Below are 115,343 nucleotides of genomic sequence, written 5' to 3' on the forward strand. Positions count from 1 at the left end.
TCACGGAGTACCTGGTGAGACGGACTACTGGAATCGGGATAGTCAACTCACGTATTCGAATAATGATGTGAGAAGAGTCAAAGAACGTTATTTTTCATCACGGGATCAATTACTTACTTATGGGCTTGCCATTCGTGGTCCGGAGTTCAGTCATTGGGATACAACCGTGAAAGAGATCGAGCTAGCACAAGAACTGGATGCGATCTGTTCAATGCATGCCGGATTTGGCAGTTGGGGATCTGTGGATCGCTCGATCAGTCACTTGTACGAAGCGGGACTGTTAAGTCCACGGGTGAACATCGTTCATGGTAACACCATGGGCATGGATGAATACAAAATGCTGGCAGATAGCGGCGCTTCCTTGTCGGTCACACCTGAGGTTGAAATGATGATGGGTCATGGATATCCGGCCACCGGCTATTTTCTTGAACATGGGGGAACCCCTACACTTGGTGTAGATGTGGTCACGTCCACAGGCGGAGATATGTTCTCGCAGATGAAGTTTGCACTTCAAGCTGAACGCTCCAGAGCCAATGAACAACTTTTGCAGCAGGGTGAGATGCCTGGTGAGTTGAACTTGCAGTCCAGCCAAGTGCTGAGATTTGCAACTTCGGCTGGTGCCCAAGCATTGGGATTAGAACAGAAGGTCGGTACGTTGGCCCCAGGGAAAGAAGCGGATCTGATCATGATTCGTACCACCGATCTGAATATGTTCCCCGTTCATGATCCAATCGGCGCTGTTGTGCAATTTGCCAATCCATCCAATGTGGATACGGTCTTTGTGGCAGGTAGACTCGTGAAGCGAGAGGGTAAGCTGTTGAATGTTGATTTGGATGCGATTCGTCATGCGGCGATGCAGAGCAAGGATTATTTGTTAACCCAATACCGGATGTCGGACGCGGAGAGAATTACGTTCTCATAATTTACTTTTTCATAGAAACCTGAAATGAAGTCAGTTTGTATTTTTATATACAATTCTATCTATAGTAAGAAATGAAGGGCCGCATAATGATATGTGGCTCTTTTACATGCCTTCATATCGTCGAATTAGACAGGATAAGGGAGGAAGATACAGCGGAAAAAGACGAAAAGAGCTCTCTTTTTCTTAACTTCAGATAACAAGGAACTAAAGATGTTTTTCGCGTAAAATTAAGCACATAAAAACTGCGCATAATATAAATTATACGCAGTTTTGTTTTAAATCGATTTTCATATTCAACCACGTGCAACAGATCATGATAAATTTCGCGGAAAAAGAACAAAATAAGTGATCTTCAAAAATAAATTTAACCAAGCAACGCGATAACGTGTAGAATTCGATAGGTTTTTATAGGTGATCGATAAGATAGAACAAATGACTTTTTCATAGAACAGATGGGAAGCCATCCAATCGCTGCTACATCCATAGCACATTCAAGATTCATGACGAGAGGAACATGACTATGCGTGAGAACAAACAACGATCTTCATTATTTCGTAAAAAACCAATTGCCTCAGCGGGTGATAACAGCAGTGCATTGAAAAGGGCGCTCGGTCCGTTGGACTTAACCACACTTGGGGTAGGTGCCATTATCGGCACAGGGATTTTTGTGTTGACTGGTGTAGCTGCCGCAACGTATGCCGGCCCGGGACTTGTACTGTCATTTTTACTGGCAGGTATCATATGTGCATTCGCGGCATTATGTTACTCGGAATTTGCCTCAAGCATACCGGCCTCGGGCAGTGCGTACACCTATAGCTATACGGCTTTTGGAGAGGTGATTGCCTGGATTCTGGGATGGGATCTGATATTGGAGTATGGTTTTGCGAGTGCGGCGGTAGCCAGTGGATGGTCTGGATACTTTCAAACGTTGTTGTCCGGATTCGGGCTGGAGTTACCACATGCTCTTACGAGTGCGTTCAGCCCGGAAAAGGGAACTTATTTTGACATCACAGCTGCGGTCATTACGTTAATTATCACTTTTCTGCTTACCCGAGGGGTGAAGGAGGCGGCTCGTGCGACTGGCATCATGGTAGCGATTAAAATTATCGTGGTGCTGATCTTCATTGGTGTAGGTGTTTTCTATGTAGAGCCAACTAACTGGCAGCCATTTTTGCCTTTTGGTATCTCGGGTGTAACTGCGGGAGCAGCGACGGTATTTTTTGCCTACATCGGATTTGATGCGGTCTCCACAGCGGCAGAAGAAGTTAAGCAGCCACAACGGGATTTGCCGATTGGAATTATTGCGTCACTGGCAATCTGTACCGTTCTCTACATTGTTGTATCGTTGATCCTCACAGGGATTGTGCCGTATAACATGTTGAATGTAAGTGATCCGGTTGCGTTTGCATTTGAATTTGTTCAATTGAAGGGATTGTCCTGGATTGTATCTCTTGGAGCGATTGCCGGCATTACGACCGTATTGCTGGTCATGATGTATGGTCAGACACGTTTGCTCTATTCCATGTCTCGTGACGGACTGCTGTCACCTGTCTTTTCCAAAGTTAGTGGCAAGAGTCAGACACCAGCGGTAGGAACATGGGTTGCAGGCATTATCGTGGCTCTGTTCTCCGGGTTCATCTCGTTGGGACATTTGGCGGAGCTTACGAACATCGGAACGTTGTTTGCTTTTGCAGTTGTAAGTCTGGGCATTATTGTGTTACGTAAAAATAACCCGGATCTCAAACGCGGATTTCGCGTTCCACTTGTGCCACTGATTCCAATTCTGAGTGCCTTGGGTTGTGTATACTTGATGACACGCCTTGCAGCGCTGACATGGATTACGTTTTTTGCTTGGTTGATCATCGGATTGATCATCTACTTTGCCTATGGACGCCATTACAGTCATCTGAATCCGAAACGCCGGATCTCGAGTGCTTTCAGAGCAAAGGATAATTAGATTAGTCGAGAACATCTTTAACCGAGAATATCTTCATTTTTCCTCATTTCGTATCGCTTAGGCGAAGCGGGATGGGGATTTTTTTTATATAGAAAGATAAAGGAAGATAACGGCAGGGGAAGGTTGGAATTTTCTTCATATATGGGTAAGTAATTAGGGACGTGACGAATTTAATCACGGGGGCGGGGTTGCGGCTAAGCCAAATATGAAATATATTTGGGGATGTGACATGCCATCAGACATAAGAGAGGGGATGTATCATGAACACACCATTACATACGAATTCAGATCATCAAAAAGCAGCTTTTGGATTTGCACTAGCTGACTCATCCGTACTTGCAGAGGCGCAATTAATTGTTTCACAATTAGGACGTGAAGACGGATTGCAGTTGGATATTGATCCGCAGCGCCTTCTGAAGGATGGACGTAAGGTATCTGTCATTGCACAACAGTTGGATTCACCCGTCAATCGTCAGGATGCCAATATAATCTATGGTCAGGAGCTAGCATACATGCAGTATGCTGTTAACCTGAAACCGGATAGCACAATCTCCATTGCTTCTATTGAGGGGGTTGAACAGCCTGTTGATCTGGGTTGGTCAGCATTTGTAGAAGGGGAATACGAACTTCGAATCTCCCTGCATATGAAAACACCTCGTATTGCTGAAGGTGCACTCGAACCTGAACAACTTGCAATGGTTAAGTATGCGCAAGTTATCACCGTATATACATCGCTTTTCCCGGCAGAAGCAGCGTCGTTGAATTCACCATCTCAAGCTGTGTGGAGCAGAAACCATCATGTGTTTGACTCCTATGGCAGAGGGGGATTTATTCTCGCTGACCTGCCTCGACTCGCTGAACGTGTAGAGGAACTGATGGGACCGGGTAACCATAATCTGATCGAACAATTTGCTGAAGGAAACTTGTCGGATACTTTGCTGGATGAGGGGCTTATGGCGATTGCCTGGGGCGTGACTCCGTGGTGTTATTCACTCTATTCTGCACCAGATGAGCAGTCTGCTGGAATACTTGCTGTGGACAAGCTGGGCGATGAACCTGAACGGCAAGGGATCTACCATCTCGATCCGTCCATTCAACAATTAAGTATCGTGCCGGCGAACGAACTGGCTTACTGGCCTGCCTGTGTGCAGAATGATTGGCCTGTTATTGATGTGGCGGGTGAAGGCGAGACGTTGCACATGGATTTGTATACTCAGATCTGCGAATCCGTGAATGGTCTGCACGAGAATCCATTGCCATCGTTTGTACTTACTCGCAGTCAAGGCAAACCCGAAACGATCATTCCGCTGATTGACATTGTCATTGTGGATGAAGCGTAGAGCACTGTTCAACTTATAAAGAACCGAATTGAGGTGACGTAGACAGATGATGACCGAGGAGATTCAGGAGCAATATGCGGACGAGCTTGAAGCTTTTCACATATGGATGAAGGACGCCGGATATACAGGCCATACAGTAAAATCATACACGGGTGACGTGGTGGAATTCCTGGTCTCCATTCAAGGAAAGTCACTGGAGCAGGTCAAAAAGCTGCATGTGTTGTCTTTTCTGTCCCGTGTCCGGGAGCGTGGGGTTAGTGATGCCACGAGAAATCGCAAACATGCGGCGGTGAACTGTTTTTACAAGTCCCTCATTGAACTCGAATTGTTAACCAAGAATCCGGCGTTTGGGATCAAAAAATCCAAAACCGAGAAAAACCGTGCGCCCGTTTTCCTTGATGAAAGTGGGCTGACACGTTTTCTGGAGTCGGTAGAAGGCAAGTATCGTACACGTAATCTGGCTGTTTTTCTATTGATGGGATATATGGGATTACGGGTTGGAGAAGTGCATGCGTTGGATTGCAAAGACTATAACGCGGAGCGGCGTACATTGGATGTATTTGGTAAAGGTCGTAAATGGCGCTCGCTCCCTGTACCGGAGACTGTGGCAAAAGTATTATCTCAAGCGATGGCTGAGCGTCTCGATCCTTGGCGGCCAAAAGAGGAAGCGTTATTTGTCTCGCAGAAAGGGAAGAGACTGTCGATTCGCAGCATCCAGCTCATATCTACAGAAACCTTTGAACGTTTCCAGCAGGAATCACCAGCCAATCAACGTCAAAACTACTCCAGTCATAAGCTGCGTCACTCCTTCGCGACCATGATGTTACGGCGTGGAGCCGATCTGCGTACCGTGCAGGAGCTACTTGGTCATGCATCGATTCAAACAACAACCGTGTACACACACGTCACCAGTAGGGAGAAAGAAGAGGCTATGGCTTTGCTGGACGTTAAACTTCCGACATATTAGAAGTGAAAAGCTAATATTTAACCCGAAAAGGAGTCTGTCCAAGTGACAGGCTTTTTTGTTATTGATTTGGATGGTGGATATTTAAACATAATTAATATTATGTAAACTAATATCTGAAATCTAAATTGGCCTATAATAGAAATCAAACAAAAGAACCATTCGCCTCTTCTCTTTAGAAGAAACAAATGGCCCTTTTGGCTAAGACAGATATCTTAATTTACAACTTTTAACGTGCTAAATCGTTCACGATATGAATGATTGCGCGATTGAATTACTCGAGTCCAGCGATCTGTTCTTTTAATTTGTTAGCAGAAGCCTGGAAAGCCACTTTTTCGGTTTCATTCAACGGAAGAGGCAGAATTTCGCGCACACCGTTGCGATCTACGACACAAGGAACGCCTAGATAAACATCCGATACACCATTGTAATCTTCAAGGTACGTGGATACGTTCAGAACGGAGCCTTCGTTGCCGAGAATTGCAGCTACAATGCGGTCCAGAGCAAGGGCGATTGCATAGGAAGTCGCGCCTTTGGCATTAATAATCTCATACGCTGCATTTTTGGTACGGTCGAAGATATCCTGTTGTGTTTCTTCATCCAATTCCAGATCTGTTCCTGCAACGTTAGCCAGGCTCCATACCGGTACTTCGGAATCGCCGTGCTCACCAATAATGTGTGCGTGAATACTACGCGGGTCGATCCCTTTATTTTTACCAATCAGGTAACGGAAACGTGCGCTATCGAGCAATGTACCTGAACCGATGACACGGGAAGCAGGCCATCCACTTTGTTTCCATGAAGTATAGGACAAAATATCTACAGGATTGGTTGCAATCAGCAAAATACCATGAGAATTCACTTCAGTAATACGCTCGATAATATCTTTGAAAATGCTTGCATTTTTCTTCAGCAGATCAATCCGGGTTTCGCCCGGCTTCTGGGAAGCACCGGCTGTAATAATAATGATATCTGCATCTTTGCAGTCGGAATAATCGCCAGCCCATACTTTCACGCCTCCCGTAAATGGAAGACCGTGGTTCATATCCAGCATTTCGCCGGTTGCTTTATCATGATTCACATCCACAAATACCAACTCGGACGAACGCTGTCTCAACATTAGCGTGTATCCCGTTGTTGTTCCCACCGCACCCATGCCTACAATCACGACACGACTTGGTTTCAGAGCTGCACTATTTGTCATGTTCAATATCCTCTCCTTTTTGGGTTATACTCCCATCCATATTAAGGGATTAGAGAATATAAAGCGAGTGTTGTCTATAAAATAGTTCACATTTCATGTCTTTTTACCAAGTATTCCGTCGAAAAACAGTTTAGGATGAAATTAATGGTAATAAATGTGCGACCTATAGCCCAGAGTATGAACTGGAAAAAGGGAGCGGTCCAACCATGAGTGGGCAATGAGCCTTTTACATAAGGTTTGTGGTAGAATAGGAGCAGTGGATTCTGATGAATCGTAAATAAAACGCCATAGGACAGGCATGCGCGCCTGTATATTGGATGAGAGAGGTGGAACCCACTTGCGTTTGCAATGGATTAAAATCGCGCAGACAGCATTGCTGTCTATAGGTATAGCAGCTGTATTGGCTGCATGCACCGACTCAGATCAACCTCCGGTAGCAGAACCTCCGCAGCAGCAGGAGGACGCCGGGAATACAGGGCAGACGTTAACTGTCGTTCCCCCTGTGAACAGTACAGAATCTGCAGATATGGCCAAGTACCAAATACAGACCCGTTTGACCGATTTTCAGTTGCTCAATGACAACGGAGGATTGGCGTGGGGTGTGACGCGGAATGCCCTGCGCCTGTACTACACTCAGGATCAGGGAAAGACCTGGACCAATATTTCACCTTCGGAAAATGTACAGTTTCCGGCTAACCCTAAATATGGACAAAGCATTTATTTTGTAGATCGTGCGCACGGTTGGATTGTTCGTGAAGGCATGGGTGGAACAGATACCATGGTGCTTCGCACCAACAACGGGGGCGTAACTTGGAGCCTGTCTTCTCTGTCTAAGACGGATAAAGTGACTGCGATCTCATTTGTATCTCCTGAGAAAGGCTGGATTCTCACCACGGTCGATACCGCTATTGGTAAACAGGACAAGAAACTTTACTTTACCGAGGACGGTGGAATTACCTGGAATCGGATGTCTTCCAGTGATGAAGATGGCAAACAGGAAGCAGAAGAGATTTCCAAACGTGGATACACCACGGGCATGACTTTCTCGGATCCAAAACATGGTTTCTTAACAGCGCTGGAGTTCGGCACACCGAAGTTATATGTAACATCAGACGGCGGAGAAAACTGGAATACTGGACCATCCTTCTTTGACCGAAACAAATTCAACGGGTGTGGTAATTTCAGTGTTAGTTCACCACAATTTTTTGGACGTGAAGCGCAATCAGCCTGGATGTCAATGTCCTGTTCTAAAGGCGAGAGCACGACATTTAATGGATTCTTTACCACCGATGGCGGAAAGAGCTGGAAGCTGTCCAATTTCACTTTAAACAAACAAAATGGTCCGAATCGTAACCTTTCACCGGTATTTCTGAACGCATCGGAAGGTTGGGCGATGCAAAAGGGCATAACCTACCACACCAAGGATGCGGGCAAAACGTGGAGCGCTCTTCCTGCAAGCAGTGTACTGGAGAAAATTCTCGAAGATTATCCGGAGATTGTGAAGAAGCAGATGGTTAACCCCAAGCTTGGCTGGATATTGGTTGAAAATACAGATGCCAAAAGATCGTTGTTATTGCAAACGGTAGATGGCGGTGTACATTGGAAAGTACTTTAAACGTAGAGTGTTATCGATGTGAATAGATAGGAGAAAGGAGAGGAGCCTAAGGGTTCCTTTTCTTTTTTGCTTAGTTTGTGAAATAAATCACAAATAAATCCGGTAGAAGGTGATATATTTAACTCAACAAGAGAAGGAGTGATGAAGATGAGAACCAACGGTCAAACTCAATTCACGCAGGCGGATGAATTAACCAGATATATGCTTCAATTATGCTACACATGTGACGATGTGAATCGTTGCACAACAGAGGAAGCAGTGAAGGCTTGCATGGCAGAACACGCACAGGCAGACCAGCCCGAACCAGCTGAAGGTGGAGATGTAACTCGCGGGTTTATGGACTTGATGTACGTTTAGTAATCAAAACGGATCAAAGAAGGCTGATATATCAACGTTTTGCCCCTGAAGTGCACCCCTTAGAATAGACATTGGAAAAACCCTTGGGTTTAGCCGATGAAATTCTAGGGGGTGTATTTTTTTATGGCGATTAAAGGACAAAAGTTTAAAACGTATTCGGAGAAGATAAAAAATGAGGCTATTCGTCTGCATACGGTTGAGGGGTGGACTTATCGAAAGATTAATGAACATCTGGGGATTCATGATCCAGGACGAATGAAGCTTTGGATGCGAAAATATCGGGAACAAGGTGAGTTTGGACTGATGGATCAGCGAGGTCGACGTAAAGAATACTTGGATCAAGAACGCTATGTACAGAAACTGAAACGGGAGAATGAGTGCTAAAAAAGGCTTGGTAATCTGGAAGGAGGAAGCAAACATATAATACAAACAAACGTTCTCATTGGAGGGATGAACATGCTAGTGAAACATTTAGGTTGGTTAGTTGAAATCATTTACGAGGATCAAAGCGGAAAGAAGATAGATGCCGTGACCATACCTTTTTTATTGTAATAGATTAGAGAGTAGCAAGACTAATAGGGGGAATGGTAGATGGCAGATTCAGACTGTAATCAAAACGCTTCGGGTCTTTGTTCAGAGGCGGAAGGGAATACAACCACCGCAAGCGGGTTCGCTTCTCACGCGGAAGGATATCAGACGACAGCTAGTGCTGCAGCCTCCCATGCGGAGGGACATCAGAGCAATGCCAGTATGGATTCGGCGCACGCAGAAGGAAGCTTCACAAGTGCTTCTGGAGCCGCTTCTCACGCAGAAGGTTATATGACGCTGGCTACGATCGATGCGGCCCATGCCGAAGGCGCTTATACTACAGCATCCGGCTACGAGGCTCACGCCGAAGGGTATCTTACCGTCTCCTCAGGCCAAGCTGCCCATGCCGAAGGCTCCCGAAGCATAGCATCTGGCTACGGAGCCCATGCCGAGGGTGCCGATTCTAATGCCAGTGGAGATGCTTCCCACGCAGAGGGCGTAGGTGCCGCCGCCGTTGGAGAAGCCTCCCATGCGGAATGGACAAATACTACAGCCTCCGGATCGGTATCCCATGCGGAAGGTTATGTAACTAAAGCAAACGGAAATTACTCCCATGCGGAAGGCTACTTAACTTCTGCAAACGGATCATATTCTCATGCCGAAGGTTTTGAGACGATTGTAATTGGTTCAGCATCCCATGCGGAAGGTTACTTAACTAAAGCAAACGGGAATTATTCCCATGCTGAAGGGAGATCAACTTCTGCAAATGGAGATTATTCTCATACGGAAGGTTTCAACACTCGCGCTAGTGGTATCTATACCCATCATACTGCCTCTCACATTATGGGTGTATCAGGTCAAACGCTCTATCCTGGTTCGTGGCATTTGGCAAATGGTGTTATTAATCTCCCAGGCTTGGCTGCTGTTCTCCAAGGATCTACCGGAAACCTGTATATTGACGGTACAGTGATGTCCCCGGCGGCTGACTATGCTGAGATGTTTGAAACAGTGGATGGGCAGCCGATTGAACCGGGATATTTCGTAACAACGGTTGGTGAAAGAGTTAGGAAAGCAACAAACACAAATGACTATGTTGCAGGTATTGTCAGTGCGAGGCCATCATTTATAGGGGGAGCCAGCCACCTAAATTGGATGGGCAAATATAAAACAGACGAAAGGGGCAAGATCCAATACGAAGACAGAGTGGTTCCTGAGCAGAAGGATGAGCGGGGAGAGGTTATAGTACCAGCTTATACAATCAATAGTGCTGTCATTAGCACCTCTTATGACCATTCACGCGAGTACGTCTCTCGCATAGATCGAATGGAATGGGTAGCTATAGGAATGATGGGCAAGCTCCTTGTGAGGGATGATGGAACCTGTCAAGTGGATGGTTACTGCCGACCGAATGATGAGGGAATTGCAACTGCTGCTACTGCTGGGTTCCGAGTATTAGCAAGAACAGGAGCCAATCAGATTAAAGTCCTTGTCAAATAAACGGAGCTTGAAACGATTTTAAATAGCTATAGGTCCAATCTTTCAAAAGTTGGGCTTTTTTGTATTCTGGGATCGTCACGCTAAATCAGCTTGTACAACTACAAACGTATGTGAGAGAAAATTATAGTAAGATGGATTTGATGTACGCTTAGACTAATGATTCACGGAGAACGCTCCTGCGGGAGTGTTCTTTTTGATTTGTTGATAAATGTATGCGTTTTTAAATTCACTTCGCAAATTTTGTAGCATGGGTTATTATAGAAACAATTAAGGTAATTTACTCAAAATGTGGAATTCGTGATAAAGGTCCGAAATAGCAGAAAGGATAAAACTATGAATATTCAAGATCTCCCAATTGAAATAAAAGAACATATAGGGGAAGTCCAGAAAATCACTTTTCCTAAGCAAGGTCATACTTCTACTGTGGCTATACTGGATACGTTTGATCAAAAGTACATCATCAAGAAGACAGAAAACGATCTTTATAATGAATGGTTATCCGATGAATATAAGGTACTCCAATACCTTTACCATACGGGACTCCCTGTTCCAAAGGTGTATTCATTTCATACTGAGGACACATCGAGATGGCTTCTGATGGATTATATTGATGGAATAAGTTTAAGAGAATTTCTCTCTAAGATGCCTGACCTCCAAAGTAAAGAAAAAGCGATTTTCAACTTTGGGCTTTGTTTAAAGAAAATACATGAATGCTCTTGTTCTGTTGAATTATTGAAAAATGTCAGTCCTTGGTTAGATACAATGCTTAATAAAGCAGAATATAATCTAACTCACTTTGCTGTAGACGGATCAGCAGAACTACTTCAACAGTTGAAAGAAGGAAGACCAAAACCAATAGAGAACACTTTCATCCATGGAGATTTTACTATAGATAATGTGCTAGTTAATGATTGCAATATTGTTGGAGTTATTGACTGGGCAGGAGCAGCTTATGGCGATCCAAGATATGATGTAGCATTAGCCATTAGACCGAAACATAATGCGTTTGATAATGAAAGAGATAGAGAAATCTTTTATAACGGGTATGGAAAGTTAAGAATAACGGATGAAGAATATAATTATTTTGAAGACGGGATATATAACTTCTTTTAGTCTGGCTATAAATTGTTCTTCAAACGTATATTAATCTCTCTAGAAGGAGTCGAATAAATGAGCCCTCCAAAACATATCTTATCTGCCGCTGCAATCGTGATAAACGACAAAAATGAATTATTACTTATTAGAGGACCACGAAGAGGATGGGAAATGCCAGGTGGTCAAGTGGAAGAAGGAGAATCTCTAAGTCAAGCTGCGATCAGAGAAACGAAAGAGGAGTCCGGAATCGACATTGAAATCATCAAATTCTGTGGAATATTTCAAAATATCGAAAATTCAATATGTAACACATTATTTCTAGCCAAACCAATAGGAGGAGAATTAATCACATCAACGGAGAGCTTAGAGTCTGGTTTCTTTCCAATCGAAGAAGCCATTCTAAAAGTCGAATGGAAAAACTTCAGAGAAAGAATAGAGTATTGCTTAAACCCTGAGATGCAACCTTTTTGCATTGAGTTCAGTGATAAGAATAATATTTAAAAGTTTCCGGAAAGGAAGTTCAATCATTGAAACGAGTCGATGTAAATCGTCGGAGGGAGAGAAGAGATATCAAGACCAGACGAAATCTCTGAGATTGCATGGTTGGATATAACACAGGCAGATGAGCTTATGCCTTACTACAAGAACGGCTTTAAAAGCTTACTTAATGGCAATGAGATTACATATTTCAACGAAGGTAACAAGTAATGTTCTGAATGTAGTGTATAAAGGAGGCTATCAGATGAACAAGCACAGTGTTTATGAAACAAACAGCTTTTATTGGGATACAAAAGGGAATGACTTTTTGAGAGCAATCGTGCTTCCACATTATGGAGCATTTATCTCAGAAGAAAAACACCAACTTTTTGGTGATGTCTCAGGATTAAAGATGTTAGAGGTGGGCTGTGGAAATGGTCAATCCTTGCAGTATCATGGAGACCGCAAAGCTGGTGAGCTATGGGGTATGGATATATCCCAGAAACAGATAGAAAAGACACAACAACACTTGAGGACATACGGAATTCCTGCAACATTGATATGTTCACCCATGGAAGAGGAATGTGGTATTCCTACTAATTATTTTGACGCTGTGTATTCGATTTATGCCATAGGTTGGACAACTGATCTTGAAGGTACTTTCAGCCGAATCGCTTCTTATTTAAAGAAAGATGGTATTTTTATTTTCAGTTGGTCTCATCCAATTCATAGATGTGTCGTTGAAGAAAATGATAGATTTGTCTTCAATAAGCCATATTCTGATGAATCGTGGTATGCGATATCTCCTGATTTTTGTCAGGGTGAATTAACCTTGGCTGATCGTCAACTATCAACCTATGTCAATGCGTTAGCGAAAGCGGGATTTGTCATTGAACAAATGATAGAAGAATCCGATGAGGATATCATGCAATTACATAATAATAGCGATAGTCTCCTTAAAAGAGCAAAGATGTTACCTGTATCCTTTGTGATTAAAGCAAGAAAACGATGATTAAATGAAATGAATCGGAGAGTGGGATATGTTTAAATATCAAATGGATACTGCTACCTATGTATCGCTATTGGCAATGAAAGATGCACCCCAATTATATAATCTGATCGATCGAAACAGGGATCATATAGGAGCGTGGTTGAAGTTCCCCAGCATGACATTAACAGAAGATGATTCAAGAAATTTCATCAAGAGAACACGTATACGCTATGCTCAAGATGATGGTTATTGGTTAGGAATCTGGTGTGGAGACGAGCTTGCTGGTTCTATTGGATACTTGTACATTGATCAAGAAAACAAGAAGACTGAAATAGGATATTGGCTTGGTCAGGAATATGAGGGTAAGGGACTTATTACAAAATCGATTAAAAATTTAATTGATTACGCATTTGATGAACTGGAATTAAATAAAGTTGAAATTGGCGTAGCAACAGATAATCTCAAAAGCCGCGCAATTCCTGAAAAATTAGGCTTTCAACGTGAAGGTGAATTAAGGGATTACGAATATATTAAACGGTGCATATTTAAACAGGATTATTTATGGGTTGAAAGCAGATCAATGGAGAACGTAATAGATCAAATTTTATTTTAACTAAAGGAGCTAGTTATGAGAAGATTACCGCTTTTTATAGTGACAGGCGCAAGTGGAACAGGAAAAACAACGATCTCTTCGCTTGTTCGCAAGCAACTTCCCGAATTTGACGTCTTTGACATGGATATCATCGATAACGTGGATTGGCAGATTGCCAAAGAGAATTGGTTGAGGATTGCGTATAACATATCGCTAAGTGGACGAGGGACTGTTTTATGCGGAACGATGGTTCCGGAAAACATTGCATCGTCTGATTACATAGATCGATTTGATCGGATTCTATATATGAATTTGCATTGTGACGATGTTACTCGCGAGACGCGTTTAAGAGCCCGTGGGTGGGACGAGAACCTAGTTGAAGATCACAAAAGTTTTGCCAACTGGTTACTCCAGAATTCGGAAACTGCGTTTGACCCGCCAATGCAAACAGTTGATACGACAGAACTTACAGCAATGGAAGTAGCTGAACAAGTTAAAGAATGGGTTTTAAAGAACTGGTGTGTTGAATGAACATTTAAAATAACCTAATAGTTAGATTGAGTGGGAGGAACAGGATGCTGCCTTTTCAAGTGAATGAATCTATTGTATTAGAGCTGATCCAATCTCGAGATAGAGATGAGTTGTATGCGTTAATTGATGAGAATAGAAAGTACTTGAGAGCGTGGTTACTCTGGGTCGATAAAAGACAATCGCCCAGCGATTTAGATTCTGTAATTGAAGTATGGACACATAATTATGAAGAGAAGAACGGTTTTGATTCCGGAATATGGTTCAATGAACAATTGGTTGGGATGTTAGGATTGCATTATATTGATTGGACGAATCGAGCAACGAGCATTGGATATTTTTTAGCTGAGTCAGCACAGGGCAAAGGAATCATTACCAAATCAATAGAACAATTGCTTAAATATCTCTTTAACGAGTTGAAGTTAAATCGTGTAATCATTCAATGTGCAGAAAACAACTTTAAAAGCAGGGCTATACCTGAGAAAATCGGATTTTCATATGAGGGAACATCCAGAGAAGCTCAATGGGTTTACGATCATTATGAGAATATTGTGACGTATAGTCTGCTGTCTAGTGAATGGCATACTCAAACGGTAGAGTACATCGTCTGATGAGACGAAGGAGGTCACGAATTGTTTCTCAATGTATTATTTTGGTTGATTATTCTCTGGGTGATCTCCCTTTATTTCAGTTTTCCTAAGAAAGATCGCATGTACACAGTCAATGTGCCAAGCACATATTACATTCAATCTTCAAATCGGTTGGATATTCAGAAAAACTACGAATGCGCTGCATTTTCCAGTGCGTTTGTCTTGAGACATTTCGGTTTGGAGTCCAACGGAACAAAGATTTATGAAACCTATCCTCGCAAATTACTGGATGGTACGGTATATCCCAAAGCGGTCGTTGTTTTTTTCAGGAAGCTAGGATATCAGGCAATGTACTTACGTGGTAATGTGAATACGTTAAAGAAACAGATCAGCCAAGGGGTACCTGTTATTTTATTTATTAGAGTACATCCCAAACAACGTTATTTGCATTTTGTTCCCGTCGTTGGTTATGATGAAACGCATTTTTACTTGGCAGAATCGTTAGACCACAAGATTAATTGTGATGAAGAATATTACAATCGAAAAATCAGCATAAGTGAACTCAACATGTTATGGAGGTCGTGGTTACCTTTTTCTCAAAACTCCTATATCGTCGTCCATCCGACGCAGATTTAAGACGGCTCTCTTTCAATGGGCATGATTTATTAGCTTTAAACGAACTAATCGGCATTATTCGGAACGTCTGCGTGGTTAAATCATGAAACTCATGCCCAAATGGCATGAGTTTTTTTGAACAAATATCGCTACGTAAACCAGCTCGCCTCAATTAATGGTTATGAACAATTTAGATCAACCGTATGGGCGGTGTGATATCCATTTTATTGTTTTTTCTGGGAATTAGCTGAGTTTTTAACTAAAATGGTTGTTCGTCCACGCACCTTTTCATCTACATACGTACATTAAACTATGTCTGTAGGGAGGTGTCCGCACTGTGAGTCATTCAGAAGTGAAGAAACGTATGAAGAGAAAAAAGGCAACATTCCATCCGTGTAAAGTTAAAAGAAAAGAACGCCGATTGAAAGTGGTCAAAAAGTTCGTTCGAGTAAAATGTCCGCCTCCAGAAGTGAACATATCTACACCTACTGTTGTTGGACCAACAGGACCACAAGGTATACAAGGCGTACAGGGCGTACAAGGTATTCCAGGTAAACAAGGGGTTGAAGGGCCACCTGGAGCTCAAGGACCAGCGGGGGGGCCACCTGGACCACAAGGGCCTCAGGGACAGCCAGGTCCTGCTGGAGCGATAGGCTCTCAAGGTCCGGTCGGACCTGCTGGACCTATGGGAGCACAGGGGATTCCGGGAGAAGCAGGGGCCGTAGGGCCACAAGGTCCGCAAGGTAATCCAGGTCCTGCCGGAGCAATTGGACCTCAAGGTTTTCCTGGAGCTGTTGGGCCGACGGGGGCGACAGGAGTAGCAGGACCGGCAGGCGCGGTAGGCCCTGCTGGAGCAGTTGGCTCGACAGGACCAGCAGGTACAACAGGAGCGGTAGGCCCTGCCGGAGCAGTGGGCTCGACAGGACCAGCAGGTGCAACGGGAGCAGTAGGCCTGACAGGTGCGACTGGAGTAGCTGGTCCCGCTGGAGCCACAGGAGTTACAGGTGCGACAGGAGCAGCTGGAGGCGTATTGGGGTTCGCTGACTTTTTCGCCCTGATGCCACCTGATAATGCTGCAACGGTTGCTCCAGGTGCAGATGTTAACTTCCCTCAAGATGGTCCAACAAGTGGAACGACGATCTCTCGCACGGGCCCTAGTTCATTCAATCTGGCAGCCATTGGTACGTATTTAGTTATGTTCCAGGGGAGTATGAATGAAGCTGGGCAACTTATATTAACACTCAATGGTGCTGATCTTTCCAATTCAGTAGTGGGACGGGCAACAGGTACAAGTCAGATGCCAGGAATGGCTCTCGTGCAAACAACAGTAATAAATTCAATTCTAACCGTACGAAATCCAGCAGGTAATTCCACTGCATTAACCATGACGCCTCTTGCAGGCGGAACCAGACCTGTATCGGCACATCTTGTGATCACACAAATAGCGTGAATCCGTTAACAGGCTAGCAAACTCTCCTCAACTTTATTAAATATGCATCCACAACGGTAACATGGGTTTGCTTGAACTGAGATAGCAGTGCTTTACCTGAGGCTGTTATCTCAGTTGGAGCGGATAATGGTACAGGAGTAAGTACATATCGGATACCCTTTTTGTTTTTGAGGAATGGTGAAAACGTCACTACTAATTATTTTTTCAGTTGATAATATGATAAAATATTGGAAAAACATCAGAGGTGAGTGCATGAAGAATGGACACTGGAGAAAAATTACATGGGTTGTTGCGGCATTATTATTAATCATGGTCACGGCTTGCAGCAATAGCAAATTCAATCCAAACGAATTTTCAGAACAGGATCTGGCTGTGACGAAGACCGACAGTGAGGATAAGATTACGTATGGAATGAGTCAGGAAGAGACGGAGAAAATCCTCGGTGAGGGAACATCAACCGGTGTGGGTCAATCCTATCAATACAATAACGGAATCACGATTGGTTATAGGGATGCCCAAGTCGTTAGTATCATCTTGAATAAGGACTCGAAAGGGTACTTTAAGACGGCTCGAGGGGCAGAGGCGGGGATGACACATCAAGAGATTCTCGATCTGTATGGCAAGGAACATGTTCTGGTCGAATCTGAACGTAATATCGATTATGCCTATCATATTCAGAAGGAAACATTCCTGGATGAGAAGTCGCTGCAAGCGGAAAAAGATGATCTGGCTATCTATCGTGCATCGTTTATGCTGACAAAAGAGGGACAGGTCAATCAGGTTATATTGTTGGATCATCGATTTGCAACAACCTTTAAGTAAAACATGGTTGCTAGTTAAGCAAGGTATTAGATAATGAAATAGTACTTATTTTTCGTATGAAGCAACCCTTCGGTATTCTGCCGGAGGGTATTTCCCTTCACACCGTTCGATTTCAATCCGGATAACAAGTTCCTTGTTTACGTGCATATACATTACAGGAGACGGGTCAAGACTCCGGCTGTCCTAAGTTGTATGAACGGAGGGAGAGACATGGGCATTGAATCATCCTGGATGTTTGATTTGTTTGGAACCGTCTTTCCGGTTGTATTTGTTCTGATTATAGGTATAGTCCTTCTGTCGATGGGAAAGGAGGTATGGAGGTGGGGACGCAACAACTCGGAGCCGCTATTGACCGTGCCTTCACGTATCACCAGCAGACGGATGAAGATGAGTCAGTCGCAATCTGAACCGGGTAGTACAGCACGAACGTTATACTACGTCACCTTTGAAGTAGAAAGTGGAGATCGGCTCGAATTCAAAGTCAATGGCGAAGAGTATGGTTTGTGTGCTGAGGGGGATGAAGGACGGCTCTCGTTCAAAGGAACGCGTTATGTAGGCTTCGAGCGATATAATCGCGTATATTCTGAACGCCTACGGGGTTAAACTGAGCAGCTTGCGCCAGAATGGCGTGAGCTTTTTTGATTATTTACTGGACAAGCGTTTCTTAATGGGCCTAACGTGTTTTTATATAAGAAGAGGCTTAATGAGATTATGATCAAAAGATCATTACCATAGAGGAGGCAATCAATATGTCATTTACAGATCAGGTCGTTGTTGTAACCGGGGCCGCTCAGGGAATAGGACGAAGTGTGGCTGAGGCTTATGCAGTCGCTGGAGCCAAAGTTGTACTTGCTGACTACAAGGAAGCAGAAGGGGCGGCCGCGGCAGCTTCCATTCGTAATGAAGGCGGAGAAGCCATCTTTGTCCAATGTGATGTTCGGAGCGAGCAGGATATTACGAATCTTTTTCGGACAACCGTGGAAGAATTCAAACAAATTGATGTTTTGGTGAATAATGCAGGACTCGCCAAGTGGAAGTCACCCTATGAGCTGACGCTGGAAGAATGGGACGATGTACTCAATACCAATGTGAGAAGTTCCTTTTTGGCGAGTCGGGAAGCGGCCAAACATATGAAAAGCAATGAACACGGGGGTGCCATTATCAATATGGCTTCCACACGTGCGCTGATGTCTGAGCCGGATACCGAAGCTTATGCAGCATCCAAAGGAGCGATTGTAGCTCTGACGCATGCGCTGGCGGTCTCATTGGGCAAAGACCAAATTCGGGTCAATTGTATCAGTCCGGGATGGATTGAGACAGGTGACGTGGAGAAATTGAAAAAGGAGGATCATGAACAGCATCCCTCCGGTCGTGTGGGTGTTCCTTCAGATATCTCCCGTGCTTGTTTATATTTGTCTGATCCAAGCAATACCTTTGTCACAGGGACCAACCTCGTTATTGATGGAGGCATGACCCGAAAAATGATATATGAGGACTAGAACCGGGATTGAACCGGGCGAGCCCTAAGCTGTCCCAACTTCAGAGTGATAAGCCCAAGTTAAGCACTTGGGCTTATTTGTTTTTAATAACTCGGTTGCTATAATAAATGTGATTTTACAACAGTAGAGGAATGGAGGGAGTATATGTTCGGGAAACAATCCCGGAAGGTATTTTGGCTGTTACTGCTGATCGGAGGGATGATAATGATAGGGAATGAGTCACCTGCTGAAGCAGACGGCGCAGATATACGGGCGGCCTGGGTATGGCAGGCACAGTCTGTTAGCAACGGAGATGAGCTGTTGGCCAATGCAGCTAAACATAAGATAAACAGGCTGTACGTGAATGTAGACATGACGCTATCCAAGGAGGTATACCAGACGTTTATAGCCAAAGCAAGCCGTGCTGGTATTGCGGTTGAAGCGCTGGGAGGCGATCCATCCTGGGCACTCAGTGGCCGTGAAGGTCCCATGCTCAGATTAGCGTCGTGGGTAAGTGATTACAATCAAGTTGCTGAGCCCAACGAGCAATTTGATGCCATACATCTGGATATCAAGCCCTATGTGTTACCAGCCTGGAAAGAAGATGCTAAGCCACTGGTACAATCCTGGGTAGCCAATATGAATCTGTTATTTGAGCAAGTGAGACAGGATGGCGCAGTTGCAGTGAATATTGACCTGCCATTTTGGCTGGATTCCTATACCGTCACAGGAAATAGAGTTTCTGAGGATGCAGATAACGAACCATTGTCACGTTGGTTCATTGAACAAGTGGAGCATGTCACTTTACTCGCTTACCGTGATAACGCGCAAAGGAACAATGGTATCATACGTTTGATTGAACAGGAAATGAACTGGGCCGATGCCAGCAATGTGAGCGTCACGGTTGGGTTGAACACCAAGCCAATGCCTGGCGAGGAGTTCACGTCATTTGCCGGGAAAGGTGCAGCACAACTGGAAAGTGTTATTGAAGAAGTTGCCTCCGCATTCGGCGAGCATAGTTCCTACGCAGGTTCTGCTGTGCATGACATCGTATACTGGGGACAACTGGAACCGTCGGAACTGCCATCACCGGAGATTCCATCCAATCAGCCAGAGATTCGGGGAACGTATATCTGGGAGGCCTCTCAGGTGACGAATGACGGGGGAGAGCACATACTAGCATTTGCTAGAGAGCAGAATATTAACTGGTTGTATGTCCGGTTGGACCTGGATCAACCCTATTCCAGCTATCGCAGTTTTGTGAAACGGGCAAAAGCGCAGGGCATTGAGATCCATGCGATGGGTGGACACCCCATCTGGGGCAAAAAGGAGAATCGTCCACGCATTCAGCGATTGATTGATTATGTGAAAAACTATAATGCTGAATCCGAGCCGGATGAACGATTTGAAGGCATCCATTTGGATATTGAGCCTTACACTTTGCCAGAGTGGGAGAATAGTCGGGACACCTTATTGACCGAATGGGCTGCCAATATTACATTTTTCCAGGAAGAAACAAAGAAGGACAGTGATCTCGAAACAAGCGCAGACCTTGCTGTATGGCTGGATAGCTTCGCGTTACCAGGAAAGGATACATCTGTGGCTGAATTTATGATCCGTACACTCGATCATGTGTCGCTGATGGCTTTCCGTAACAACGCCGAAGGTTCCAATGGGATTGCTACTGTTGTGAGTCAGGAGATGGAGATCGCCGATCGTTTCGGTAAAAGGTTGATGATTTCGGTCGAAATGAAGCAGAACCACGAAGGTCCTCATATTTCTTTTTATGAAAAAGGGGCAGCGGAGATGGAACTTCAGCTTGCCAAGCTTCCGGATCTGCTGGCCGAATATCAGGCTTACCAAGGCAACATTGTTCATGCCTATGATTATTGGATTGAAGCCAAGCCTTAAACAGGCGAGTATTATAAGAAACGAGTTGCTTCGGGACTTCACCTTGGGTGAGGTTCCGGGCTTTTTTTTATGGAAAAAAGATGGAATCGTGTCACCGAATGGGCTCCTGCACAATACGATGTACGGTGATGAACAGCTGAAACAAGGGAGGAAACAGACTATGGCTGTTATTAAAGCCAACTCAGAGGACGTCAAGCTGCTGGCTAGGCTCATGAGGGCAGAGGCTGAAGGTGACGGCGAACAGGGTATGTTGCTTGTGGGCAATGTAAGTGTGAACCGGGTGCTGGTGGATTGTCTGGACTTTAAGGATATTCGCGATATCAATCGTATGGTATTCCAGAATCCAGGAGGCTACGAGTCAACACAGAAGGGGTACTTTTACCAACGCGCAAGACAGTCCGAGATTCGTCTCGCACAACGGGTGATTAATGGAGAGCGCTTCTGGCCTGCCAGCAATTCATTGTGGTTCTTCCGACCTGTGGCCGAGTGTCCGGCAACGTGGTATGACCAGCAAAATACAGGACGTTTCAAAGCGCATTGTTTCTTCAGTCCTTCAGGCGAAGACTGTCCGGAAGTATATTAAATTTTGGGAGGAATCATCATGATTAATCAGCCTTATCAACCAACAACTCAAACACTGGGTCAGCAAGCAAATTCTGTGATGGGTCAACAAGCTAATTCTCAGGTTCAAGGTACGTCTTACAAAATTGGTAACGGAATGCCTGCCATGTCACCAACGCCAGGGATGGTATCACCAAGCTCCACAAGTGTACCGCCACTCGTATCCAGTGGAAGCCCAATGACACCAACAGGTGCAGTGATTACAACAACGGCTCCACAGTTTGAGCAGTCATACATTGAGAATATTTTACGTCTGAACCTTGGTAAATTCGGTACATTCTACATGACATATGAAGGCAACAAAGAATGGAACGCTCGCATATTCCAAGGTATTATTGAAGCAGCGGGCCGTGATCATATTATCATCAGTGACCCGAAGACAGGTAGAAGAATCATGCTGTTGATGGTCAACTTCGACTATGCTACATTTGATGAGCCGTTGTTGTATCAATATCCGGGCGTGGTAGGCAATTACCCGCAAGCTCCAAGCAGATAATCATTTTCACCTCATCATGTTGATTGATAACTGACATGTCACATGTCTAACACATACTGATTTACTTCGCTGTCCTGAATGTGGAGGTAATCCGCAGACAGGACAGCTTTTTACATAAACATATATACGAAGGTTACTACAGGTTTAGAGTTATACGTAACCTTTTGGCGATAACATGGCACTTATACATGAATAGAACAAGCAGCATGCTTATATGAAGGGAGTCCATAGCATTGAATTCATGGATTGAAGGAGCGATGAAGGGCGAAACCGAAGCTTACGCACAACTGATGTCTCAATATCGCGGGATGGCTCTTGCTGTTGCCTACAATCGTTTAGGAGATACATTTTGGGCTGAAGATGTCGTACAGGAAGCATTTACTGAAGCCTTTGGCAATCTGTCCAAGCTGGAAGCTCCTGAGGCTTTTCCCGGGTGGTTCAAGGTGATCGTGGAGAGGCAGTGTTATCGCTGGCTAAGACGCAAGCAACATACCATGATTCCAGTTCAGGAGCTGGAGCATGTATTCCATGAAGAGGATCAGGCGCATAATCCGGAAAAACAAGCGGTGCAAAATGAAATGTATCGTACGCTGCGTGATTCTATTGCAATATTGCCATCATCGATGCGGATTGCTGTTGAACTGTTTTATTTGGAAGGATACTCGCTCAAGGAAATATCGGATTTCCTCGGGGTGAAGGTACCAGCGTTAAAGAAAAGACTGTTCGATGCCCGATCCAAACTTAAGCGCTCTATGCCAGTAAGGGATCTGGTCTCTGTATTCAGTGACTTGTATGAAGGGGGAAAAGGATTGTTACACATTATGAATGGGGATCACGCTGCCAATCGTTTAAGAGAGAGTGGAATTCAGGGAGACATCCTGGTATGGAGAGAGTTGTACACGTTCGGCCCGGTAGCCAAAGAGATGGGAGATACGAAGGAGCGGCAGACTCGGGCATCCGTGTTAGAGCAGCAGTTGGGCATTCCACAGGCGGAATACTTGAAGATTGAGGAACTTGAACGCAAGTTGAACTCGTTTCAACAATACAAGGAAATTGTCTTATGGTTCGAATACGATCTCTATGATCAGACGATGTTATCTTATCTATTGCATTATTTCAGAGAACAAGTACTCCAGAATACGAAACTGAATCTGCTCTGCATTGACTCGTATCCAGAGATCGAGCACTTTAGAGGACTGGGACAGCTTACCTCCACACAGATTGAACGTCTGTCCGGCAGTTGGCATGTGATTGAGAAAAACGAGTTACAAGCCGGTGCGCAGTTCTGGGAAGCCTATACGTCGACTGATTTCCGGCATCATCTGGATTACTTGCAGGCAGACACTTCTGCGCTACCCTTTGCGAAAGCTGCCTTTAAGGCACATTTGTCCCGTCTGCCATCTGTATCGAACGGTCTGGGACTCATTGAGCAGACAACACTGGAGACCATAAGAGCAGGTGTGGAGCATCCGTATCCATTATTTCGTGAGGTAGGGGACAAGCTGCATATTCTTGGGATGGGTGATCTTGAATACTGGGCACATCTGAAGCGGATGACAGAAGGACCTCATGCTCTTCTTCAGATGAGCGGTGCAACCACTTTCCCTAATTTCAAGCAGCATGATGAAAAATTCCGTGACGGAGTCCTGTCGCTAACGGAACTCGGAATTCAGGTGTTGAATGGAGAAGTCGATTGGGCATTGCTGAAGCAGGATGAATTCTGGATCGGTGGATTGCATAACGCAAGCGGGGGACGAGCGAAGTGGCGTTGGAACCCCGCTTCGGAAACCGTAGTGGAGATTGAGTCCACATCGTAATCGGCGGATAGAATCTGAGAAAATAACGTATTACAAAAAGAGAGTATCCAGCCATGCGGAAGTATGAGCTAGGGTGCTCTCTTTGGTTCTGGTAGATCATTGTTTGTGAAATGTTAAAAAAACAGCGTAATCGAGACTTTTGTTAAAGAAAAAAGGCGTTTGTGCCATTTCGTTGTCATAGGACACGGATTGACTGTGTAGTGTAGAATTATATAATAAAAGAAGCATATCTTTGTTATTCGACAGAACAAGGTGGAGGTGGAAGCATTGGGAAGTTGAAATTGCATATGAACGGCAGAATGGCAAATATCCTACATTTTCGAAGGAGGTGGACCTATTTGCCGAAGAATGACGGCGAATAGGATGAAAATTTGAGTGACCCCTTACCGAGTATTTTAAATTTAGTAATCATTGGTTTACTTGTATTAATGAATGGTTTCTTTGTGTCGGCGGAATTCGCGATGGTGAAGGTTCGTGGAAGTCGGATTGAGGCTTTGGTGGAAACAGGCAACAAAAATGCCATCTATGCTTCCAATATCGTACGTAATCTGGATGCATATCTGTCAGCTTGCCAACTAGGTATAACTTTGGCTTCACTGGGACTCGGGTGGCTGGGAGAACCGGCAATTGCACATCTGTTAGAGCCCATGTTTACCGCATTTGGACTGGGACCAGTCTACGTTCATGGAATCTCTATTGCCATTGCATTTGTGATTATTACGATCTTGCACATTGTACTGGGAGAACTTGCTCCCAAAACGATGGCGATTCGAAAGTCTGAGACGATCACGTTGTGGTCTGCGGCTTTGCTAACGTTCTTCTACAAGTTAATGTATCCATTCATATGGGCACTGAACGGTATGGCTAACGGCTTGTTGAGACTATTCCGGATGGCACCAGCTTCGGAGATGGACTCCGCACATAGCGAAGATGAAATACGCATTCTGATGAAAGAAAGCAATAAGAGCGGTTTAATTGATAACACTGAATTAGCACTTGTTGATAATATATTTGATTTTACGGATACAACCGCCCGTGAAATTATGATTCCGCGGACGGAAATGATCTGTCTGAATGCCAATGAGTCCATGCTGGAGAATCTGGAGATTGCCAGTGAGAGTATGCGAACAAGGTATCCGGTATATAACGGAGACAAGGATCATATTATCGGCTTTATTCACATTAAGGATCTGATGCGATCCCAACTTACGGATACCATCTCCGTAATCCGGCCCATCCTGGCTGTGCCAGATACCACGCTAATCAGTGATCTGCTCAAGCGTATGCAGCGTAGCAAGACACAGATTGCGATTCTGATTGATGAATACGGGGGAACATCCGGGCTTGTCACACTTGAAGATATCATGGAAGAGATCGTAGGCGAGATTCAGGATGAATTCGACCATGAGCGTCCTGTCATTGAACAAGTGGATGAGATGGAATACTCTATTGATGGATTGATGCTGATTGAAGAAGTCAGCGAACGATTCGGACTGGAGATGGATCGTGCCGATTACGATACCATCGGGGGCTGGCTGTACTCCAGAGTAGATGCCATTCCACCTGAGGTTGGTCAATCGGTTGAGTATGGGGGGTATGTATTTGTCATTCAAGAGACAGAGCATAAGCGGATTTCCCGAGTAAATGTGATTAAGCTGGAACTGTTGGTTGAAGAAGAAGGCGCGTAGCCGGATCGAAATTGTAACAAATGAAGCTGTATGGTGACGTAATGGTCATCGTACAGCTTTTTTTGCATGCTCATGATTCTTTGGGTGCATGAATGACAATATCGGCGTAACGATTCTCCGTGACCAAGCTATTCTCGATAGAAATTCGCTTATAAGTGACGTAAACATTCTCTCCCGGAGCAAGATCATACTGGATATTCAGCTTTTTTCGAGTGGATTGGGTTGTTATCGGTGTCTTAATGGTGATGATGGCGTACATAGGCGTATCGACAAAAGTAACCTCGTGAGAATTGTAGTCCCCCACCTTAGTGGTGGATAACACGGGATTTTGCTTAAACTGGGTCAGGTGATCATTCACCATGCCAAGTGTTACGGGTAACACATAAAACAGAAGTACCAGAGGCAGAAGGGAGAAAGCAATCCCGAAAACACGTAAAAATTTGACATGGGAAAGGGTCCGTCCGCTCTGCTTGAGGAAAAGAAAAGCAAGGATGGGGGACAGTACAAGTCCCCAGATCATAAAGGGCAATACATAGCGGTCAATCCCCATGCTTATCCAGCTTTCCCGAGCTGTAGCCAAGAAATATATTAAGGTCCCTGTGGCAAGCGCACTCACCAAGATAACAAGCCAACGTTTGAACGAGCCGGAAACTTCGATATGTAGTTGATTCGGATTGGAGCTGTGACGATGCCTTCTGGATTTGAATTGAAATTTACTCAAGTTATACACCTCATTTGCAAATCTTGTTGGTTCATATGGTTTCGTGTATCCATTACCCAATACATACGGGCTGGAATAATTTAGGTTTCAACCATGCTGGAGATGCATGCAAAGATAAAAGACGCTGCCGACAGAAACATCGGAGCGTCTAATTTTTTTTGAAACCTGTCACCCGATCCGTCCGTTTATACCCTTACACAAAATCAAGTATGGAAGCGGAGGATGGATCAATATGCGGAAAATGAAAACAAAGAGTGCAGCATCTATGCTAAAAATAACCCTTGTTGCCTTGTTAATGGTGCCAACAATCCTGGCTATACCTACGTCCGAACCAGCCGTTGCAAGCCCGATGATCAACGTGTCCTCTGGTGCCCTTACACCCCCACCTCCGCCGGAACCATCCATCCATTCGTTTGCTAACACTCGAGAACTTGGACATATCTATCAAGCGGTCGGTGCAGTCACTCCTGGGGGTGGACTATCGGCTATCGTCAATACCAAGACCATGACATATACAGCAATGAAGACACTTTCCGTAGATTATCGACTTGAGCGCTGGACAGGAACAGCATGGGTAACTTTCAAAACGAGTTCCAACAATGCAACGAATACAAACTTATTGAATGCCGCATCGGATTGGACCGTAATGCCAGGATATTATTATCGCGTTACCAGTATTCATACAGCGTATGATGGAAGTGCCACGGAAACAAGCAAACATGTCTCTGGCACCGTGTTATTTTGATCTTATCGACGGGTGCTACCCGGAAACTTCTGCTCTTGAAAATCGTTGGCAATAGCAGTCATTTCTTCTTCCGAAAGGGTGCCAAACAGACTCATATTGTTTGAACCCATCATCCACTGAAAGGAGTTATAAGGTGGGCCGATATACATCAGTGCTTCCGAGCCATCCGCCAGCTTTACGGTGCTCATATCACGAAGCATGGCTCCTTCAATTTTCTCCCCAGGCATGACATAGATATAATCAAACTGGATAATCTCATCTTCTATGCTTTTGCCTTCACTGGTATATTGAACTCTCATTTGGTTGGACTCATAATAATCGTCTGGATTCACAGGGTTTTCAGTATCAAGCACAAGTTCGAATTTGACCTTGTTGAATCGCTCGGGAATGGCCTTGGATAACAGAAAGTCACCCATGAACCCTTCGCGTGCAATCTCTTCCGTAACAAGTACTGGACGAAACTGATGGCTCGATAACTCATACGAAGGTGTATTAAGAGCTTCTTCTTCTTGTACCTTAAGAATGTCGTCCAAGCTGGTTTCTGGTGGTGGAGGCGTTTTGGCTGTTGACGGATCAGCCCCCAGTTGGGTCGTACGATCCTCAATGATAATGGATTTCATGCCATTGCCCCAATCCTTGATGGATTGCACAAAAGGGGATACCGCTTGCGTACCGGACGGCAGGCTGAAAATAACGGCCCCGATAGTTACGGATGCAGCGACTACAACTGAAAGTCGCAAGGTACGTATTCTTTTTTTACGTAAACCGATTCTGTTAATTTCCCTGTTTACCTTCTGCCAGGATTGCCGCATGGATTCGGTATGGGAGGCGGAAGGGGCAGAGACGGCCTGATGGAAAGCTTCATCAAAAGCCAGGTCAAACGCAGCGTCGAAATATTCGTCTTCCAGCTCTGAATCGAATCGCTCCACGTTTTTATCGGACTTGCCTTTGCTCAATGCTTCCACCCCATTCCTTATGTAATTTCTTCTTAATACTGCCACGGGCTCTGAACAAGCGTTGCTTCACAATGTCTTCGGAGGTATCCAGCAGTTCGGCCATCTCTCGGTAGGAGAGACCTTTTTTCCACCGTAACTCCACCAGTACACGATATTCCGGTTTGAGCTGTCTGAGATAATATTCAATGGACTCTTCCATCATCTGCGTTTCTACCATGCTTTCCACGGAAGCTGCGGTCTGATTCATCGTCTCCATATCTATAAAAACACTATCCGTATCCAATTGGTTACGGTTATTTTTATTTTTTCTCAGATAATTAATAGCTGTGTTCCGTGTGACAACCTTGAGCCAGGCTTTCAGTTTGACCTCGTCTTCAAAGATGGGTTTGTTTTTAATGATTTTGATAAAAGCTTCCTGAATAATATCTTCTGCTGCAGCACGTTCCTTGATGATATAAACGATAAGACCATGTACCATATTATAATATTCATAATACACTTCTTCTTGAAGCGCAGAGCCTAAATTATGGAAATCTGAGGCTAGTAATAACTGGAGCCGATTGGCCATGATGTTCTCCTTTCTGGTGAACAGTCCACAAACATTGGTATCATTACATTTTACAACATAATATGGAAACGGTACAATGGGAGGTTGGTCCGGGAAAAACCAGATGAGAGAAGTGTGTATAACATGCATGAAAGTTTGCTGAAAATTAATAAAAGGCCGTCTCGCCAACCATGAATACATGGTTGCAAGACAGCCTTTCGACTATTCAGAGAACATACATTACGGGAGATAACTCTCCGCGATCATTTAGAACGCCCAGTCTCCCTTAAGGAAGATGGCTTCACGTTCGCCGTTTGCCGTGATACCGTAGATGTCCGTCTCGGGAGAGCCCATCATGAAGTCCACATGGGTGATGCTGGTGTTCATGCCACGGGCTGCAAGCTCTTCAGGAGACATCGTTTTGCCACCTTCGATATTAAATGCATAGGAACTGCCAATCGCAAGATGGCACGACGCATTCTCATCATACAATGTAGTGTAATACAGGATGCCACTCTCAGAGATCGGTGAATGGAAGGGAACCAAAGCGACTTCGCCGAGGTAATGAGATCCTTCATCCATGGAAATGAGTCTTTCCAGCGTATCCTGACCTTCTTCAGCATGAAAATCAATGATACGTCCGTTCTCAAATGTGAGCGAAAAATGATCAATGATACTGCCCCCATAGCTGAGTGGTTTGGTGCTGGACACTTTGCCATTAACGCCATGTTTGGCTGGAGCGGTGAATACTTCCTCTGTCGGGATATTCGCGACAAAAGGGGTGCCTTGCTCATTCACGCTACCTGCCTGCGCCCAGATATGACCTTCTGGAAGCTCGACAGTAAGATCCGTCCCTGGGGAGAGGAAATGTAATGCTTGATACTTCTTGTTGTTCAGGGCAACGGCTTTGGTCTCCAGTCGTTCAATATGCTGTTCCCAAGCCGCTACAGGGTCCTCCAGATCGGCTCTCACCGCAGCAAAAATGGCTTCCCACAACTGGCTAACCTGCTCAGCTGCCGGGAGATCCGGGAATACTTTGGCTGCCCAATCGGGCGAAGGACATGCCACACCCGTCCAGCTCATTTTATCCGCCTGTTGATACTGACGGTACTTGGCCATCGCCTGACCATATGTACGCTGATGGGTGGAAATCCGCTCCGGGTCAATACCTTTCATTAGGTCTGGGCTGGATGACAATACGGTTAGGAAGGCTGCATTATTGGCCGCCAGTTCTTCAAGCTCCGCTGCATGCCATTTCGGCGGCTCTTGGAAGGATTCCTCAGGGGCCATCTCAAACCGCAATCGATTGACGGTTTCATCTCCGTATTTTACAATCACCTGCTTGGCTCCAGCTTCATATCCCTTACGTACCAGCAAACGTACGAATTCAGCGGTATCAATCATCGCAGAGATGACAAATACTTGCCCTGGTTGCACATTAGCACCTACTCTTACAGCAAGTTCAGCGTAACGATCCAGTTTTTGTTCAAAACTTAACATATGAGTTCCCTCCAATTGTTGAATTTTTGACCTGTTGACGCAGGAAAAGAGAGGAGTAATCTCCTCTCTCCTAAATCACATCAAACGGGATTAGAATGCCCAGTTTCCTTGCAGGAAGATCGGCTCTTCCGCACCTTCGGAGGTCACACCGTGGATGTTCATTTCTCCGGATCCAATCATGAAGTCTACATGAGTGAGGCTGGAGTTCATACCACGTTCAATCAGCTCTTCTTTGGACATCGTTTTACCACCTTCCAGACAGAAGGCATAGGCATTACCAATCGCCAAATGGTTGGAGGCATTTTCATCAAACAAAGTATTGTAGAACAAAATATTGGTATCGGAAATTGGGGACTGATGTGGAACGAGGGCTACTTCACCCAGATAGTGTGCGCCATCATCTATCTCGATCAGGTTTTTGAGTGCATCGAGACCTTGATCGGCGGTATAGTCAACAATTCGGCCGTTCTCGAATGTTAGTGAGAAACCGTCAATCAGGTTGCCGCCGTAGCTCAGTGGTTTCGTGCTTCGCACTGTACCGTTAACACCCGTTTTCAGCGGAGCCGTGAATACTTCTTCCGTAGGCATATTGGCAATAAAGACATGTCCTTGCTCATTCACACTTCCACCGGATACCCAGATATGGCCTTCTGGAAGTTCAATGGTCAAGTCTGTGCCTGGAGCTGTATAGTGAAGCTTCTTGTATTTTTTGTTGTTCAACAGATCAGCGCGGGAATCCAGGTTTTGCAAATGGGTTTTCCATTCGGCAACAGCATCCTGCTCACCGATCCGTACCGTTTTGAAAATGACATCCCACAGGCGGTCCACTTGTTGCGCTTCCGGCAGATCCGGGAACACTTTAGCTGCCCATTCCGGAGAAGGAACGGCCACGATAGACCAGCTGAATTTGTCAGCCATCTGATAAGAACGATATTTTTCGAGCGCTTTGCCGCGCACTTTTTGGCTAGTAATAATGCGTTCCTGAGCTACACCGTTCAGCAGATCCGGATTTTCAGCGATGACGTGCAGAATAGCGGCACCTTCTTCAACCAGTTCAGTCATTTCAGCTGCAAACCATTTCGGTTCAATGGAGAAAGCTTCATCAGGTGCAAGATCGTAATGTAGACGTGTAACGGTTTCATCACTCCAGTTTACTTTGACCAATTTCGCACCTTTACCGTAAGCTGCTTTGACAATCAGTCGTACAAAATGTGCTGCCGAGATTGGAGCGTTAACCACGAGTGTCTGTCCAGGATGGACATTGACACCGACTTGTACAGCCAGCTCAGCATATTGCTGCAGATTCGTTTCAAAAGTATTCATGCTATTTTTTCCTCCAATGTGATAATAATATCGTAGCTTGTTGGCTATTATAGTCCTCATTACAACTATGTAAGGACTCAGAATGGTTCCTTCATTGAATAAGGTATACGTTGCTACGTTATATATTGTACAATTAACCAATAATAATTACCAAACTAGGTTTACCAGAAATGTTGGAGACCGACTGTAGATGAAAGATTAAAGGAGAGAATGATTGTGAATATTGAAATTATAAGTGCTGAAATGCGCCGTGAAGGTGAAAAAGGATACGTGGGAAATACCGTTTACCGCACAGAAGGCGAAAAGTCAGTATATGAGATTACCTTCATGAGCAAGAACGGAAAAGACTGGGACTATAGCTTGCATTTCACAGAGCAATCCGGTGATGAAGAAGAGTTACTGCGTATGGACGAGTTGCTTGAGAATGATGACGATCTGTACAATCAATTGCTCGATGCTGCTTTGGAGGCATTTCCGGCTTAACTGGCCGAGATGTTCTTGTTCTATTGTGTTGTGTCGATGACTATACTAGACGGTGTATGCCCGAAACAGGGTGTATACCGTCTATTTTATTGGAAATGTTGAATAGATGATCCAGAAAAGGGAAGTCTACGAGATGAATGGAACCAGAGAGACAATCCGCCTAATGGGAGGTAACCGTGAATGGCATCTGACAATCTGATTACAGAAGGATTGACGGGACTTGAAGAAGTCGCGCCCGATATTCTCAGTCTACGTACACTATTCGTTAATGTCGTGTTCATCGGAGAGCCAGGAAGCAGGAACTGGGTCCTCGTGGACACCGGAATGGCGAGGTTCACAGATCATATTGTTCAGGTTGCAACAGAACGATTTCAAGGTCCGCCGTCTGCGATCATATTGACGCATGGTCACTTCGACCATGTAGGAACCGTTATTGAGCTGGAACAATTCTGGGGTGTGCCAGTGTATGCTCATCCGCTTGAAATTCCGTATTTAACGGGATTAAAAGATTACCCGCCAGCGGACCCTTCTGTAGGTGGAGGTTTAATGTCCAGGTTGTCATTCGCTTATCCCAATGAGGCAATCAATCTGGATGATCGGATATTCAGTCTACCCAAAGATCATTCCGTTCCAGGCGTATCAGGATGGGAGTGGGTTCACACGCCAGGTCATACGCCTGGACATGTGTCGCTGTTTCGGGAAGCGGACCGTTTGTTAATTGCGGGAGATGCAATCATCACAGTGAAGCAGGAATCGCTGTGGAGTGTGTTGCTTCAGGACAAACAGTTGCATGGCCCGCCTTCCTATTTTACAACCGATTGGCAGGTTGCTCATCAATCTGTCCAGCATATAAGGCATCTGGAGCCGAAACTTGCGATTACCGGGCACGGGCATGCCTTGAGCGGAGATATGCTGAGTGAATCCTTGAAGCGGCTTGATCTGGACTTTGAAGAGAGCACTGTGCCGGATCATGGCAAATATGTGGATTAATTGAACCATCATATGAAAGACAGGAAAAAGACAGCCGTAACGTATTACAGCTGTCTTTTTCCTGTCTTTTTTGTCTTTCTATTATGAATTTGTTCTCTATCATAGATTGGTATTTTACGCTCGGGCATGATATAGTCGAGCCGTATAATATAACCTTAGTATGCAGGAGGTACATATAACGATGACACAGCAAAATGCAGCATTTGAAGAACAATTTGGAGGGATACCAGCCATTTGGCTTCGTTTTAATCAGTTTGAAGCGGCAGTTATTCCAAGCGTAGGTGCGAACCTCGTTGCTTTCCGTGATACAGAAAAGGGTTTTCGTTACTTGAGAGAACCAAATCAGGATCAGATGGATGAGTTTATGGCTGCACCTGCGGTCTATGGAATTCCGATTCTTTCTCCACCGAACCGTTATGAGGATGGACGCTTCCCCTGGAATGGTAAAGTCTATCAGTTGCCTGTGAACGAACCGGCTACAGGTAACCATTTGCATGGATTTTTGCATGATGCCGAGTGGAAGGTTGAGGGATACGGTTCTGATCAGCTGGAGAGTTATGTGTTGCTTAGCCAGGACGTGAAAGAAGGACATACATTCCATCAGTACCTGCCGTTTACGTTTACGGTGACGCTTCGTTACTCTTTGAGCAGCCAAGGACTTCAGCAACAATTGATCGTCCGCAACAACGGGACTGAATATATGCCGAATTTGTTTGCATTCCACACGGCGATTGCTGTACCTTTTGCACCGGACAGTCAGGCCTCGGATTACACGGCCAAAGTTACGATTGGACAACGTCGTGAATTGAATGAGCGTTCCCTGCCAACAGGACAATTTCAACCGCTTACACCTGAGGAAGAACAATTGAAGAAAGACGGGGTTAGTCCGTTCTTTGCTGCCATGGATAATCATTACACGGCGGAGCCGCAGAATGGACGTAACTATATGGAACTTACGGATCACCGTACTGGAGACAAACTGGTATACGATGTGGGTACCTCCTACAAGCACTGGATGATCTGGAACAATAACATGGGTGGCGAATTCTTCTGTCCTGAACCACAGATGAACCTGGTTAACGCTCCTAATGTTGAAGGCATACCTGCAGAAGAAATCGGATTGATCGGTTTGGAACCAGGTGAACTATTCGAACAGAGCAGCCGATTGTATCCAATTGCGTCACAAAAATAATTCACGCTCATTTTGCGCTACGCTTACAATTTTGTCGAAAAGGTGAAAACCTGCTCGTAAATCATGTATAATATGACGAGATACACAAGCTTTGTAGAGACCCAAACCATCTTTTTGGAGGAGGACAAGCAAGTGGAATACCGCATTGAGAGAGATACGTTAGGCGAAATGAAAGTACCAGCCGACAGGCTGTGGGGAGCTCAGACGCAGCGCAGCAAGGAGAACTTCCCGATTGGCAATGAACATATGCCGATGGAAGTTATCCGTGCTCTTGCCATTTTGAAAAAAAGTGCTGCGGCCAGTAACCATAAATTAGGTAAATTATCTGCGGCTAAGTCCGATGCTATTGCTTATGCAGCAGACGAGATTATTGCAGGCCGAATTGATGACCATTTCCCACTGGTAGTATGGCAGACGGGAAGCGGAACACAATCCAATATGAACGTGAACGAAGTGATTGCCAATCTGGGGAACCAACTGCTGGAGCAAAAGGGCAAGGAAGAGCGTCTGCATCCAAATGATGACGTGAACATGTCCCAGAGCTCCAACGATACATTCCCAACGGCTCTGCATGTCGCAGGTGTTCTGGCTGTTGAGGATCAACTTTTGCCAGCAATCGCGGTATTAAAAGCCACTTTTGCAGACAAGTCGGATGCATTCAAGGATATTATCAAGATTGGACGTACCCACCTCCAGGATGCAACACCAATTACGCTTGGTCAGGAGATCAGTGGTTGGGAAGCCATGCTGGGCAAGAGTGAGCGTATGATCCGTGAAAGCGTACAGTATCTGAAGGAGCTTGCGATCGGCGGTACAGCTGTCGGAACGGGCATTAATGCACATCCGGACTTTGGGGACTTCACTGCCAAGGAGATTGGCAAACATACGGGGAAAGATTTTGTATCTGCACCAAACAAATTCCACGCACTTACAAGTCATGATGAAGTTGTGTATGCGCACGGTGCGGTTAAAGCGCTTGCAGCTGATTTGATGAAAATTGCCAATGATGTCCGCTGGTTGGCCAGTGGCCCTCGTAGTGGATTGGGCGAAATCCGTATTCCTGAGAATGAGCCAGGCAGCTCCATTATGCCGGGTAAAGTCAATCCAACTCAGAGCGAGGCCATTACTATGGTGGTTACGCAGGTCATGGGTAATGATGCAGCGATTGGTTTCGCGGCAAGTCAGGGTAATTTTGAACTGAATGTATTCAAACCGGTTATCATCTATAACTTCTTGCAATCCGTGCAACTCCTGGCGGACTCCATTATTGCGTTTAATGACAAGTGTGCCGTGGGCATTGAGCCTAATCTGGATCAGATTGAACATAATCTGAACAATTCGCTTATGCTGGTTACAGCACTTAACCCGCATATTGGTTATGAGAATGCAGCCAAAATCGCGAAACTTGCACATAAAGAAGGCTTGTCTTTGAAACAGGCGACGTTACAAACGGGCCTGCTTACCGAAGAGCAATTTGATCAATATGTCGATCCAGCCAAAATGATCGCTCCAAAGGCCTAAAATCAGCCAAAATGAGCAATATAGATCACTGAAGAGGACGACCTGCACAAGCAGGTCGTTTTTCTTATGATGCGTGCCCAGAGGCACGCATGATCTTGTTGGTGAAAGTCCAACCCAAGGAGGGGCCAAGCCACCTTGGTAGCTAGGATGCTTGCATATGGCGAAATCTGTGTGCAAAAGCGCATCGACAAAAGTACCTGTCAGAAACAGGGCGAGCAACAAGCCAGGCCGTAACATGAAGTGAATCCTGCCGCGTCGTCAAAAAGGCCCTGCAAGGGGGAAAAGAAGGTGCCGAGTCTCGGTCATATAGATGAAGGCCAAGGAAGCTGTGCAGAACTTGGAACAACAGTGAAGAACCTTCCGGCGTAAAGGGAGCGGCATGGCTTGAAAGATCATGCAGTGAACTGGGGAGACCCTCCCCCACACGGATTTTTTTTTTAGGAATTCGTAAAGAGATGCTCTATAAGTCCAAAAGACGAAGTGAAACGTCTGTGGGAAGGGAGTCCGAGGGGCTCATAGTACCGAAGAACCCAAGGACAACATAACCTTGGGGAGGGAAGGAGCCCTGCTTTGTTTATGCTTTTGGAGGAGGTACGAGTGAGTGAATGCCAATCGGCTAACAACACCAAAGGAAAAAGTTCAACAACTCCAAGAAAAGCTAGGTCATGTGGCCAAGGAGAACAGCAAGCGTAAATTCCATGCCTTGTACGACAAAGTCTACCGGGGAGATGTTTTGTGCGAAGCCTGGAGACGAGTGAAAGCGAACAAGGGAGCAGCAGGAGTAGATGCCATGACGCTGGCAGATGTGGAGGAACAAGGAGAAATGAACTTCCTTAAGGACTGCGAACGAGCGTTGAAAGAAGGCAACTACCATCCGCAGCCTGTACGGCGGCACTATATCCCCAAGAAAGATGGGAAGCAAAGGCCGCTGGGCATACCCACCGTGCGCGACCGAGTCATACAGATGGCAACGAAACTGGTAATTGAACCCATCTTTGAAGTGGATTTTGAGGACGTATCCTTCGGATTTCGCCCAAAACGAAGTGCGAAAGGAGCGCTGGAACGAATTCGGAAAGCCTGCAACCGCAAAGGGAATTGGGTAGTCGACGTCGATATCCAAGGTTACTTCGATAACATTAATCAAGAGAAGCTTATGAAATTGGTGCAGATGCGCATCAACGACAGGCGGATACTGAAATTAATACGGAAGTGGCTTCAGGCGGGAGTGATGGAAGAAGGAAACGTAAGGCGCTCCGATTTAGGAACGCCGCAAGGTGGTGTGATCTCACCGCTTCTGGCGAATATCTATCTGAACTATTTTGACCGACTATGGGAGAAACATGGAAGAGGTCTGGGAGAACTGACAAGGTATGCAGACGACTTTGTAGTCATCTGTAAAACCAAAAAGGACGCCGAGCATGCGTATGAACACATAGGCAAAATTATGGAACGTCTGGAGCTAACCCTGCACCCGACCAAAACTCGCATTGTAGGTCTATGGACAGGAAACGAGGGATTCGACTTCTTAGGAATGCACCACCGAAAAACGAAAGCAGAAACGTCGCAAGGGAAGGTATATTACACCACACAGCAATGGCTAACCAAAAAGGCGGAAGAACGAATTCGTGGAGTCATTAAAGAGCGATTATCCCCACCGAGTATGCGATCTAGATCGTTTGCGGAACATGTGAAATGGCTCAATCCGAAAATTCAAGGGTGGAGAAACTATTACTACACGAGTTACAGCCAAAAGAGACTAGCTAAGCTGGATTGGTATATGTTGCAACGGTTAACACGGTGGTACGCGAAGAAGAGACAACGCAGAAAATGGATGGGTTCAATAGCTGAGGTTAAGTACATCGCCAGTCAATATGAATTAAAAACGCTATTGTAATCTGCATGCCCATGAATGACAAACATCGGAAAGCCGTATGAGGGAAAACCTCACGTACGGTTTGATGAGGAGAGGCTGGGTTTTGCCCAGCCTTTTACTCTAGTACCGATGAACTTAAAGCTTGTCAGACTATACGTATACATATAAACTACATATGCACCAGTTTTAATTTAATTATGGGATTCGTATATATTTGGAGGTTTCCGCGTTGTCAAAAACGAGAAGATTTACGATACGCTCCAAAATTTTATTGGGCTATCTTGTGGTTGTGCTTTTGTTTGGAGCTGTTCTGTTAGTGCTTACGGCCCAAATTAATGTGTTACAGAAGGAAAATGATTTTATCTCCCATCATGATCTGGAAGTACATAATCTGACCAACGCGATTGAAAAAAATGTCTTGAACATGGAGACAGGACAGCGTGGATTCATGATTACAGGTAATGAAAGTTACTTGGAGCCTTATTCCCAAGGCCTATCCCAGTGGAGTTCCAACTATGATCAGTTGAATGCTCTCATTAGCGATAATCCTTCACAGCAGCAGAGTCTGCAAAGCATCAAAGCTCATATTACACGCTGGATTGAGATCGCTGGGGAGCCGTCGGTGGACTTGAAAAAGCAAGGGGATCAAGCGAAAGTTGTTGCATTCTTTCAATCTGATCCGGGTAAAACTGAAATTGATCTGCTGCGCTCTCAACTTACAACCTTCCGTAATACAGAGATCGCTCTGACCGAGGCGAGGGTTACTGAACTTGCCAGACGCAGCTCCACACTGCTGACGATTATGTACACGCTGTGGGGTATTATTGCAGCATTATCCATTGCAGCTGCGATTGTGATATCCGGAAATATCGTCAAAACGTTGCGAGATGTTATGCAAACCATCAGTGATATCTCCAAAGGTGGAAACCTGAAGCAGCGGATTCAGGTGCGCACACATGATGAAGTGGGAGACCTGGGCCACGAAACCAACAAATTACTGGATGAAGTACAGGAACAGAATCGGGTCAAGGACCAGATTACAGGCATTGCCACACTCTTACAGAACCCGACCAATCTGGAAGGATTGTCCCGCTTATTCCTGAACGAGCTAGCCATGTTGTTTGAAGTTCCCTATAGCGTCTTATATTACTGGAAAGACAATCGACTGCTGCGTTTGGCTGCATATGCTGGGGATGGAGAGAAAGAACGTTCGCTCGGTAAAGTGTCGCTTGCCCCGGGTGAGGGGCTTGTAGGTCAAAGTGCTGTGGAGAAGCGAGTTTTACGCATGAATGATCTGCCCCAGAACTATATCCGAATCTCTTCGGGTCTCGGGTATACATCTGCCACATCACTTACTGTAGTCCCGATCCTGTTCGAAGGCAGAACGATTGCGGTAATCGAGCTTGCTTCAATGAAGCCGTTGCAAGAGAATGATATGAAGCTAATGCAAGAACTGACGGATATTTTTAGTGTTTCCCTACACTCTACCGTCACTCGCATGGAATTACAGCAATTATATGATGAGTCACAAGTTCTAAATGAAGAATTACAGGCACAATCGGAGAAACTTCAGGCTCAGACCGAAGAGATGTTGTCTCAGACGGAGGAACTGCAAATGCAGACCGAAGAACTTCATATGCTTAACGATCGTCTGGAAGTACAGAAGAGTGCTGCAGAGACATCAGCCAATGAACTTTCGGTTGTGGCAGATCAGTTACGAACGAGCTCGGGGTACAAATCCGAATTCTTGGCGAACATGTCCCATGAACTGCGGACACCGCTCAACAGCATGTTGATTTTATCTGAGATATTGTCTGAAAATAAAAATCAACACTTGAATAGTGAAGAGCAGAACTATGCTTCAGTCATTCACAAATCAGGAAAAGACCTGCTGAATCTGATCAATGATATTCTGGATCTATCCAAGGTGGAAGCCGGACAGATGGAAGTGGATTTCGATGATGTCTATCTGGGCAGTGTTCCTGAAGTTATGAACCAGTATTTCCTGAAAACAGCGGAACAGAAAAAAATAGATTTCCGAATTCAGCTCCAAAGTCCTTTACCGGAAACGATCGTGACGGATGAGATGAGATTGCATCAGATTCTCCGAAACCTGCTCTCAAACGCATTCAAGTTCACCAGTGAGGGTGAAGTTGCCTTAACCATCTCCAAAATGAGTCTGGCTCATCCTGAATTGAAAGATCAAGAGACCGACGTGATTGCTTTTTCCGTCAGTGATACAGGGATCGGAATTGCGGATAACAAACTCGTGCAGATCTTCGATGCTTTCAAACAGGCGGATGGAGCTACAGCACGTAAATACGGGGGAACCGGACTTGGCCTGTCTATTTCTCAATCGCTTGCGAATTTGCTGGGGGGTTCGATCTCGGCAACAAGTCGTGAGGGGCAGGGCAGCGTGTTCACGCTATTCCTGCCACTGCGAAGAGATGAACCTGAGACTATGAATGCATCGCGGTTGTTCCTGGATGAGGTGGCTACCACTACACCTGAGATCAATAAGCTTCCTTCAATCACTTCCGGACAATCGGATGTTTTATTGACACCTCTGGAAGAAGCGTTGCTCAGCGGACGCCAAGTACTTGTCGTTGATGATGATATACGTAATGTATATGCCCTGGCTAACGCCCTTGAGCAATACGGTATGAATGTCATTTCAGCGCAGAACGGGTACGAGTGTCTGGAATTGCTGGAGCGTGGAGGAGTCAAGCCTGATATCATCATGATGGATATTATGATGCCGGAACTGGATGGTTATGAGACAACTCGCCAGATCCGTGAACGACTTGGTCTGACTCAGCTTCCGATTATTGCGCTGACAGCCAAGGCCATGAAAGAGGATCGGGAGAAATGTATTGCAGCAGGTGCTTCGGACTATCTCAGCAAGCCATTGAATATCAAAGATGTATTATCCCGTATGAAATTATGGATGAATCACGAAACCATGGAAATCTGATCTAAAAACCTATGCCGATTACAGGAAAGTGCGCTGTAATTAGGTCATAGGTTTTATTTTTTTGCCGTGTAAGCTTTATTCAGAAAATTGATGTTATAATACTTAACAACAAATAAAAGTTGAATGCATAAATATGGATTTAATTAGAAAAACAATGCAAAATTTAGTTTCGTTAACCAGAATGACATAACATTGTGTTATATATATGGGAGGTAGTGTCCATGCAACTTACGGTTAAAGAGGCTTTACAGGTGTACCCGTTGTCAGAGGCCAAACTGGTTGCGGGTGGAGAAGGGACTTCACGGATGATGAAATCCGTTAACGTCATGGACGCTCCTGATATCGCGGATTGGATTAAATCCGGAGAAATGTTGTTCACCACCGCTTTTATTATGAAAGACAGTGAGACGGATGCACTGCGTTTGATGCGACGTTTGAATGAACGCGGCTGCGCAGGACTCGGCATCAAACTGGGACGTTTCTGGCAGTCCATTCCCCAAGGTATTGTCGAGGAAGCTGATCGGCTTCGTTTGCCACTCCTTGAGCTCCCCTTTCAATTCACCTTCTCCGACCAGATGAATGCCTTGTTCAAGGCTGAACATGAACGTAGCAACCGTTTGCTGCATGAGGTTGTGCAAAATCAGAAAAAATTAATGCAGTTTGCGCTGCAACAGCAGCCACATCGGAATGTGTTTGCCGAACTTGCCACGGTGCTGAACTATCCGCTTGCCGTCATTGGTTCACGTGGGCATGTGCTGTATGGTAGTGAAGGCATTGCAGGGGATGCTGTAACCCAAGGCTGGCCTTGGAAATCCGTCATGCACCGAGTGAAATGGAATCAGGGAAGTTGTCATCGCGTACCCATCAAGCAAAATGATGAAGAATACGGATCGTTGCTTGTGTTTACCGATTCAGCCTTATCACTTAGAGCGGAGGAAGAGCTGTTCCAGCAGGCTGCTGATGTACTGGCATTTTATATGGATATGACTTATCGCGAGCATATTAATCCGACTGTGCAAGATGAGATGCGTACACTGCTTTCACAGTATCTGGATAACAAAATGACTGTTCAGGAATTGACCACTTTGAGTGAAAACAAAGGTGTACATCTATTCCAGGGAACTTATCAGTGCGTACTGATTACACTTGAGCCGACTCTGTTTGCCGAGGGAAAGTTGCTTAAACAGATTCATCGTGAGTTGCAATACAATCCGCTGATGCAATTCACGGCCTCACAGCATTTTCAGATCGAAGATGGCATTCTGTCCATCTACACCTGTCCAACAGGGCGAGATTATGGAGAGGAGCTGTCAAGTTTTCTCTTGAGCCGTTTCGGTGATGTTCTGGCAGCGCAAGAAGCAAAAGGAGCACCGGCTCCGCGTTTCTGGATCAGCAAAATGAAACATGAGCCCAAATCGCTCCGTGAAGCATACCAGGAGTGTCTGGATACTCGACAACTGGCTCGTCGATTCGGCATGAAAGACCGTGCGTTGCAATTTGAAATGCTCGAATTTGCCTATGTGTTCCAACACGTACCGGATAACATCATGGAGAACTACTGCAATAAAGTACTCGAACCACTACTTGCCAGGGATGGTGATCCCAATCAGGTGCTGATGAATACATTGGAGTCCTTTATCGAGAATGACGGACTGATCAATGAAGCTGCCAAGCAACTGTTTGTGCATCGCAACACGGTCACTTATCGTATGGAGAAAGTTGGTAGCTTGTTGCAAATGGACTTTAAGAAAACGAATGATCTGCTTAAATTAAAGCTGGTATTTACCTTCCGCAAGTTCGTGCGGGACAAAGCAGTTGCAAGACTGCACAATGTCCAACTCTAGACCGCACATTGTGCAACATGACAATGCTACCGGGTTAGACCCCCAAGAACCGCATTCCGTTGATGGAGTGCGGTTTTTTCATGTTTAAGGGTAACAAAAGCTGATCTTCCCGTGCACAGCAAACAAATCACAACTCTGATGTTATGTTATATTACAAAATTGCGTAAATATTGTTGTCGCGACATTGAACGGCACTTAGAATGAAGAACAATAATCCACAACAGACCGGAGGTTCTAACATGAGCGACTTAATTAAACTTGTTAACAACTGGTCTATTACACAGTTTGTGCATACGTTTGGCGGCTTATTTGAGGAATCACCATGGGTGGCTGAGCATGCCGGGCTTTCACGACCTTTTGATTCATTTGAACAGATGATGAAAGTGATGAAAAACGTGGTTCAGGCATCGGATGACCAGGTGAGTTTGCAGTTGCTTCGAAATCACCCGGATCTTGGAGCGCGAATCAGCATGAGCAGCAACTCCGTTCAGGAGCAGGCTGGTGCAGGGCTGGATTCACTTTCACAGGAACAATTCAACGAAATTCAACAATTAAACAAAGTATATACAAGCCAATTTGGCTTTCCATTCATATTGGCCGTTAAAGGCCATACCGCAAGTTCCGTCCTCGAATCCATGCGGCAACGTCATCGCCGAGGCAGGGAAGAAGAATTCGAGACTGCAATGAAGGAAGTATTCAAAATTGCGGGCATTCGTTTGGAGCAGTGGCTTGCACAGATCGGTCATGAACATGAGTTCGTGAGCAAGCCAGCCACAGTGCAGCAGCGGACGATGTATTACGGCAAAGGGGATGTGTGGATGTACCGTTCCTACGCCAAACCGTTGACGGGTATACAGTCCATTCCGGAATCTCCTTTTATGGGACGCAGCAATATTCTGTTTGGATTGAACATCAAGGTGGCTGTGCAGGGGGATGAATTCTTGCCTTCTTTTGCAGAAGGGGATAATTCGCTGGTGGTCGCAACCGATTCGATGAAAAATTTCATTCTCAAACATGCAGCGGATTACACAGGAGCGACGGTGGAAGGATTTCTTGCGCTGGTAAGTCGGCGTTTCCTGGAGACGTATCCGCAGATGAGCAAGGTTCAGATGACAGCGGACCAGATTCCGTTTGAAGATATACCCATTGGATTAGAAGGAAGTTATCGACCGAGTGCGCTCGTATTTCGTTATTCGCAGAATGATCGGGCGACAGCTGCCGTGGAAGCAGAACGATCAGGAGACTCGATTGAACTCAGCAACCATTTCAGTGGTGTAGCCGATCTGAGACTGATCAAGGTCAAAGGCAGTGAATTTGCCGGATTCATGCAGGATGAATATACCACTCTTCCAGAGACATGGGATCGACCGTTATTTATTTTTCTGAACATCAATTGGCGTTATGAAGATCCGAGAGATGGCATGGACGATCAGCGTGGACGGTATGTAGCGGCGGAACAGGTCAGAGATTTGGCTGCTGCGGTATTTCATGAGTGTCGATCCGCTTCCATTCAACATCTGATCTACCAGATTGGACGAAGGTTGTTAAGTCGATTTGAGCAACTGAGTGAGGTTTCATTTGAGTCCAACAATCGGACATGGGAGACAGTGCTGGAGGAAGTAAAAGAGGGGGAAGGCAAAGTGTTTACCGAGCCGAGACCGCCATATGGATTCCAGGGTTTCTCGATGACAAGGGATGATCTGGGAACAGACGGCCGTGACTCCGGGAAAGCAGGTGACGTCTAATGGCGCTGTCTGATGGACGAATTACAACTCATGTGCTGGATACATCCAAAGGCGTGCCTGCTTCGGGTGTTCGGATCGAGCTGTATACCCTGAAGAGGGATGGGGAGCAGGAAAGCAAGACAAAAGTGGCTGAATCGGTTACCAATGCGGATGGACGTTTGGATGCACCGCTACTGGATGGAGGCAAGTTGGAGTCAGCCATATATGAGCTTCAATTCCATGTCGAGAGTTATTACGCACAGCGTTCGTTGGAGGAGCTAGGCCAGGCATTATGGACGATTGTTCCGATTCGTTTTGCCGTATCTGATACCTCAAGCCATTACCATATTCCATTATTGATTGCTCCAGGAGGTTACAGTACATACCGGGGAAGCTGAACATGCACACATCCGGTTCTGATTCAGGAGGAGGGTCATCCACATGACAACATTTGATACCATCATCCGGGGGGCCCGGGTGGTGCTGAGAGATCGGGTAGAACAACTGGATATTGGTATAACTGGTGAAAAAATAACGGAACTATCCACGCGGCTGACCGCTGGTGAAGCAACTTGCATCATAGAAGCTGAGGGGCTTACAGTGATGCCGGGTGTCGTGGACATTCATGTACACTTCAATGAACCCGGACTCGCCAGTTGGGAGGGATTTCGATCGGGTTCGGCAGCTCTTGCCGCAGGGGGAATCACGACCTATGTCGATATGCCGCTTAACGGCGTACCACCAACCACAAGGCCGGAAGCATGGGAGATGAAAAAGAAAGTAGCTACCGACCAATCCTATGTTGATTATGCCTTCTGGGGAGGTTTGGTTCCCGGCAATCGTGAGGAACTTGCTCCACTGGCAGGGTTGGGTGCTGCCGGATTCAAGGCATTTATGTCTGAGCCGGGAGGCGAAGGGGAAGACATCTTTGCCAGAGCCGATGACCACACGCTATTGGACGGAATGCATGAAATTGCAACATTGAAACGTGTGCTGGCACTTCATGCAGAGGACGAAGGCATAGTTGCCGAACTCGGTGCAAAAAGCATTGCTAAGGGAAAGACTGAACCGATGGATTATGTCCGGTCCCGTCCTGTGGAAGCCGAAGTCGTCGCGGTTGCGCGGGCATTGAGATACGGTGAACAGACCGGGTGTGCGCTGCATTTTGTGCACATTAGCACCCGGGAAGCCCTGGATCTAATTGCAGAGGCTAAACGGTGTGGGCAAGACGTCACTTCGGAGACATGCCCTCATTATCTGACGCTGACCGATCAGGATGTGATCCGATTGGGTGCTGTGGCAAAATGCGCTCCACCGCTTCGTAGCTCTTCCGAGCAGGAGCAGTTATGGGATGCACTGACGTCAGGATTAATTGATGTTATTGCCTCAGACCATTCGCCATGTCCGCCATCCATGAAACAATCCGATAGCTTTTTTGAAATCTGGGGAGGTATATCCGGAGCGCAAAGCACACTGCTGATCATGCTGGAGGACGGACATCTTCAGCGTAATATAAACCTCCCGTTGCTCGGAAGAGTCCTCTCCCTTCAGCCTGCCAGAAGGCTTGGTCTGGAGAGTAAAGGGGAGATTGCAGTTGGCATGGATGCAGATCTCGTTCTGATTGACTGGGAGAGAAGCACAACCCTGAACACGGAGGATCTGCTCTATACGCATAAACAGAGCCCTTATGTGGGACGTACATTTAACTGTCAGATTGCAGACGTATTTTGCCGTGGGCAACGGGTATATAACTCGGAATCCGGATTATCTCCTGTGCCTCTCGGGCAACACATTGTGGCTTACTCTTCTAGTCCCATCGAAGCGGGAATGGAGGAGACGCCATGACAGAATCTGGAGTATACCGGTCATCCGGTACAAATAATGCACCTCTTCCTTTGCCGGATGTGGAACAGGTGGAGCTGCAAGCCATGCTTGACTGGCTGTCGACATATGGCGCGGATGCACAGGGCGGCGTTACAAGACTGTTGTATGACTCGGCTTGGTGTGAAGCACAAGGTGCCCTTGCAGCCAAAATGCAGGAGAAAGGGCTGTCTCCCGAATTTGACCAGTCCGGTAATCTGTATGGCACACTCAAGAGTGAGGGTAAGGAATCAGCGACTGATATTGAAGAATTACCGATTGTGACCGGATCACATATTGATACTGTGGTGTATGGCGGCAAATATGATGGTGCTTACGGTGTGGTGGCGGGAGTCCTGGCATTGGAGTATTTGCAGAAGCATTTCGGAGCACCGAAGCGCACACTTCAAGTGGTATCGTTATGCGAAGAAGAGGGAAGTCGCTTCCCTTTTGCGTATTGGGGTTCACGCAGTATAACAGGAATGACGACTCTGGAAGATGTAGAGCATTTGAAGGATCAGGATGGCGTTACCTTTGCACAAGCGATTCATGATGCAGGTTTTGGACCTGATAGTGCATATAGACCTGCCGCGAAAAATTACGGTGCCTTTATTGAGCTTCACATTGAGCAAGGTCAGGTTCTGGAACGTCTTGGACATTCGATTGGAGTTGTATCCGATATCGTAGGTCAGAAGCGGTTCAGTATTACCGTAAGCGGGGAAGCGAATCACGCAGGAACGACGCCGATGTCCTGGCGCAAAGACGCACTTGCCGGAGCAGCCGAGATGATTACTGTGGTAAGGAGTGTCGCATTGGATGCAGGAGAACCGCTTGTAGCTACGGTTGGGCGAATCACGGCCGATCCGGGTGTTGGGAATGTAGTTGCAGCACGGGCGGTGTTTTCACTCGATATCCGCCATATCAGGCAGGAGAGTATTGATCGCTGCTGGCAGGATATGCTCCAGGCATTTAGTCGTATCGCAGCCGAGCAGCAGCTTGTACTGGACTGGCAAGAGCATCTATCCGTCACACCTATTCCCATGAACGCACAGATGATCTCAGACATTCAGGATACCTGTGAGCAGGAGCAGTTGTCCTACTGGTTAATGCCAAGCGGCGCGGGACATGATTCGCAGATTTTTCAGCCGGCTTGTCCGACGGCCATGATCTTTGTGCCGAGTCAGGACGGTATTAGTCATAATCCACTTGAATATACAGCTGAAGCAGACCTGATGCACGGTTTTCAGGTTCTGGTCCGGCTACTCTATAAATACGGTTACGGGAGTTGAATGCAGATGTCCAACTATAAAGAGTTATCTCCGTCCTTGCGGACCATTATGACCCCGGGACCCGTTGAGGTTGATCCGCGTGTGCTAAGAGCATTATCCTTTCCGATCCTGGGGCAGTTTGACCCGGAGTTCACATCCTTGATGAACGAGACGATGGCGATGCTGCGTGAGCTGTATATGACAGATAACGAGTGGTGTTATCCAGTTGATGGTACATCCCGTTCAGGGATAGAAGCTGTGTTGGTCAGCCTAATTCAGCCCGGTGACAAAGTTCTCGTTCCGATCTACGGGCGATTCGGACATCTGCTGGTTGAAATCTCGGAACGTTGCGGTGCAGAGGTTGTCTTTTTTGAAACGGAATGGGGAACGGTATTTGATCCGGAAGAGGTGATCAAGGCGATCCATACCCATAAACCAAGTCTGGTTGCGATGGTTCACGGTGAGACTTCCACCGGACAGATGCAGCCCCTTGCCGAGATTGGCAAAGCCTGTCGTGATCTTGATATTTTACTCGTTGTGGATGCTGTGGCTACCATTGGTGGGACTCCGGTGGAGACGGATGCGTGGCATCTGGATGCGGTAATGGGTGGTACGCAGAAATGCCTGTCTGTTCCTTCAGGGATGGCACCTCTCACATACAACAGTCGAGTGGAGCAGAAACTGATGAGCCGCAAAACAGTTGAACGCGGACTGCGAGATGCAACCAGTGCGAGGGCAGAAGGCCGCACGATTGCCAGCAATTATTTTGACCTGAGCCAATTGCAGGATTACTGGAGTTCAGCACGGTTGAACCACCATACAGAAGCTACCTCCATGCTCTACGGTCTTCACGAAGGATTACGTATTCTGCTGCAAGAAGGATTGGAGGCAAGGTTCCAGAGACATCTGGTGAATGAACGTGCGTTGGTCGCTGGAATTCAAGGAATGGGACTACAGTTGTATGGGGATATGTCAAGCAAACTTCCGGTAGTCACCTGTATCACCATTCCGGAGGGGATTGATGGTGAGTCGGTGCGTAGCATGTTGCTGAACGATTTCAGCATTGAGATTGCCAGTTCATTTGGACCGTTGAAAGGGCAGATCTGGCGGATCGGTACAATGGGATTCAGCTGCCAACGCAAGAACGTACTTCATGTGCTGGGAGCGCTGGAAGCTGTTCTTCTCCGTCATCGTCACGTATTACCAGCCGGTGAAGCGGTGCAGGCCGCATTGGATGTGTATGCAGGGAAGGAGGGTGCCTTATGTTAAACCAGATGCCAATCTCCAGAGAGGTTATGGTCACCTCTCCTCATTATCTAGCAAGTGCAGTTGGAAGTTCTATCCTCCAGCAGGGCGGTAATGCTTATGATGCTGCTGTTGCGGTCAGTGCAGCTCTGGGTGTGGTATATCCGCATATGACCGGACTTGGAGGGGACGCCTTCTTCCTGATTCATGATGGAACGAGCGGTGAGATTACCGCTTATAACGGAAGTGGCCGCTCAGCCGCAGGCATTCATGCCGATACGTTCAAAGCGATGGGCATGAATGCCATCCCTCAACGCGGTGTGCTTAGTGCCATCACGGTTCCGGGAATGGTGGATGCCTGGTGGGAAGTCTGGTCTCGGTACGGTAAGTTACCGTGGGAGCAGTTGCTTGAACCTGCCGCGCAGTATGCGGAAAAAGGATGCCCTGTATCCCGGAATCTCCGCGTGTGGATGGAAAGGGATGAAGATTTCATTATGGGCCATACACCGCTGCGAGCGGTATTTGCGCCTTTGGGTACACTTTTGCAGGAAGGTGAACTGCTGATCCAGCCTGATCTTGCTGCCTCCATTCGTCTGATTCAGACGGGTGGAAGAGACTCTTTTTATACAGGAGAGCTTGCGGATCGTCTGACTTCGGCTATTCGTGAGGATGGGGGCATGCTTGCACCAGCGGACTTTGCAGGGCATCGGGGCGAGTGGGTGAAACCGGTCAGTACGGATTATCGTGGCTATGAAGTTCATCAGATGCCGCCCAACTCGCAGGGATTCTCGATGCTGATGATGTTAAATATGCTGGAGCATACGGATCTGTCCTCTGTAGCACGTACCTCACCGGAATTCTATCATCTGATGGCGGAAGTGGTGAAAAAGGCGTTTCGTGATCGTGATCGTTATCTGACTGACCCGGATTTCAGGGATATTCCGCTGGATCATCTGTTATCCAAGGGTTATGGAGACCAACTGTGGAATGAGATTCAGTCTGCTCCACCTGTGGCACAGCCGTTTTTGTCCAAAACGATAGGTCAGGATACGGCGTATGCAGCGGTTGTTGATAGCGAAGGCAATGCCGTTTCATTCATCCAAAGCCTGTATTTTGACTTCGGTGCAGCGTATGTACCGGGGGATACGGGAGTTATCATGCAGAACCGGGGGTCGTTTTTCTCCTTAGATCCGAGGGATGCCAACGTTCTGGAACCCAACAAACGCTCATTCCACACCCTCATGCCGGGCCTTGTTACACGAGATGGCAAACCTTATATGCTCGTGGGTACACAGGGGGGAGAAGGGCAGCCGCAGACACAATTATCTGTGCTTACCGGAGTGCTTGATTATGGGCTGAACATTCAGGAAGCAATCAGCCTGCCGCGTTGGGTGTATGGACGCACCTGGGGCGAAGAAGGCGATACGATGCGTGTGGAGAACCGATATCACGATGACGTATGTGCAACCCTTGCTCAATGGGGACATAACGTTGAAGCGAGAGCGCCGTGGGACGGCATTATGGGACAGTCGCAAGGCATTGTCATTCGTGAGGACGGCATGATTAGTGGCGCAGCAGACCCTAGAGGTGATGGTATGGCTATTGGGTGGTAACAGCTACATTGGACATTTATAAGTTCAACTAGATATTTACACGATAACAGCGATCGGAAGATTGGTCTGTCATCGTAGTGCAAGTGTAAATATGTATGAGTTGTAATATATAGACAGACACAGATAGGGGAGATTGGCATGGGAACGATCCTGCTGAAAGGTGCACAGCTTGTGACGATGAATGCAGAAGAGGAAGTGTTCATTGGAGATCTGTTGATCGAGGATAATAAAATCAAGGAGATTGCAGCGCACATCGACGTTCAGGCTGACCAAGTCATTGATGCTCGTGGTAAAGTGCTGTTGCCAGGTTTCATCCAGACGCATATTCATCTGTGTCAGACCTTGTTCCGTGGACGTGCGGATGATCTGGAACTGATGGATTGGCTCCGTCAACGTATCTGGCCGCTGGAAGCAGCGCATGATGAGGAGTCCGTGTATTATTCGGCAATGCTTGGACTCGGCGAATTGATCTCCAGCGGAACCACGACCATTCTGGATATGGAGACGGTACATCACACGGACTCGGCGTTTCAGGCGATGGCACAGAGCGGCATCCGGGTCATCTCTGGCAAAGTGATGATGGATCATGGAGACGAAGTTCCGGAACCCCTGCGTGAGGATACAGCAACTTCGCTACAACAGAGTGTGGATCTGCTGGAGAAATGGAACGGGTTTGGCGGAGGTCGCATTCAGTATGCTTTCTGTCCACGCTTCGTTGTATCGTGTACCGAAGAATTGCTGGTAGAGGTGCGCGACCTGTCGAATAAATATCATGTCAAAGTCCACACCCATGCCTCCGAGAATCGCGGAGAGATTGAACTGGTAGAACACGAACGCGGAATGCGTAACATCGTATACCTCGATCATATCGGTCTGGCGACCCCCAGATTGGTACTGGCACACTGTGTATGGCTGAGTGAGGAAGAGAAGGAGATCATCCGCAAGCGCGGTGTCAAAGTCACTCACTGTCCTGGATCAAATATGAAACTTTCCTCCGGGGTAGCAGATATTCCGGATCTACTGAATCGGCAGATCGCGGTTGGGATTGGGGCAGATGGTGCCGCATGCAACAACAATCTGGATATGTTTCAGGAGATGCGCCTGACGGCCCTGATGCAGAAGATTCCTCATGGTCCAACGGTGATGGATGCTCGGACCGTATTACGCATGGCTACCATGGGAGGAGCAGAAGTGCTTGGCTTGTCGAAGGAAATTGGCAGTCTCGAAGTGGGCAAAAAGGCAGATATGCTGCTGCTGGATCTGGATGATTTCCACACGTACCCTTCCTATGAGACGGATGTCTATTCCCGCGTAGTGTATTCCGCAACACGTAGCTGTGTGGATACCGTTATTATTGACGGAAGTATCGTGCTCAAGAATCGTAAGATTCAGACGATTGATCGTGGCATTGTGCTGCGTGAGTCGGATAAGAGTATTGCAAGATTGATGAAACGTATCTGATCGAAGGAAGTTTATGCAATTCCAGAAAGGATGGAGACCGCTATGGAAATGCATGATCTGTGTGCAATTGCAGCCCGTGAAACGCGCTGCGTGCTCGCAACAGCGATTAAGGTAGAGGGTCATGCTTACCGTAAGCAGGGAGTCTCTATGCTGTTGACTGAGGATGGCAAAATGGTTGGCAGTATCAGTCCGGGATGTCTGGAGAGTGATCTTCAGGCCCGGGTGAGCCATGTGCTGGATACGATGCAGATGGAATTCGCGGAATACGACATGCGTCCCGAGGATGATCTGTCCTGGGGTGAGACGATTGGCTGCGGCGGACTCGTTGTTGTGTTGCTTGAACCCGTGTGTGGTGAACTCCGATATACGTTGCAGAAGATGCAAGAGTGTTTTCAATCCGGCGCTGCAACAGCGTTAACCCGAACGTTCCAAGATGGTTACACAAGGGTTCAATATGGCTGGAAACGGATTGAACCAACGGGTACTCGGCGCCAGCCAATCTTGCGTCCTTCGCTCGTCCCACCTCATGATCGCGTGACGAACAATAATCCAGCTTCATTGCAGGTTGATGTACAACACAGCAGTGGTAATATCAAGCATGAAGATACGGCATCAAAACAATATTCTCCCGACATACCTCGCCTTTCGCTTGTGCCTGGAGTGGTACCTGTTTTGTCAAACGGATCTCACTCTTCCCATCTATCCGGTGATTCACAACATATCTCTGAGTCTGATGCTGAAATAGCGACAAACAACACGGTTTCAACGAATCCCTGGGACCTCCCGCAGCAACTTACTTCGCTGTACACGCCTAAACCTCGCCTGATTATCATCGGAGCCGGGAATGATGTTATTCCTGTTGCCAGACTCGCCCAATCCGCAGGATTCCGTGTTGTGGTAGCCGATTGGCGAGAGTCCTTGTGCACCTCGGAAAGGTTCCCAGAAACTGAACTTATACTTGGTTTCCCATGTGAGATCATGCCTCAGTTAAACGTAAACAACGGAGATTATTTGATTTTAATGAGTCACAATTTTCCCCGCGAACGTGAACTGTTGGAGATGGTAGTGGACTGTGAGTACGCGTATCTTGGCATCATGGGTTCCAAAACACGAACAGCCCGTCTGCTGGATGGCTTACCACCGTTGAAATATGTGCATTCTCCCGTTGGTTTGAGCATCGGAGCAGACGGTCCCGAACAGATCGCCATCAGCATTGCAGCGGAATTGATCGCATGTAAACATAAGGTTTCTTCCTTGAGTTCTGAGGTGCAGAGGGGGAGCGTTGCACATGCGAATGACGGGCATAGTTCTGGCAGCTGGTAAGAGTCGTCGCCTTGGTCGGGATAAACTCTCGGTTGTCATGCCAGACGGGAGGTCCCTGGCTGGCTGGTCACTGGAAGCTGCGCTGAATTCGGATCTGGATCAGGTGGTCTGTGTGGTCAAACCGGAAGATTCATTGGCATGGCTGCCTGTAAAATGGATTGATTCAGCCACGTATGCCTATCATCCCACAGCAAGACTTCGAATTGTGGTCTGTGCTGACTATGCCTGCGGCATGGCCAATTCTCTTCATTCTGGCGTATTGTCGGCCATGGAGTACAAACCGGAGGGCATTCTCATGTTACTGGGTGATCAGCCTTTATTACAAGTACAGGATATTAATCAGGTGACCACAGCACTGGCTATCCACAAGCTAAGTGACTATGTCGCAGCTACCGACGGAGAGGGAGGCAAGCCGCCCGTTGCTTTTCGCTCCCATATGTTCGGACCTCTGTTATCCTTGCATGGAGATGAGGGGGCACGCAAGATTATGCGCAGCGCTAACTATTCAGGTGTACATGTACCACTGTCTGAGACTAGTTTCTGGGATGCGGATACAGAACCGGAATTGGAACGCATTCTGAGTCATGTATATGAATCACAGCAGACAGACTAAATAACAGGAGAAGATTATTAACTATGTATAATTTAATAACATGATCAGGTCAGCCAGGCAGTCTGGTTGGCCTATTTGTCTTCTTTTCACGTATGGTGAAAGAGAGCCAATGTTAGCTTTCGATAGATCGTGATGCATCAAGCACAAATAAAACGCAGGTTTTATACATTTATCCAAAACGATGTAAAGGTAATTGACGTTGCTGCTGAACTCTCATATGATTTGAAGAATTATTTGGATCAGACGGTTGAATTTCCTGCCCAAGGAAGAGAGAGAAAGGGGATGCAGCGATGGTAACACCGGCATACGGTTCTGGAGCCATGCCATCGGTATGGCAACCTGAGAACCTGCAAGAACTGCAAACGTTAAGAAGAAGACTCAAAGGAATATGTTGTTTCACGGCAGGTGGAACATTGCTACGAACCCAGTGGGAGGGTGGCTTGGTTCCAGCGCCTGAACATATGATTAGTCTGGCTCGTATTCCTGAAATGAGCGGTATATCTATTCGTGGAGATGAGATAGTCATTGGAGCAATGACCCGATTAAAGGAATGTGCTGCACAAGCGTTGCTGCATCAACTGCCGATTCTGCAAGAAGCTGTGAATGCAATTGCGGCCCCTTCCATTCGTAATGTGGCAACCATTGGCGGGAATATTGTGTCCGGAGTAGGGGATACGCTGCCTGCTTTGCTTGTATATGATGCGAAGCTGCAGTGGTTGACGGATAGCGGAATCGAGACCCGCAGCGTGTCTTCCTGGCTTCAGGGTGGACGGGATGGCATCCGTAATCCAGGGGATGTATTAATCTCGATTCATATCCCGATGAGACCGTCATCTCTGCTTGATGTGGACAGTGAGCAGAGACATGCAGCACGAGAAGTTTCCTTTTACCGCAAGCTGGGTCGACGGGAGACGTTCAGTGCATCGCTGGTGACGGTTGCGTTATACGGTGAGATTGATTTGAATAACCGCTGGACCAAGATTGCGATTGCAGCTGGTGGAGGCTCAGGCATGACGATGCGACTTCTGGATTCGGAACGACAGCTTCTTGGTAGCGAAGCTACTGTCATGCAAGCGGCGACTCTTGCAGCTGCTGTGACTGACGAGTTTACGACATATGGCGATGTATTTGCAACGGAACATTATCGCAAACAGACCGCGGGCAACATGCTTGGCGCCGGGCTATGGGAAGAACTTCACGAATAGAAGACTTCGATCACACAAAGGGGGAGAGGCATCATGCTGCTGAATCGGAAACAGAGCGGGAAACGCTGGCACCTGCGGCCAGATGGGGCACCCAAAGTTACAGGCCAGCTTCAATATCTGACGGATATGACGCTACCTGACATGATTCATGGCAGAGTATTGCGAAGCGAATATCCTCATGCTCGTATACTGTCTATAGATACTTCAGAAGCTGAGGCGTTGGAAGGTGTCTATGCGGTTCTAACCTCCAAAGATGTGCCTGGTCTGAATCGTTTTGGCATAGCGACCCCGGATCAGCCTGTGTTCTGCGAGGATATTGTACGTTATGTTGGGGATGCCATTGCAGCGGTTGCTGCGGATTCCCCGGAACGTGCGGCGCTTGCACTGGATGCGATCCGTGTAGTGTATGAGGAACTCACACCTCTGAATAGTACAGACGCTGCCTTGGCTCCAGGTGCACCAGAGCTGCATGAGCATGGACCAGGTAATGTGCTGCATCGGACGGAGATTAAACGTGGAGATGCCGAGCAAGCTTTTGCCACGTGTGATCATATCGTGACAGAGACGTATTATACGCCTCGCCAGATGCATGCGTACATGGAGACAGAAGGTGGCCTGTTTGTCCCGGATGAAGAGGGAAGGCTGAATGTATACGCGGCAACGCAACATGGCTATAAAGACCGGATGCAGCTTGCACGCATTATTGGCTGTCCTGAAGAAGATATCCGGGTGGTGTCTTCACCGATTGGTGGTTCGTTTGGCGGAAAAGATGAACTAAACGTACAGCCCTATGGTGCACTACTGGCCTTGAGATGCGGACGTCCTGTGAAAATGCATAATTCTCGTAAAGAATCCGTGCGTGCAGGACTGAAACGTCACCCAATGAAGATTGAAATGCAGACCGCCATGAGTCGAGAAGGCATCATCCAAGCGCATCGTGTCCGTATAACAGCAGATACCGGAGCGTACGCCACACTTGGTGCACCCGTACTGAACTTCTGTACCGAGCATTGCCTTGGACCGTACGCTATTCCAAATGTGGATGTGGAAGGCGTATCTGTATATACGAATAACGGGCTGTCAGGTGAGTTTCGCGGATTTGGCGGGAATCAGGCGATTTTTGCCATGGAAGGCCAGATGGATCGACTTGCAGCAATCATGAACATGGACCCTTGGGAGTTCCGCAGACGTAATATGAGGGAAAAGAATGATCCTGGACCACTGAATCAACGCATTCTGGTTACGGATGGACTGTCCCAAGTGTGGGAGGCATTGGATCGCTCCGAACTGTGGCAAAAACATCAGAGTCCCCCGGCAGATCCTGCTCTGCCGCCGTGGATCAAACGCGGAGTCGGAGCAGCCATCGCCATGCATGGTGCAGGGCTGGGTTATGGCATTCCAGATCCTGCGGGAGGCCGCCTGTCCCTGAACAACGAAGGCAAGATTGAGGTGGCGTTCAGCTACGAGGAATTTGGTCAGGGGCTCATTGCAACGCTGGAAATTATGTTATGTGATCTGTTCCAATGCAGTACATCGGATCTCAGTATTATCATCGGCGATACGGATCGTGTGCCCCACAGCGGATCAAGTACAGCTTCACGTTCAACAACGATGGCCTGGATGGCTCTTCAACGCTTGCAGACTCCATTTCGTTCCCGTGTTCTCGCTGTCGCGTCTGAAATGTCAGGCGTTCCGGCAGATGAACTGGTGACAGGGCCTGGGGGTATATGGCGCAAAGGCCAGCTTCCTGCCGAAACTTCAGAAGTAGAAACAGATGTGCAAAGAACAGGAAAGAGCGAGAAGAAAGTAGCATTGGCGCTGGAAGGCGTAAATCAAACGTCTGAAGAAGCAGGAAAACTAGAGAAGGCTGAAAGAATTGAAGTGGCTGAGATCGTTGCTGGAGGGACTGAAAGTGATCAAACTGCTGAAAGTAGTTATTTAGGTGCATCTCAATACCTGGCGAAACAGGGAGTTTCATCAGGCTTATTGATCTCGTATGCTGAACTCGCAACGCAGGGCGAAGCCGATGAATGGATTTTTGATACAAAGTTTGATTACCCAACTACGCCAGACAACGTGGTAGGCGGGCATTATTTGTATACGTATGCGGCGGTTGCGGCAGAGGTAGAAGTAAATACATTGACCGGCGAAACCAAGCTACTTGATACACGCCATGTTGTAGCGGCAGGCCCGGTTATCAACCCTATGGGTTATATCGGACAGATTGAAGGTGGCAGTGTCATGGCGCTTGGATTCACGTTAACGGAGGATGCGGTCATGCAGGACAGCCGTTATGTAACCACGAACCTCGACACGTATCTGATCCCAACCATTCAGGATATTCATACCAATCTGGAGGTTGAGGCTATTGAAGACTTACCCGAAGGTGATGCGTTTGGTCCTAGGGGGATCGGTGAGATAGGCTCCGTTGCGCTTGCGCCGGCCATAACAGCTGCAATTCACCAGGCGACAGGCGTATGGGTTAACCGTCTTCCTGTACCGAGGGAACAACTGGTCAGACCTTTAAATGTACCTTTGCAGGAAGGAGTGAGTCCATCATGAGTAAACCACTTGAGAATCACTGGACAGCCGTTGTGAATGGCGAACAGAAACATCTGGAGATCGCGCAAACGACCCGACTTGTCGATGTGCTTCGGACTCATTTGCAACTAACGGGTACCAAAGTATCCTGCGAAGTTGGTCGCTGCGGCGCATGTATGGTTCTGATGGATGGAGAACCCGTGAATTCCTGTCTTGTCATGGCTTATCAATGTGAAGGCAGTGACATTATGACGATTGAAGGTCTGCACGGCGAGGAGAAAGGCACTCTGCATCCGATTCAACAGGCTTTTGTGGAGGAAGGTGGCTTCCAGTGCGGCTACTGTACTCCAGGCATGGTGATCTCAACCAAGGCATTACTGGATGCACATTCTGAGCCTTCTCAAGAACAGATTGAAACAGGATTGTGCGGGAATCTGTGTCGTTGTACCGGCTACGGTGGCATTATTCGGGCGGTACGCAAGGCAGGGGAACGCTGTGTGGTAAAAGAAACGTCTACCGAGGAAACCGTAAGTTGAGGCGGGACGCAGGACGCAGACATAAGCAAGGGCAATTGAAGAAACATACGTGAAAAAGCATCCGAATAGGAATGCTTTTTTTTGTTGTTTATCAGTTTTTCTTTCAAGTACACATCTAATGTGAGATGAAGTTTCATACGCTAAATTGATTGGATTATGAACCGTTTTCGTCAATTATCAACTCGGATGAGAGAAAGGAAATATAATGTTCAAAGTACTGGTACAAAAGAATTTAAAACATTCTCATTCACCATATATTTACAAATATTGGTGTGCATGCTATGTTTAAAATGAAAGCGCCATCATGAATGGGTTCATTGACATTTCATTATCATATTTCACTTGGGAAGGAAGATGGAATTGATGAAAAATTTGCTCAAAAAGGCAACCGCAATGATGCTGGCATTGGTCCTACTGCTTGGATTAATGACAGCGCCCGTTCATGCAGACACACCATTGTTCACCATCGAAAGCGAAGATGCTCAGCTCACCCCGGATCTTCAAGTGGTTACTTCAATCTATGGGCAACCCAAGCCCGGATTCTCAGGGGCCGGATTTGTCTGGATGCAGAACTCTGGCACATTAACCTTCACAGTAACTGTCCCGGAAACCGGCATGTACGCGATCTCCACACGATATATGCAGGAGCTCAGTGCAGATGGCAGGTCACAAAATTTAATCGTGAATGGTGTTACGAAAGGGGCGTTCATGCTACCTTACACGACAACATGGTCAGACTTCGATTTTGGCTTTCACAAGCTGAATCAGGGTGCCAACACGATTGAACTGAAGGCTGGCTGGGGCTTCGCGTATTTTGATACTTTTACAGTGGATCATGCTGATCTGGATCCCCTGAATGTGCAGCCAGTTCTCACTGATCCTGAAGCTACACCTGAAACTCAAATTTTGATGAATTATTTAACGGAGGTATACGGAAACAACATTATTTCTGGTCAGCAAGAGATCTACGGAGGAGGGAATGACGGAGATTCGGAGCTTGAATTCGAGTGGATTCATGATCTGACTGGAAAGTATCCGGCTATCCGTGGCTTTGATCTGATGAACTATAATCCGTTGTATGGTTGGGAGGACGGTACAACTGATCGCATGATTGATTGGGTGAATAACCGTGAAGGTATTGCAACCGCTTCCTGGCATATCAATGTACCTCGTAATTTCAATACGTATGAGCTTGGGGACTTTGTGGATTGGAAAGAGGCGACCTACAAGCCAACAGAAACGAATTTTAATACAGCCAATGCGGTAATTCCCGGTACCAAAGAGTATCAATACGTGATGATGACCATCGAGGATCTGGCAGAACAATTGCTGATTTTGCAAGATAACGATGTGCCAGTGCTTTTCCGTCCGTATCATGAAGCAGAAGGCAACGGCGGGCTGAACGGGGAAGGTGCATGGTTCTGGTGGGCTTCGGCAGGCGCAGAAGTGTACAAAGAGCTATGGGATCTGCTGTATACCGAACTGACCGAGACGTATGGCTTGCATAATCTGATCTGGACCTACAACAGCTACGTATACAGCACTTCTCCTGCCTGGTATCCGGGCGATGATCAGGTAGATCTCGTCGGATATGATAAATACAATACGATCTACAACCGTTATGACGGTTTGTCCGGTGTACCGAATGAAGATGCGATTACCTCGATTTTCTATAAGCTTGTTGAATTGACGAATGGTACCAAAATGGTAGCCATGACGGAGAACGATACGATCCCAAGCGTGAAAAATCTGACAGAGGAGAAATCAGGATGGCTGTACTTCTGTCCTTGGTATGGCGAGCATCTGATGAGTTCTGCTTTTAATTACCCGGCAACATTGAAAACGCTTTATCAAAGTGATTATGTCATTACGTTGGATGAGCTGCCAAATCTAAAGGTTAACAATCCCAACCCCAATGCATCCATCACACCTGGAAACGTTGAATTTGACAAATACACACCCAATCAAAGCGATAAAACCGTAACCGTGAATGCAAACGGCAATACGCTAACTGCTCTCCGGGCAGGCAACAATGCGTTGACCGCAACGACAGACTATACCTTGAACGGAAACACATTGCTACTGAAAAAATCTTATCTGGCAACCCTGCCAGTTGGTGAGCATTCGATTGTTCTGGATTTTAATCAAGGTCAGGACCCTGTGTTAAAAGTCAAAATTGTGGATTCAACACCGGGTACAAATGCTGTGATCTCTCCTGTAAATGCAACATTTGATAAAGCGACGAATTCAGCACAGGATATTACCGTATCTCTCACCTTAAACGGCCGTCAGCTTACAGGCATCACAAAGGGGAATGTTACACTTGTATCAGGTCAGAATTATACAGCATCCAGCTCTGCTGTTGTTCTGAACAAATCCTATCTTGCTACACTACCGCTGGGCCAGAACGTATTGACCTTTCACTTCAATGGAGGAAATAACGCTGTGTTAACGGTGAATGTGGTAGACAGCACGGTTAATGTGCCAGCGGGGGATTTGACGATTCAAGCTTTTAACGGCAATACAAGTGCATCCACCAACGGCGTCTCACCCAAGTTCAAATTGGTCAACTCAGGCAATTCGGATATTCCGTTAAGTGATGTAAAACTTCGGTATTACTATACAATTGACGGGGAGGAAGCTCAGAGTTTCTGGTCCGACTGGGCCAGTATGGGCAGTGCGAATGTAACGAGCAATTTCGTTAAACTGGCGACTCCAGTTACCGGAGCGGATCATTATCTTGAAGTGGGTTTTACAAGTGCGGCGGGATCACTGAATGCGGGCCAGAGCGCAGAGATTCAAACACGCTTTTCCAAAAACAATTGGTCGAATTACACTCAAACTAACGATTACTCGTTCAAGGCAACCGGTAGTCAGTTCGCGAACCATGATAAGGTTACCGGGTATGTGAACGGTCAGCTGGTATGGGGAATTGAGCCGTAAAGGTAGATAGCACGTTTAATGGGCTGAATCAGGGATTGAACCTCTGATCCAGCCTTTTTATGGTGTAGACGGCGTACACCGATTAAACGGAATGTTCTTTTTCACTTGTAGTATGTGACGATGTATTCATGTCTGTTAATATGCGATCTATTATCTTTTTCGTATGGCCCATGATGAATTGAAGAAGTACACCTGCACAACATACGGTTATCAACGTTCCAAGCCCGATTGGCCCACTGAGCAGAAACGCCAGAATTAAAAATACAAGGTAAATGAACGTTCTCGATACAAATAAGGGCGTTTGAGTGATTTCATGCAAGATTAATGTTAAGCGGTCAATCGGAATGGGTGCAAAATTGGTCTGTAAATAAATCGCCGTGCCGATACTTATGATCACTAAACCAATGACAAAAGTCATTAATTTGCTGTACCAAACTTCGGGTGTGATCAAGGAATCAGATACATAAAGCCAGATATCAATCCCCACACCAGTAATGAATGCAGTGACGAGACCCAGGAACTCGGGTTTTTGCTGCTTCAAAAGCGAATTACATCCAATTAATAGGAAAGCAATGATGACCTCCCAGCTTCCTACACTAAGCCCTACATGATGTGACAGCCCTACCAGAAGCGCATCAAACGGTGAGGTGCCCAGTTCAGATTGGATGGTAAGGGAAATGCCAAGTGTTAAGATGAGAATACCTGCGACAAAAAGTACATATTTCAAATTCATTCAACCTCTTTTTTGATATTATGTTGCAAATACAACAAAATTGAGCTAAATTCAATGTAACCCTTTTTTAGTGCATTTGCAACAAACGATTAACTTGTTAAAGGAATGTGAATATAGATGACGATTCGTATAGAGATATGTACCATTGAACATGTATGTGAACTGCAGGAGATTAGTTATGAGACGTTTAATGAAACGTTTAAAGGGCAAAATTCACCCGAAAATATGAAAGCTTATCTGGAAAAGGCGTTTAATCGGGAGCAATTAGAAACGGAACTGTCCGTGGCGGATTCACAATTTCTTTTTATTTATGTCAACCATAAAGTGGCAGGGTACATGAAAGTGAATATCAATGATGCTCAGTCTGAGAAGATGGGCTTGGAATCCTTTGAGATCGAGCGGGTGTACATCAAAAAAGAGTTCCAAAAACATGGCCTGGGTAAGGTACTGCTCCATAAAGCCATAGAGATGGCAACAGAACAACACAAAACGAATATTTGGTTAGGCGTGTGGGAGAAAAATGAAAATGCCATCGCATTTTATGAAAAGATGGGGTTTGTACAGACAGGAGCTCATGCTTTTTACATGGGAGATGAGGAACAGATTGATTTTATAATGAAAAAAACGATACTGTAACTGGATCATCGAGGGAAAAGCTTGGGAGAAAAATGCTATTGAGCAGAATTCTTTCGGGCTTTTTTATGTTTTACCAGAACCGTTGAATAATAAAATGAAGAAATTGGCGAAGGTTAATACATAACAAATATTATGTAAACTAATTATTTTCGATGACCTTCATAAGCTGCATCTATGGCTTTAGCAAAAGTTAAAGGCCTGATTAATACATAATTAACAGGAATATTTTGCTCAATAATCGTGAAGGTAATAGGCTGATCTCAAAGTCATTATTACAATTTATTAGTTTATTTCTACGTTTGGACAGTCAGTCGAAAATCGTTTTCGTTCGTGGTTTGTTTAGATATCGTTAAATTCTTAATAATCAGTACAAAAGTTGTATATACCTCATGTTAAAAGAACTTTGTACGCATGAAACGGACGTGTTAATCCACCATGTTGAATTATTTAGTTTTAGAGTGGAAAATGGAAATTAAAATTAATATTTCAAGTGAGAAATCAGGTGGATTGGACTCTTAAAACCAGCCGAAAAAAGGAGCAAAATCGATCAATATATTAATTGGATAAATAAGGTATAAATCGTTAAAAAGGTGCTACTACGCCGATTATAGATCAATTTCATATGGATTTGCGATGGATTTAGTACCGCTTTCACGTTATGCTTTTGGAAATTGGAAAGGAAGTGGGAAAAATGGAACGCGAACTGGCGTTGGAAATTGTCAGAGTAACAGAATTGGCTGCGTTAGCTTCAGCCCCCTGGATGGGACGAGGCGACAAGAACAGTGCAGATGAAGCGGCTACTTTGGCCATGCGCGCCATGTTCGATTCCGTGTCCATTCGCGGCACGGTGGTAATCGGTGAAGGAGAAATGGATGAAGCACCCATGTTGTACATCGGCGAGGAAGTAGGCAACGCTGAGGGCCCTGAGGTTGACGTGGCTGTAGACCCGCTCGAAGGTACAGAAATCGTGGCCAAAGGACTAAACAACGCTCTATCGGTTATTGCAGTGGCGGGAAAAGGTAACCTGCTCCACGCACCGGACATGTATATGGAGAAACTGGCGGTAGGGCCTGCGCTTGTAGGCAAGGTCAGCATTGAAGACCCGGTTGAAGTCACACTGGAGAAAGCCGCTGCCGCATTGAACAAAAACATCTCGGACCTCACTGTGATGATTCTGGATCGTGTGCGACACGAGAGTACCATCAAGACGCTACGCAAGGTTGGCGTACGGATCAAGTTTCTCAGTGACGGTGATGTTGCCGGTGCGATGGCACCGGCCTTCCCGGAGGCGGGCATTGATCTGTATGTCGGATCTGGAGGAGCGCCAGAAGGTGTGCTGGCTGCCGCAGCGCTATCTTGCCTTGGGGGTGAGATCCAAGGTCGTCTGATGCCTGCCAACGCAGACGAATTCCAGCGTTGCTTGCAGATGGGGATCGATAATCCCTATAAAGTGTTAACGATGCAGGATATGATCGGCACGGAGGATGTCATTTTTGCCGCAACGGGTGTGACGCCAGGTGAGATCTTGGGAGGGGTACGATATCTTGCGGATGATCGTGCCGAGACGGATTCGATAGTTATGCGTGCCAAAACCAAAACAATTCGGTTTATTCGTTCCCAACACTTCCTGCCGAACAAAGAAGTGTTGCACAAAGTAAGACAGCTCCAATCCACGCCAGAACCCTCGGATCGCATTCCGAGTCATGCGAAAACGATGGAGCAAGCTGAGTTTAGTCAATCCTCCGTTGATCTTGGCGTTACAACGACGTTGTGAGCTGCACTCCCCATAATTGAACAAACAGGATCAACTGAAATCGTTGTATTTAAGGTTGATAAGTAACTTGAACCCCTAAGATTACAGAGCATGAAGTTAATGAAAGTACCATCTCTGGCAAGATAATAATGAGGGCTTGGATTAACCCAAACCCTCATTATTTTTTTGTGTTAAAAGCATTGACAACGGTTACATGGCATGAGAAAATGTACGCGCGTACATAAATATCGATTTTTAATTACTATTTGATTTATTGATGAGCTATATATGTTGAACTAATCATTTGCACGATAACGGAGAGGATAGAAAAAACCTGAAAAAGCAAAGCGTTCGCCTAAAAGCTTTCTGAAAGAAAGCTGCATCGGAAGCATACGCTATCCCCGGATTTTCCCCTTTATAAAAAGGAATCGAAAAATCTGGGGATAACAGCGATTGGAAGGTTGTTCTGTCATCGTAGTTCAGTGTAAATAATCTTTAGTTCAACTTATATAAAAGGGGGTGAAATTCATGGCATCTCGTAAAGAAGTGGCTGATCTTGCGGGTGTTTCCGAGGCGACGGTCTCCCGGGTGCTTAATGGGGTAGGTCCTATTAAAGAAGAGACACGCCGCAAGGTTCTTGAAGCTTCCGAACAGTTAGGCTATGTGCCCAGCGCGCTTGCTCGCAGTTTTGCCAGAAGTAAAAGCGGAAACCTTGGCGTGGTATTACCTTATGTTCCGAAGGCGCATCTGTTCTCGGCGTATTTCTTCTCGGAAATGCTGAGTGGGATTGGTAGCAAAGCCAGAGACAATAGCATGGACCTGTTGGTTATGTTCCGAACACCCGGTGAAGTGATGAATTATACGGATCTGTTCCGGCGTCAGAAAGTGGATGCCTGCATTATCCTTGGTGCCAGAGATGATCATGAAGAACTGGCGGCCATGCAGCAACTTCATCAGGAAGGACACCCATTCTGTGTCATGAATCAGCATTTTGAGGGCCAATCGTTCACGGAAGTGGATGCGGATCATGTGGAAGGAAGCAGACTTGCCATACGTCATCTTACGGATCAGGGGTATCGCAAAATCGCTTTTCTCAATGGTCCAGACAGCTATTCCAACAGCCAGGAGCGAATGGAAGGCGTTTGTCTTGGCCTGCAAGAAGCAGGTATGGAGCTGGAGCCGAGTCTATTGCTTAAAGGGAATTATAGTAGAAGAAGTGGCATTGAGGCGGCAGCGATTGTAGCAGATCGCCTACATGAGATTGATGCTGTATTTGCGGCCAATGACCGGATGGCCATTGGTGTCATGCATGGTTTACGTGAGCGGGGAATAGGGCCTGCGGATTTTCCGGCATTTGTGGGTTATGACGACTCTGATGCCGCCGAGATGGCGGTTCCGCCGCTGAGCAGCGTCAGGGTTCCATTTTTTGAGATGGGTGAACTTGCAGTATCGAAGCTTATGCATGGGTCTGTGGGTGATACACATGAAGCGAATAACTCTGTTGTAGCGGTACCCAAATCTGCGAGAGCGTTGTTGCCTACCGAACTGATTATCCGTGCTTCTTCTATCCGTCAATAGTTTATTGGTACACATATTGAAAGACTTTTTATTATTCCAAAGGAGGAAATGATCATGTCAAATCGTCTTCGTGTCGGAATGGTTGGATACAAGTTTATGGGGAAGGCCCACAGTAATGCCTATCGCAGTCTGCCGATGTTTTTCCCGTCTGCTCCGTTGCAACCTGAGATGTCTGTGATCTGTGGACGTAACGAGCAGGGAGTGCACCAGGCAGCGAATCAGTTCGGTTGGTCCGAAAGTGTAACGGATTGGCGTGAACTGGTAAAGCGGGATGATATCGATCTGATTGATATTAACGCACCAAGTGATGCCCATAAGGAAATTGCGTTGGAAGCAGCTCGTCAGGGCAAACATCTGTTTTGTGAGAAGCCTCTGGCCCTGTCGCTTGCGGATTCGCGTGAGATGCTTCAGGCAGCTGAGGATGCTGGAGTCGCACATATGGTCGGGTTCAACTACCGTTTCTCACCAGCGGTGCAATTAGCGAAGGATCTGGTGGAGAGCGGACGACTGGGTAAAATCTATCATTTCCGTGCTTTTTTCTTGCAGGACTGGATCATGGATCCTTCGTTCCCGCTGGTATGGCGTTTGCAAAAAGAAGTGGCTGGCTCCGGTTCCCACGGGGATCTGGGTGCACACTTAATCGACCTGGCTCGTTTCCTCGTTGGTGAATTCCAGGAAGTCATCGGCATGAGCGAAACCTTCATCAAAGAACGACCGCTTGCAGCTGAGATGACCGGTCTGAGTGCAAAGGGCAGTTCGAATGCGGATGCACCGAAAGGAGAAGTGACCGTCGACGACGCTACGTTGTTCCTGGCACGATTCGCAGGAGGGGCGCTGGGCAGCTTCGAGGCTACACGTTTTGCAGCGGGGCATCGCAGTACGAACTCGTTTGAGATTAACGGCAGTCTCGGCAGTGTACGATTTGATTTTGAGCGGATGAACGAACTGGAAGTGTATTTCACAAAGGATGAAGAGGACGTACAGGGATTCCGCCGTGTACTGGCGACCGATCCGGCACATAAATATGCTGAAGCCTGGTGGCCTGCTGGACATACGATTGGATTCGAGCACACGTTCACCCATGAAATGCTGGAGCTGGTGACAGCGATCTCTGAAGGACGCCAACCATCACCGAGTTTCCACGATGGGGTCGCGTGTCAGGCTGTACTGGAAGCAGTAGAACGTTCGGTAACAGAACGGCGCTGGGTGACGCTTGAAGAGATGTGAGCAAGCAAGACAGTGAAGTCAGAAATAAGGTTGAACACATAAAACTAGGCGAAAGCGAGTGAATAAACGATGAGTAAAGCACTGATTGTATGGGGCGGCTGGGATGGACATGAACCGGAGCAGGTAGCAACGATATTTGAGCGTATTTTGAAGGAAGAGCAGTTTGAGGTTGAAGTCTCGAATACGTTGGAGTCTTATGCGGATGCAGAGAAGCTGCTAGGTCTGGATCTGATTGTGCCGTTGTGGACAATGGGACAGATTGAGCAAGAACTCGTCAATAACGTATCAGCGGCTGTTCAGAGCGGTGTGGGCTTGGCTGGTCTTCATGGCGGGATGTGTGATGCCTTCCGAAATAACGTAGACTGGCAGTTTATGACGGGTGGACAATGGGTTGCTCATCCAGGTAACGATGGTGTGGAGTATATGGTGAACATGAAGCGTGGCTCTAGCCCGTTATTGGATCATATCGAAGATTTTCAGGTGAAAAGTGAACAGTACTACCTGCACGTAGACCCGGCAGTGGAAGTGCTGGCAACAACTCGTTTCCCAGTGGTGGCTGGTCCGCATGCGGCGAATGGTCCTGTAGATATGCCTGTTGTCTGGACAAAACGCTGGGGCGCAGGACGGGTATTCTACAACTCACTGGGACATCATGCAGACATTGTAGACATGAAACCCGTGACTGAAATGATGCGCAGTGGGTTCAAATGGACAGCAGCAGGCAAAGAACTTGCCAAGAGTCGATTAAGTTCAGCAACCGAAGTGTACACAGGTATGGCGGACAACCAGAACTAATGAGATTATAGTTTGATTGCAAACGTAACTTCAGTGTTAACCATTCATCCTCAATGGATAAACCATTTCTGATCCACGGCGAAGGGAGCCCCAGGTATGAAAACAATGAAAGTAGGCATTATTGGCTGCGGTAAAATCAGCGGTATTTATATGGAAAACTGTCACCGGTTCGAGGTGCTGGAACTTGTTGCTGTTGCGGATCTCGACCGGAAACGTGCCGAGGAGCAGGCAGCAGCCTATAACGTGCCTAACGTATACAGCGTCGACGAAATCTTGGCTGATCCCGAGATTGAGCTGATCATCAACCTGACGATTCCTTCCGTTCATGCGGATGTATGCTTGCGGGCGCTTGAATCTGGCAAACATGTGTATGTAGAAAAACCGCTCGCTGTTACCCGTGAAGAAGGGCAGGCCGTGCTTGAAACAGCGAAGCGTAAGGGACTGCTCGTGGGTTGTGCACCAGAAACGTTCTTTGGTTCAGGCATCCAGACTTCCCTTCAATTGGTGGAAGAAGGGGTAATCGGCAAGCCGGTGGCGGCGACCGCATTTATGATGAGCCGTGGTCATGAGCATTGGCACCCAGATCCGGAGTTTTATTACGCGTCAGGCGGTGGGCCAATGTTTGACATGGGTCCGTACTACCTCACCGCATTGGTCCAACTAATGGGCCCGATCAAGTCAATTGCAGGCATGACGGGTAAAGCCATGGAAGAACGGACGATTACGAGTGAGAAAAAGAGAGGTCAGACGGTTCCCGTCGAAATTCCAACTCACGTTACCGGTCTGTTACAGTTTGAACAGGGAGCCATTGGCACACTGATTACAAGTTTTGACGTATTTGGCGGAAGTGCATTGCCACCGATTGAGATATATGGCACGCACGGTACATTGCAGGTACCTGACCCCAACACCTTTGGTGGTCCGGTTCGTTATCGCTTGCTGGGTGAACATGAATGGACGGAAGTTCCGCTCCTCCCAGGATATCAGGAAAATACACGCGGCATCGGTGTGGCAGATATGGCCTATGCAGCACATAGTGGACGTGCACACCGTGCGAGTGGGGAACTGGCATACCACGTACTTGAGGCCATGTGGGCATTCCACGATTCATCAGATGAACAGACGTTCTACCAGATGAAAAGCTCGTGTCAGCGCCCGGTTGCATTGCCGGTGGATCTGCCATTGTATACATTGGATAAATAAGATAGCCATTATGACTTATATCATGATAAACAGCCCCTTTTCCTTCGAACAAGGAAAGGGGCTGTTTTTTATTAAATCAAAAAAATCTGGGAATAACAGCGATCGGAAGGTTGTTCTGTCATCGGAGTGACCAGTGTAAATATTCTTTAGTTCAGCTTATATATCCATTTAGGGCTCAAATCCCGCCTGACTGATCCAGATCTCATCTTCGGCAAAAACGTTTTTCATTCGCTGTACAACAGTCTGATACGCATCTGGATGATACCAATGCTCCATCCCCACTTCTTGATAAAGCGACTCCATGCCGAGTCGCCGGGTTCGCTTGCCCTCGCTGCCATCGCCCATGAAATAATCGTCAATGCATACACGCTGAACCAGAGGTCTCAAGATGGCAGCAAACTGTTCACTGCTGGGTAATACGGGAGCAATCGCAACCTGCGTGGGTATTCCGGCATCCCGCAACTGTTCCAGTGCACGTAATCGGCCTGCAATTGGGGGAGCGGAAGGACTGAAATGCTTCCGCATATCGTCCAGATCTGTCTCCACCGTCATGCTGACCCGAACCCGGTCACCTAACTGCTGTAGCAGATCTATATCCCGGGTAACGAGTGGACTGCGGGTTTGGACTAATACAAAATCGGGCGGATACTGTACCATCGTTTCAAGTAATGAACGCGTGATACACTCCTTGTATTCGGCGGGTTGATACGGGTCGGTACTGGATGACATGAACAGAGTAACTTTGCCTTTCGTCAGGGCACGCTGCAACTCTTTGGCGAACACCCGGGAGGCCTCTTGTTTTACATCCACCCAGCTCCCCCAATCCTCTTTACGAAATAGGGAGACAGGCATCTGTCTGACATAACAATAAGAACAACCGAAGGCGCAGCCTGTGTAAGGATTCAGTGTATGTGTATATCCATTAAGGAACCCTGTCCCCTTGTTGAGTAACGTTTTGGGTACTTTGTAAGTAAGATTTGTCTTCATAAGTTCTCATGCCTTTCGCGGTAGTGTGCAGGTGTGAGACCTGTGTGTTTGCGAAATACAGTAATGAAATAAGCTGAGTTAGGTATACCGACATGGCGGCCAATATCGGTGACGGTAAGTCCGGTATGTTCAAGTAACTTCCGGGCTTCGGTAATTCGTTTATCCTGAATATATTGAACCGGTGTGCGGCCTGTAATCCGCTTGAACACACGATGCAGATGATAAGGACTGCCATGACTTACAGTGGCAAGGACATCCAAGGTTAGAGGTTCGGCGTAATGATGTTCGATGTAATCCGTGATCCCGTATATCCACTCCTGATCAGGTACCCGCTCGCCTGTAGGTTTACAACGTTTGCAGGGTCTGAACTTTCGTGCCAATGCTTCTTCAACATGTTGAAATATCAGCACATTTTCAGCTTTGGGTGCTCTGGACTTACAGGAAGGTCGGCAAAAGATACCCGTTGTCTGCACACCGTAAAAGAACGTTCCATCATAAGAATTATCGTTGTGGATGATGGCGTGCCAGTATTTTTCATCTATAGATTCGGGCAGTATGCGATCTTGATCTCGACTTTCCACGGTGATCACCTCATCTCTAATTATACCCTTGATTCGAAGGGATTGACGAAGTTCTAACTTAAAAAGCAAGATATCAATATTTGGGGATATGGCCCCTTCCTTCAATCTGAACGAAATATGAGCTACAATATACAAGATGGAAGTGGTTTATATCTCAAATGAAATTTATAGATGAAAGAGGTAGGTAGGCATGGTTCGTTTTGGCGTAGTGGGTACCAACTGGATTACAGAAAGGCTTCTTGAAGCCGCAACACAGGTTGAAGGATTCAAATTAACCGCCGTGTATTCCAGAACTGAAGATAAGGCTAATGCATTCGCAGATAAATATGATGTTGAACACCGATTCACCGATCTGGAAGAGTTGGCGGCAAGTGATGTGATTGATGCAGTCTACATCGCAACACCGAATACGGTTCATGCGGAGCAGGCTGAGCTTTTTCTGAGAAACGGTAAACATGTATTGTGCGAGAAACCTCTGGCTGCAAATAGCGCCGAAGTTCGGAGTATGATCGATACTGCACGAGAACACGAGGTTCTGCTCATGGAAGCGATGAAATCGACTCTTGTTCCCCAGTTCAAAATGGTGCAGAAGAGCCTGCATAAAATCGGTCCTGTCCGCAAATACGTAGCAGGATACTCTCAGTATTCTTCGCGTTACGACAAGTACAAAGAGGGGATTGTCCTGAACGCGTTCAAGCCTGAACTCGCTAATGGGGCGTTAATGGATCTCGGTGTGTATTGTCTCTATCCATTGATTACGATGTTCGGTGCACCTAACCGGGTTCAATCCCAAGCGATGATGCTGAAATCTGGCGTGGATGGACAAGGTAGTGTGCTGCTGGACTATGATGGGATGGATGCGGTCGTTACATACTCCAAAATCTCCAACTCTCATCTGCCAAGCGAAATCATGGGTGAGCTGGGCAGCATCATCATTGACAAGATTGGCTCACCGGAACATGCAGAGATACGTTACAATGACGGTACGGTGGAGCAGCTCACAGTCGAACAAAACCATCCGGCGATGTATTATGAAGTGGAGGAGTTCGTGAATCTGGTTCAGGAAGGCAAAAAGGAGTCTGACATGAACACGTATGAACGCTCTTATGTGACGATGCAGGTTATGGATCAGATTCGGAAGCAGATTGGGCTTGTGTTCCCTAACGATTGATTCAAGCGCAGGAAAGGAAGCTGAGACGAGATGAGCAGAGATGAGCAGAGCAACAGTAGAGAAGAGAAGAATAACAGCAGAGAAGATCAGCACTCCAATGATTCTGGAGGTTTGGAACTGTCACAGATCGTTTTCATAGGAAGAACCTTCGAGGAATATATGAAGATGTTCAACTTAACGGTGGACGAGATTAATGGCAAGTCTATTCTGGATTGTCCAGGTGGAGCATGTTCGTTCAGTAGCCAGGCGCGCAAGTTGGGTGCTGATCCCGTGGCCGTGGATATTGCCTACGAATACGAGATCGACGAGCTTGAAATAAAGGGATTTCAGGACATTGAGCATACGATGAAACAGATGGAACCCGTGCAAGGGAGATATGTGTGGGATCAATTTGGATCAATCCAGGGGTTAAAGGAAGAACGAACTCGTGCCATCACAGATTGCATCGCAGATATGAGAATGTTTCCTTACCGTTATGTGGCGTCTGTGCTCCCGGATCTACCCTTTGCAGATGAACAATTCGATCTGACGTTATCCGCCCATTTCCTGTTTACGTATGCGGATCGATTGGATGTTGATTTTCATGTTGCAACCATAATGGAGTTGCTGCGTGTGACCAAACAAGAGGTTCGCATTTTTCCAACAGTGGATCTGTCTGGCGAACGTTACAAACACATGGATGAGTTGAAATTAATACTCGAAGAGCGTGGGTGTACGGTATCCGAAGAACCAACTTCATATGAGTTTCAACGGAATGCTCATACCATGCTTCAAATTGTTAAACATAATCGAACAAGATAGGAGGTTTTTTGGATGAATAAAGTACTTATACTTGGGGGTACACGTTTTTTTGGTAAACGTCTGGTGGATCACTTGCTGTGGGAAGGGAAGTCTCAGATCACAGTCGCAACTCGTGGTAAAACGGATGTCGACTTCGGACCCGAAGTAAACCGAATCAAGATGGATCGTGAAGACCCGGAATCTCTGGCAGAGGTTGCACAGACAGACATGTGGGATGTTGTGTACGATAATATTTGTTATTCTCCAGATGCGGCGAAAGCGGCATGTGAAGCTTTTGCAGGACGCACCAAAAGATACGTTCTGACATCCACACTCTCGGTGTACGGTGATCCCAGACCTGGATTTAAGGAAACGGATTTTGACCCGTATACATATCCATTGCAGTATGGAAGTGCAGAGGATTTTTCGTATGGAGAAGGCAAACGGCTTGCGGAGGCTGTATTTTTCCAGGAAGCGGATTTCCCGGTTGTGGCGATGCGCATTCCCATTGTACTCGGAATTGATGATTATACGAGAAGACTTCATTTTCATATTGAACATGTGCAAAAAGGAAAACCGATCGGCATGCCAAATCCGGATGCGGAGATTGGATTTATCAATTCCACCGAAGCGGCAAGATTTCTCGCTTGGCTTGGACATTCGTCCATTACCGGTCCGGTGAATGCAGCTTCCAAGGGTGCGATTACGTTGTCAGCCATGATACATCTGATCGAGACGGTCACGGGCATGCAGTCCCAGATCCTCACGGAAACGGTGAAAGAGGACATGTCACCCTTCGGAATTGAGCAATCATGGACGATGGAGACGACCAAAGCTGAACAAGCGGGGTATACGTTCGAACCTTTGATGGACTGGTTCCCGGGACTCGTTCGTGAGGTCGCTCTTGCATTACAGTCGGAGCGGTAGAAATATCGGTTCGGATGGAACCAAAATGAATTCGACGAGCCTTAGTGAAACAGACGAACCAAACGGCTCGAACGACGGATTATTTCAGCGAATGAACATCCAACAGGGTGCAACCAGAGTGTAATCTCCGGTGCACCCTGTTTATGTTGTACATTTTTACGAATTTGAACGGGACCTAATTTAGATAAGTGGGACTAATCATTTACACGATATTATTTAGTCAACTCTTGTGCTTAACTCTATTTTTGCTCACGTGGAGCAGTAGCTGATGCCCGTATGCGCAGTTCTGACGGTAGAATGACGGTTTGGGCTTCGGAAGGGGACTTACCCTCAATTCGGTCAATCAGCATCTGTACGCCCTGAAACCCAAATTCATATGCTGGCTGTGCAGCTACAGTCAGGAAAGGATCGAAGGCAGAAGCCAGATCCAGATCGTCGAAACACACAACAGAAATGTCTTCTGGTACACGTAGTCCCCGTTTGCGCAAAAGCCGAATGACCCCAATCGCCAGCATGTTGTTGGCTGCAAAAATGGCTGTTGGTTGATTTGGTTGAGAGAGTAGTCGATCGAGTCCCTCTACATCACTGAAATCCCGGTACCCGGTTCGAAGCACAAGCTCGGGATCAATATCAGCTCCGGCCTCTCGTAAACCCGCTATATAACCTTCCTCCCGCAGTCTGGCGGTAGAAACCTCCGAAGAACCATTGACCAGTGCAATGCGCCGGTGCCCCAATTGCACCAGATATCGGATCAGAGCAATCGCGCCTTCCCGGCTATCTCCAGCAATGATATCTGACGTAATGCCAGGTACGGTGCGGTCCAGAAAAACAAACGGAATGTGACGTTCCTGCAGCTGTTTCAGATGTTGGAGAGAACGATCTCCCGCTGGGGCAAAGAGTACACCATCCACACGAGTAGACAGAATCGCATCTACATAATCCTTTTCCTTTTTGTAATCCTCGTCACTATTGCCGAATAAAAGACGGTACCCACGAAGATGGGCTGCATCTTCAGCACCACGCGCCAGTGTTGTATAAAAAGGGTTGGTAATATCCGTAATAAGCAGGGAGAGCATCTGGGTTCGTTGAAGCACAAGGCTACGTGCATTGGAGTTCGGGATGTAACCCAGTTCGTCGATCACCTGTTGCACACGTTCACGTGTCGCGGAACTTATACGGCCTGTATGATTAATGACCTTGGAGACCGTCATGGCGGAGACGTTGGCTTTTTTGGCAATATCGTAAATGGTAATCATTAGAATCTAACCTTTCCGCAACATAGTCTTACCATTCTATAGGATAATGTCAATTGACAGCAAGATAGGCTCGTGCTATGTTAGGGTTACCGATAACCCTAAAGGGTTCTGAACGTCTTTACTACATAAACCATTTCGTTGAATTCGCTCATGCTTGTTCCATTTTCCGAATAGAGGAACTACATTCATAGCTAATTAATGAAGTGGTTTATTGTTATTTTTAAAAATATGTAAACGCATTCAACACTCAAGTAGTGCTCTTGATAATCTGTGTATGTAACTCTTGCGTGCCACCCGGGTATCGGTTGTATTTCCGTCATTATCTTATTCCAATCACTGCACATGGATCAGACAGAAGGTTTCTCAATTCAACCCAAATTCTATGAAACGAATTGAAGGAGGACATTCCAGTATGACACATCAGGATTATCGTTATAAACAGGCTTTTCCCAAGATTGGTATTCGTCCCACGATTGATGGAAGACGCAAAGGTGTTCGGGAGTCACTGGAAGAACAAACGATGAGGATGGCGACATCTGTTGCGGAACTGCTTGCAGCTGAACTGCGTTATCCTGACGGCTCCGCGGTGGAGTGTGTTGTGGCCGAGACCTGTATTGGCGGAGTGGCTGAAGCGGCCGCAGCATCAGAACTATTCAGCCGTTCCAACGTTGGCGTAACGATCACCGTGACACCATGCTGGTGTTATGGTACGGAAACGATGGATATGTCACCATCCATTCCTACAGCCATCTGGGGTTTTAACGGGACTGAACGTCCGGGTGCAGTATATCTGGCAGCGGTACTCTCTGCCCATGCACAGAAGGGGATTCCGGCCTTTGGGATCTATGGAGAAGATGTGCAGGACGGCGGAGATACAACAATTCCCGATGACGTGCGTGAGAAATTGCTCCGGTTCAGCCGTGCAGGTCTTGCAGCCGCGACCTTGAAAGGGCAAGCCTATCTGTCTATTGGATCAGTATCCATGGGGATTGCAGGTTCGATTGTGAACGATTCATTTTTCCAAGAGTATCTGGGCATGCGTAATGAATACGTGGATATGAGTGAACTCACTCGTCGTATCGAAGAAGAAATCTACGACCCCGAGGAGTATAAGCTCGCACTGGCCTGGGTGAAGGAGAATTGTAACGAAGGTCCGGACAACAACGCTGCCCATCTGCAAACGGATCGCAAACGCAAAGAGTACGAATGGGAAACCGTTGTGAAAATGACCCAAATCGTGCGTGACTTGATGGCGGGCAACCCAAGATTGGCAGAGCTTGGTTTTACAGAGGAGTCGATGGGTCACCACGCGATTGTATCCGGCTTCCAGGGACAACGGCAGTGGACGGATCATTCTCCGAACGGAGATTTTCTGGAGTCGATATTAAACTCTTCCTTTGACTGGAATGGCAAACGTGCGCCTTATCTGGTTGCAACGGAGAATGACAGCCTGAATGGCGTGTCCATGTTGTTCGGTTCGCTGCTGACACATACGGCACAGATCTTTGCTGATGTGCGTACGTATTGGAGTCCGGATTCAGTACAACGTGTGACGGGACACCAGTTGGAAGGAAATGCGAAGGACGGCATTCTGCATCTGATCAACTCTGGTTCGGCAGCCTTGGATGGCACTGGGCAACAGTCCAGAGATGGTAAGCCTGTACTCAAGCCATTCTGGGAAATTACAGATGAGGAAGTTCAGGACTGCCTGAAAGCAACATCGTGGAGACCGGCATCCGTAGAGTATTTCCGCGGGGGCGGCTATTCAGCGGATTTCCTGACCAAAGGTGGCATGCCTGTAACGATGACACGTCTGAATCTGGTCAAAGGACTGGGACCAGTGCTGCAAATCGCTCAGGGTTACACGGTCGATCTGCCTGAAGATGTGCATGATACGCTGGATCAGCGGACAGATCCAACCTGGCCATCCACCTGGTTTGCACCTGTTCTAACTGGAGCGGGAGCGTTTACTTCCGTATACGAAGTCATGAATCAATGGGGCGCCAATCATGGCTCCATCTCGTATGGACACATCGGTGCAGATCTGATTACGCTCGCTTCCATGCTTCGCATTTCGGTAAATATGCATAATGTACCTGAAACGGAAATTTTCCGTCCGCGTGCATGGGGATTATTCGGCACAAGTGAGCCGGAGAGTGCAGACTACCGTGCTTGCAGTGTGTTTGGCCCGTTATATCGTTAAAATAGTTCCATTCCTGTCAAACGCCATGTTCCTTGTGAAATGAGGTAACATGGCGTTCTCTTGAAAGCCATGTTCAGAACTCGAATACGGCTTATCGCGTAGAGTTAAGGAGGCTTGAAAGAATGGGCAATCAAGCAACACATGTGCTTGCTGCCGATTACGGCGCCGGTAGTGGGCGCGTAGTCCGGGGTTCTTTTGATGGAAACAGACTCTCGTTACAAGAAGTGCATCGATTCAACAACGAACCCGTGCAGCTTGGGGATGGATTGTATTGGGATTTCTTGCGACTTTTTCATGAATTAAAACAAGGCATTGTGAAAGGGACGCAAGGCATCTCTCCATCGGTCCGTTCTATAGCTGTGGATACGTGGGGAGTGGACTATGGACTGGTGGATGATGCGGGAAGGTTGTGCTCGAACCCACGTCACTATCGGGAAGCACGCAATGCACAGTGGATGGAAGAAGCACTGCACATGGTGAAAGAAGAAGAACTGTATGCCATGTCTGGCGTTTTGCCGCAGCAGATCAATACAGTATTTCAACTGTTAGGCAGTGTACGAGAGCAGGCCGAAGGTTTGCGTCCGGATGTGCGCATGTTATTTATGCCGGATTTATTTCACTATTATCTATCCGGTCAGCAGGCTTGTGAGTATACGATTGCAAGTACTAGCGGGCTGTTGCATGCAGGCGAGGCGCGTTGGAATGAACATCTGATCGGGCGTCTCGGTATACCGGAAACATTATTTCCAAAACTCGTTCAACCGGGTACCGTGCTGGGTGATTTAACAAATGAGTTGTGCGAAGAGTTACGGACTGGACCGATGAAGGTAGTCTCTGTGGGCTCACATGATACGGCATCTGCCTTGGCAGCAATCCCTGCGAATGATTCGGATTTCGCTTTTATCAGCTGTGGTACCTGGTCTCTTATGGGGGTGGAGCGTGATACACCTGTATTGGATAAACGAAGTCGTGCATTGGGATTCACCAATGAAGGGACGGTAAGTGGAAAAGTACGCACCCTGAAAAATCGTTCAGGCTTGTGGCTACTACAGGAATGCAAACGGCAATGGGAGCGGGAGAATCAACCTTTTACACATGAAGAACTGATTCAATTGGCTACCTTGGCAACGCCGCATCAAAGTTATGTATTGCCGGGAGATGGCGTGTATTTGGCGCTAGGAAATATGTCTGAACGAATACGGCAACAATGCAATCTCACCGGACAGACTGTGCCTGAAACGACTGGAGCGATTGTGCGCTGCATTCTGGAAAGTCTTGCATTAGAATTCAGACAAACGCTGGATGAACTGCAGTTGATTACAGGTACAAGACCTCGTGTCATTCAAATGGTTGGTGGTGGTGTACACAATCGACTATTATGCCAGTTTACAGCCAATGCAGCCGGTGTCCCGGTGGTGGCAGGCCCGGCAGAGGCGACTTCAGCAGGGAATTGCATGCTGCAATTCCTTGCGCATGGAGAAGTGAGTAGCTTGGCCGAGGTACGGGAGGTCATGGCTGCTTCCTTTTCCCCCGAGACCTATGAGCCTGAGGATACAGAGCTGTGGCAGGAAGCTTATGAAAACTACCAAAGTCTGAATCAAATCAAAAGGTAATGAACAATCCAATGAAATGAGCATGGATGCAAAATCTAAAAAGAAAAGTATGAGGAGTGGTGAGCAACATGTCTGAACAGCAAGTAAGGGAAGAGTTGACGAAATATGCTCGCAGAGCAGTTGCCCAAGGGTTGGTGGTAGGACCCGGTGGGAATCTGAGCGCTCGCTCTGGGGGAACGATGTTGTTGTCTCCGAGTGGTTATGCACTTGAGGATCTGGAGCCTGACGAATGGATCGCTATTGATATCGAGACAGGGTCGACTAGCGAGGGAGCAACTCGCCCTTCTTCCGAAGTATTGATGCATCTGTACAGTTATCGTGTGAACCCTGATATCCAAGCCATTGTGCATACGCATCCGGCATATACGATTGCACTTAGTCTCGTTTTCGATGAATTGCCACACTTGTTTCCTGATCAGTCGGCCTTGGTGGGCGATATCGGATTCGTTCCATATGTTCTGCCAACGACGAAGCTTCTTGCCGATGCAGTCTCAGCAAAGGTAGAAGAACATACGGCACTCATTCTCGTCAATCACGGATTGGTTACGACCGGTAAAAACCTCCGCGAAGCCTATTACCGTACCCAGGTGGTGGAAGAAAGTGCGAAAGTATATATGATCGCCAAGGCAGCCGGGGAACCCAAAGTGTTAACTGCTGAAGAATATAAGGAAATTCAATCCCTTGAAAGTGAAACCTACCGTGTGCAGTTGTTGCAACAACTCAAGTCCTGATACCTGATTTGAGTATTAATGATTACATTTGTGATCTTAAAAGATTGCTACGTTAAGGGCAGATTGCATCCTCCAGATAAACGCTGGAATAAAGGATGTGGAATGCTCTTTTTTAATTTTGATTTTGAATTGAAAAGGCGCACAGTATAGCTGAGGGAATAATTCGCACTATTTTGATGAGAATTGTTGAAATTGTGATGTCTGCAAGGTATACTTACGTTAATCATCAGTGAGTAACAACTACGAAGAAGATAAAAAACAATTAAGTATCTAAGAGGGGTGAAATCAGTGGGTCCTGAGCTAAACGAAATGGAGTTGGAATACGAACTGCTGAAGCAGCTTCGAGACGCTAATGCTCCCATCGGGGCCAGTACGTTGGTTCATACTTTGGGCAAAACGTATGGTCTGAGTCAGGCAACCATCGGAAGAAGACTTATGGAGATGGATGTTGAAGGTTTTACAGTTCTGGAAGGTCGCAAGGGAAGAACTTTGACCGAACAGGGTCTGGATCGAATGAAGACGTTGGAAAAAGATTTGCAGCAACAAAGCGTGAACTCACAGTTAATTCAGATGCTGAACCATTCTGGGGAAAAGGCTCTGTTAGATGTTCTCGTTGCCAGAAGGGCACTTGAGCGGGAGATCGCTTCCTTGGCAGCACAACGTGCCTCGAAAGAATACATAGTACTGTTGCAAGCATCTATTGCCAACCAGCATGAATTGCTTTCCAAGAATATTATACCATATGAGGAGGACCGGGAGTTTCACAGATTGCTGGCTTATGCTGCGCAAAACCAAATTCTTCTGCATGCGGTTGAACTGGTATGGGAAACAAGCCGCGATTTTCTGGAAACAGCGTATATTCGTAGGAGAGTAGGAAGTGAATTAGTTGTGGATCATCAGCAGATTCTGGATGCTATTGTAGCGGGCTCTCCGGAGCAGGCTGAAGCGGCAATGGTGAATCATATCAACCAAATGATCGATGATGTCAAACGTTATTTCGCCATGCAAAACCAATAACATTCCTTAGAAACAGACCCGGTGATAAAGGAGTTGAGCTTGTGGACACAATCTACCGTCTAGGCATAGATATCGGAGGTACTTTCACGGATGCGCTGGTGATGGACCATCAGGGCAGGGTGATTGCGGCGCTGAAAACGCCATCGATTGCAGTAGCTCCGGAACAGGCGATTTTTAACGCACTTGATCAGTTGAAGGCGAGTGGCGTGAATATTCATGAGATTGATCTGTTTGTGCATGGAACAACGCTTGGCGTCAACACGTTGATTGAGCGAAATGGCGCAGTTACAGGTCTGCTCGTCACTAAAGGATTCCGTGACATTCTTGAAATCCGCCGGTTGCGACTTGAGGATACAACCAATCTGTATGGTGACAAGACCGATGCACTAGTACCGAGACATCGCGTTAAGGAAATCGATGAACGGGTCATTGCGAGTGGGGGCATACTCCAGCCACTGAATGAGGAACAACTGTTGCAAGCGGTGGATGAGCTGGTGGAGGATGGCGTTACCGCTTTGGCGATTAGCTTTTTACATGCTTATGTGAATCCCGCTCATGAGCAGCTTGCGGAAGAGCTGATCAGGGAACGTTATCCGCAACTGTTCATCTGCCGAAGCAGCGCCATCTGGCCACAACAGCGTGAGTTCGAACGAACACTCGCAACGGCCATAAACGCTTATGTAGGTGAACGGATGGGGTCTTACTTCCTGCGTCTGCAAGAAGGGATTCAGGTATACGGCCTCAAAGCCAACTTGCTGTCGACCATGTCCAACGGTGGAATTATGACGGCTGCCAGAGCGGCTAATGAGCCGGTACGTACGCTTCTGTCCGGGCCTGCTTCCGGTGTAATCGCCGCGACCCATATTGCTGAACGAGCGGGCATTCATCAGGTCATCACATTTGACATGGGTGGGACAAGCGTTGATGTCGCCCTTATTGACAAAGAACCGAGTTATTCTTCTGAGAACAAGGTTGGAGATTTTCCTGTCATCATTCCTGCTGTTGATGTAACGGCTATAGGAGCAGGTGGTGGTTCAATTGCCTGGCTCGATTCCGTGGGCGTACTCAAGGTTGGGCCGCGCAGCGCGGGAGCCAACCCCGGTCCGGCATGTTATCAGCGCGGGGGAGAAGAGCCGACAACCACAGATGCCTATCTACAGCTCGGTATCCTGCATGCTGACCGTTTCCTTGGCGGACAAATGAGTCTGTATCCAGAACTTGCAGAGCGTACTCTGGGCAATCTGGGAGAGAAGCTTGGACTGAATGCCGAACAGACTGCGCAAGCCATTCTTGATGTGGCAACCGCCAATATGTATGCCCAGTTTTCTCCCCTCATGGCTCGCAAGGGTGTTGATCCCCGCGATTTTACGTTGCTCCCATATGGTGGAGCAGGCCCGATGCATGCTTTTCTGATGGCACGTGAGGTAGGTATCGGCAGAGTGCTGATCCCGCCATCTCCGGGAACACTGTGTGCCATGGGCTGCACGGTTGCCAATCTCCGCAATGATTTCGTTCATACGTTACACAAAAGTACCCAGACTCTGGAGTCTGGTGAATTAAGCTCTCTTTTTGCTGAATTGGAAAATCAGGGACGTAGCTGGGTTGATGAGGAAGCCCGTGGTGGTGTCAAGCTGGACAATATTTATTGCCTGTACAGTGCGGATATGCGATATGAGGGACAGGCCTTTGATCTTGAGGTCACGCTGACATTGGAAGAAATTGAAGATCCAAAGAAGGCAGGGATTAAATTCCATACGTCTTACCAAAACGTGTTTGGCATTAGTCAGCCAGAGGCAGAGGTCATGTTTGTAAGTCTCAGAGCAACCATTGTTGGTGTTTTACCTACCCATAACACGCTAGATCCGGCAAATTTGCCATTTGATGAGAGTGTAGCGGAAGAAAGGCTCATCACCTTTGACCATGTACAGCAGATTGCCAAGGTACTGAAAAGGGGACAAATTCCATCGGTGGATGCCCCCATCCCCGGGCCCATTATTGTGGAGGAATATGATACAACGATCTTTATTCCGCCAGGATATAAGGTATACCGGGATGTGCATGGGAACGTGATTGGGGAGGTGGAAGCATGATCGGCGACAAGGTCTTTCTTGAGATTTTTAACAACCGAATTCAAGCTGCTGTGGAAGAAATGGCAAATGTTGTTCTGCGCACAGGATTCACCGCTTTTGTCAAAGAAACTGGCGATTTTGGAACCTACCTCTTATCTCCATCCGGGGAAACGTTCGGATCGCCGCTGGAGACGGGTTACAATCTGTCCCTGGGCATCCCTGCTGCTGCGACCATTAACAGTATAGAAGACTGGAAAGAAGGGGATCTCGTCATATGTAATGATCCTTATTCCACCAAAGGCATGGTTACACACCTTCCAGACATTCATCTCATCAAGCCTTATTTTCACGAAGGGCGAATCATTGCTTACGGCATGTGCTTTGTCCATTCATCCGATGTGGGCGGCAAGGTACCGGGGAGCGTATCTCCCAGCGCCTACGATATTCATATGGAAGGCATTCGAATTGCACCAGTCAAGCTGTATGAAGCTGGTGTTCTCAACGAGCAGATCCTGCGAATGTTTATGGACAACAGCCGAATTCCGGAGCAAAATCTCGGTGATCTCAAAGCGCTTATGGCTGCATTGAATCGGGGAGAGCAACGGCTTGAGGAACTCATTGCACGATATGGCGTGGGAAAAATCCAGCAGGGCATCGAACATTTGCTGGAATATGCCGAGCTGAAGGCACGTGTTATCGTGCAAGATATCCCGGACGGTTCCTATGACTTCTGGGACTATCTGGAGAAAGGACCAGGAGGATATCCTATTCGGTTGCGTTGCAAGATGACGATTGCAGGTAGTGACATTCATCTGGACTTTAGCGGCACCGATCCTCAGGTTAGGGCTTCATTCAACATTCCTACCCACAACCAACAGGGCCATTACATGCTGGTGCCCGCACTCATTCGTTATTTCCGTACGCTCGATCCGACCATTCCTTGGAATTCGGGCATGATTCGTATGGTGCGAAATTACGCGCCGCCTGCTTCCGTACTAAACCCGGAGCCGATGGCAGCAGTTGGGGCACGTGCTGCGACCTTTATCCGGCTGATGGACGTTATCACGGGAGCACTGGGGAAAGCTCAGGGCAGTATGGTTCCCGCGGCAGGAGCTGGACAAGCCTGCATCGTCATGATGGCGATGACAGATGCATCCGATGGCAAGAAAAAGGTGGGCGTAATTCAGCCGATCTGCGGAGGTTCGGGAGCTAGGCCGATGAAAGACGGCATTGATGGCATGGATTTTGCGGTCGGTCATCTTCGGAATATTCCTGCGGAAACGGTGGAATCCGAGATGCCTGTGTTGATTGAGCATTATGGTCTTCGTGCTGACTCGGCGGGTGCAGGAACCTTCCGTGGCGGAAGCGGAATTGATTTATGTGTCAGAATTCTAACACCGGATACCGTGATGACGGCCAGAAACATGGAGCGTATGGAGTTCCAGCCCTGGGGCAGGCTCGGTGGTGGCGTAGGTTCACATGGAGAAGCGATTCTTAATGCTGGACGTGCAAGTGAGCATCATCTGGGAAGAATTGATGAGCTGCTGCTTCAACCTGGAGAAACGGTTACGTTCCTGTCGCAAGGCGGAGGCGGATATGGTGATCCACTTGAACGTGAACCACGCCTAGTTCTGGAGGATGTAAGAAGTGGGCTGGTATCCCCGGAGAAAGCTCTTGAGTTATATGGTGTTGTGATTGACGGCCTGGAGCTGAACGAGAGCGATACCGAACAAATGCGAGCCAAGCGACCACGGCAGCAGGAGGAATTCGCCTTTGGCAAGGCGCGGGAGCAATTTGAAGACATATGGAGCGATGAGATGCAGGTAACACTGAATCAGGCCTTGCTGAATGCTCCGCTTGCACTAAGAGACTACCTGAAGCGTCAGACCATGGGCGTTGTAGAGGAGAAGTATAAGGATTCCCTATCTGTAGATCCACGGGAGATATCCGACATTATGGAAGGTTTACGCCAGCAAATAGGGTTGCATTGATCAAGTGTATGGAGACTATCTAGTTCTGTCTTATCGGTAAAACCAACTACATGGATGGGGGAATTTGCATGTTCAAATCCAACAAAAAACGCTTTCTCAGCCTCGCCTCTCTGACACTGGCCGGTACATTGGTGCTTTCCGCCTGCGGTGGAGCAGGCAGCTCAAGTAATACTGCCGGAGAGAGCGACTCTTCAGGAGCAAGCGGAGACAAAGTTAAGCTGACGATGTTTATCTGGGCTGGCTCCAATCAGGATGTCGTTCCGAAAGAAGTGGTTGCCGAGTATGTGAAAGAACATCCCAACGTTGAAGTCACCTTTGAGGAATCCTCCAATTCGGTAATGTACCCCAAGATGGTCGCAGGCAAGCAGGCTGATGCCAACAATCCGATTGTTAACTTCGGTTACTTCAATGCAGATGCGACGGCAAAAGGCTTGAATGATGACATGTGGGAGCCACTGGATACCAGCATCGTGACCAATATTAAGGATATTCCCGAGTCCTTCCACAAGCCAGACAATAAAGGTGTGGTCTGGGGCGTTTCGAGCTTCGCTCTGGTATATAACAAAGATCTGGTGAAAACGCCACCTACCAGCTGGAACGATCTATGGGATAACGAGGAGTTCAAAGGAAAAACTGCGCTCTGGGACTACATGTTCTATTCATATATCTCCCCACTTATTGCTACCAAAGGTCAAGAGATTGGCGCATCCTATGAAAATCCCGAGCCAGCCTTCCAGTTCTGGGCAGATCGCAGTGACCAGATTGGCACATTGGTTTCATCCAATGATCAGCTGAAGGCACTGCTGGAGTCAGGTGATGCGCTCATTGCCCCATTCAGTGCACAGGTTGCACAGACATGGATTGATGGTGGTTCTCCACTTGCCGTAGCGTTTCCGAGTGAAGGTGCCATCTCCTTCCCGTACACACTTCAGGTAGTGAAGGGCTCAACACCTGAGCAAGCACGTGTTGCAAATGAAATTATTAACGAGTTGTTGAGCGCCGAGGCGCTGTCACAATATGCAGAAGCAACGGGTACGCCGGTAACCAGTACGACAGCTGCAGTTCCGGACAAGTACAAGGATGATCCTTCATTCTCCGTGGAAACGCAAAGTAATGGTATTAATCCAGACTGGGATGTGCTTGCACAGAACAGCTCTTCCTGGAAAGAACTATGGGACCGTCTCGTGAAAACAAAACTTCAATAAAAGGATTGTTGCCAGGCACACAATAATTCCGGGTTCTGCTCTGAACCTGGAATGGATGGGAGGGAATCAGAGATGAGCAGCGGACAAGAGACCATATCCATTGAAACAAGGGAAGTCACGAAGACTTATGGTAAGCGAGCCGCCGTTGATCAAGTAACACTCCAAGTGAAAAAGGGGGAATTCGTTTCCTTGCTTGGTCCGAGTGGCTGTGGCAAAACAACACTGCTTCGCATGCTTGGCGGACTTGAGCAGCCGGATCAGGGCACCATTATGCTGGGAGGTCGGGATGTTACTGGCATCCCGGCTTATGGACGCAATAGCAATATGATTTTTCAGCAGCTTGCGTTGTTCCCTCATATGGATGCATTCAACAACATTGCCTATGGACTAAAGGTGAAGAAGTTACCAAAAGCCGATATCCAACGGCAGGTAGGTGAAATGCTTGATCTGGTCCAGCTCGGAGACTATGGCAGGCGTGCTGTATCCGAGCTGTCCGGGGGTCAGGCACAACGCGTCGCCATTGCTCGCGCACTGATCAACAGACCCGAAGTGCTACTGCTTGATGAACCTCTCTCTGCATTGGACATGCAGCTGCGTCTCGATATGCAGCGTGAACTGAAACGCATCCAGCGTGAATTCGGCGGAACGTTTATCTTTGTAACGCATGATCAGAGCGAAGCCATGAATATGTCTGACCGAATTGGCGTTATGCGCGATGGAAGGCTGCTACAATACGCAACCCCTGATGAAATCTATGAAAGACCGACCGATAGTTTCGTGGCCAAGTTTATTGGAGATACCAATCTCTTTGAGACGGAAGTACTGGGACATGATGTGAATGGAATTCGGGTGGAATGCTTCGGCAAGCCATTGCTGGTGAAAGTCAGTGATGGCAATGCTGTACCGAAAGCGGGAGCACGACATTCCTTATCAATCCGCAATGAGTATATTCGACTTGGAGAAGATGCAACTCATTGCCTGAACAAGCTGGATGGACACGTGATTGAAGCGGTGTATGGCGGAGCAAATATTCGATACAACGTGCAGATTGCTGAGGGTTTTCTAATTCAGGCCAGTGTGCTGCATCAGCGGGGAGCCTCACGTTATAGTCCAGGTGAGCCAATACAGATTGGCTTTGACCCACAAGACGCGCTCTTGTTATCCGAACCCATTGATGACCGTTTACAGGGGGCAGGAATATGAACCGGATCGCGGAACGGATCGTGAATCTGTATTCCTTTGGAAACCGCACATGGGTAACCCGGTTGCTGCTTCTGTTGCCTGCGCTTGCTCTGATGGGTATTGTTTATCTGGGTGGGTTGCTGATCTTTGGCAGATATAGCTTTGATATGTATGAGAATGGAAAGCTTATTCGGGGCTGGGATGTAGGAGCTTATCGTGCGTTTCTGTCCGACCCTTATTATTGGAAGCTGATTGGCACAACGTTTCGGATTGCCTTCAAGGTTACGCTATGGAGTCTTCTGCTTGCCTACCCACTGGCGTATTGCATTGCGGGTCTAAAGAAACCTGGCATGAAGCAATTGTTGTTGCTGCTCACGTTTCTCCCGCTACTAGTCAGTGCGGTTGTACGTTCTTATGGATGGCAGCTGTTGTTGTCCAAACAGGGGTTCATGAACTGGCTGTTCATCCGTCTGGGGCTAACCGAGGAAGGGTTCAGCATGATATACAACGAGACAGGTGTTGTCGTGGCCCTTGTCCATATTTTCCTGCCATTTATGGTCTTCCCGATCCTGAATGTACTGTCCCAAAGTGACGCCTCCTTAAAGGCAGCTGCTCAGGATCTGGGGGCGGGCAGCTGGCGAACGTTCCTGACCATTACCCTGCCTTTATCGGCAAGAGGTATTGCAAGCGGGGTGCAGATTGTGTTCACGCTATGTCTCACCGCATTCACCACACCTCAGCTGATCGGCGGGGGAAGAGTCATGACACTTCCAGTATTTATATACCAGCGAACCTTGGACACGAACTGGCCGATGGCTGCGGTTGCCAGCCTGTTTTTACTTGTGTCTTCCATTGTTGTTTCGTTGCTTGTGAATAAAGGAGCAGAAATGCTGATGTTCCGTCGTTCCCGTAAGGGAGGTCAGGCGTATGGTTAAGTCGAACAGGGGCACCAAGCTGTTACTCTACATCTTCGTGGGCGCCGTAGCAATTTATTTGCTGCTGCCACTGCTGATGATTATGTTGACATCTGTAGGCTCAGGTTCAGCCAGCAAATTCCCGCCAGAAGGTCTGACCTTGAAGTGGTATGCCAATCTGAGTGAGCAGACCCAATTTCTCGATGCATTCAAGAACAGCCTCATTGCTTCTACAGGGGCGGTTCTGCTGGCATTGATTACAGGTACGCTTGCTGCGCTAGCAATCGTGCAATACCCTTTCCCGGGCTCGGGTATCTTAAGGGCATTTTTTGTGTCTCCGATGGTTATGCCAAAAATTACGCTGGGGATCGCATACCTGATTTTATTCTCGAAAATGCATATTGCAGGTGGACTGTTTGCACTTATTTTGGGTGAAGCGGTCATTGTGCTTCCATTTGTGCTCACTATTGTGGGCAGTGCGTTAGCCAATCTGCACCCGGCTCATCGGGAAGCTGCTGCGGACCTTGGTGCAGGGCCGATGCGTATTTTTTTCACGATTACACTTCCACAGCTCCGACTATCCCTGCTTCTGTCAGGGTCAATCGCTTTTGTCTTCACTTTCGATCAGGTCGAGGCTGCACTGCTGCTACTCCGTCAGGATAGCTACACGTTGCCAATACAGCTATTCCTGTATATGGAGAAATGGCAGGACCCAACGATAGCCGTGGTGTCTGTTGTTCTGATCGCGTTTGCGCTGGCTCTGTTTATGACGATTAAACTAGTGTTGCACTCTGTACCAGGGCTTGAAAGTTTGTTTGGTCGCAGGAAAACAAAAGGAGGACTGGATCAAAATGAATAATTCACAGCATCTATCCCATAGCTCAAGTCTGAACAGGGACCGGGCGGAAGAAGTGATGAAAACTCAGGGGCTAAGCGCCCTGATCGCAACAACTCCAGAGAACATTCAGTATGTCATCGGGTCCCAGCTGCGTGCAAGCAACTGGACCATGCAGATTTATGCGGTTTTACCTGCCGACAGATCTGCTAAGCCTTGTATCGTCATTCCGACGAATCGGTTAGGCGTTGTAGCCCAGTTCGGTATTACGGGGGTAGATATATTTGCTTACAGTGATTTCTTCGTGGAAGGTTCAATTGAAGGCAAACCTTCCACTGACGACATTGTTCTCTTTTATTCTCTCCTGCAAACGACGGTTATTCATCCAGGTCCTGTTGAAGCACTCAAGGCAGCATTAAAACAGCTTGAGATCGAAGATCAGCCGATTGGCATCGATGAGATGCGGATCGCTCCCGATATTCTGGCTAGAATCAGGGAGGAGCTTCCTGAAAGGCCGGTGGTTTCCGCATATAAACTGTTCCGACAAATCCGCCTGGTTAAGACACCTTTCGAAATCGAGCAACTGCGCCAGGCTGCTCAATTAAACGAACGGATTGAGCAGGAGCTGATTGACCTGATTGCCGCAGGTGTTCATGAGAAGCAACTTGCGGATCATTATCGTCTGGCTGTGATGCGAGCAGGTGGAACTCCGGCAATGACAGCGGTAGGGGCAGGGCCACGCAGCGCATTACCACTCATCGAAAATTATTTTCATACGATTGAGACCGGAGATCAGATCCGTTTCGATCTTTGCCTGCAGCTGGAAGGATACTGGGGAGATACGGGCCGCACGGTTGTTGCAGGGGAACCTACCGCTTGGATGAAAAAACATTTTGCTGCGGTCAAAAGTGGATGGGAGACGGCACTTGAGACCGTGCGCCCTGGCGTCAAGGCGTCGGAAGTATTCCATGCGGCAGTGTCTCGCGTACAGCGTGAGGGGATTCCGCATTACCGACGTCAGCATGTCGGACATGCCATCGGGTTGGAACTGTACGATGATATAACCCTCTCCCCGGGTGACCAGCGGATACTGGAGCCCGGTATGGTGTTATGTGTTGAGGTGCCATATTACGAGCTAGGTGCTGGTGGGTTCCAAATCGAGGATACAATTGTTGTAACGCCAGATGGTTATGAGTTTCTAACCCATATGGAGCGGAAATTGTTCACTAAATAACGATAGATGGAAGGCTTCACTGACCGGCGATCAGACCACAGTCGATCCAAGAAGCTTTCTTACTGGGAAAGTTGGAACATCCATGATTCAGCAGGGAACTAAGACGTTTCGTAACATTAGCCTTGCACTGTTCGCCGGAGGTTTTGTCACTTTTGCTTTGCTCTACAGCCTCCAGCCCCTGATGCCTGAGATTAGCAACGCATTCTCCATTACGCCGGCACACGCCAGTCTTACGTTATCCGTTACAACGATCGCCATGGCACTGACGATGCTGTTCATCGGGTCCTTGTCTGATTCTGTGGGCCGACGCTTTATAATGACAGCTGCACTGGTGATATCTTCTGTTATTGCTTTGCTCAGCGCATTCAGCCCGGGATATACGGAGCTTCTTCTGCTTCGTATTCTCCAGGGTGTGGCACTCGCGGGGTTGCCAGCGATAGCCATGACATATTTGTCAGAAGAAATTGAACCTAGAAGTCTTGGTTATGCTATGGGCCTATATATCAGCGGCAATTCGATAGGAGGCATGGCCGGCCGTTTCATCAGCGGTGTGGTGACAGATTGGTTCAGTTGGCGCGCTGCTGTGGGGTTCATTGGTATTCTTGGACTGTGTGCAGCCGTTATTTTTTGGCTTGTCATCCCGCCATCCCGTCATTTTGTCAAAGCTGCACCCGGATTCAAAAATCCAATACCTCTTTTGTGGTCACAATGTCGCAATCCAAGGCTGTTATGCCTGTATGGACTCGGTTTTCTCTTGATGGGGGGATTCGTGACCCTGTTCAACTATATCGGTTTTGAATTAACGGGTGGACCCTATCATCTTAGCCAGTCTATCGTTGGAAGTCTTTTTGTGGTATATCTGATGGGCACGGTAAGCAGCACCTGGATGGGCAGGCTGGCAGATCGGTACGGCAGGTCACATGTGCTTGGAATCGCGCTGGGAATTATTCTGGCTGGTGCAGTCTGTACCGTTCATCCAGCGCTTTGGGTCAAGATTATCGGACTCGCCCTGTTTGCCTTTGGATTCTTTGGCGGTCATTCCATCACAAGCAGTTGGGTTGGACTCGTGGCTAATCAGCACAAATCCCAAGCCAATGCTTTGTATTTATTTTTCTACTATCTTGGTTCAAGCGTAAGTGGAACAGGAGGTGGACTGCTTTACAGTCATCTTGGATGGATAGGCATTGTGGGGATGATCGGTGTGTACGTTTTGATCGGTTTTGTCTTGTGTAATTTGCTTGTTCACAGGTTGAAGGGACAGGCTACATAAATCAACTTTTTCCGACAGCTATTGCATATCCTGAAATACCGAGTATAATACTTGGTAAATAGACGAAAAGGGGATGCAATAAACGATGAAAACACATGCTGAATTGAACTCACTTCTTGTTGACGATTATCTGGATCTCCTGAACATTGCGAAACAGCTAGGTGATAACGAGTGGAAAGATGCTATTCTGCAAGCATTGAAGGAAGAAGTCGATGCGAATCATCATCTGGATTCCAAAGAGGTAAGACAGGATTTATGGATTCAATTTGAAGGCATTAATGAACAAATGCATGATCTGTTAATGCAATTGAAGCATGCCGACAGTCCTGAGGAGAAAGAGCAGATTATTGAAATGATCTGGGGATTGAAAGTAGACCGTCATGCGATCACACGTAAACTTGAAACCATGAGCCGTGCCAGCGCTGGACATCAGTAAGCTCTAGGTTGATTATACATTGAAAACCCGCGTGTTTCCTGGGATTATCCCCTAGGTCGCACGCGGGTTTTGTTTATGTTTTGAGTGTTATACTACTTTTTGAACAACCTATTTAAAATTGTTTTGCGAAAGTGCGTGCTTGCTCTATAGCTTGTTGCTTGATCTCATCTGCACGGTCTTTATATTGATTGTGCCCCTCAACAAAAATGCCATCAAGCTTCGGCACACCGAGGAATGACATGATAATGCTTAAGTAACGACAGAATAGGGGGGAACGAGAAGTTCCACATCGGGGTTACAAAAACATATTTATCTGCTGAGGCAAATTGATCCGAAAGTTCATTCAAACGGCTTACTTTGGTCTGCTCTTCGGCAGTCAGATCACTACCCGATTGCAGTTTGCCCCAACCACTGAAGACATCCGCATCGATATGCGGAATATCCGAACGATACAGATCGAGGTGAACAACCTCATCAGAAGGGTGACTTTCACGATACGCATCAATAAATGCTTTTCCTGTAGCCATGCTGAAGGAGGTTTCATGATCATGAGGATGGGCAGTAATATACAATAAGGTAGACATGTAGTTCTTCCTCTCTGTGCGATTAATGGGGTGAAGCGATCTTGGCAATGATGAAGCGACCGCAGTAGTATGCATCGTTTCCCCAGTTTTATACGTCAGAAAGGGATATGAATGGATCGATCATGATACTGAATTGGATGCTATATGGTGACCGGATACTCAATCCATGTATAATATATAGGACGAGTATTTATTTTCCAAAGACAATAGGATGAGTGAGATGAGCGCACATGGGAATGGACCTGGAGAAGCAACGATTAAGCATTGAAGCAGCGAAATTGTATTATCAGTCCGATTATAGCCAGCAGGATATTGCCGCAAGGCTGGGCGTGTCGCGTCCAACCGTATCAAGGTTACTTCAGTACGCGAAAGATCGCGGATACGTCCGGATTGAAATTATGGACCCGCTGGAGGATATCGACATCATTGCCGGAGAACTTAAGTCAAAATATGATCTGGATACGGCACTTGTGTGTTTTACCCCGTTGAAGAGTGATGAGGAAATACAGAAGCATATCAGTAAACGAGCAGCGGATTATCTTCAAGAGACGGTTCAGGATGCAGATATTATCGGGGTGACTTGGGGAACAACCATGCATGCTGTAGCACGCCAGCTTCGTCCCAAGCAGGTTAAAGGTGTCGAAGTCGTGCAATTGAAGGGGGGCGTAAGCCACTCCCATGTCAATACGTATGCCGCTGAGATTGTTCATTTGTTCGCTGAGGCATTCCATACGGTACCAAGGTATCTGCCGCTGCCTGTTATTTTCGACAACATTGAAGTAAAAAACATGGTAGAAGCGGATCGACATATCGGCAGAATCGTGGAACTTGGCAGACAGGCCAACATTGCTTTGTTTACCGTGGGTACTGTGAAAGAAGATGCATTATTGTTCAGGCTAGGTTACTTCAATGAAGAAGAGCAACAATTGCTGATGAACTCCGGTGCAGGTGACATTTGTTCACGCTTTTTCGACGCGGAAGGTCAGTTGATCAGTGAAGAGATTAACAGCAGAACCGTTGGAATTGATCTAGCCGAGTTGAGAAATAAGGAAAAATCAATCCTTGTCGCCGGAGGACAACGCAAAATTGAAGCCATTCACGCCGCGCTCAAAGGTCATTACGCTAATATTCTGGTCACGGATCAGTACACAGCGCAGGCATTACTTCGATTTTAATTTCAAATGGATATGGATGACAACATCTGCCATGCAAAAAGGGCGGATGTTTTGCTTTTTTAGGAAGAAAATATAACGAAGAAGAAATGTAAGTGTAACTGTGAACAAAAGTTCAAGTTGATTTTTACATATGTTCATGTTAGTGTAAGTGTATAGAAAATAACTAGTTCAGATAAGGGAGAGATTCAATTGACTACACCACAATTAGCGAAAATGATCGACCATACGTTGCTTCGTGCGGACGCAACGCAAAGTGAAATGGCCAAGTTAACCGAAGAAGCGAAGCAATACCAGTTTGCTTCCGTATGTGTTAATCCAGGCTGGGTTGCTTATGCTGCTGAGCAGTTGCAGGGTACTGGCGTAGATATCTGCACCGTTATTGGTTTCCCTCTGGGAGCATCTACATCGGAGACAAAAGCTTTCGAAACGAAAGATGCGATTGCTAAAGGTGCAACTGAAGTCGATACGGTCATCAACATCAGTGCTTTGAAAGATGGCAAAGATGATTACGTTGAACAAGATATTCGTGTTGTCGTTGAAGCGGCTGCGGGTAAAGCTTTGGTGAAAGTTATTATTGAAGCTTGTCTGTTGACGGATGAAGAGAAAGTACGTGCTTGTCAGGCAGCTGTGCGAGCTGGAGCTGATTTTGTTAAAACTTCTACAGGTTTCTCCACAGGTGGAGCAACGCCAGAAGATATCGCTTTGATGCGTCGTACTGTAGGTCCTGATGTTGGCGTTAAAGCTTCCGGTGGCGTACGCAGCCTGGAAGATATGCAGAAAATGATCGAAGCGGGTGCGACTCGTATCGGTGCAAGCTCTGGCGTGAAGATCATGCAGGGTGGTCAGTCTACATCTTCTTATTAAGCAAAAGCATCTTATCAAGAAAAAGCTTAATAAATAATAGTAATGTTATATTCTCTGTACTTGGGCGTTCGACTCAGGTACAGGGAATACAACTTACACTTATATTTTAATTAACTGAACTTATTGTAAGCGCTTCATAAGTTTTCTGAAAGATTACTGATAAGAATGCTTAAGAGCCCTTTGAGCTGAATTTTCACATCCGGCTTAACTACCTTCAAAGGAGAAATCAAATGAAATTTCTAATTGCCATTATCGGCTTACTCGTTGTTTTTGGACTGGCTTATATCGCAAGCAACGGCAAAAAGCAGATACGTTACCGGCCGCTGGCTATCATGATTGTTTTGCAAGTTATACTAGCTTATGCTCTGTTGAATACAGGAGTGGGTACTTTTTTAATTGGCGGTTTCGCGACCGTATTTAAAAGTTTACTCGACTATGCGAATGAAGGTATCGCATTTGTATTTGGGGGGTTGACTACTGTAGGTGCCGAAAGCGGGGGGGCACCGTTCTTCCTCAGCGTATTGATGCCGATTGTTGTCATCTCCGCCCTTATCGGTATATTGCAGTATATCCGAATCTTGCCTTTTGTTATAAAATATATTGGTCTGGTATTAAGCAAAATCAACGGAATGGGCAGACTGGAATCATATAACGCGGTTGCTTCGGCTGTATTGGGGCAATCTGAAGTGTTCATTTCTGTGAAAAAACAAATTGGGTTGTTGCCAAAACATCGGCTGTACACCTTGTGTGCTTCGGCGATGTCCACGGTATCGATGTCGATTGTTGGTGCTTATATGACCATGATCGAGCCGAAATATGTGGTGACAGCTCTTGTACTGAACCTGTTTGGCGGTTTTATCATTGCTTCGATTGTGAATCCTTATGAGGTTACAGAGGAAGAAGATATATTGGAAGTACAGGAAGAGGAGAAACAGTCCTTCTTCGAAATGCTCGGCGAATACATCCTGGATGGATTCAAAGTTGCTATCATCGTAGCTGCGATGTTAATCGGTTTTGTTGCCTTGATTGCACTTGTTAACGGAATTTTCAGCGCGGTGCTTGGAATTTCGTTCCAGGAGCTACTTGGTTATGTGTTTGCACCATTTGCCTTCATCATGGGTGTTCCATGGAAAGAAGCGATTCAGGCAGGAAGTATTATGGCAACCAAAATGGTATCCAACGAATTCGTAGCTATGCTTAATTTGAAGGAGACTGCAATGTCTGCCAGAACAACGGGTATCGTATCTGTCTTCCTCGTGTCGTTCGCCAACTTCTCCTCCATCGGTATCATTGCTGGTGCGGTGAAGGGGCTCCATGAGAAGCAAGGTAATGTGGTCGCCCGCTTCGGTCTGAAACTGCTTTACGGTGCTTCGCTTGTCAGCGTGCTGTCAGCGATCATTACTGGACTGTTCTTGTAAACCGGATTATTGGAAGGAGTGCTTAGGTTATGTCAACATTCAAAAGAGTACATCTAATCGTTATGGATTCTGTAGGGATCGGCGAAGCGCCGGATGCAGCAGAATTTGATGATTTTGATGTAGATACCTTTGGTCACATTGCACGTGAACGCGGAGGTCTGAAAATGCCTCACATGGCCAGTCTCGGACTGTCCAACATCAAAGAAATCGAGGGTGTCCCTGCAGCGGATGCACCTAAAGCGTATTACACCAAGATGCAGGAAGCATCCAGAGGTAAAGACACAATGACAGGTCACTGGGAGCTGATGGGTCTTTACATTGATACACCTTTCCGTGTGTTCGAGAATGGTTTTCCCGATGAGTTGATTCAACGCATTGAAGAGAAAACGGGCCGCAAAGTAATCGGTAACAAACCGGCCAGCGGCACGGAAATTCTGGATGAGCTGGGTGCAGAACATGTTGAAACTGGCGCGCTCATCGTTTACACATCCGCGGATTCGGTTCTGCAAATTGCAGCACATGAGGACGTTGTTCCACTGAAAGAACTGTATGAGATCTGTGAGTTCTGCCGTGAAATTACACTTGAAGATCCGTATATGCTCGGCCGCATTATTGCACGTCCATTTGTAGGAGAAGCGGGTAACTGGAAACGTACTGCGAATCGTCATGACTATGCGCTTAAACCTTTTGGTCGTACTGTTATGAATGAACTGCAAGATAGCGGATTTGATGTGATTGCTTTGGGTAAAATCGCAGATATCTATGATGGCGAAGGTGTGACCAAGGCTGTTCGTACCGTCTCTAACATGGATGGCATGGACAAGTTGTCCGAAACGATGGATGAAGAGTTCACTGGACTCAGCTTCCTGAACCTGGTTGATTTTGATGCCCTGTACGGTCACCGTCGTGATCCGCAAGGTTATGCTCAGGCACTTGAAGACTATGATGCACGGCTGCCAGAGATTTTTGCCAAAATGACCAATGATGATCTGCTGCTGATCACAGCTGACCATGGTAACGATCCAACATACCGTGGTACAGACCATACACGTGAATATGTACCACTGCTTGCTTACTCTCCGCGCTTCAGCGAGGGCAAAAAGCTTGATTTGCGCAGCACATTTGCTGACCTTGGCGCAACCGTCGCCGAGAACTTTGGAGTGAAAATGCCGGAATACGGCACCAGCTTCCTGAAAGATTTGAAATAAGTTTTTCAAAACTGGATAGGGGAGGTCGGAGTAGCTTGGCTGCTCCGGTCCTGCCATCATAATAGACTAATTGTATAACTGGAGGAGATTCATTCATGAGTACACATATTGGAGCAAAACCCGGAGATATTGCAGAAACGATCCTTTTGCCAGGTGACCCTTTGCGCGCGAAATATATCGCAGATACGTACCTCGAAGATGTTGTATGTTACAACGAAGTTCGTGGAATGCTCGGTTACACAGGTACATATCAAGGACACCGGATTTCGGTGCAAGGTTCAGGGATGGGTATTCCGTCCTTTGCAATCTATGCTAACGAATTGATCAGCGAATATGGCGTAAAAAACCTGATTCGTGTGGGTACTTGTGGCGGTATGCAGGAGCATGTACGTGTACGTGACGTCATCCTTGCACAAGCAGCATGTACAGATTCCAGCATGAACAAACACGTATTCGGTGGATATGACTTCTCACCAATCGCTACGTTCTCCCTGCTGAAAGAAGCATATGACCGTGCAACAGCTAAAGGTATGAAGATTCACGTTGGTAACGTATTCAGCTCCGATTCTTTCTACCGCGATGACCGTTCCGTAACCGAGAAGTTGATGAAACATGGCGTACTCGGCGTAGAGATGGAAACAACAGCATTGTACACTATTGCTGCCAAGTTTGGTGTTAACGCACTGACCATCCTGACGGTAAGTGACCACTTGCTGACAGGCGAAGAAACATCTGCCGAAGAACGTCAAAAAACGTTCAACGACATGATGGTAGTTGCCCTGGACACAGCAATCACACTGTAATTGTTGTATTTTATATTCATAATCATTTGAGTTTAATCGAAACTTTTGTTTTAAGCACAGAGTGAAGGACCCGGAATCGATTCCGAAGAAGCGTTAGCGTTCGGAGGAATCGATCCGGAGCCGGAACGGTCCCAGTACAAAGTGTTCTATACAAATCATTTACCCGAGGAGAGATCATCATGAGAATGGTAGACATTATTGCTAAGAAACGCGACGGAAAAGAACTGACAACAGCTGAGATTGATTTTGTTGTTCAAGGTTACACACAAGGAGAGATCCCAGACTATCAAGTCAGCGCTTGGGCGATGGCGGTATTCTTCAAAGATATGACAGACAAGGAACGCGCCGATCTGACAATGTCGATGGTGAATTCCGGTGAAACGATCGACCTGTCCGCTATCGAAGGCATCAAAGTAGACAAGCACTCCACAGGAGGAGTGGGCGATACAACAACACTGGTACTTGCTCCGCTTGTTGCTGCGCTTGATGTACCTGTTGCCAAAATGTCCGGACGTGGACTTGGTCACACGGGTGGTACAACAGACAAGCTGGAATCCGTTGCTGGTTTCCACGTAGAGCTTGAAAAAGAAGAGTTCATTCGTCTCGTAAACGAACATAAGGTTGCAGTTATCGGACAGAGTGGTAACTTAACGCCTGCAGACAAAAAGCTCTATGCACTGCGTGACGTAACAGCTACCGTTAACTCCATTCCACTGATCGCCAGTTCCATCATGAGCAAGAAAATTGCAGCAGGTGCAGATGCAATCGTTTTGGATGTTAAAACGGGTGCTGGTGCATTCATGAAAACAACGGAAGATGCTAAAGAATTGGCACATGCCATGGTAAGCATCGGTAACAATGTTGGCCGTAAAACGATGGCTGTTATCTCCGATATGTCCCAACCACTGGGTCTGGCCATTGGTAACGCGCTTGAAGTGAAAGAAGCCATCCTCACCCTGCAAGGTAAAGGTCCAAAAGATCTGGAAGAACTGTGTCTGGCACTTGGACGTCAGATGGTGTTCCTTGCTGGCAAGGCAGATTCCTTGGAGCATGCTGAGGAGAAATTGAAAGAAGTGATCCAGAACGGTAAAGCACTGGAGAAATTCAAAGATTTCTTGGCAAACCAAGGCGGAGACGCTTCGGTTGTGGATCATCCAGATCGTTTGCCACAAGCACAATATCTGGTTGAAGTCCCAGCAGACAAAGACGGCTATGTTGCCGGAATCGTCGCTGACGAAATCGGAACTGCAGCAATGCTGCTCGGCGCAGGCCGTGCAACAAAAGAGTCCGAGATCGATCTCGCTGTTGGTCTGATGCTGAACAAAAAAGTGGGTGACCCAGTCAAAGCTGGTGAGTCCCTCGTAACGATCCATGCCAATCGTGAAGACGTAGCAGACGTCATCGCGAAGATCAAAGAAAACATTACAATTGCGGATAATGCCGATGCTCCTGTATTGGTTCATGATATCGTAACGGAATAATACAATCAGAGAAGACGAGATGTAATCTCGTATCTGACTGAACATGAAAGCCCCAAAGCGATGTAATCCATCGCTTTGGGGCTTTTTTATATACGAAAATTAGTGATGGAGACCTTATATTTTGTGAAATTATGTTTACTCTTACTTCAATATTTGAGATAATATTAAAGTTATATTTTTCCTTTTGAGGAGGGTAGGTAGGAATCAGGTTAATGTAGTTTTTAGGCAAGTACATACTTTAGGAGGAATTCAAGTTGTTTAGGAATTTTCAGAAAACATTAATTAGAAGAACATTTATTGTGTTGAACGTTTTCATTTTATTGTTTGTAGCGACAGTTCAATTTCACGCAGAGGCAGCTAATTCAGACTTTGCTTCTGGTGAACTGGAAGCGGGAGCAATAATGCAATGGGGTGGAACGGCACTCTTAGCAGCAACGGAGAATGCAACGAATATTGATCCAAATATTATGGAACAGGTGCATCACTTTGGACAACAAGCGTGGCGAGATGCAGACGCAACTACTAAATCTGAAATTACGTCTTCCATTCAGGGATACAATAACTTATGGGGGACAAATAGAAAGTACAGTCTACAATGGTCCTCTGATGCGCAGATTTATTTGGTGAAAAAATGGAATGAATATTTCGGTGCAGGAGCCCTAATTAATGCTTCAACAAGTACAATAGAAAAAGTTGCAACAATTAATTCGGTTATTGTTCCTTCAACAGTAAAAACTTCAAATCCTCCAGGGGAAAATAAAAATGATCTTGGTACTTTTCAGAGTGCTGGGATCTACTATGTATATGGTGTGCATGCGGATAAGTATGGCAAGATACAGTTAAATACATATCCATATAGAACAATTTGGCCCAATGTTATTACTACTCCCGAATACCCCAATGCATTTGCGGCTTACACATCAGCAGTTAAAGAATTGGAAATTACAACTACGTATCAATCGGTTAAGCCTATTTTTGTAGATAACAGCACTGGAAAAAGTATTGAGTACAAACCGATATTTGTGCCGATCAGCTTTCCTACTAAAATAACTATTCCCGCCCTTAAAGGAATTGTGAACAACCAAGGTGTAATCACAACTCTCGAAAAACCAAACATTGGTCGAGTCGGAAACAGTTTAACAGGAGAAATCGCTATTAGTTATCCTACCTATATTGGAGACACAGGCACGTTTACAAAGGAGGATTCTGTAACTCAGGTACCTCCAGAAGAGCCGGTTAATGATGGTGGGAATGGTAATGGAGATGGAAGCTCCAATGACACGCCTACTTATTCTCCGCTTGATCTTATTGTATATAGAGCTATGGTGCAATTCATACAAGAATATCGACTTAATCATTCGAATAATCTGGATCAGCTACTGGATTATATGAAATTAAATGATTCCGGCAAGCCATCCAACAATCAAGCTTGGAGTGAGTGGCTGGGAAGCTTCACCAAATAAAGACTAAAAAACACACTATGAAATGTATAGTGTGTTTTTTATATTCATTAATTTAGGTTTCTTATAGTCTATCGGTTCTCCTTAATTGTTACTAAGCTTCTCATAAGCCATCACCGAGTCCGCATTGGTGTAAATATAAGGCGTGGATGGCTCGGCTACAGGTGTCACCTTTGTGGCGCGAATTTCAATCGTATCCTTACCGTTCACCTGTGCAGAACCGATGCTGCCATCGATTTGCACCCAGCTGTCTGTAGGGAAGCTATCCGCTTCGGGGATGTGAATCATCACGCCAAAGGGAGCAGCATCTGCGGGGCAACACATGACGAGAAATCGACCCAGCGCAAAATGTGATTCATGATCCATGCTTTTGTCCCGATAAACGAACCCGGTTAAGGAGATATCTTTGCCTGCAAATTGTCGCTGGAACATATCAATCGTGCCGAGGGTTTCAGAGAAGATCTCGGGATAGACTCGGATGACCTGTTCTGCATACAACTTCTCCGCCAGTTCAGCGAATTCGCGGCTATACTCGTCTGGGGGAATGAATTGTACTTTGGTAGCCGAAGCAGCCTGAACAGCCGTTGGTTTTTGCGTGAGATCTTGTACTTTCAATTGCGTTGCCGGATCAGGTAAAGGCTCTTTTCGACGAATCTCGGGAGGGGCATAGGTGAGAGACATGCCTTTCTGACTGGCCATGGAACTGCCGAGAGCCCGATCAGGTAACAGAAACCCCAGCAACAAGGGGATAGCAATCAGACCATATACCATTAAGCTACGAAGGAACCCCGAGGGTGGTGGATGTTCACAGTCGCAATGAACCTCGTTTCTGCCGAACAGTCCGTGCCATGCCATGATAACGGCAATAAACAATAAGGGAACAGGACAGCATAATAGCAGTTTTTGCATGGTAGGAGCCAAATAATAATGAAGCGAATCACTTGAATTCAACTGAATAATGTACACTGCCACCCCGCCGATCCAGCCTGCACGGATCAGGTTATGCCATTGGATGACGTGTGACCTTGGAACAGGAGGCTTGGTCATCGTATAGATAGTGTGGTTCATATATCATCACCTCATTTCTATTCATAGTCAGAATGCAAGTTCATGGGATTAACCATTCAGGTCATGAAGTATTGGGCTCAACCTTTATACCAGCAGGTTAATCAACCACGAGCCGGCGAAGACGAGTGTGATAATCGCTAGACTTAAACCTATAACAAACCGAGTACGGAAGGTTGAGAGCAACATGAGCGTGCTTTTGAAATCCAGCATTGGACCAAGAACAAGGAAGGATACCAGCGGCCCCAGTGCAAACGTATGTGAGAACGCAGAAGCCACAAAAGCATCAGAAGTGGAGCAGAGAGACAGTACATAAGCAAATCCCATCATGAACACATAGGAGGCAACAGGACCATTACCAAGAGAGATCAGATCGCTGCGGCTAATGAATGTTTGGATGCAGGCTGTAATCAGGGCACCGATCACCAGATATTTGCTCATATCGACAAATTCGTCTCCGGCGTGAATGAAGAAGCTGCGCCAGTTTTTTACATGGTTATGATCATGTGCATTTGCGTGCGCGTGAGGTTGCGCCATTTTAAAACCAGGATGTGTCTTAACCTCTGTCGCTACGACTTTTGGCATCCGAAGAGGATTTCGACGAACAAACACATACACAAGCATCCCTATGGAAGCTGCTACAGCAAAGGCCAGTCCCATACGGGCAATGGTAATCTCGGGATGGGAGGGAAAGGCAAGTAAGGTTGCCGTAAATACGATGGGATTGACTACGGGACCACTCAAGATGAACGTCACTGCGATATAGGCAGGCATGCCTTTGTGCATCAACCTTCTCACTACCGGGATCATGCCACATTCACAGATGGGGAAAATAATACCTAGCAACCCTGCAACCAGCACACCGCCGATCGGATTCTTGGGCGTGAGTCTGCGGACCATTTCTTCGGATACAAACCATTGCATGAGCGAGGATAATAGCACACCCATGAGCAGAAAAGGTGCGGCTTCAAGGAAAATACCTATGAATACGGTTTTCATATTTTGCAAAGCTTCACTGTTCCATGCTTCCTTCAAGTCTGGAGCCATTGTGATCAACACGGGAACAAGAAATGCACAAGGGATCAGGAAGGACAGGAGCTTCAGATTGGCTGCCATTTTCATGAAACAGACCTCCACAACTAGGACTTTGCTAAAATATATGCTTGTACGTGCAGCAACATACATCATTCCTATGTTCTAATCAACATTTTTACGATTAAAGTTCCAACTTAAACAGAGTGGAGGAAGCAGAAATGTCAGATCAACAGGTTCAACAGCGGGTTCCAGTAATCGTACTTAGTGGATATTTAGGTGCAGGCAAAACGACACTTCTCAATCATGCAAAGGCCTGATGTGGCTGGCGACAAGAAACCATATGGCAATCTCTTTCAGTCATGCAGGTACATCGAAGCAGCTTGCGCCAGCAGGAATATGGGTAGGTGCGATGAGTTAGGAGGAAAGGCAACTTCATTTTGGCGACACGCTGCCAAGCATACCGGACTGGGATGATGAGTGGGGCGATCGGGTGACGAAATTGGTCTTTATCGGCATTGACATGGACCGGGCTGAGATTGAACGTACATTGGATGAGACTCTTCTTACGGAGGAGGAGATGCGTATGAACTGGCGTGAACTGAAAGATCCATTTCCGGCGTGGAGTTGAAGTGAAAAGAAAAGATCTTCAAGTGCAATAGTGCCCCTGAAGATCAATGATTATATTGCATTAAGGACTTTAGCTAAAGTACAAATCGCCAAGATAAAAATCACCGTTACCACTTTTTTGCGGACTAAACACAAAGGTAAGGTACACTCCATAGGAACCCGTCCATCCTTGTGGATAATAAATGGCTTTGTAACTGTGTCTTGTTTTGGTTTTATCATTCATTGCAATCACTTTAAAATCAGCTGATTTCACATTAATCAACTGATCTGCATATTTAGTCAGCGTTTTTTTATCATTTGCTGCAATGATACCTTTGACTGTAGTCTTAAATTTATCTTTCTGGGATTGCTTACCCAGATCAAAAATGTCGATCTCAGGATTTTCAATAACTTTAGCATCTATGTATTTATCAAATTCACTAGTGCTACCTGTTTTAAGTGCTTTACCATACATTTTGATCAGTGTTAAAGATTCTTTCTGCAATTTGACTATCATCTGAGCGTCAGTTCCAGTCATCTTGATTGAGCCTGAATTAGAAGTACTTGAGTTACTTGAACTACTTGGTTTACTTGAATCTTCAGAACCTTTGGTACCTGTACTGCTGTTATTACTACTCGAACTGCTTGACTTACCGCTACCTGAATTCGTGATACTTACAACTTTGTTGCTAACATTCAGAGATACGTTGGCTCCGAGTGCTTCTGCTGTGGTACTTACAGGCAAGTATACATCACCGTCATATACCAGTGCATTCAGTTTGTCCCCAGCTTCATTCTTGGGTGTCCAAGACAGACCGTTTACTTTAAAGCTAATGTTGCTGTCGAGTGCTGCTTCAATATCTTGAATTCCGTTTGAAGCTGCTACACCCAGGGCACCGAAAGCCAAACTGCATGCTACCAATGACCCAATAAAAGTTGATTTTTTGATCTTCATCTAGTTCCTCCGTAGGTAAAGTATAATGATACCAAAGCAGTATATCATATGAAATTATATTATGCATACAAAATTTTACTGTAACAGATATGGAGTTGACAAAAGAAAAGCTATAGACTAATATCATTAAATAGTAATAATTACGATTAAATAAGAGGAGGCAACAACCATGAGAGTCATTGTAACTTTAGCCTGCACCGAGTGCGGGGACCGCAACTATACAACAACCAAGAACAAACGTAACCATCCAGAGAGACTTGAGATGAAGAAGTACTCCCCACGTTTGAAGAAAATGACGATCCACCGGGAAACCAGATAAAATTTTTTTGTTATTTTTAAATCGTAATATTTACGAAAAGAGGGAATGGCATGATACTATCCTCCATGCGTGATGTTGTATTTGGATATGGCAAAGAGCCGGTCATTGATCAACTGTCGCTGGATATCCATGTGGGAGAGTTCATAGGCATCACAGGTCCCAATGGTTCTGCCAAAACGACCCTGTTAAAGCTGCTGCTAGGGCTATTGAAGCCCTGGAGCGGCACGATACATATGAATCCGCAGTTGAAACGTGGGAACAAGTCCAATATCGGTTATGTGCCCCAGCAGGTTGCATCGTTCAATAGTGGATTTCCCAGTACGGTGAATGAACTGGTCCGGTCCGGGTGTTACACCAGGCTGGGATTATTCCGCAGATTCACAGCAGAGCAGGATGCCGTCGTTGAACGCAGTCTGCGGGAAGTTGGTATGTGGGAATATCGGAATACACGCGTCGGTGAGCTGTCTGGCGGACAGAAGCAACGGATCTGTATTGCCAGAGCTATGGCTGGGCAACCGCAGGTTCTGGTACTGGATGAGCCAACAACGGGAATGGACCACCACAACCGTGAAGGATTTTACAATCTGATGCGCCACTATGTTGATGCTCATGGGATAACGATTATTATGGTTACTCATGGACTGGAAGAGATGGGGAATCGATTGGATCGAACGATTACTTTGGAGCGGCAAGAAAGTGAGGAATGGCAGTGTTTGAGTACGAATTCATGCAACGTGCCTTCTGGGCAGGTGGACTGATTGGAGTCATCGCTCCAATTCTCGGGGTTTATCTGATGCTCAGGCGGCAGGTCCTTATGGCAGACACGTTATCCCATGTCTCACTCGCAGGGGTGGCGCTCGGTTCAGTCATGAATCTTAACCCGGTGATCTGCGGGTTCGCGATTGCAATTATCGGTGCATTACTGGTTGAACAACTGCGGCGAAGTTACCGAACCTACAGCGAGGTACCTGTGGCGATCATCATGACTTCGGGACTGGCTCTTGCTGTGGTTTTGATGAGTCTCAAAACCAATCTGTCCAAGACCTTCAGCTCATACTTATTTGGATCTATTGTCGCGGTTAGCGATATGCAGTTGTGGATGATGGCAGGTGTGTGTGTCATTGGTTTACTTTTTTTCATCCTGCTCCGGAGACCGTTGTATAACTTTACGTTTGATGAAGAGACTGCTTCCATTGGAGGCGTTCAGGTAAGAGGGTTATCGTTTGCATTTGCCATTCTGACAGGAATGACTGTAGCTTCAGCCATGCCGATCGTCGGTGTGTTGCTGGTGTCTGCTCTCATTGTATTACCTGCTGCTTTGGCACTGAGAGTGTCTCGCAGTTTTACAGCAGCCATCATTGTTGCGGTAATTACAGGATTAATCGGTATTTTTAGCGGGCTCACAACATCTTACCATCTAAATACACCACCGGGAGGAACAATTGCACTCATCCTGTTGGTCATCCTATTGACTGGAATATCAGCGCAAAAGCTGATTGCACGATATAACCGCAAGCGTCATCGCAAAGAAACGAAATCACAGCACGTCATTCTGGTCAACCATTCTAGGAGGAATACATCACATGAAATTCAGTAAAAAAGCTACGCTCGGATTGTTGTTCAGTCTCACACTTATCGTCGCAGGCTGCGGACAAAAATCCGCTTCTGATGCAAATACAAGTTCTACGGGTGCCGGTAATACGGTACCCGTAGAGAGTGAAGTAGCAAAATTAAACGTGCAGGTCAGCTTCTACCCGATGTATGAGTTCACCAAAAATGTGGCAGGTGATCTGGCCGATGTGCATACAATCGTTCCAGCAGGAATGGAGCCCCACGATTGGGAGCCCACACCACAAGATATTGCCAGCATTGAAAAAGCGGATGTGCTTGTGTACAACGGTGCGGGCATGGAATCATGGATTGATCAGGTCACCGGAAGTCTAAGCAACGCTTCGCTCATTCAGGTGGAAGCAAGCAAGGGCATCAACCTGCTTGAAGGTGGAGAGCATGATCACCATCAAGAAGATTCAGAGACAACAGAACATGACCACGATCATGAGCATGCGAATGAAGCGACTACAGAAGCACATGATCACGATCATGCGGATGAAGCAACTGCTGAAGAACACGACCATGATCATGACGCAGAGGCAGAAGCAGAAGCAGAAGCAGAAGCAGAAGCAGAAGCAGGACATGATCACGATCACGGTGGACTCGACCCCCACGTATGGCTGTCACCTGCATTGGCTGTAAAAGAAGTGCGCAATATTGAAGCAGGTTTGGCGCAGGCTGCCCCGGAACATGCCGAACAGTTCAAGCAGAATGCAGATGCCTACATTGCTCAACTGGAGTCACTGGATCAGGACTTCAAGGCGGCTGTGACGGATAGCAAACGTAAGGATTTCATCACACAACACGCTGCATTTGGTTATCTTGCCAAGGAATATGGATTGCAACAGGTGCCCATCGCAGGATTGTCTCCTGAGCAAGAACCTTCAGCAGCGCAGATGGCATCTGTCATTGATTTTGCAAAAGAGCATCAGGTGAAAACGATTTTCTTCGAAACACTGGTTTCATCCAAAGTGTCTGAGACAATCGCAAGTGAAGTGGGGGCCAAGACGGCTGTATTGAATCCGATTGAGGGACTCACCGAGGAAGAAATTGCGGCGGGAATGGACTACATTAGCGTGATGAGACAGAATCTGGAGGCTCTGAAACTGGCACTAAACGAATAATTAAAAATCAGTTTGATGCCTGTCACCGAAAAAGGTACAATAATACAACATGCTGAGGAATGGATCGCCATTCCTTTGCCTTTTTGCAAAGCAGAGAGCACAGTGATGTGCTCTCTCTTTGTTTAATAAGGTGACCGGATCAAGGAGAACAGGAGGACGCATTGCATGAATTTAAATGAGGAACATGAAGTGCTGTTAAGTGAACAGCCTGCCCATCTGTGGAGACGGCGTAAGCTGGAGCTGATGCACTGGACGGAACGTGATAAACATACAGTATCCGCGAAGAAAACAGAGATTTGGAACGGTGTTGAAGTTGATGCCGAACTCGTGAAGGCATTGTCCATACTTCAGAGTGCGGGCGTGAGGACGGAATTTTCATGTGCAGGGGTGAGTCCGCTTGATGAACCTGTCGATCATTCCCTTTATGCTTATGTTACCCTGATACAAAGTGAGGTAGCAGATCAATTCGTGCACTATGCCCTCCGTCGGATGCGGAATCGACTGCTCGTTACGCTAGAGGCCGAAAAGGGCCGCTATGATCTATCTTCTTTTTTCATTGGACACAATCGGAGCTTCTGCTGGTGGATGGAGCACTGTGCCTTACAGTTCGGAAGCCGAAACGAATCGAGTGAAAAAAGCGTAGTATAAAGGATAGGCTTGTTTACTTGATTGTTTACTTGAAGGTAAAGGAGGTATGGCACGATTGAATAAGTGGGTCAAAACGATACTTTTTCTACTAGGCTCCGTCTTTCTTACACGATTCATCCCATTTTCGTCCTTGTTCCGTAACCTGGATACGATGATTCACGAATTCGGTCATGCACTAATGACACTGATATTGTCCGGTAAAGTGCTGCGCATTGAATTGTACGCTGATCATAGTGGTGTAACTTACTCTTCCATGCTGACGCCAGGCAGATCGATCCTGGTTTCTCTGGCGGGATATATCAGTGCATCACTGTTCGCCTTGCTGTTGTTTTACTTATACCGCAAAGGCTTGCACATGTGGGGACTTGGTATTATGACGGCTGTCGCTCTGGTGTCGCTCCTGTTATATGTAAGAGGGGAGTTCGGCATGTTATGGCTGACCGGGTTCATCGTACTGAACGTTGTCATTATGATTTTTGGTGCCAAGATCGTGAAGTACTATTATCTGTTACTGGCGTTTCTTACGCTGGAAGAGTCGGTTGTTAGTGCTGTATACGTTGGATTTATGTCCTGGACTCAGCCCTCACGGGCAGGGGATGCAGCGAATCTCGCTCAACAGACATTCCTTCCCGCGCTGTTCTGGGGCACGCTGTTTGCTTTGTTTGCACTGTGGTGTGCCAAGGGAGCACTCGGTCTCTTTTTCCGCAAAGAAGGCACTTCGCGATCGTCACGGTCTCGGGGATTACGAAGAGCGTAATGGATATAAAGTTATATCAAAGCAAAGAAGGCACTTCCTTTCTTCATAAAAGGATAGTGCCTTTTGTTTTTGGACTTACTAATGATATTCAAGCTTGATATTAAAGATATTGAACCTAATCTCCAAGATTATCCCATAACACATAAAAGTAATAAATCTCTTCCATAATCGCCTTATCATCCTCTGCCGCAACGCCGCCCTTCATTCGAGCAAGGGTCCCCAGAATATCATAAATTGATTCACGCTCCACACTGAACTGAATGCGGTTGACGACTTTATCCCAAGCTTGCATTGCATAATTGATTTGAGAGTTGGCTTCAGTCCATTGTTTTCCCTCGACTTGTTTCTCCAACATCTGTACAGATTCAAGCAAGCGATCATCGGTACCAAAGGGCTTTTTGAGAAAGGCTCCGCTAGCCATAATTGCAACGAACACAAGAATGAGGAAGATCGGAAGCACATATAACAGCCAGAAACGCGTTTTCATTCAACCGCCTCCTTGATGTAAAGAGTTTAGAAAGGCCCCTCATAATCGCCCATGTCGATTTTTTCGGTGATCTTATCCTTGAACAGATCAACATACAATTTGTCATTGGGTAATATGGCCGCAAAAGCAATATCCTGTATCGTGATGTTTTGCTTTTTCAGCTGCTCACTGAGCCAATTAATATCTTTGTGTCTTTCCTCCAAATTTTGCTTAATCAGCAGGCCATCAATGATAATCTCGGTCATCAGCTTGCTCTTGGGCGGGTGCATATGCATGTCTTTGGCGGTTACCGGCTGATTCTCAGGTTTCAAAACAACCGAGAGGCTACCATCCGGCTCCAGAATCGCATAATCCAGCGTTGTAATATCAAATACATCCTTTTGCCGCAGCATCATGGTCAATTCATCAAATTTGACTCGCATTTTACTCAGGTTCTGTTCAAGAATTTTACCGTTCTGGATGATCAATGTGGGATCAGAGTCCATTAGTTTGGAGATGGTGCGATTTTTCAGCGTAATATACTGAAAGATGATCGTAATGATTGTAAAAATGGTCAAGGCCACAAAATGAATCCACGCCTTGGAGGAAAGATCGGTTGCAAAAGTCCCCGCAATGGAACCGATTGTGATGCCGTTAATGTAATCAAAATACGTCAAGTTACCCATCTGCTGTTTGCCCAGCACCCTTGTATAGATGATCAGGGTCAGAAAGGCAATAATAGACCGTACGGCAACAACCCATGTTTCTTCCATCATATATGTATCACCTTCCTTTAGTTCACCGTAGCTGTAATAAGAGATTGTTTAAAAAGTTTGCTTTTGAACATGTATTATAACAAGCTTTTCCTATGCTGGAGGATCTTATGCTTGAACGCAAAAAACCGAAACCTGGGTATGTATCCCAAGCTTCGGTTTCATTAAATACCTATATTAGTTGAACTGATTCATTTACACGTTAATCATTATACACCTGAATAGGCCATAAATCCGCCATCTACCGGAATGACTGTGCCAGTGACAAAGCCGGATTGCCTTTCATCCGCAAGCCACATCAATGTGCCAAGCAGGTCTTCCGGTTTGCCAAAACGGCGCATGGGTGTATGCGCAATAATTTTACTGGAACGTTCCGTAGGTGAGCCGTCTGGTTGCAGTAATAGATTACGGTTTTGCTCAGTCAGGAAAAACCCGGGTGCAATAGCGTTGACACGAATACCGGATTCGGCCAGATGAACGGCGAGCCACTGCGTGAAGTTGTTAATGGCTGCCTTTGCAGCGCTGTACGCTGGAACTTTCGTCATGGGCGATGGGGCGCTCATGGAAGAAATGTTTATGACAGTAGCGGGAACATCGTGCTCTATCATATGTTTTGCAAAGATTTGAGTAGGGATGAGAGAACCGACAAAATTCAAATCCATCACCTGACGAAATCCCTCTACACTCACATCAAAAAATGTAGTGACATCGCTCTTTTCCAGATCTTCCAATCTGAAGATTTCATTGGTGGTGTTGGCACTGGCGTTATTGCCACCCGCACCATTGATCAGAATATCACATGGTCCGAGCTGTTCCAGCACCGCATCTGCCGCTGCTTGCACACTATCGGCCTGGGTTACGTCACAGGCAATGGCAATCGCTTTGCCACCGGCAGCTTCTATCGCAGATACAACTTCCTGTCCCTTGGACACGGTGCGGTTCAAGATGGCTACACTTGCACCGTGCCGAGCGAGTTCTTCCGCCATGGAGCGGCATAATACTCCAGCACCTCCGGTGATTACAGCTGTTCTGCCTTCAAGACGAGATGAGCGTTCATATTGGTGTTCACTCATGCTTTTGCCCTCCTTTGCAGGGAATCCCATACGCCCCAGAGATACATGATCCCCAAAGCCCGGTCATAGAGTCCATAACCAGGTCGGCACTGTTCTCCCCATAGATGACGACCGTGGTCGGGTCTTGCATAACCTTCATAACCGATATCGTGATAAGCCTCAACAACCCCTGCAATATCAACACTCCCATCCTGACTGCGATGTGAGGTTTCGATAAAGTCGCCATTATCGTAGATTTTGACATTACGAATGTGGGCAAATGGAATCCGATCCTTGAACTCGTGTATCATCCCGATAATGTCATTATCAGCATTCGCTCCCAAAGAGCCACTGCATAGTGTCACGCTGTTGTAAGGGCTATCATAAAGATTCAAATATTTCCGAACATTCTCCTGACTTGTAATAATCTTTGGTAATCCAAAGATTGGCCATGGCGGGTCATCTGGATGGATGGCCATTCGAATCCCCAGCCGTTCGGCTGTAGGCATAATCTCTTGCAGGAAATAACGTGCGTGCTCCCACATATGATCCTCGGTTACATCTTTGTAGGCTTCGAACAGACCTGTTAAATACTGCAATCGTTCCGGTTCCCAACCTGGCATGGTGAGTGCGGAGTTTTCCGTAATGCGTCGAACGAGTTCTAGAGGTTCTATATCTGCAAGTTTACTGTGCTCATAGAAGAGGGCAGTTGAGCCATCCTCCATTTCCTTGTGCATATCCGTGCGAAGCCAGTCGAAGATCGGCATAAAGTTGTAACAGATGACCTTAACACCAACTTGAGCCAGTTTCTCCATTGTTTTAATATAGTTCGCAATGTATTTATCCCTTGATGGCAGGCCCAACTTGATATCCTCATGGATGTTCACACTCTCAACGACATCCAGATGTAACCCGGCCTTGTCTGCTGCTGTTTTGACAGCGAGTATTTTGTCCATTGGCCATTCCTCGCCAGCAGGAACATCGTGCAGTGCCCACACAATACCTTCAACACCCGGAATCTGCCGGATATGATCCAGCGTTACCGTATCATTGCCTTCGCCGAACCAGCGAAAAACCATTCTCATCACGTTCACCTCATCATGAATAGTAGGAAGAAAATTCAGTCATTGAAAATAGGACGGATATGTATCCTGCAGGACAGCCAAATCGGTGACAGTTAAATGCAAGTGTTCCTGCATCAGTCGCTCTGCTGTGTCGGCATCATGCTGCTGAATGGCCTTGACCATAGACCGGTGCTGTTCAATCAGGTGATCCCACTGGTGGTCCGAGGACAGGCGTAACATGCGACTTCGATTCAAATGTACATTCATCTGCTGGATAACAGTCCAGGTGTTGCTTTTGTTGCAGCCTGCAAAAAGAGTGCTATGGAATTCCTCATCCAATTGGAACATTCGTTCATCATCCGGTTTGACCCTGCATTCCTGTTGCCACGCAAGGTTCTGTTCAAGAGCTACCATCTGTTCGTTCGGAAAGTTCTCGCAGGCGAGCCTGATTACGGCTCGTTCGAGCTGTTCACGCATGAACCGTGCTTCCTCAACGAGATCGACCTGAATCAGAGAGACGTATGTGCCGCGCTGTGGATACACTTCCAGCAGACCTTCCTGTGCAAGCCTTACAAAACTTTCTCGAACAGGTGTCCGGCTTACCTGGAACTCCAGCGAAATTTCCTTCTCAGAAATAGCTGTTCCTGGAGGCAATTTCAAACTCAAAATGAGTTGTTTCAGCGTGAAGTAAACGACATCTCGCGATGAGTAAGATTGCTTATTATTCATGGAAGACATATTGCTCGCAACAGGCAACAAACCGGCTCTGGATGATAACTTTGGGGTATATTCCACAACTTCAACTCCTTCAATGACATACTACCATACTTGTATGGTAGTATGGAAGCGCTTTATAATCATTATATTAAATTTAGTTGGTGGTTCACTTGCAGTTCAAGTGATTAAAGAGTACAATTCAGTCATTAGGTTCGAATGTTTAAACCAACAGACATCAAACAGAGAAATATACGTAGAAATAATGAAGAAGAAATAGTATAGAGGTGAAACCATGGGACAAAAAGCAATTAGCGTTTTTCAAACCTGTATTCCGTTATTTCAGGTGTTAAGTGACAACCATCGTCAATCCATTTTGCTGACACTCACCGAGAAAGGCAGAATGACAGTGAATGAAATTACCGAACAATCCAGCCTATCCCGGCCAGCCATATCTCATCATCTCAAGCTGTTGTTAGAGAAGGGACTTATATCTGTGGAGCAGAAGGGCACACAGCGTTATTATTCGGCTTCATTGAATGCATCGGTGGAACTGCTGAAGGAACTGGTAGCTGCTTTGGAAGAAGAGTGTCTGTAGAGTAATAGTGATCAAACATGCTTTTGCATGTGTCTTATAGGTTCGTAAGTTTAAACGCTTGATCAATAATGAATAGAGGAGTATGTATATATGACAACGACTATACAGGAAGTAACCAGTCAGGAAGTTGAACAGATTTTGGAGCAGCAACGACAATTCTTTCGTTCCGGGGCAACACGATCGGCAGAAGCTCGAATTGCCCGTCTGACCCAACTGAAGCAGGCCATTCAAAAGTACGAATCCAGACTGACAGAAGCTCTCTATCAGGATTTGGGCAAAAGTGAGTTCGAATCCTACACAACCGAGATCGGATTTATGATGGACAGCATCACACACACCATTCGTAAAGTGAATAAATGGGTGAAACCCGTTAAAGTGAAAACGCAAATGGCGCTCCTGGGTTCGAAAAGTTATATCATACCCGAACCCTACGGGGCGGTTCTGATTATCGGACCGTTTAATTATCCTTTTCAACTCTTAATCGAACCATTGGTAGGTGCTATTGCAGCAGGTAACACAGCCGTGCTCAAAGCGTCAGAGAATACACCTGCGGTGTCCGCTGTTGTACGTGAAATGATTGCAAGCGTGTTCGAACCGGCATACGTACAGGTACTTGACGGTGCTAAAGACACAACAACAGCGCTGATTAACGCGCCATTCGACTATATCTTTTTTACAGGCAGTGTACCGGTTGGCAAGATTGTGATGGAGGCAGCTGCCAAAAATCTCGTTCCCGTTACGTTAGAACTGGGAGGCAAAAGTCCGGTCATCGTTGATGAACAGGCGGATATCAAAGTAGCAGCTGAGCGCATTATATGGGGCAAACTGCTCAATACAGGACAGACCTGTATCGCACCCGATTATTTACTTGTGCATGAGCGCGTGAAGGGACCGTTAATTACAGAGATGAAGGCAGCAATCGTGTCTTTCTTTGGTTCGGATATCCAGCACAACAAGGACTATGGGCGAATCGTGAACAAGGGACATTTTAAACGTCTGACGACTTTGATTGAGCGGGATCAGGCCAAAGTGATATATGGGGGAGCTTCGGATGAGGAAGATCGCTTCATTGAACCTACACTGATTGATGCGGAGTCCTGGGATGCAGCAACGATGGAAGATGAGATTTTTGGACCGATTCTGCCGATCATTAGTTATCGTAACCTGGATGAAGCCATTGTAGAAATCGTAAAGCGGCCGAAACCACTCGCCTTGTATCTGTTCACTTCCGACACCCGGGTTCAGGACAAAGTGCTGCGCGAAGTTTCTTTTGGAGGCGGCTGCATTAACGATACCATCACGCATGTAGCGAATCCACGTCTGCCGTTTGGCGGTGTTGGTCATTCTGGTGTTGGCTCGTATCATGGGCAGTACAGCTTCGAAACCTTCTCTCATCTCAAAAGTGTACTGAAAAAAAGCACCAAATTGAATCTGCCGATTCTGTATCCACCGTATGATAACAAGCTGAAGCTGATTAAGCGTTTGTTGAAATAAATAAGAAAGACAAACAGCCTGCTACTGGACCTATTCCAGAGCAGGCTGTTCCTGTCGGTAACGGGAGGGTGACATGCCGGACCAGCGCTTGAATTGACGACTGAAATGGGCAATATCCTTATAACCAAGCATGACGGCAATATTTTGAACGGACAGCTTCGGATTGCCCAGAAGAAGCTTCGCTTCATGCAAAACCAACTGGGATAATACAGCACGTGGAGACTGACCAAACACCTGCTTGAACACGCGATTACAGTGAGAAGAACTGATGCCCAGCTCTGCTGCAATATCATCAATGCCATAGTGACCGTTGGACTCGTGTCCCTGTTTGAATTGCTGACTCATCAGGCCTTGCAACCGATTACGAATCTGGTGGGCGAGTTCGATCTTCTCGTGTCCGTCGGTAAACCAGTGAGCTGCCTCTTTCGAGACCGCCTCCCACAGATGGCCAAATAGTTCAAATACCGCAGATTGCAGCTGCATACGCTGTACCATCGTATTTGCTGTTTCATCATCCGCAGATGACATCAATTTGCGCAAAACCGGCTCAATCTGCTGTGTAACCGGACTATCCGCACTGAATCGCACTTGTTTGATGCGCGCCAGCAACGATAGGAACAACTGATCATCAATGTCAAAATGCATGCAAAAATACGTGAATCCCTTGCCGTTATGGCTCTGGCTGGAATGAATGCTTCCCGGAGGAATCAGGAGCAGTTCGCCAGCCTTTTGAATGTATAGGGTACCATTCACCATCATGCGTTGCTCGCCTTCCGTGACATAATTCAATTCATATTGAGGGTGCTCATGTGCCGGATAATCCCAGTCCATACCCACACTTCGTAAATGAATGGCAAACAGATTGACCGTTGTTTGTACATCTGGATAAAAAACTTCATGGACACTTTCTCCCAAAGTAGGAGGCAAATACGTTGAAGACATGGAAGATCCCCCTTCATATGAGGTTGTTCAAAAATGTGATTTTGATTACGCACGTATATCTAATGGAATGTTTTTGTGTAACCGCTTTAATCTATTATAGTCTATCAGCTTGATTTGGGTAAATATCCGATTGATTTGATCATGGTCGGAGGTGGAACCACGTGTTAGGATGGGGCTAATGAAAACGTATGCAACCATTCTGAGAGGGGTTATGATTCATGAATACGTCCAAATCCATCTTTTA

General features: G+C 46.6%; 104 protein-coding genes and 1 pseudogene (2 of these 105 only partly in view). 85 read left to right on the forward strand and 20 right to left on the reverse strand.

What is annotated here, in order from left to right:
• The 4 genes from MHI01_RS01225 to MHI01_RS01240 form a co-directional block, all read left to right on the forward strand.
• A protein-coding gene (locus tag MHI01_RS01225) for an amidohydrolase family protein (RefSeq protein ID WP_340982305.1) crosses the window boundary here: on the forward strand, window positions 1-922 show its 3' portion. The gene continues 458 nt to the left of window position 1, outside the view; only the last 922 of its 1,380 coding nucleotides appear in the window; its start codon lies off the left edge, out of view; its stop codon occupies window positions 920-922.
• Between the two features lie 520 nt (window positions 923-1,442).
• The gene (locus MHI01_RS01230) at window positions 1,443-2,879 is read left to right on the forward strand and encodes an amino acid permease (RefSeq protein ID WP_340982306.1); all 1,437 of its coding nucleotides are present in this window, start codon (window positions 1,443-1,445) and stop codon (window positions 2,877-2,879) included.
• Between the two features lie 260 nt (window positions 2,880-3,139).
• Complete coding sequence (locus MHI01_RS01235) at window positions 3,140-4,219, forward strand: hypothetical protein (RefSeq protein ID WP_340982307.1); 1,080 nt, start codon at window positions 3,140-3,142, stop codon at window positions 4,217-4,219.
• 46 nt (window positions 4,220-4,265) lie between these two features.
• Window positions 4,266-5,186 (forward strand): tyrosine-type recombinase/integrase, encoded by a 921-nt coding sequence (locus MHI01_RS01240; RefSeq protein ID WP_340982308.1) that lies wholly within the window; start codon window positions 4,266-4,268, stop codon window positions 5,184-5,186.
• A 271-nt stretch (window positions 5,187-5,457) separates the two neighbouring features.
• Here the strand turns inward: MHI01_RS01240 and MHI01_RS01245 are convergent, their stop codons facing one another.
• Entirely contained in the window at window positions 5,458-6,387 is a 930-nt protein-coding gene (locus MHI01_RS01245; RefSeq protein WP_036613729.1) for an L-lactate dehydrogenase, read from the reverse strand.
• 337 nt (window positions 6,388-6,724) lie between these two features.
• Here MHI01_RS01245 and MHI01_RS01250 point away from each other — a divergent pair, with 337 nt between their 5' ends.
• The 20 genes from MHI01_RS01250 to MHI01_RS01345 all read left to right on the forward strand — a co-directional run bounded on the left by MHI01_RS01250 (window position 6,725) and on the right by MHI01_RS01345 (window position 25,555).
• Window positions 6,725-8,002 carry a WD40/YVTN/BNR-like repeat-containing protein gene (locus MHI01_RS01250; protein ID WP_340982309.1) on the forward strand — a complete coding sequence of 426 codons (1,278 nt, stop codon included), beginning with the start codon at window positions 6,725-6,727 and terminating at the stop codon, window positions 8,000-8,002.
• Between the two features lie 147 nt (window positions 8,003-8,149).
• Window positions 8,150-8,359 (forward strand): hypothetical protein, encoded by a 210-nt coding sequence (locus MHI01_RS01255; RefSeq protein WP_340982310.1) that lies wholly within the window; start codon window positions 8,150-8,152, stop codon window positions 8,357-8,359.
• Window positions 8,360-8,482: 123 nt separating this feature from the next.
• Window positions 8,483-8,743 carry a helix-turn-helix domain-containing protein gene (locus MHI01_RS01260; RefSeq protein ID WP_340982311.1) on the forward strand — a complete coding sequence of 87 codons (261 nt, stop codon included), beginning with the start codon at window positions 8,483-8,485 and terminating at the stop codon, window positions 8,741-8,743.
• Between the two features lie 207 nt (window positions 8,744-8,950).
• A complete protein-coding gene (locus tag MHI01_RS01265) occupies window positions 8,951-10,384 on the forward strand; it encodes a peptidase G2 autoproteolytic cleavage domain-containing protein (protein WP_340982312.1) in 1,434 nt (477 codons plus the stop codon).
• 333 nt (window positions 10,385-10,717) lie between these two features.
• The gene (locus MHI01_RS01270; RefSeq protein WP_340982313.1) at window positions 10,718-11,497 is read left to right on the forward strand and encodes a phosphotransferase family protein; all 780 of its coding nucleotides are present in this window, start codon (window positions 10,718-10,720) and stop codon (window positions 11,495-11,497) included.
• Between the two features lie 57 nt (window positions 11,498-11,554).
• The gene (locus MHI01_RS01275) at window positions 11,555-11,980 is read left to right on the forward strand and encodes an NUDIX hydrolase (RefSeq protein ID WP_249912499.1); all 426 of its coding nucleotides are present in this window, start codon (window positions 11,555-11,557) and stop codon (window positions 11,978-11,980) included.
• Window positions 11,981-12,221: 241 nt separating this feature from the next.
• A complete protein-coding gene (locus MHI01_RS01280; protein WP_340982314.1) occupies window positions 12,222-12,968 on the forward strand; it encodes a class I SAM-dependent methyltransferase in 747 nt (248 codons plus the stop codon).
• Between the two features lie 28 nt (window positions 12,969-12,996).
• Window positions 12,997-13,560: a GNAT family N-acetyltransferase gene (locus MHI01_RS01285; protein ID WP_340982315.1), complete on the forward strand. Its 564-nt coding sequence runs from the start codon at window positions 12,997-12,999 to the stop codon at window positions 13,558-13,560.
• Between the two features lie 15 nt (window positions 13,561-13,575).
• On the forward strand, window positions 13,576-14,070 hold the full coding sequence (locus tag MHI01_RS01290; RefSeq protein ID WP_340982316.1) for an AAA family ATPase: 495 nt from the start codon (window positions 13,576-13,578) through the stop codon (window positions 14,068-14,070).
• A gap of 44 nt (window positions 14,071-14,114) precedes the next feature.
• Entirely contained in the window at window positions 14,115-14,678 is a 564-nt protein-coding gene (locus tag MHI01_RS01295; protein ID WP_127550665.1) for a GNAT family N-acetyltransferase, read from the forward strand.
• 21 nt (window positions 14,679-14,699) lie between these two features.
• Window positions 14,700-15,293 (forward strand): C39 family peptidase, encoded by a 594-nt coding sequence (locus tag MHI01_RS01300; protein ID WP_340982317.1) that lies wholly within the window; start codon window positions 14,700-14,702, stop codon window positions 15,291-15,293.
• 316 nt (window positions 15,294-15,609) lie between these two features.
• Window positions 15,610-16,722 carry a collagen-like protein gene (locus tag MHI01_RS01305; RefSeq protein WP_076328566.1) on the forward strand — a complete coding sequence of 371 codons (1,113 nt, stop codon included), beginning with the start codon at window positions 15,610-15,612 and terminating at the stop codon, window positions 16,720-16,722.
• 252 nt (window positions 16,723-16,974) lie between these two features.
• The gene (locus MHI01_RS01310) at window positions 16,975-17,544 is read left to right on the forward strand and encodes a hypothetical protein (RefSeq protein ID WP_315371706.1); all 570 of its coding nucleotides are present in this window, start codon (window positions 16,975-16,977) and stop codon (window positions 17,542-17,544) included.
• A gap of 210 nt (window positions 17,545-17,754) precedes the next feature.
• Window positions 17,755-18,147 carry a DUF2500 domain-containing protein gene (locus MHI01_RS01315; RefSeq protein ID WP_017688132.1) on the forward strand — a complete coding sequence of 131 codons (393 nt, stop codon included), beginning with the start codon at window positions 17,755-17,757 and terminating at the stop codon, window positions 18,145-18,147.
• Between the two features lie 146 nt (window positions 18,148-18,293).
• Complete coding sequence (locus MHI01_RS01320) at window positions 18,294-19,043, forward strand: glucose 1-dehydrogenase (protein ID WP_340982318.1); 750 nt, start codon at window positions 18,294-18,296, stop codon at window positions 19,041-19,043.
• 204 nt (window positions 19,044-19,247) lie between these two features.
• Complete coding sequence (locus MHI01_RS01325; protein WP_340982319.1) at window positions 19,248-20,933, forward strand: hypothetical protein; 1,686 nt, start codon at window positions 19,248-19,250, stop codon at window positions 20,931-20,933.
• A gap of 160 nt (window positions 20,934-21,093) precedes the next feature.
• Window positions 21,094-21,516 (forward strand): cell wall hydrolase, encoded by a 423-nt coding sequence (locus MHI01_RS01330; protein WP_076217086.1) that lies wholly within the window; start codon window positions 21,094-21,096, stop codon window positions 21,514-21,516.
• Between the two features lie 75 nt (window positions 21,517-21,591).
• Window positions 21,592-22,050, forward strand: coding sequence for a spore coat protein GerQ (gene gerQ, locus MHI01_RS01335; RefSeq protein ID WP_036673979.1), 459 nt, complete (start codon window positions 21,592-21,594; stop codon window positions 22,048-22,050).
• 233 nt (window positions 22,051-22,283) lie between these two features.
• A complete protein-coding gene (locus MHI01_RS01340; protein WP_340982320.1) occupies window positions 22,284-23,867 on the forward strand; it encodes a sigma-70 family RNA polymerase sigma factor in 1,584 nt (527 codons plus the stop codon).
• Window positions 23,868-24,238: 371 nt separating this feature from the next.
• A complete protein-coding gene (locus MHI01_RS01345; protein WP_036613746.1) occupies window positions 24,239-25,555 on the forward strand; it encodes a hemolysin family protein in 1,317 nt (438 codons plus the stop codon).
• Window positions 25,556-25,625: 70 nt separating this feature from the next.
• On the opposite strand, the gene MHI01_RS01350 is transcribed toward MHI01_RS01345, so the two are convergent.
• The gene (locus MHI01_RS01350) at window positions 25,626-26,276 is read right to left on the reverse strand and encodes a hypothetical protein (RefSeq protein WP_340982321.1); all 651 of its coding nucleotides are present in this window, start codon (window positions 26,274-26,276) and stop codon (window positions 25,626-25,628) included.
• Window positions 26,277-26,517: 241 nt separating this feature from the next.
• On the opposite strand from MHI01_RS01350, the gene MHI01_RS01355 reads away from it, so the two are divergent.
• Window positions 26,518-27,021, forward strand: coding sequence for a hypothetical protein (locus MHI01_RS01355; protein ID WP_340982322.1), 504 nt, complete (start codon window positions 26,518-26,520; stop codon window positions 27,019-27,021).
• A 2-nt stretch (window positions 27,022-27,023) separates the two neighbouring features.
• Here MHI01_RS01355 and MHI01_RS01360 read toward each other — a convergent pair whose 3' ends face one another.
• The 4 genes from MHI01_RS01360 to MHI01_RS01375 form a co-directional block, all read right to left on the reverse strand.
• Window positions 27,024-27,977, reverse strand: coding sequence for a hypothetical protein (locus MHI01_RS01360; RefSeq protein ID WP_127550687.1), 954 nt, complete (start codon window positions 27,975-27,977; stop codon window positions 27,024-27,026).
• Window positions 27,955-28,545: an RNA polymerase sigma factor gene (locus MHI01_RS01365; protein WP_017688141.1), complete on the reverse strand. Its 591-nt coding sequence runs from the start codon at window positions 28,543-28,545 to the stop codon at window positions 27,955-27,957. The genes MHI01_RS01360 and MHI01_RS01365 overlap by 23 nt, the downstream gene beginning before the upstream one ends.
• A gap of 246 nt (window positions 28,546-28,791) precedes the next feature.
• Window positions 28,792-30,024, reverse strand: a complete 1,233-nt coding sequence (locus MHI01_RS01370; RefSeq protein ID WP_127550689.1) for an aminopeptidase — start codon at window positions 30,022-30,024, stop codon at window positions 28,792-28,794.
• Window positions 30,025-30,114: 90 nt separating this feature from the next.
• Window positions 30,115-31,347 (reverse strand): aminopeptidase, encoded by a 1,233-nt coding sequence (locus tag MHI01_RS01375; protein ID WP_036613753.1) that lies wholly within the window; start codon window positions 31,345-31,347, stop codon window positions 30,115-30,117.
• 210 nt (window positions 31,348-31,557) lie between these two features.
• Between MHI01_RS01375 and MHI01_RS01380 the strand changes: the two genes are divergently transcribed.
• From MHI01_RS01380 to MHI01_RS01475, 20 genes are all read left to right on the forward strand, one after another.
• Window positions 31,558-31,830: a hypothetical protein gene (locus MHI01_RS01380; RefSeq protein ID WP_047843332.1), complete on the forward strand. Its 273-nt coding sequence runs from the start codon at window positions 31,558-31,560 to the stop codon at window positions 31,828-31,830.
• A 180-nt stretch (window positions 31,831-32,010) separates the two neighbouring features.
• Window positions 32,011-32,820, forward strand: coding sequence for an MBL fold metallo-hydrolase (locus MHI01_RS01385; protein ID WP_127550693.1), 810 nt, complete (start codon window positions 32,011-32,013; stop codon window positions 32,818-32,820).
• A 181-nt stretch (window positions 32,821-33,001) separates the two neighbouring features.
• A complete protein-coding gene (locus MHI01_RS01390) occupies window positions 33,002-34,012 on the forward strand; it encodes an aldose 1-epimerase (RefSeq protein WP_074095412.1) in 1,011 nt (336 codons plus the stop codon).
• Window positions 34,013-34,144: 132 nt separating this feature from the next.
• Window positions 34,145-35,533 carry a class II fumarate hydratase gene (fumC, locus tag MHI01_RS01395; RefSeq protein ID WP_282321144.1) on the forward strand — a complete coding sequence of 463 codons (1,389 nt, stop codon included), beginning with the start codon at window positions 34,145-34,147 and terminating at the stop codon, window positions 35,531-35,533.
• 601 nt (window positions 35,534-36,134) lie between these two features.
• The gene (gene ltrA, locus MHI01_RS01400) at window positions 36,135-37,427 is read left to right on the forward strand and encodes a group II intron reverse transcriptase/maturase (RefSeq protein WP_036669585.1); all 1,293 of its coding nucleotides are present in this window, start codon (window positions 36,135-36,137) and stop codon (window positions 37,425-37,427) included.
• A gap of 208 nt (window positions 37,428-37,635) precedes the next feature.
• Complete coding sequence (locus MHI01_RS01405; protein ID WP_340982323.1) at window positions 37,636-40,380, forward strand: CHASE3 domain-containing protein; 2,745 nt, start codon at window positions 37,636-37,638, stop codon at window positions 40,378-40,380.
• A 221-nt stretch (window positions 40,381-40,601) separates the two neighbouring features.
• On the forward strand, window positions 40,602-42,224 hold the full coding sequence (locus tag MHI01_RS01410) for a PucR family transcriptional regulator (RefSeq protein WP_340982324.1): 1,623 nt from the start codon (window positions 40,602-40,604) through the stop codon (window positions 42,222-42,224).
• A gap of 239 nt (window positions 42,225-42,463) precedes the next feature.
• Entirely contained in the window at window positions 42,464-43,969 is a 1,506-nt protein-coding gene (pucL, locus tag MHI01_RS01415; RefSeq protein WP_340982325.1) for a factor-independent urate hydroxylase, read from the forward strand.
• The gene (gene uraH / locus MHI01_RS01420) at window positions 43,969-44,346 is read left to right on the forward strand and encodes a hydroxyisourate hydrolase (protein ID WP_315372273.1); all 378 of its coding nucleotides are present in this window, start codon (window positions 43,969-43,971) and stop codon (window positions 44,344-44,346) included. The genes pucL and uraH overlap by 1 nt, the downstream gene beginning before the upstream one ends.
• A gap of 43 nt (window positions 44,347-44,389) precedes the next feature.
• Window positions 44,390-45,793, forward strand: coding sequence for an allantoinase AllB (allB, locus tag MHI01_RS01425; RefSeq protein ID WP_340982326.1), 1,404 nt, complete (start codon window positions 44,390-44,392; stop codon window positions 45,791-45,793).
• Window positions 45,790-47,097 carry a Zn-dependent hydrolase gene (locus MHI01_RS01430; RefSeq protein ID WP_340982327.1) on the forward strand — a complete coding sequence of 436 codons (1,308 nt, stop codon included), beginning with the start codon at window positions 45,790-45,792 and terminating at the stop codon, window positions 47,095-47,097. The genes allB and MHI01_RS01430 overlap by 4 nt, the downstream gene beginning before the upstream one ends.
• A gap of 6 nt (window positions 47,098-47,103) precedes the next feature.
• Window positions 47,104-48,345 carry a pyridoxal-phosphate-dependent aminotransferase family protein gene (locus MHI01_RS01435; RefSeq protein ID WP_076250345.1) on the forward strand — a complete coding sequence of 414 codons (1,242 nt, stop codon included), beginning with the start codon at window positions 47,104-47,106 and terminating at the stop codon, window positions 48,343-48,345.
• Window positions 48,339-49,934 carry a gamma-glutamyltransferase gene (gene ggt / locus MHI01_RS01440; protein WP_340982328.1) on the forward strand — a complete coding sequence of 532 codons (1,596 nt, stop codon included), beginning with the start codon at window positions 48,339-48,341 and terminating at the stop codon, window positions 49,932-49,934. Before MHI01_RS01435 ends, ggt begins: the two co-directional genes overlap by 7 nt.
• Window positions 49,935-50,072: 138 nt before the next feature.
• Window positions 50,073-51,395, forward strand: a complete 1,323-nt coding sequence (locus MHI01_RS01445; RefSeq protein WP_036613764.1) for a 5'-deoxyadenosine deaminase — start codon at window positions 50,073-50,075, stop codon at window positions 51,393-51,395.
• Between the two features lie 30 nt (window positions 51,396-51,425).
• Window positions 51,426-52,718, forward strand: a complete 1,293-nt coding sequence (locus MHI01_RS01450; protein WP_340982329.1) for an XdhC family protein — start codon at window positions 51,426-51,428, stop codon at window positions 52,716-52,718.
• Entirely contained in the window at window positions 52,684-53,331 is a 648-nt protein-coding gene (locus MHI01_RS01455) for a nucleotidyltransferase family protein (RefSeq protein ID WP_315372213.1), read from the forward strand. The genes MHI01_RS01450 and MHI01_RS01455 overlap by 35 nt, the downstream gene beginning before the upstream one ends.
• A gap of 290 nt (window positions 53,332-53,621) precedes the next feature.
• A complete protein-coding gene (locus MHI01_RS01460) occupies window positions 53,622-54,536 on the forward strand; it encodes an FAD binding domain-containing protein (protein WP_315372214.1) in 915 nt (304 codons plus the stop codon).
• A gap of 33 nt (window positions 54,537-54,569) precedes the next feature.
• Complete coding sequence (locus MHI01_RS01465) at window positions 54,570-57,098, forward strand: molybdopterin cofactor-binding domain-containing protein (protein WP_340982330.1); 2,529 nt, start codon at window positions 54,570-54,572, stop codon at window positions 57,096-57,098.
• Complete coding sequence (locus MHI01_RS01470) at window positions 57,095-57,613, forward strand: (2Fe-2S)-binding protein (RefSeq protein ID WP_340982331.1); 519 nt, start codon at window positions 57,095-57,097, stop codon at window positions 57,611-57,613. The genes MHI01_RS01465 and MHI01_RS01470 overlap by 4 nt, the downstream gene beginning before the upstream one ends.
• A 363-nt stretch (window positions 57,614-57,976) precedes the next feature.
• Window positions 57,977-60,556: a X2-like carbohydrate binding domain-containing protein gene (locus MHI01_RS01475; RefSeq protein WP_340982332.1), complete on the forward strand. Its 2,580-nt coding sequence runs from the start codon at window positions 57,977-57,979 to the stop codon at window positions 60,554-60,556.
• A gap of 82 nt (window positions 60,557-60,638) precedes the next feature.
• Here the strand turns inward: MHI01_RS01475 and MHI01_RS01480 are convergent, their stop codons facing one another.
• Complete coding sequence (locus tag MHI01_RS01480; RefSeq protein ID WP_340982333.1) at window positions 60,639-61,283, reverse strand: YczE/YyaS/YitT family protein; 645 nt, start codon at window positions 61,281-61,283, stop codon at window positions 60,639-60,641.
• Between the two features lie 123 nt (window positions 61,284-61,406).
• Between MHI01_RS01480 and MHI01_RS01485 the strand changes: the two genes are divergently transcribed.
• The 6 genes from MHI01_RS01485 to MHI01_RS01510 all read left to right on the forward strand — a co-directional run bounded on the left by MHI01_RS01485 (window position 61,407) and on the right by MHI01_RS01510 (window position 68,481).
• Window positions 61,407-61,925 carry a GNAT family N-acetyltransferase gene (locus MHI01_RS01485; protein WP_340982334.1) on the forward strand — a complete coding sequence of 173 codons (519 nt, stop codon included), beginning with the start codon at window positions 61,407-61,409 and terminating at the stop codon, window positions 61,923-61,925.
• A 691-nt stretch (window positions 61,926-62,616) separates the two neighbouring features.
• Complete coding sequence (gene glpX, locus MHI01_RS01490) at window positions 62,617-63,699, forward strand: class II fructose-bisphosphatase (protein WP_036613775.1); 1,083 nt, start codon at window positions 62,617-62,619, stop codon at window positions 63,697-63,699.
• A 507-nt stretch (window positions 63,700-64,206) separates the two neighbouring features.
• Window positions 64,207-65,256, forward strand: a complete 1,050-nt coding sequence (locus MHI01_RS01495) for a LacI family DNA-binding transcriptional regulator (RefSeq protein ID WP_036613777.1) — start codon at window positions 64,207-64,209, stop codon at window positions 65,254-65,256.
• 54 nt (window positions 65,257-65,310) lie between these two features.
• Window positions 65,311-66,483, forward strand: coding sequence for a Gfo/Idh/MocA family protein (locus MHI01_RS01500; RefSeq protein ID WP_076317674.1), 1,173 nt, complete (start codon window positions 65,311-65,313; stop codon window positions 66,481-66,483).
• A gap of 69 nt (window positions 66,484-66,552) precedes the next feature.
• On the forward strand, window positions 66,553-67,278 hold the full coding sequence (locus MHI01_RS01505; RefSeq protein WP_340982335.1) for a ThuA domain-containing protein: 726 nt from the start codon (window positions 66,553-66,555) through the stop codon (window positions 67,276-67,278).
• Window positions 67,279-67,374: 96 nt separating this feature from the next.
• Window positions 67,375-68,481 carry a Gfo/Idh/MocA family protein gene (locus MHI01_RS01510; RefSeq protein WP_340982336.1) on the forward strand — a complete coding sequence of 369 codons (1,107 nt, stop codon included), beginning with the start codon at window positions 67,375-67,377 and terminating at the stop codon, window positions 68,479-68,481.
• Window positions 68,482-68,649: 168 nt separating this feature from the next.
• On the opposite strand, the gene MHI01_RS01515 is transcribed toward MHI01_RS01510, so the two are convergent.
• On the reverse strand, window positions 68,650-69,468 hold the full coding sequence (locus tag MHI01_RS01515; protein WP_340982337.1) for an SPL family radical SAM protein: 819 nt from the start codon (window positions 69,466-69,468) through the stop codon (window positions 68,650-68,652).
• On the reverse strand, window positions 69,465-70,049 hold the full coding sequence (locus MHI01_RS01520; RefSeq protein WP_200868514.1) for a bifunctional transcriptional activator/DNA repair enzyme AdaA: 585 nt from the start codon (window positions 70,047-70,049) through the stop codon (window positions 69,465-69,467). Before MHI01_RS01520 ends, MHI01_RS01515 begins: the two co-directional genes overlap by 4 nt.
• 190 nt (window positions 70,050-70,239) lie before the next feature.
• On the opposite strand from MHI01_RS01520, the gene MHI01_RS01525 reads away from it, so the two are divergent.
• Genes MHI01_RS01525 through MHI01_RS01535 form a run of 3 tightly spaced genes read left to right on the forward strand, consistent with a single transcriptional unit; the run spans window position 70,240 to window position 72,927 of the window.
• Complete coding sequence (locus MHI01_RS01525; RefSeq protein WP_340982338.1) at window positions 70,240-71,220, forward strand: Gfo/Idh/MocA family protein; 981 nt, start codon at window positions 70,240-70,242, stop codon at window positions 71,218-71,220.
• Window positions 71,221-71,250: 30 nt separating this feature from the next.
• Complete coding sequence (locus MHI01_RS01530; protein WP_340982339.1) at window positions 71,251-72,021, forward strand: SAM-dependent methyltransferase; 771 nt, start codon at window positions 71,251-71,253, stop codon at window positions 72,019-72,021.
• A gap of 12 nt (window positions 72,022-72,033) precedes the next feature.
• The gene (locus MHI01_RS01535; RefSeq protein ID WP_315372666.1) at window positions 72,034-72,927 is read left to right on the forward strand and encodes an NAD-dependent epimerase/dehydratase family protein; all 894 of its coding nucleotides are present in this window, start codon (window positions 72,034-72,036) and stop codon (window positions 72,925-72,927) included.
• Between the two features lie 239 nt (window positions 72,928-73,166).
• On the opposite strand, the gene MHI01_RS01540 is transcribed toward MHI01_RS01535, so the two are convergent.
• The gene (locus MHI01_RS01540; protein WP_340982340.1) at window positions 73,167-74,183 is read right to left on the reverse strand and encodes a LacI family DNA-binding transcriptional regulator; all 1,017 of its coding nucleotides are present in this window, start codon (window positions 74,181-74,183) and stop codon (window positions 73,167-73,169) included.
• A gap of 412 nt (window positions 74,184-74,595) precedes the next feature.
• On the opposite strand from MHI01_RS01540, the gene MHI01_RS01545 reads away from it, so the two are divergent.
• The 13 genes from MHI01_RS01545 (at window position 74,596) to MHI01_RS01605 (ending at window position 90,883) form a co-directional block, all read left to right on the forward strand.
• On the forward strand, window positions 74,596-76,386 hold the full coding sequence (locus MHI01_RS01545) for an L-fucose isomerase (protein WP_340982341.1): 1,791 nt from the start codon (window positions 74,596-74,598) through the stop codon (window positions 76,384-76,386).
• Window positions 76,387-76,508: 122 nt separating this feature from the next.
• The gene (locus tag MHI01_RS01550) at window positions 76,509-77,999 is read left to right on the forward strand and encodes a rhamnulokinase (RefSeq protein WP_340982342.1); all 1,491 of its coding nucleotides are present in this window, start codon (window positions 76,509-76,511) and stop codon (window positions 77,997-77,999) included.
• Between the two features lie 68 nt (window positions 78,000-78,067).
• Window positions 78,068-78,730, forward strand: coding sequence for a class II aldolase/adducin family protein (locus tag MHI01_RS01555; protein WP_340982343.1), 663 nt, complete (start codon window positions 78,068-78,070; stop codon window positions 78,728-78,730).
• Between the two features lie 288 nt (window positions 78,731-79,018).
• Window positions 79,019-79,747, forward strand: a complete 729-nt coding sequence (locus MHI01_RS01560; RefSeq protein ID WP_245838229.1) for an FCD domain-containing protein — start codon at window positions 79,019-79,021, stop codon at window positions 79,745-79,747.
• 41 nt (window positions 79,748-79,788) lie between these two features.
• Window positions 79,789-81,837, forward strand: coding sequence for a hydantoinase/oxoprolinase family protein (locus MHI01_RS01565; protein WP_340982344.1), 2,049 nt, complete (start codon window positions 79,789-79,791; stop codon window positions 81,835-81,837).
• Window positions 81,834-83,807 carry a hydantoinase B/oxoprolinase family protein gene (locus MHI01_RS01570; RefSeq protein ID WP_340982345.1) on the forward strand — a complete coding sequence of 658 codons (1,974 nt, stop codon included), beginning with the start codon at window positions 81,834-81,836 and terminating at the stop codon, window positions 83,805-83,807. Before MHI01_RS01565 ends, MHI01_RS01570 begins: the two co-directional genes overlap by 4 nt.
• Before the next feature lie 68 nt (window positions 83,808-83,875).
• A complete protein-coding gene (locus MHI01_RS01575; RefSeq protein WP_340982346.1) occupies window positions 83,876-85,012 on the forward strand; it encodes an ABC transporter substrate-binding protein in 1,137 nt (378 codons plus the stop codon).
• A gap of 72 nt (window positions 85,013-85,084) precedes the next feature.
• Window positions 85,085-86,215, forward strand: coding sequence for an ABC transporter ATP-binding protein (locus tag MHI01_RS01580; protein WP_340982347.1), 1,131 nt, complete (start codon window positions 85,085-85,087; stop codon window positions 86,213-86,215).
• Window positions 86,212-87,129 (forward strand): ABC transporter permease, encoded by a 918-nt coding sequence (locus MHI01_RS01585; RefSeq protein ID WP_340982348.1) that lies wholly within the window; start codon window positions 86,212-86,214, stop codon window positions 87,127-87,129. Before MHI01_RS01580 ends, MHI01_RS01585 begins: the two co-directional genes overlap by 4 nt.
• Entirely contained in the window at window positions 87,122-87,967 is an 846-nt protein-coding gene (locus tag MHI01_RS01590; protein WP_340982349.1) for an ABC transporter permease, read from the forward strand. The genes MHI01_RS01585 and MHI01_RS01590 overlap by 8 nt, the downstream gene beginning before the upstream one ends.
• A complete protein-coding gene (locus MHI01_RS01595; RefSeq protein ID WP_340982350.1) occupies window positions 87,960-89,177 on the forward strand; it encodes a Xaa-Pro peptidase family protein in 1,218 nt (405 codons plus the stop codon). Before MHI01_RS01590 ends, MHI01_RS01595 begins: the two co-directional genes overlap by 8 nt.
• Before the next feature lie 82 nt (window positions 89,178-89,259).
• A complete protein-coding gene (locus tag MHI01_RS01600; protein WP_076317690.1) occupies window positions 89,260-90,447 on the forward strand; it encodes an MFS transporter in 1,188 nt (395 codons plus the stop codon).
• A gap of 85 nt (window positions 90,448-90,532) precedes the next feature.
• A complete protein-coding gene (locus tag MHI01_RS01605; RefSeq protein WP_340017615.1) occupies window positions 90,533-90,883 on the forward strand; it encodes a hypothetical protein in 351 nt (116 codons plus the stop codon).
• Between the two features lie 112 nt (window positions 90,884-90,995).
• On the opposite strand, the pseudogene MHI01_RS01610 reads toward MHI01_RS01605, so the two are convergent.
• Window positions 90,996-91,467 (reverse strand): annotated as a pseudogene (locus MHI01_RS01610) (NAD(P)H-dependent oxidoreductase).
• Between the two features lie 236 nt (window positions 91,468-91,703).
• Between MHI01_RS01610 and MHI01_RS01615 the strand changes: the two are divergent.
• The 7 genes from MHI01_RS01615 to MHI01_RS01645 all read left to right on the forward strand — a co-directional run bounded on the left by MHI01_RS01615 (window position 91,704) and on the right by MHI01_RS01645 (window position 99,879).
• Entirely contained in the window at window positions 91,704-92,642 is a 939-nt protein-coding gene (locus tag MHI01_RS01615) for a sugar-binding transcriptional regulator (protein ID WP_036613997.1), read from the forward strand.
• Window positions 92,643-92,855: 213 nt separating this feature from the next.
• Entirely contained in the window at window positions 92,856-93,506 is a 651-nt protein-coding gene (gene deoC, locus MHI01_RS01620) for a deoxyribose-phosphate aldolase (RefSeq protein ID WP_036613998.1), read from the forward strand.
• 230 nt (window positions 93,507-93,736) lie between these two features.
• A complete protein-coding gene (locus tag MHI01_RS01625; protein WP_036613804.1) occupies window positions 93,737-94,924 on the forward strand; it encodes a NupC/NupG family nucleoside CNT transporter in 1,188 nt (395 codons plus the stop codon).
• A 29-nt stretch (window positions 94,925-94,953) separates the two neighbouring features.
• A complete protein-coding gene (gene deoB / locus MHI01_RS01630) occupies window positions 94,954-96,132 on the forward strand; it encodes a phosphopentomutase (protein ID WP_340982352.1) in 1,179 nt (392 codons plus the stop codon).
• Window positions 96,133-96,227: 95 nt separating this feature from the next.
• On the forward strand, window positions 96,228-96,935 hold the full coding sequence (gene deoD / locus MHI01_RS01635) for a purine-nucleoside phosphorylase (protein ID WP_017688193.1): 708 nt from the start codon (window positions 96,228-96,230) through the stop codon (window positions 96,933-96,935).
• Window positions 96,936-97,114: 179 nt separating this feature from the next.
• Window positions 97,115-98,416, forward strand: a complete 1,302-nt coding sequence (locus tag MHI01_RS01640; RefSeq protein ID WP_127549140.1) for a pyrimidine-nucleoside phosphorylase — start codon at window positions 97,115-97,117, stop codon at window positions 98,414-98,416.
• Window positions 98,417-98,670: 254 nt separating this feature from the next.
• The gene (locus tag MHI01_RS01645; protein WP_340982353.1) at window positions 98,671-99,879 is read left to right on the forward strand and encodes a hypothetical protein; all 1,209 of its coding nucleotides are present in this window, start codon (window positions 98,671-98,673) and stop codon (window positions 99,877-99,879) included.
• A gap of 81 nt (window positions 99,880-99,960) precedes the next feature.
• On the opposite strand, the gene MHI01_RS01650 is transcribed toward MHI01_RS01645, so the two are convergent.
• Window positions 99,961-100,923 (reverse strand): TIGR03943 family putative permease subunit, encoded by a 963-nt coding sequence (locus MHI01_RS01650; protein ID WP_282321167.1) that lies wholly within the window; start codon window positions 100,921-100,923, stop codon window positions 99,961-99,963.
• A 105-nt stretch (window positions 100,924-101,028) separates the two neighbouring features.
• Complete coding sequence (locus MHI01_RS01655; protein ID WP_340982354.1) at window positions 101,029-102,063, reverse strand: permease; 1,035 nt, start codon at window positions 102,061-102,063, stop codon at window positions 101,029-101,031.
• A 131-nt stretch (window positions 102,064-102,194) separates the two neighbouring features.
• Here MHI01_RS01655 and MHI01_RS01660 point away from each other — a divergent pair, with 131 nt between their 5' ends.
• Entirely contained in the window at window positions 102,195-102,293 is a 99-nt protein-coding gene (locus tag MHI01_RS01660; RefSeq protein WP_282321169.1) for a GTP-binding protein, read from the forward strand.
• 140 nt (window positions 102,294-102,433) lie between these two features.
• Window positions 102,434-102,604: a GTP-binding protein gene (locus MHI01_RS01665; protein ID WP_340984815.1), complete on the forward strand. Its 171-nt coding sequence runs from the start codon at window positions 102,434-102,436 to the stop codon at window positions 102,602-102,604.
• Between the two features lie 69 nt (window positions 102,605-102,673).
• On the opposite strand, the gene MHI01_RS01670 is transcribed toward MHI01_RS01665, so the two are convergent.
• Complete coding sequence (locus MHI01_RS01670) at window positions 102,674-103,537, reverse strand: stalk domain-containing protein (protein WP_340982355.1); 864 nt, start codon at window positions 103,535-103,537, stop codon at window positions 102,674-102,676.
• Window positions 103,538-103,706: 169 nt separating this feature from the next.
• Between MHI01_RS01670 and rpmG the strand changes: the two genes are divergently transcribed.
• The 6 genes from rpmG (at window position 103,707) to MHI01_RS01700 (ending at window position 107,996) form a co-directional block, all read left to right on the forward strand.
• A complete protein-coding gene (gene rpmG, locus MHI01_RS01675; protein ID WP_036613813.1) occupies window positions 103,707-103,856 on the forward strand; it encodes a 50S ribosomal protein L33 in 150 nt (49 codons plus the stop codon).
• Window positions 103,857-103,906: 50 nt separating this feature from the next.
• Complete coding sequence (locus tag MHI01_RS01680) at window positions 103,907-104,614, forward strand: metal ABC transporter ATP-binding protein (protein WP_340982356.1); 708 nt, start codon at window positions 103,907-103,909, stop codon at window positions 104,612-104,614.
• The gene (locus tag MHI01_RS01685) at window positions 104,560-105,453 is read left to right on the forward strand and encodes a metal ABC transporter permease (RefSeq protein ID WP_340017608.1); all 894 of its coding nucleotides are present in this window, start codon (window positions 104,560-104,562) and stop codon (window positions 105,451-105,453) included. The genes MHI01_RS01680 and MHI01_RS01685 overlap by 55 nt, the downstream gene beginning before the upstream one ends.
• Window positions 105,440-106,591 (forward strand): metal ABC transporter substrate-binding protein, encoded by a 1,152-nt coding sequence (locus MHI01_RS01690; RefSeq protein WP_340982357.1) that lies wholly within the window; start codon window positions 105,440-105,442, stop codon window positions 106,589-106,591. The genes MHI01_RS01685 and MHI01_RS01690 overlap by 14 nt, the downstream gene beginning before the upstream one ends.
• Before the next feature lie 165 nt (window positions 106,592-106,756).
• Window positions 106,757-107,239: a hypothetical protein gene (locus MHI01_RS01695; protein WP_036673725.1), complete on the forward strand. Its 483-nt coding sequence runs from the start codon at window positions 106,757-106,759 to the stop codon at window positions 107,237-107,239.
• A gap of 55 nt (window positions 107,240-107,294) precedes the next feature.
• Window positions 107,295-107,996 carry a M50 family metallopeptidase gene (locus MHI01_RS01700; protein ID WP_340982358.1) on the forward strand — a complete coding sequence of 234 codons (702 nt, stop codon included), beginning with the start codon at window positions 107,295-107,297 and terminating at the stop codon, window positions 107,994-107,996.
• Between the two features lie 115 nt (window positions 107,997-108,111).
• On the opposite strand, the gene MHI01_RS01705 is transcribed toward MHI01_RS01700, so the two are convergent.
• The 5 genes from MHI01_RS01705 to MHI01_RS01725 all read right to left on the reverse strand — a co-directional run bounded on the left by MHI01_RS01705 (window position 108,112) and on the right by MHI01_RS01725 (window position 112,089).
• On the reverse strand, window positions 108,112-108,483 hold the full coding sequence (locus MHI01_RS01705; protein WP_340982359.1) for a DUF4363 family protein: 372 nt from the start codon (window positions 108,481-108,483) through the stop codon (window positions 108,112-108,114).
• 26 nt (window positions 108,484-108,509) lie between these two features.
• Window positions 108,510-109,238, reverse strand: a complete 729-nt coding sequence (locus tag MHI01_RS01710) for a DUF421 domain-containing protein (protein ID WP_091029630.1) — start codon at window positions 109,236-109,238, stop codon at window positions 108,510-108,512.
• 206 nt (window positions 109,239-109,444) lie between these two features.
• Window positions 109,445-110,308, reverse strand: coding sequence for an SDR family oxidoreductase (locus tag MHI01_RS01715; RefSeq protein WP_340982360.1), 864 nt, complete (start codon window positions 110,306-110,308; stop codon window positions 109,445-109,447).
• A complete protein-coding gene (gene uxuA, locus MHI01_RS01720; protein ID WP_036673719.1) occupies window positions 110,305-111,372 on the reverse strand; it encodes a mannonate dehydratase in 1,068 nt (355 codons plus the stop codon). The genes MHI01_RS01715 and uxuA overlap by 4 nt, the downstream gene beginning before the upstream one ends.
• Before the next feature lie 39 nt (window positions 111,373-111,411).
• Window positions 111,412-112,089 carry a GntR family transcriptional regulator gene (locus tag MHI01_RS01725; RefSeq protein ID WP_340020518.1) on the reverse strand — a complete coding sequence of 226 codons (678 nt, stop codon included), beginning with the start codon at window positions 112,087-112,089 and terminating at the stop codon, window positions 111,412-111,414.
• A gap of 271 nt (window positions 112,090-112,360) precedes the next feature.
• Here MHI01_RS01725 and MHI01_RS01730 point away from each other — a divergent pair, with 271 nt between their 5' ends.
• Together MHI01_RS01730 and MHI01_RS01735 are read left to right on the forward strand one after the other, a co-directional pair.
• Window positions 112,361-112,663, forward strand: coding sequence for an ArsR/SmtB family transcription factor (locus MHI01_RS01730; protein WP_017688208.1), 303 nt, complete (start codon window positions 112,361-112,363; stop codon window positions 112,661-112,663).
• Between the two features lie 90 nt (window positions 112,664-112,753).
• Window positions 112,754-114,157 carry an aldehyde dehydrogenase gene (locus MHI01_RS01735; protein WP_340982361.1) on the forward strand — a complete coding sequence of 468 codons (1,404 nt, stop codon included), beginning with the start codon at window positions 112,754-112,756 and terminating at the stop codon, window positions 114,155-114,157.
• A 30-nt stretch (window positions 114,158-114,187) separates the two neighbouring features.
• On the opposite strand, the gene MHI01_RS01740 is transcribed toward MHI01_RS01735, so the two are convergent.
• Window positions 114,188-115,099 (reverse strand): AraC family transcriptional regulator, encoded by a 912-nt coding sequence (locus MHI01_RS01740; protein ID WP_340982362.1) that lies wholly within the window; start codon window positions 115,097-115,099, stop codon window positions 114,188-114,190.
• Between the two features lie 218 nt (window positions 115,100-115,317).
• Between MHI01_RS01740 and MHI01_RS01745 the strand changes: the two genes are divergently transcribed.
• Window positions 115,318-115,343, forward strand: the 5' portion of a protein-coding gene (locus tag MHI01_RS01745) for a glycoside hydrolase family 52 protein (protein WP_340982363.1). It continues 2,164 nt past the right edge of the window; the window shows 26 of its 2,190 coding nt (coding positions 1-26); the start codon lies at window positions 115,318-115,320; its stop codon lies off the right edge, out of view.

This window comes from Paenibacillus sp. FSL M7-0656, assembly GCF_038003225.1.
Taxonomy (GTDB): Bacteria; Bacillota; Bacilli; order Paenibacillales; family Paenibacillaceae; genus Paenibacillus; species Paenibacillus amylolyticus.

Excerpts from the sequence above, each read along its gene's own strand:
- MHI01_RS01710 (WP_091029630.1), bottom strand. The coding sequence starts at position 109,238 with ATGATGGAAGAAACATGGGTTGTTGCCGTACGGTCTATTATTGCCTTT.
- MHI01_RS01500 (WP_076317674.1), top strand. The coding sequence starts at position 65,311 with ATGTCAAATCGTCTTCGTGTCGGAATGGTTGGATACAAGTTTATGGGG.
- MHI01_RS01680 (WP_340982356.1), top strand. The coding sequence starts at position 103,907 with ATGATACTATCCTCCATGCGTGATGTTGTATTTGGATATGGCAAAGAG.
- MHI01_RS01545 (WP_340982341.1), top strand. The coding sequence starts at position 74,596 with ATGACACATCAGGATTATCGTTATAAACAGGCTTTTCCCAAGATTGGT.
- deoB (WP_340982352.1), top strand. The coding sequence starts at position 94,954 with ATGTCAACATTCAAAAGAGTACATCTAATCGTTATGGATTCTGTAGGG.
- MHI01_RS01740 (WP_340982362.1), bottom strand. The coding sequence starts at position 115,099 with ATGTCTTCAACGTATTTGCCTCCTACTTTGGGAGAAAGTGTCCATGAA.
- MHI01_RS01495 (WP_036613777.1), top strand. The coding sequence starts at position 64,207 with ATGGCATCTCGTAAAGAAGTGGCTGATCTTGCGGGTGTTTCCGAGGCG.
- MHI01_RS01380 (WP_047843332.1), top strand. The coding sequence starts at position 31,558 with ATGATTGTGAATATTGAAATTATAAGTGCTGAAATGCGCCGTGAAGGT.
- MHI01_RS01235 (WP_340982307.1), top strand. The coding sequence starts at position 3,140 with ATGAACACACCATTACATACGAATTCAGATCATCAAAAAGCAGCTTTT.
- MHI01_RS01555 (WP_340982343.1), top strand. The coding sequence starts at position 78,068 with ATGTCTGAACAGCAAGTAAGGGAAGAGTTGACGAAATATGCTCGCAGA.
- MHI01_RS01585 (WP_340982348.1), top strand. The coding sequence starts at position 86,212 with ATGAACCGGATCGCGGAACGGATCGTGAATCTGTATTCCTTTGGAAAC.
- MHI01_RS01655 (WP_340982354.1), bottom strand. The coding sequence starts at position 102,063 with ATGAAAATGGCAGCCAATCTGAAGCTCCTGTCCTTCCTGATCCCTTGT.
- rpmG (WP_036613813.1), top strand. The coding sequence starts at position 103,707 with ATGAGAGTCATTGTAACTTTAGCCTGCACCGAGTGCGGGGACCGCAAC.
- allB (WP_340982326.1), top strand. The coding sequence starts at position 44,390 with ATGACAACATTTGATACCATCATCCGGGGGGCCCGGGTGGTGCTGAGA.
- pucL (WP_340982325.1), top strand. The coding sequence starts at position 42,464 with ATGAGCGACTTAATTAAACTTGTTAACAACTGGTCTATTACACAGTTT.
- MHI01_RS01735 (WP_340982361.1), top strand. The coding sequence starts at position 112,754 with ATGACAACGACTATACAGGAAGTAACCAGTCAGGAAGTTGAACAGATT.
- MHI01_RS01325 (WP_340982319.1), top strand. The coding sequence starts at position 19,248 with ATGATAGGGAATGAGTCACCTGCTGAAGCAGACGGCGCAGATATACGG.
- MHI01_RS01695 (WP_036673725.1), top strand. The coding sequence starts at position 106,757 with ATGAATTTAAATGAGGAACATGAAGTGCTGTTAAGTGAACAGCCTGCC.
- MHI01_RS01650 (WP_282321167.1), bottom strand. The coding sequence starts at position 100,923 with ATGACCAAGCCTCCTGTTCCAAGGTCACACGTCATCCAATGGCATAAC.
- MHI01_RS01370 (WP_127550689.1), bottom strand. The coding sequence starts at position 30,024 with ATGTTAAGTTTTGAACAAAAACTGGATCGTTACGCTGAACTTGCTGTA.
- MHI01_RS01315 (WP_017688132.1), top strand. The coding sequence starts at position 17,755 with ATGGGCATTGAATCATCCTGGATGTTTGATTTGTTTGGAACCGTCTTT.
- deoD (WP_017688193.1), top strand. The coding sequence starts at position 96,228 with ATGAGTACACATATTGGAGCAAAACCCGGAGATATTGCAGAAACGATC.
- MHI01_RS01290 (WP_340982316.1), top strand. The coding sequence starts at position 13,576 with ATGAGAAGATTACCGCTTTTTATAGTGACAGGCGCAAGTGGAACAGGA.
- MHI01_RS01245 (WP_036613729.1), bottom strand. The coding sequence starts at position 6,387 with ATGACAAATAGTGCAGCTCTGAAACCAAGTCGTGTCGTGATTGTAGGC.
- MHI01_RS01270 (WP_340982313.1), top strand. The coding sequence starts at position 10,718 with ATGAATATTCAAGATCTCCCAATTGAAATAAAAGAACATATAGGGGAA.
- MHI01_RS01705 (WP_340982359.1), bottom strand. The coding sequence starts at position 108,483 with ATGAAAACGCGTTTCTGGCTGTTATATGTGCTTCCGATCTTCCTCATT.
- MHI01_RS01510 (WP_340982336.1), top strand. The coding sequence starts at position 67,375 with ATGAAAACAATGAAAGTAGGCATTATTGGCTGCGGTAAAATCAGCGGT.
- MHI01_RS01285 (WP_340982315.1), top strand. The coding sequence starts at position 12,997 with ATGTTTAAATATCAAATGGATACTGCTACCTATGTATCGCTATTGGCA.
- MHI01_RS01320 (WP_340982318.1), top strand. The coding sequence starts at position 18,294 with ATGTCATTTACAGATCAGGTCGTTGTTGTAACCGGGGCCGCTCAGGGA.
- glpX (WP_036613775.1), top strand. The coding sequence starts at position 62,617 with ATGGAACGCGAACTGGCGTTGGAAATTGTCAGAGTAACAGAATTGGCT.
- uraH (WP_315372273.1), top strand. The coding sequence starts at position 43,969 with ATGGCGCTGTCTGATGGACGAATTACAACTCATGTGCTGGATACATCC.
- MHI01_RS01260 (WP_340982311.1), top strand. The coding sequence starts at position 8,483 with ATGGCGATTAAAGGACAAAAGTTTAAAACGTATTCGGAGAAGATAAAA.
- MHI01_RS01600 (WP_076317690.1), top strand. The coding sequence starts at position 89,260 with ATGATTCAGCAGGGAACTAAGACGTTTCGTAACATTAGCCTTGCACTG.
- uxuA (WP_036673719.1), bottom strand. The coding sequence starts at position 111,372 with ATGAGAATGGTTTTTCGCTGGTTCGGCGAAGGCAATGATACGGTAACG.
- MHI01_RS01625 (WP_036613804.1), top strand. The coding sequence starts at position 93,737 with ATGAAATTTCTAATTGCCATTATCGGCTTACTCGTTGTTTTTGGACTG.
- MHI01_RS01310 (WP_315371706.1), top strand. The coding sequence starts at position 16,975 with ATGAAGAATGGACACTGGAGAAAAATTACATGGGTTGTTGCGGCATTA.
- MHI01_RS01525 (WP_340982338.1), top strand. The coding sequence starts at position 70,240 with ATGGTTCGTTTTGGCGTAGTGGGTACCAACTGGATTACAGAAAGGCTT.
- MHI01_RS01365 (WP_017688141.1), bottom strand. The coding sequence starts at position 28,545 with ATGGCCAATCGGCTCCAGTTATTACTAGCCTCAGATTTCCATAATTTA.
- MHI01_RS01265 (WP_340982312.1), top strand. The coding sequence starts at position 8,951 with ATGGCAGATTCAGACTGTAATCAAAACGCTTCGGGTCTTTGTTCAGAG.
- MHI01_RS01390 (WP_074095412.1), top strand. The coding sequence starts at position 33,002 with ATGACACAGCAAAATGCAGCATTTGAAGAACAATTTGGAGGGATACCA.
- MHI01_RS01570 (WP_340982345.1), top strand. The coding sequence starts at position 81,834 with ATGATCGGCGACAAGGTCTTTCTTGAGATTTTTAACAACCGAATTCAA.
- MHI01_RS01465 (WP_340982330.1), top strand. The coding sequence starts at position 54,570 with ATGCTGCTGAATCGGAAACAGAGCGGGAAACGCTGGCACCTGCGGCCA.
- MHI01_RS01670 (WP_340982355.1), bottom strand. The coding sequence starts at position 103,537 with ATGAAGATCAAAAAATCAACTTTTATTGGGTCATTGGTAGCATGCAGT.
- MHI01_RS01730 (WP_017688208.1), top strand. The coding sequence starts at position 112,361 with ATGGGACAAAAAGCAATTAGCGTTTTTCAAACCTGTATTCCGTTATTT.
- MHI01_RS01450 (WP_340982329.1), top strand. The coding sequence starts at position 51,426 with ATGGAGACCGCTATGGAAATGCATGATCTGTGTGCAATTGCAGCCCGT.
- MHI01_RS01715 (WP_340982360.1), bottom strand. The coding sequence starts at position 110,308 with ATGAGTGAACACCAATATGAACGCTCATCTCGTCTTGAAGGCAGAACA.
- MHI01_RS01690 (WP_340982357.1), top strand. The coding sequence starts at position 105,440 with ATGAAATTCAGTAAAAAAGCTACGCTCGGATTGTTGTTCAGTCTCACA.
- MHI01_RS01280 (WP_340982314.1), top strand. The coding sequence starts at position 12,222 with ATGAACAAGCACAGTGTTTATGAAACAAACAGCTTTTATTGGGATACA.
- deoC (WP_036613998.1), top strand. The coding sequence starts at position 92,856 with ATGATCGACCATACGTTGCTTCGTGCGGACGCAACGCAAAGTGAAATG.
- MHI01_RS01540 (WP_340982340.1), bottom strand. The coding sequence starts at position 74,183 with ATGATTACCATTTACGATATTGCCAAAAAAGCCAACGTCTCCGCCATG.
- MHI01_RS01460 (WP_315372214.1), top strand. The coding sequence starts at position 53,622 with ATGGTAACACCGGCATACGGTTCTGGAGCCATGCCATCGGTATGGCAA.
- MHI01_RS01355 (WP_340982322.1), top strand. The coding sequence starts at position 26,518 with ATGAAAACAAAGAGTGCAGCATCTATGCTAAAAATAACCCTTGTTGCC.
- MHI01_RS01605 (WP_340017615.1), top strand. The coding sequence starts at position 90,533 with ATGAAAACACATGCTGAATTGAACTCACTTCTTGTTGACGATTATCTG.
- MHI01_RS01430 (WP_340982327.1), top strand. The coding sequence starts at position 45,790 with ATGACAGAATCTGGAGTATACCGGTCATCCGGTACAAATAATGCACCT.
- MHI01_RS01230 (WP_340982306.1), top strand. The coding sequence starts at position 1,443 with ATGCGTGAGAACAAACAACGATCTTCATTATTTCGTAAAAAACCAATT.
- MHI01_RS01470 (WP_340982331.1), top strand. The coding sequence starts at position 57,095 with ATGAGTAAACCACTTGAGAATCACTGGACAGCCGTTGTGAATGGCGAA.
- MHI01_RS01575 (WP_340982346.1), top strand. The coding sequence starts at position 83,876 with ATGTTCAAATCCAACAAAAAACGCTTTCTCAGCCTCGCCTCTCTGACA.
- MHI01_RS01505 (WP_340982335.1), top strand. The coding sequence starts at position 66,553 with ATGAGTAAAGCACTGATTGTATGGGGCGGCTGGGATGGACATGAACCG.
- MHI01_RS01485 (WP_340982334.1), top strand. The coding sequence starts at position 61,407 with ATGACGATTCGTATAGAGATATGTACCATTGAACATGTATGTGAACTG.
- MHI01_RS01435 (WP_076250345.1), top strand. The coding sequence starts at position 47,104 with ATGTCCAACTATAAAGAGTTATCTCCGTCCTTGCGGACCATTATGACC.
- MHI01_RS01385 (WP_127550693.1), top strand. The coding sequence starts at position 32,011 with ATGGCATCTGACAATCTGATTACAGAAGGATTGACGGGACTTGAAGAA.
- MHI01_RS01455 (WP_315372213.1), top strand. The coding sequence starts at position 52,684 with ATGCGAATGACGGGCATAGTTCTGGCAGCTGGTAAGAGTCGTCGCCTT.
- MHI01_RS01640 (WP_127549140.1), top strand. The coding sequence starts at position 97,115 with ATGAGAATGGTAGACATTATTGCTAAGAAACGCGACGGAAAAGAACTG.
- MHI01_RS01580 (WP_340982347.1), top strand. The coding sequence starts at position 85,085 with ATGAGCAGCGGACAAGAGACCATATCCATTGAAACAAGGGAAGTCACG.
- ggt (WP_340982328.1), top strand. The coding sequence starts at position 48,339 with ATGTTAAACCAGATGCCAATCTCCAGAGAGGTTATGGTCACCTCTCCT.
- MHI01_RS01275 (WP_249912499.1), top strand. The coding sequence starts at position 11,555 with ATGAGCCCTCCAAAACATATCTTATCTGCCGCTGCAATCGTGATAAAC.
- MHI01_RS01240 (WP_340982308.1), top strand. The coding sequence starts at position 4,266 with ATGATGACCGAGGAGATTCAGGAGCAATATGCGGACGAGCTTGAAGCT.
- MHI01_RS01295 (WP_127550665.1), top strand. The coding sequence starts at position 14,115 with ATGCTGCCTTTTCAAGTGAATGAATCTATTGTATTAGAGCTGATCCAA.
- MHI01_RS01535 (WP_315372666.1), top strand. The coding sequence starts at position 72,034 with ATGAATAAAGTACTTATACTTGGGGGTACACGTTTTTTTGGTAAACGT.
- MHI01_RS01410 (WP_340982324.1), top strand. The coding sequence starts at position 40,602 with ATGCAACTTACGGTTAAAGAGGCTTTACAGGTGTACCCGTTGTCAGAG.
- MHI01_RS01330 (WP_076217086.1), top strand. The coding sequence starts at position 21,094 with ATGGCTGTTATTAAAGCCAACTCAGAGGACGTCAAGCTGCTGGCTAGG.
- MHI01_RS01660 (WP_282321169.1), top strand. The coding sequence starts at position 102,195 with ATGTCAGATCAACAGGTTCAACAGCGGGTTCCAGTAATCGTACTTAGT.
- MHI01_RS01475 (WP_340982332.1), top strand. The coding sequence starts at position 57,977 with ATGAAAAATTTGCTCAAAAAGGCAACCGCAATGATGCTGGCATTGGTC.
- MHI01_RS01530 (WP_340982339.1), top strand. The coding sequence starts at position 71,251 with ATGAGCAGAGATGAGCAGAGCAACAGTAGAGAAGAGAAGAATAACAGC.
- MHI01_RS01550 (WP_340982342.1), top strand. The coding sequence starts at position 76,509 with ATGGGCAATCAAGCAACACATGTGCTTGCTGCCGATTACGGCGCCGGT.
- MHI01_RS01590 (WP_340982349.1), top strand. The coding sequence starts at position 87,122 with ATGGTTAAGTCGAACAGGGGCACCAAGCTGTTACTCTACATCTTCGTG.
- MHI01_RS01615 (WP_036613997.1), top strand. The coding sequence starts at position 91,704 with ATGGACCTGGAGAAGCAACGATTAAGCATTGAAGCAGCGAAATTGTAT.
- MHI01_RS01255 (WP_340982310.1), top strand. The coding sequence starts at position 8,150 with ATGAGAACCAACGGTCAAACTCAATTCACGCAGGCGGATGAATTAACC.
- MHI01_RS01595 (WP_340982350.1), top strand. The coding sequence starts at position 87,960 with ATGAATAATTCACAGCATCTATCCCATAGCTCAAGTCTGAACAGGGAC.
- MHI01_RS01445 (WP_036613764.1), top strand. The coding sequence starts at position 50,073 with ATGGGAACGATCCTGCTGAAAGGTGCACAGCTTGTGACGATGAATGCA.
- MHI01_RS01375 (WP_036613753.1), bottom strand. The coding sequence starts at position 31,347 with ATGAATACTTTTGAAACGAATCTGCAGCAATATGCTGAGCTGGCTGTA.
- MHI01_RS01515 (WP_340982337.1), bottom strand. The coding sequence starts at position 69,468 with ATGAAGACAAATCTTACTTACAAAGTACCCAAAACGTTACTCAACAAG.
- MHI01_RS01685 (WP_340017608.1), top strand. The coding sequence starts at position 104,560 with ATGGCAGTGTTTGAGTACGAATTCATGCAACGTGCCTTCTGGGCAGGT.
- MHI01_RS01725 (WP_340020518.1), bottom strand. The coding sequence starts at position 112,089 with ATGTCTTCCATGAATAATAAGCAATCTTACTCATCGCGAGATGTCGTT.